Genomic DNA, 83,707 nt, shown 5'->3' with positions numbered 1-83,707 from the left:
GGAGGATGTGGCCGACGAGGAGCGGCTGGCGCCGCTGCGTGCGGCGTCACCGGCGTACGTGATCTACACCTCCGGCTCCACCGGCACCCCCAAAGCCGTCGCCATGCACGTCGGTGGACTGATGAACATGCTCGCGGCGCACATCGAGGCTTATCCGGGACACCCCGGCCTGCGAACGGGACAGTTCACGTCGCTCGGATTCGACAGCTCCGTTCAGGAGATGCTCGGCGCGATGGTGACGGGGCGTGCGCTGTACATCGCCCCCAACGATGTGCGTTACAGCGCCGAGGAGTTCGCCCGCTGGCTGGACCGGAACCGTGTCAACGAGTTCTTCGCGCCCAACCTGGTGATCGAGTCCATGATCGAGGCCGCCGAGGAACACGACTTGGCCCTGGCGGACCTCACCGACATCCTTCAGGGCGGCGAGGCGCTCGTGCTCAGCGACCGCATGCGCCGCTTCTGCGCCAGGCGCCCGCGCTTGCGCCTGCACAATGTGTACGGCCCCACCGAGACTCACCTCATCACGCTGCACGAAGTCCCCGGCGCCCCGGAGAGCTGGCCGCTCTCCGCCCGCCTCGGCCGCCCCGTCGGCAACACCCGCGGCTACGTCCTGGATTCCGGGCTGCAGCCCGTCCCGGCAGGTGTGCCCGGTGAGCTGTACATCGCGGGCGACTCGGTGTCGCGCGGATACCTGAACCGGCCGGGGCTGACGGCGGAACGCTTTGTGGCGTGTCCGCTCGGGCCGGCGGGGTCGAGGATGTACCGCACAGGTGACCTGGTGCGGTGGACGGACGACGGGGAGCTGGAGTTCATCGGCCGGGTGGACCACCAGGTGAAGGTGCGGGGCTTCCGTATCGAACTCGGTGAGATCGAGGGCGCGCTCGCCCAGCACCCCAGCGTCGGCCAGGTCGGCGTGCTTGCTCTGCCCGCCGACGGGGCGAGCGGCGCCGACAAACGCCTGGTGGCCTACGTCGTCCCCGCGGTCGACGCTGAGATCAGGCCGCGCGAACTGCGCGCGGAGCTTGCCCGTTCACTGCCGGACCACATGGTGCCCTCGGTCTTTGTGGTGCTGGATTCGCTCCCCATGACCCCGAACGGGAAGCTGGACCGCAGGGCACTGCCCGCACCCGATGTCACCGGTGACGCATCGGGGCGTGGACCAAGGACCCCACGTGAGGAGATTCTCTGTTCGCTGTTCGCCGAGGTGTTGGGCGTGGAGCGAGTCGGGATCGACGACAGCTTCTTCGACCTGGGCGGTCACTCGCTGCTGGCCACCCGGTTGATCAGCCGTATCCGCATCGTCCTCGGTGTGGACGCGGGTGTCAGGGCGCTCTTCGAGACCCCCACGCCGGGCGGCCTCGCCGCCGGTCTGGACGGCGAACGCGGCGAACACGAGGGCCTGCAGATGCTGTTGGGGCTGCGCACGGTCGGCGACCGTACTCCGCTCTTCGTGGTCCACCCAGGTGGGGGTTTCAGCTGGTCCTACACTCGTCTGCTGGCACATCTGGACCCGCAGCAGCCGGTGTACGGGGTGCAGGCGAGGGGCCTTGCCGCGCAGGAGGAAGAGCTGCCGGCCTCGGTGGCCGAGATGGCTGCGGAGTACCTGGAGGAGGTCCGGCGCGTGCAGCCGGCGGGACCGTACCGGCTCGCGGGGTGGTCCTTTGGCGGTCTGGTCGCCCACTCCATGGCGACGCGGCTGCAGGCGCTCGGTGAAAAGGTCGAGTTCCTTGCCCTGCTGGACAGTTACCCGCCCCGGGGCGACGACGCGGCCGGGCCGAAGCAGGAGCAGGACCTACGGGCGGAGGCCGTCGAGGCCCTGACCGGAGACCGTGAGGCAGCCGGAGACCGCGCCCTGGGTGAGGCCGAGGCCGTCGAGAAGCTCAGGCGGATGTGTATCCCGCTCATGGAAGCCGACGACGCGGCGGTCAAGCGCGCTCTGGGCGTGGCGATGAACAATATCTCGCTCATCGACGCGTTTGTGCCGGAAACGTTCGATGGAGACCTGATGGTCTTCACGGCGGAGCGGGACGGATGGGGAGTCGAGCATGCGCGGGAGTGGGAGAAGTATGCGTCGGGAATTGTCGATGCAATCTCCGTGGACTGCGGCCATTATGATATGGTCGATAATGCGTCCGAGTTTATAGGTCGCCGTTTCTCGAAGCGCCTCCAATGGTTTTTTTGATGTGGCTATCGAGGGATTTCGCCAATTTATTTTCTGCCTCGCCTGCTATTTCGGAACGCAATAGGAGAGTCAACGTAATGGCAAACCCGTTCGAGAATTCAGACGGCCGTTATCATGCGCTGGTCAACGAGGAGGGCCAGTACTCGCTGTGGCCGGATTCTGTGGACATTCCCGAGGGCTGGACGGTTGCCCTGGAGGGGAAGTCGCGCGACGAGTGCGTGTCCTTTGTCGAGGGGAACTGGACGGACATGCGGCCCAAGAGCCTCGCGCTGGCCATGGGTGAGAACTGAGCGGCCGATACAGAGCCGATGAGGGCCGCATCGCCGGGCGGCTGGTCGGATCTGAGGAGTTCCGTGCGGCGCTCTCCCGGCATCCGGCCGGAGTCGTCGTTGTCACCCCGACGGCCGGCGGACTGCGTACGGCCGTCACGGTCACGTCCTTCACCTCGGCGAGTGCCAGCCCGCCGCTCGTCTCCTTCTACCTGAAGAAGGAGTCGTCCAGCTGTGGCGTCCTGCGGGCGTCGGAATGGTTCGCGGTGAGCTTCCTGGAAAGCGGTCAGCGGGACGTGGCCGCCACATGTGCCCGGAGTGGAGTCGACCGGTTCGCGCCATCGGAGGCATGGGAGGACGGGCCTTTCGGGCTGCCCCTGCTGAAGGGGGCGACGGCCCATCTGGTGTGCCGGCGGGAGAAATTCGTGGAAGTGGGAGACCACTTCATGGTCGTGGGGGGAGTGATCGACGTCGCCGTGCGTGATGCCGGCCGCCCGCTGCTCTACTGCGACCGATCCTATGCCGACATTTTTCAGTCGAATCACTCGGACCGAAATCCATAGTAGAAAGAAGACGGCGGGACCAATGGCTGCGACAACACTCTTGCTCACTCAGTCCGACATCTACCGCATACTCCGGCAGGCCGGCCGGGACCAGGTCATGGATCTCATGATCGAACGGCTGCGCACGGCCTTCGCGGCAGCGGACTCGGGACGGGCAGTCACGCCGGCCCGGCAGGGGTTCCTCACTGGTACGGACCGGACGGGGGTGCTGGAGTGGATGCCCCACCACGACCCCGGGCACGCCGTCACGATCAAGACCGTCTCCTACGCTCCCATGAACCCGACGCGGTTTGGCCTCCCGACCATCCTGGGAACCATCGCCCGCTTCGATGACGAGACCGGCCACCTTGTGGGGCTGTGCGACGGCGTCCTGCCCACCGCCGTGCGTACCGGTGCCGCCTCGGCCATAGCCACCGGCCTGTTCGCGCACCCGGACAGCAGGGTCGTGGGTCTGATCGGCACCGGATCACAGGCCGTCACCCAACTGCACGCCCTGTCCCGCGTCCTCGGCATCGAGACGGTGCTCGTGCACGACACGGCGTCCGAGCACAGCGCGTCCTTCGCGCACCGGGCCCGTTTCCTCGGCCTCGACATCACGGTCGTACCTCTGGCGGAACTGGAGTCGCGCGCGGACGTGATCTGCACGGCCACGTCGGTGGACGTCGGCGAGGGGCCGGTCCTCGAAGGCCGGGACCTGCGCGACCACCTGCACATCAACGCCATCGGCGCCGATCTGCCGGGCAAGGTCGAAGTGCCCGCACAGGTGTTGAGGAACGCGTTCGTCTGCCCCGACCACGTCGATCAGGCCCGACGCGAAGGTGAGTGCCAGCAGCTCGACTTCCACGAGATCGGACCCACCCTGCCGAGCGTCTGCGCCGACCCCCAGCTGGCGCGCGGCGCACGGGAGTCGCTGTCCGTCTTCGACTCGACGGGCTTCGCTCTGGAGGACCACGTCGCCTTCGACGTCTTCCACGAACTAGCCCTGACGTACGGTCTCGGCCGGCACGTCGACCTGGAATCGGTGTCCGACGATTCCCACAACCCCTACGGCGACGCGTTCGACGACATCCCGGCGGCCGCCGACGCGCTCGTCCTGCGCTGACCACTGACCGCGGACGGGACATTCACATGACATCAGGAAGCAGTAGGGACATGAAGTTCGGGCTGTTCTACTTCGCGAACGACAGCACCGAGGAGGTGGGCGAAGGCCGGTACGACGTACTCCTGGAGGGCGCCCGCTTCGCCGACGAGCACGGTTTCAACGCCGTCTGGACCCCCGAGCGGCACTTCCATCCGTTCGGTGGCCTCTACCCCAACCCCGCCGTGGTGGGCGCTGCGCTGGCTGTCGCGACGCGGCACATCAGCATCCGGGCCGGCAGCGTAGTGGCACCCCTGCACTCGCCGGTGCGCATCGCGGAGGAGTGGGCGGTCGTGGACAACCTGTCCCACGGCCGTGTCGAGGTGTCCTTCGCCTCCGGATGGCATCCCGTCGACTTCTGCCTCAGCCGCGGTTCGTCCTACGTGAACCGCAAGGAGACCATGCTCGAGACCATCGAGACGGTCCGCACGCTGTGGCGGGGCGAGCCGGTAGATGTGGTCGACGGCACAGACAATCCGGCCACCGTGCGAGTGTTTCCGCCGGCGGTCCAGCCGGAACTGCCGACCTGGATCACCAGCGCGGGCGAGGCGGAGACGTTCCGGATGGCCGGCGCGGCCAAGGCCGGGGTGCTGACGCACCTGCTGCACCAGGACATCGACGAACTGGCCGAGAAGATCGTGGCCTACCGTGCAGCGGCCCGCGCCGCGCACGATGACTGGGACGGCCGGGTCGCCGTGATGCTCCACACGTTTCTTGGCGACGACCGCGCCTATGTGCGCGACGTCGTGCACGACCCGCTGTGCGCGTACCTGAAGAGCTCCTTCCACCTCATCGCGCGGTCCGTCGCGGACGTGGGCCCGGACTTCGACGTCGACTCTCTCCACGAGGACGACGTCGACTTCCTGGTCGAGCGGTCCTTCGACACGTACTTCGACGAGCGCGGTCTCTTCGGGACAGTCGACCAGGCAGCCGAGACGGTTGAGCGGCTGCGCGGTATCGGAGTCGACGAGATTGCCTGCCTGATCGACTTCGGAGTCGACGGCAAGCTGGCGCTGGACGGGCTGCGGCAGCTCGACGAACTCCGCCGACGCTTCCAGTGATCGCCGAGACCCGCCCGTAGACCGTCGAGGAGTAGTCCATGTCCAACAAGGTGCTCGCCGCTGCCCGGAAGGCGGTCGCCGAGAGTTTTACCGGCTTGCCCGCCGCGTTCTGGTGGCTGTGGGCGGCGACTCTCGTCAACCGGCTCGCCGGGTTCGTGGCGACGTTCCTCGCGCTGTACCTGACGCAGGACATGGGCCACTCCGCGAGTTTCGCGGGCCTGGTCGTCTCCCTGTACGGCGGTGGCGCAGCGGTCGCATCGCTGGTCGGTGGGGTCCTCACCGACCGGATCGGGCGTCGGCCCACGATCCTCGTCGCCCAACTGCTCACCGCCGGTTCCATCGTGGCGCTCGGCCTGACCGAACAGGCCGTGCTGATCGCAGTGCTCGCCCTCGTCGTGGGCGTGGTGAGTCATGCCTCCCGCCCCGCGATCGGCGCGGTCATCGCCGACCTGGTACCGAGCGAGGACCGGAGCAAGGCGTACTCGCTGAACTTCTGGGCGGCCAACATCGGCTTCGGCGTGTCTGCGGCGGCCGCGGGCATCCTTGCCCGGCAGAGCTACTTCCTGCTCTTTGTGTGCGAGGCGCTCGCGACCCTGTGCTGCGCCGTTCTGGTCTTCCTGAAGGTTCCCGAGACCAGGACGCAAGCGCCCCCGGTAGACGTCGACGCACCAGATGGCGGAGCGGGATTCGGCATGGTATTGAAGGACCGCCCCTTCATGTGCCTCGCCGGCCTCGCCTTCCTGGTAGTGACGCTGTTCCAGCAGGCCGCCACCACCCTGCCCATCACCATGGGTCAGGAGGGGCGCTCAAGCGCGGACTACGGGCTGATCCTGAGTCTCAACGGACTGCTCGTCGTGATCCTGCAGATCCCCCTGTCGCGCGCGGTACGGGATCGCACTCCCCTCCAGGTCCTCACGGTCGCGGCGCTGCTGTGCGGCTACGGGTTCGGGCTCACCGCGCTCGCTGACTCGCTCGCGCTGTACGCCGCGACTGTCGCCGTCTGGACCCTGGGCGAGATCATATTCACCCCGATCGGTATGCGCCTGGTGGCCGACCTGTCACCCGAGCACGCTCGGGGGCGCTACCAGGGCGCCTACAACCTCGCCTGGGCCTCCGCAGCGCTCGCCACTCCCGTCATGAGCGGATTCGTCCTCGACCGGCTGGGCGCGAACGCGATCTGGGCGGGCTGCGCCGTGATCGGCACTGCGGCCGCCTGCGGATACGCCCTGCTCACCCGGACGATCGGCGCGCGTCTGGCGGCCGCCGAGAACACCGCGGCACAGGAGGAGACGGCGCCGACCGGTCGGGACGACGAGGAGACAGCGCCCGCCGACACGGCCGGCTGACTCGTCCGGCCGCACACGCCACGACAACACCGTACGAAAGAGACGCGAATGACACCTGAGATCGACGACGCATTCGAGGCCGTCGAGAAGGAATACGGCGTCGGCAGCATCGACCGGGTCAGGCAGATGCTCGACCCTGCGCGACAGGACCGGCATCCGCAGCAGAAGAACGCCAAGTGGATCTTGCCGGGTCTGTCGAAGAAGCCGTGGCACGACCCGTACGAGCACCCCGAGACGGCCGCTGTCGTACGCGCCTTCGAAGCCGGCCATGCCGACATCAAGCGGGAACTCGCCGATGCCTGGTCCCTGAACAGGCCGTCGTTCACCGACTACGAGCACTACCTCTCCACCCAGTCGGACTGGCAGGCCCTGTACCTCTTCCGCGACGGCGCGCCGGTGCTCGAGTCGGCCCAGGTCGTCCCTACCGCCTACCGGATCCTGGACGAGTACGCCCTCCGGACAGCGACGCACTGCCCCCTGCTGGAGAGCCACTTCTCCACTCTGCTGCCCGGCGCGTCTGTCAAGCCGCACTGCGACTTGTGGAACTTCAGCATCAACCTGCACCTGGCCGTCGACATACCCGAGGACTGCGGCATCAGGGTCGGCGACGAGACGCGCGAATGGGTCGAGGGCAAGTGTCTGCTCTTCGACTACTCCTTCGAGCACGAGGCATGGAACCGGGGCACCGGGACGCGGACCTGCCTGCTCGTCGACCTGTGGCACCCCGAGACCACGCTCGCGGAGAGAGCGGCGCTGACCGCGCTCATCACGGAGATCCGCGTGCTCCTCGGGGACAGCCAGTAATCATTTGGAAGGTTCAAGATCGTGCAGTTGTTTCATGTCGAGTTCTACGTCCGCGACGTCGACGCGTACGCCGCCGAAATGGAGCGCTCGTACGGGTTCCTGCGCATCGGCGAGGCAGCGGACTCCCGTGCGCGCAGTACGGTCCTCCAACGCGGCACTGCCATCCTGGTCGTCACGCAGGGCCTGGACGAGACCCATCCCGCCGCGCTCTTCGTGGGCGTCCACGGCGACGGCGTGGGGGACATCGCCCTCGGCGTCGCCGACGCGCGGGCGGCCCACACCCGGGCGGTTGCCGCCGGAGCCCGCGCGGTCAGCGAACCCGCGGAGCTGTCCGACGGCACCGTCACGGCCGTGATCGGGGGCTTCGGGAACGTCACCCACACCTTCGTACAGCCCGGTGGACCGGACCAGGACTGGGTGCTTCCCAGGTTCCGGATCGACGCGGACCGCCGGCGAGAGGCGCGGCGGACCGACACGGCCGACGTCATCGAGATCGACCACTTCGCGGTGTGCCTGGAAGCAGACATGCTGCAGCCGACGGTCGACTTCTACCGCACGGCCATCGGCTTCGAAGAGATATTCGAGGAGCATATCGTCGTGGGAGACCAGGCCATGATCTCCAAGGTGGTGCAGAGTCCCTCGGGCGCCGTCACACTGACGCTCATCCAGCCGGACGTCACCCGCAAGCCCGGCCAGATCGACCGCTTCCTCAAGGAGCACGGAGCCTCGGGCGTCCAGCACATCGCCTTCCGGGTGGCCGACGCCGTGCGTTCGGTCGCTCGGATGATGGGCAACGGGGTGGATTTCCTGACCACACCCGCCACGTACTACCGGCTCATGGAGCAGCGGCTGGAGCTGAGCGTGCACACTGTCGCGGAGCTGGAGCGACTCGGCATCCTCGTCGACGAGGACCACGACGGTCAGCTCTTTCAGATCTTCACGCGCTCCAGCCATGCACGGCGCACCCTCTTCTTCGAGATCATCGAGCGGGTCGGCGCGCGGACCTTCGGCAGCGGCAACATCAAGGCGCTGTACGAGGCCGTGGAGGCCGAGAAGCTCGACCGCCGGATTGCCGGTGCGTGATGCGGACAGAGACCGACATCGAGACTGAGACCGGAACCCGGCCGGCCTCCTGGGCCCCGCTCTCGCTGCGTGACGTCGAACAGGCCGCCTTTGACCAACTTCCTGCAGATGTAAGGGACTTCATCGGAGGTGGCAGCGGTGACGAAGCCGTGCTACGCAGGAACCGCGCCGCGTTCGACCGGATCTGTCTGACGCCGCGCGTGCTGTGCGGTGCCGCGGAGCCGTCCCCGGCCGGTTCGCTGCTGGGCGTCCCGACGGGCCTGCCGATCGCAGTGGCGCCCATGGCGTACCAGCAACTCGTCGATAACCAAGGCGAGTTGGCCGCTGCTCGCGCCGCCCGGACGGCCGACGTGCCCTTCGTCGCCAGCACTCTGTCCGGCTTTCCCGTCGAGCAGATCACCGCCCAAGGCGCAGTCACGTGGTTTCAGCTCTACTGGCTGCGCAACCGCACCCGGGTCACCGAACTCGTCGAACGCGCGGAGGCCGCCGGGTGCCGTGCCCTGGTCCTCACCGTCGACGTACCTCGTATGGGGCGGCGCCTGCGCGACGTCCGCAGCGGGTTCAGCCTGCCGCCGCACATACGGGCGGCGAACCTGCCGCCTGCCGAGGGCCACACCGCCGGGGTGGGACAGCACGGCTCGTCCGCCCTCATGCGGCACACAGCCGAAGCCCTGGAACCCGCCCTTTCGTGGGACGACGTGGAATGGCTGCGGGAGCGGACCCGGCTTCCGCTGGTACTCAAGGGGATCCTCGACCCGGACGACGCCGTGCTCGCTGCCAACGCCGGGGCCGATGCTCTCGTCGTCTCCAACCACGGCGGCAGGCAGTTCGACGCCGCGCCGGCAGGCATCGACGTACTGGCCGACGTGGTTACCGCGGTCGGCGCCGACTGCGAGGTCCTCATCGACAGCGGCATCCGCTCGGGCACCGACATCCTCAAGGCACTCGCCCTGGGCGCCCGCGGCGTCTTGATCGGCCGCCCCATCCTGTGGGGGCTCGCTGCGGCGGGAGAGCGCGGCGCCCGCGACGTCCTGTCGATCCTGCGCCGGGAACTGGAGGACGCCCTGGCCCTCAGCAGTTGCGCCGGCGTCGGGGACGCCCGCCGGCTGCGCGTCGGCCGGGAACCCCACTGCCCGAACGGCCAGGGAGGTGAGGGGCTGTGAGCCCGTACGTCAGGGACGGCGGCCTGTCGCTCGAAGACCTGCACGTCTCCCTCTCCGATCCGTCGCTGGCGTCGATGACGTTCCTCAACGAGGTGTCCCAGAGGTACCCGAAGGCGATCTCCTTCGCCGCGGGTCGCCCGTACGAGGGGTACTTCGCCGTCGAGGACGTACACCGCTACATCGAGCGCTACTGCCGCTACCTGAAGCAGGAGCTGGGACACTCCGACGCCGAGGTCCGCCGCGCGCTCTTCCAGTACGGGCGGACCAAGGGGATCATCCACGAACTCATCGCCCGCAACCTCCGGTTGGACGAGGACATCACGGCGGACCCCGAGTCGATCGTCGTCACCGTGGGGTGCCAGGAGGCCATGGTCGTGGTACTCCGGGCGCTGCGCACCGACGAACGCGACGTCCTGATGGCGGTCTCCCCGTCCTATGTGGGGATCACAGGGGCGGCCCGCCTCGTCGACATGAGAGTCGCCTCCGTGGCATCCGGTGACGACGGCATCGACTTCGACGCCCTCGACGCCGTCGTCCGGGAGACTCGCGCGAACGGCCTGCGGCCCCGCGCGCTCTACGTGGTCCCGGACTACTCGAACCCCACCGGACAGACCCTGAGCGAGGCCGACCGCCGGCGCCTGCTGTCGCGGTCTCGGACCGAGGGCTTCCTGATCCTGGAGGACAACCCCTACGGCCTCTTCCGTGGCGTCCGCGAACGGCAGCGCACGATCAAGTCCATGGACCGCGAAAGGCGCGTCGTCTACCTGGGGTCCTTCGCCAAAACGGGACTGCCTGGCGCCAGGGTCGGCTATGTGGTCGCCGACCAGACGGTGGAGGACGGCACCAGGGGAGTCACGCTGCTCGCCGACCAACTCGCCAAGATCAAGAGCATGCTGACGGTGAACACCTCACCGATCGCCCAGGCCGTCGTCGCGGGACGACTGCTGGAGAACGACTGCAGTCTGGTCGCGGCGAACACCCGGGAGACTGCGCTCTACCAGGACAACATGCGGTGCGCGCACGACTCGCTCACCCGGCACTTCGAGGACGTGCCGGGAGTGTCCTGGAACCGCCCCGACGGAGGTCTGTTCCTCGTCGTCGACCTGCCGTTCGCCGCGGGGGACGAGGAGCTGGAGCGCTGCGCGGAGGATCACGAAGTGATCTGGACGCCCATGGCGCACTTCGCGGCGGACGAGCGATCCCGGCGCCGGATCCGGCTGTCCGTCTCGCAGCTCAACCCGGCAGAGATCGATCTCGGCGTCGAACGTCTGCGTGCCTTCGTCGACGACTGCTCCAGGAGCGCTGAGTGAGCCATGTACTGATTCTTGGGCCGGCCTCCTCCGGAGACCTGCTTGTCGCCCGCGCGAAGCAGGCGGGACACCACGTCACCGTGGCGCTCGCCCCGAGCCGGAAGGGCCCGCCCACCCTGGCGGAGCGGCTCGCGGACGACGTCATGCATGTCGACCTGCTCGACGCGACGGAACTCTCGGCGGCCGTCGGCCGGCTGCAAGGGACCCGGCCGGTGGACGCCGTGGTCCCCGGGTTCGAGTACTTCGTGCCGGCCGCAGCGCTGCTCGCGGCCGAACTCGGGCTGCCCGGACTGCCGACCGATGCGGCCCGGCGGCTCAGGTACAAACACCTGATGCGCTTCGCCCTGGACCGGGCGGGGGTCCGGTCGGCCGCGCACCGCGTGGTGGCGACCGACCGTGGCGATTGGCAGCCCACCGTGGCGCAGGCGGTCGAGGAGCTGTCCCTGCCTTGCGTCGTAAAGCCGGTGGATCTGGGCGGCAGCGTCATGGTGCGGCTCGCGCGCTCCCTCGACGAGGCGGTCGCGGCCGTGGCCGAGATCGCGGACGCCGGTCCGGACGCCTTCGGTCTCACGCCCATGCCGCTCGCGCTGATCGAGGAGTTCGTCGAGGGCCCTGAATACAGCGTTGAGGGCCACATCTCGGCGGAGGGACCATCGATCGTCAGCGTCACCCGCAAACTCCTCGGCGGCGAGCCCTACTTCGTGGAGCGCGGCCATGTGGTGGATCCCGGGTGCGACCCGGCACTGCGCGTCTCGGTGAGCGCTTACACCGAGCAGGTCATCGCGGCCCTCGGGCTGACCACGGGAGTATTCCACGGAGAGGTCCGTATCACTGCCGAGGGCCCGGTCCTCATGGAGATGGGCGCCCGCCTCCCGGGCGACCACATCTGCGAACTGATCGAACTCGCCCACGGTGTGGACTTGGCCGCTGTGTTCGTGGACGCGATGCTGGGTCGTACACCCGCCCCGTACATCCCCACCGCCGACGCGACGCGGGCAGCCGGCATCAGGTTCCTGCTCAGGCCCGGCCTGGCCGGCTACACCATCATCACCGGTCTGGACGAGGCTCGCGGTCTCGACGGCTACGTCGACTCGGCGCTGTCCTATGCCCCGGGCGAGCCGATTCCGCAGGCCGCCGACTTCTCCGGCCGGCTGGGATGGTTCACCTTCACGGCGCCGGACTCCCTCGGTCTGGAGTCGGTCCTGGACAAGGCGGACCACATGGTCAGGTTCGCATGACGGCGGCGTCCTCCCTCACGGCGTTCCGGACGACGCCCGCTGCTAGGGGACTGTTGTTCGCCAGCCTCGTGGACTCCACCGGTACGGGGATGTACGTCGCGGGCGGTGTCCTCTACTTCACGGAGCGCGTCGGTCTGACGGCGACCCAGGTGGGTGCGGGAATGTCCGTGGGCGCGCTCGTCGCTGTGCTCTGCGTCGTGTGGGTCGGACGGGTGGCCGACCGGATCGGTGTGGGGCGAGCCCTGATTGCCCTGCAGGTTTGGAGCGCCCTGGCGTTCCTCTGCTTCCTGCTGGTCGACGGGTTCCTCGCATTCGTGCTCGTCGCGTGTCTGGTCGCGGTACCGGAGAGAGGCTGGCACCCCCTCGCCTCCACGGTGGTGAGCTCCGTGGTCGAGAAGGAGCGGCGAACGGACGCACTGGCCGTGATGCGGATGCTGCGGAACACGGGGTTCGCCTTGGGCGGCCTGCTCGCGATCGGTACGCTCGCGGTCGCCTCCGACCGGGCGCTCTCCGCGGTGCTCGTGGTCAACGCCCTGTCCTTCGGCGGTAGCGCGGTGCTGCTGTCTGCCCTGGGCGTGGCCGGCGCGACGGATGGGGAGGAGGCCGGAAGGGAACGGGCCACGGATGCGAGCACCGACAAGGTTCCCTGGCGGGCAAGGCTTCCCTATGTGAGGGTTGCCGCCCTGGACGCCGTCTGCTGTCTGCACATGAGCCTGCTGAGCATCGGGTTCCCCCTGTCCATCACCCTGTGGACCGACCTGCCGAGCTGGGTCGTGGCCGGCACGTACGTGGTGAACACGATCGTTGCCGTCTCCTTCCAGCGCCGGGTCAGCGCGGCGCTCAAGGCGTCCGTCCGGTCGGCGACCGTGGCCATGGGCATCACCCTGGCCCTGCTCGCCGCCACCTGCGTGAGCATCGCGGTCCTACCCGGGCGGCCCGTGGCGTGGGGGCTTGTCTGTCTCGCGCTGGGGGTGCTGACCCTGACCGCGGCCGAACTGACTCAGGCGGCCGCATCCTGGACCCTGTTGCTGGGCCTCGCCCCCAAGGACGCCTCCGCCGAGATGTACGCGACCTTCGAGCTGGGCTTCAGCGCCCAACTGGTCTTCGGGCCCCTACTCGTGTCGCTGCTGGTCGAACGGGGCGGCAACGCTTGGTTCGTCCTCGCCTGCTGCCTGTTGGCGCTGATCCCACTCGTCGCACCCGCAGTGAGAGGCGCCGAGCGCCGTCGACTGCTGGGATTCGCCCCCGGCCACTGACCGAGAGCGCCGAACCGGCCATTGCGGTCGATGATTTGGAGACACTCCCTTGATCCGAATGAACATCCACGAGGTTCGGCTGCCGATGCGCCACGCCTTCACCACCGCCCATGGCACGGCGGAGGTGCAGCAGAGCATCATCGTCGAGCTCACCGACGGTGAGCTCAGCGGATTCGGCGAAGCCGTATGCATCCCCCACGAGGGCTGGCTGGCCCCCGGCATCCGGGCGGCCCTGGAGACGAACCGCGCCGTCATCGAGGCCATGGATCCGCAGGATCCCGTGGAGTTCTGGGAAGCATGCCTCCCGCTCCTGGCCGACGACCGGTGCGCTCTGTCCGCCCTGGACCAGGCGGCCCATGACCTGTGGGGAAAACGCAAGGGCACCTCGGTGCGCGAGCTCTGGGGCCTGCCCGTGGGCCCCCTGCCCGTCAGCGACTACACCATCGGCATCGACGACACCCACCGCATGATCTCCAAGATGCTGGAGTTCGCCGACTGGCCCGTGTTCAAGATCAAGCTCGGCACGGATCGGGACCTGGGAATCGTCCGGTCGCTGCGGCAGTACACCACAGCGACCTTCCGGGTCGACGCCAACTGTGCGTGGAACGTCGAGGACGCCCTCACCTACGCCCCCCATCTCGCGGAACTCGGTGTCGAGTTCATCGAGCAGCCCCTGCCGAGGGGCGCACGGCGCGATCAGGAACTGCTCCGCAAAGAGGCCGGCATTCCCTTGATGGCCGACGAGAGCTGCTGGACCGAGGACGACATCGACACGTGTACTGAGGGCTTCGACGCCATCAACATCAAGCTGGCCAAGTGCGGCGGCCTCACGCCCGCCCGCCGCATGATCGAGCGCGCCCGCCGCAACGGACTGCGAGTCATGGCCGGGTGCATGACCGAGACCACGGTGGGTATCTCGGCCATCGCCCAACTGCTTCCCCTTGTCGACTACGCCGACATCGACGGTGCGGTGCTGGTCGCGCGCGACGTGGCGGACGGCGTACGCCTGTACCGCGGCCGACCAGTGCTCCCGGCCACCCCCGGAACCGGGGTGACGTGGCTGGGACCGCTTGCGTGACGGAAAGAGGGCACCGAGAGGAAACGACCGGAGGAAGGGACATCATGGAAACGGCGCGGCAACGCCACGCGCTACTGGTCGGCGGTATGGGGTGGACGGGAGCACGGGTCGTCGACGAGGCCCGGGCCCACGGATGCCGGCTTTCCCTGATTCAGGAGGCCGACAACATCACCAACCATCACCGCTCGACAGCGAACAGGGTGATCGCGGTGTCCGACCTCGGGGATACGGACACGGTGGTACGCGCCGTGAAGGCGATCCATGACCGGGATCCGGTCGATTACATCCTCTCGGTCACCGAGTTCGGCCTTGTCCCGGCTGCCGTGGCGGCCCAGGAACTGGGCGTGCGCACCCCGGTCCCGGTCGACGTGGCCACCTTGCTGCGCAGCAAGAGCCGTATGCGTGACATGCTCGGCGGTCACCCGGACCTCGCAGTGCGAAGCCACCGCTGCTTCACTTACGAGGAAGTCGTGCGCGCGGCCGACGACGTGGGTTACCCGGTCATCGTGAAGCCCGACGACGCATGGGGCAGTCTCGGGGTGCGCCGCGTCGACGACGCGACGGGGCTTCGCACCGCCTTCGAGGAGTCCGACGACATCGGTTGCGCGGTTCTCGTGGAGGAGTTCCTCGAGGGTCCCGAGTACAGCGTCGAGGCGTTCAGCCACGCGGGGCGGCACCATGTTCTCGCCGTCACCCGAAAGGTGAAACTCCCCAACTTCGTTGAGATCGGGCACGTGGTCTCCGGTGTCCAGAGCGACGGTGACAGCGCCGTGGTGCGGTTGGTGACGCGCTTTCTCGACATCGTCGGACTCACCGATGGCAACTCACACACCGAAGTGATTGTCACGCCTTCCGGCCCGAGGATCGTCGAGTCCCACAACCGGCCCGGCGGGGATGGCATCCCGTACCTCGTGCACCTCGCGACCGGGATCAACCTCGCGGAGTTGGCCGTCGCGGTGCCACTCGGCCTCATGGAGGTGCCGCCTCCGCCTCCCCGGCCGACTGGTGCGGCCGTCCACTTCTGGGTCGGGGAGCCCGGCACGGTCGTCACCGTGCCGCGGGTACCGGACGCGGTGAGGGAGCAGTGCACCGAGGTGACGTTCACCGCCCGGCCCGGGCAGCGGGTGAGCGAGGTGCTGCACAGCTTCGACCGTCTCGGTTTCGTGATGACCCGGGGAGCCACCGGCGAGGACGCCTTCGCTCGGGCGCGGGACATCGTGGAGTCCCATCCGTTCGAGATCGCACCTGCTGTGGACGACGAGCTGGAGTCCGAGCGACTGGATCGCGTCCGCCGCTATGCGCGCGGCGGTTGAGACGCAGCCTTGGAGTTGCGGGCAGGTACTGGTCACCAGCCCGTGGTTGGTTGCCCTCAGCGCTGGAACGTACAGGAACGCGCGTATGACCCTGCACACCGTCACCTCCGCCGACCAGACGACCATGCAGCAGGCGGACTCCCTGCCGGTCAGCCTGGGGCAGGCGCCCGACCAGCCGACGCCGACCGGTACCTGGCAGGTCGCCATCTCGGCCCGCACCTCCTCCACAGGCCAGGGCGTGGACGGCGCGGTGCTGAAGGTGCAGGCGCCCACGACCGGCGGGGTCCCGATCTCCGTGAAGCTCGACTACTCCGGGTTCGAGAGCCTCTACGGCGCCGACTGGGCCTCCCGCCTGCGGTTCGTGCAGTTCCCCGACTGCTACCTGGACACCCCGGACGACGAGGCCTGCCAGACGTACGAAGAACTGGAAACCAGCAACGACGTCGACGGCAACACCATCACCGCGACCGTCGACCCGGCCGCCGGGCTCCGGCGAACGCCACCGTGATCGCGGGCGCCGCCACCAGCAGCGGACCGAGGTGGATGTGCGGCGGAGCCAGCACATCGACCACACAGACCGTGACGATCAGCCCCAGTGGGATCACGACCAGCGCGGGTGCGTGACCCGGCCGCCAGAAACGCCGGAAGTCCGGCCGTGGTCGAAGGGCCATGCCCCAAGCGTCCCACCTACCTCCGCTACGAGGGACCGTACTGGCCGCAGTCGTTGACGACTGGCTGTGACCAGCACTTTCCCGAGAGGCTCTGGGTGATCTGCCGGTCGGCCGTGCCTGATCACCCAGGCCGGGTTGAGTGTCCGTACTCAGGTCCGGGACCGCCTCCCGTTGCGAGCATCGGTGCAGCGGCGCGGTCGAGAGCGCCGGCTTCCTTCAGCCGAGAGCGTTCGAGCCAATTACGGAGAACTCGCCATGTCCCGTCGTATCGCCCTGTCCCTCGTCGCCGGTGTCGTCGTCCTGGCGGGTGCCGGGGCCTTCGCTCTCGCCTACGCCGGGGACCAGGGGCCGCCCTGGCCGGGGAGCAGGGGCCCGCCCTGGCCGGGGAGCAGGGGCCCGCCCTGGCGCACAGCACCGCCCGCTACACCGCCCCCGACGGAGAGCGGGACGGCTCGCTCACCTTCTCCACCGAGGTCACGGCGTCCTCCGGGGTCAAGAGCCTTAAGGTGCTGGCCTGGCCGGAGAAGTCCGCCCTCGCCGCGAAGCAGCTGACCGCGAAGGAGATGGCCGAGGCAGAGCCGGCCCGGTGCGAGCCCGCGGGCGGGGACACCGTGCGGTGCGTGTACACAGCCTCGGTGACCGCCGTCGAGGCCGCTTCGTCCCCGCGTGGCTCCTGGCATGTCGCCGCTCTCGCCACCGCCGAGGACGGCACCACCACCCTGGACACCGAGGCGGTGGACTTCACCGTCGGCTGATTCGGACTCCCGGGAGGCGGGCGCAGCACTCTCCCAGCAGACCGGCCTGGCCGTCGGTTCGGAAGAGGAGCCCGTGCTGCGGCGGCAGGATCGGCGGGACCGGCGCCCCGGAATCGACACCGCCGTGATCACTCGGTCGCCGTCGCTGTGATCATCCGGTGTGTTCAGGGTGCGCCCATGAGGCGATCCAGCGATGGCGCCAGGACCGGGGCGAGCGCCTCGGCGTACGCCTCTGAGAGGTGGCTGTCGTCGCGGTAGACGGCGGTGTTGGCGACGACTACGGGGCAGTTGCCGGTGCGGGGGGCGCAGAGCCAGGGGGTGGGGTCGATGACTGTGGTGGCCGTGGTGGATGCGGCGGCGCGGAGGGCGGTACGTCGGGTCGCGTCGCGGGTCGCGTCCGGTAAGTGGTTCGCGCAGCCGCGTAGCTGCAGGGAGTTCCTGGCGGCGCAGTCGATCGGGTCGCCCTTGGGCCATGGGGTGTCGAGCAGGGCGGCGACCCGGGCGCCGGAGGTGCCCAGGGCGCGGAAGGTGTTCTCGAAGCCGGTGGTCCACTGGTGGAGGGGGTCGGTGGCGGGGCGGGCCGGGTCTCCGGCGTCCGAGGAGGAGACGACGACCAGGTCGGGGCGCAGGGTATTGATCCTTGCCATGGCGTTGGAGCGCCAGGTGTCGCAGGCGATGTACGGCTTGTGGGCGATGAGGATGGTCACGTCGGCGATCTTGCAGGAGGCCTTGGTCAGCGAGATCAGCTTCCAGCCGCGTGTGGTCGCGAGCCGGTGCAGGGCCGGGAACCACTGGGCCGCGTGGGAGTCGCCGAAGAGGACGACCGTACGGGAGGAGGTCCGGTCGCCGTAGACGCAGGGGCGGGTGCCGGTGGCGGCGTAGTCGACGTGGCAGCCGTCCCGGTAGACCGCGGAGCGGGAGGACTTCACCTTCGGCAGGGGTGGGGCGAGGTTGCTCGGCAGGGTGGTGGGGGACGACTCCAGGAGTGCGGTGAGGCGCGCCTGCGGGGCCGGTGCGGAGAGCGCCCGCGCCAGGGAGGGCGCGGGATCGCCCACCTCGATCGTCGGTGGGACCGCCGTCGCCGTCAGGGACAGTGCCGAGGCGCCGGCTGTCAGCGCGGCCCCGAGAGCCAGGGCGCGGCGGGGGCGCCTGCGCAGGGCCCGGTGGAAGCGGACCGGGTTCTCGACCAGGTGCAGGGTCAGCCACGCCAGGCCCAGCGCCGCCGCGGACAGCCCGAGCGCGAGCGGCACGTCGGCCGTGCCGTCGGCGCGGCCCAGCGCCGCCGGGGCGATGACCAGCAGCGGCCAGTGCCACAGGTACCAGCCGTACGAGAGTCCGCCGAGCCACACCAGTGGTCGGCGCCCCAGCAGCCACCCCGCGCCGTGCGGTGTGGGCGCGCAGCCGCCGGCCAGGACGAGCGCGGTACCGGCGACCGGCAGGAGGGCGTGGTGGCCGGGGAAGGGCGTCCGGTCGTCGTACCGGACCGCTGCCAGCGTGACGCAGGCCAGGCCGAGCCAGGTCAGCGGGGCGGCGAGGGCAGCGGCAGCCGTTCCAGCCGGCCGGTGCCCAGCGCCAGGAGCGCGCCGGCGCCCAGTTCCCAGGCCCGGGTGAGGGAGCCGAAGTACGCCCAGGGCGGCGAGGAGTTCGTCACGAGGACGCCCGCCGCGAACGACCCCAGATGCACACGCGCGTGCTCGACGAAGGACCGGAAGCCGGCGTCCCGGAGGTGCGCCGGCTCAAGGGCCACGCCACTCCGTGGCGGGAGCGGTTTTTTGAGCTGAGCCTGTGGGCCTCACTCGCCGTCGCTGTCGTCTTCCTCGGCTCCCTGCTCGTCTACATCGTGGTGGAGGCATGGCCCCGGCTGAACCTGCGGATCCTGACGAACTTCCCCGACATCATCGACCCGTCCCAGGCCGGCGCCCAGTCGGCGATCACGGGCACCATCTGGGTCATCTCCTTCACCGGGCTGTTGTGCCTGCCCGTCGGCATCCTCACCGCCATCCACCTGGAGGAATACGCCGACACCGAACGCTGGTGGAACCGTGCGATCGAGATCAACATCCAGAACCTGGCGGCGGTACCGTCGATCGTCTACGGCATCCTCGGGCTCGGCATCATCTCCCGCGGCCTGGGATTCGGACAGACCGTCCTCACCGCCTCGCTCACGCTGTCCCTCCTGGTCCTGCCCACCGTGATCATCGCCGCGCGGGAGGCGATTCGGGCCGTACCGCAGTCGATCCGCGACGCTTCCCTGGCGCTGGGTGCCACCCAGTGGCAGACCATCTGGCGCCAGGTGCTGCCCGCCGCGGTGCCCGGCATGGCGACCGGCTCGATCCTCGCCCTGTCCCGCGCCATCGGCGAGGCGGCGCCGCTGCTGCTCGGCGGGCTGACGTTCATCACCTTCAACCCGACCGGTCCGGACAGCGCGTTCACCGTGCCGCCCATCCAGATCTTCAACTGGATCAGCCAGTCCCGTGCCGAATTCGTCTCACTCGCCGCCGCAGCGATCGTCGTCCTCCTGGCGATCCTGCTGGTCATGAACTCCCTGGCCATCTGGCTCCGCAACCGCTACTCCCACCGCTGGTGACCACGCCATGACCTCACAGCCCCCTCGACGCCTCCACCGCCTTCGCCGACCGACCCTTCGGCCCGCGCGGCCGGACTCCGCGACCTCCCCCTCCGACGCCCCCGACGCCCCGAGCGGCAGTCCCCTCCCGCAGATCTCCTTTCGCGATGCCCCGCCGCTGACGACCCCGGTCTTCGAGGTAGGCAGCCTGTCGGTGTTCTACGGCGGCCTCGAAGCCGTCCGCGACGTCAACATGACCGTCGGCGACCGTCAGATCACGGCGATGATCGGCCCCTCCGGCTGCGGCAAATCCACCGTGATCCGCTGCTTCAACCGATGAACGACCTCATCCCTACGGCCCGCGTGGTCGGCAAGATCCGCTACCACAACGAAGACCTGTACGGAAAGGAAGTCGACCCCATCGAGGTGCGCCGCCGTATCGGCATGGTCTTCCAGAAGCCGAACCCCTTCCCCAAGTCGATCTACGACAACATCGCGTACGGGCCGCGCGTGGGAGGCTTCCGGGGCAACCTCGACGACCTGGTCGAGGAGACCCTCACCCACGCGGCGCTGTGGGACGAGGTCAAGGACAAGCTCAAAACCTCCGCGCTGGCCCTGTCCGGCGGCCAGCAGCAGCGGCTGTGCATCGCCCGCACCATCGCGGTCAAGATGTGCGCGGCCGCCCGGTGCAGCGAACCCGATCCGGACCTCGCCAAGAAGGCCGTCGCCCGCTTCTCGCGCGCGGGCCTGCGCACACTCGTCTGCCACGACGGTGCCGAGGCCCTGCTGCTGTTGGGTGACCGGAAACCCCACGCCGTAATGCTCAGCACCCCACTGCCGGTGGTGGACGCCGCCCGGGTCACGGAACTGATCGCCAAACTGCACCCGGTGCCGGTCATCGCCGGCCCCGAGGACACCGTCGAGGCGACCGCCGCGCTGACAGCCGGCGCCGTAGCCCTCGTGGCCCGCCCGTACCGGATCCGGGAGATCATTCCGCTGCTCAGGGGCACACGCCCAGCTGACGGTTCTGAGTATTTCCTCGTCGTCGGTGACATCGAACTCGATACGGCGGGCTTCCATGTCTATGTGCGCGGCCGCCCGGAGCAGCTGACGGTCCGTGAGTTGCTGCTGTTGCGGTACCTGACGGAGCGCCCCAACAAGGTCATCAGCCGCCCGGAGCTCACCCAGGCCCTGTGGGGCACCAGCGGCCTGCACAGCAACACCCTCACCGTCCACATCCGGCGGCTCCGGACCAAGGTCTGCGACGAGGCGGGCAGCCGCTGCACCATCGACGCCATCCGGGGCATCGGCTACCGCCTGGAGTCCGACCCCGCGGCGGCGAAGCGGCACCCGGACAGATCCTCGCTCGCCCCGGGCGGCCAGTGACTCCGGTCGGTCCTAGGCTGTCCGGTCAACCACGGTCAACCAGGGAGCGATACGTCAGCGCGCCGGAGATCCGCCCGAGCACTGTGTACGGACTGGTCTCGCCGCCCTTTTCGCTGCATTCCTGGGGCCAGGATGGGGCCGGAAGGACGGTGAAACCCCGTGAACGATCACTATGCGCCGGGACAATGTCATGCCATCTGACCTGCAAAGACGGTGAAGACGGGGACGGTCGGTGAAACCTGGGGCAACGATCTTGCGTTCTCGTAATGCGTAGGTCTCGGGTTCGAATCCCGAAGGCGGCTCCGGTGATGGCCAGGTTGCATAGTCAGTGACCTGGCCTTTTGCCATTCCTGGGGCGGCCCTAGGGCATCGCGGGAGACGGGGTCCGCGGCCTGGCGACGACTTGGCGGCCGTCTTCTGCAAGTCGAGACGGGAGCTGAGGCTCGGCCGCTTGGCATTGGCCGGTCCTGTGGCTCATGTGGAGGCGGCGTAACCGGCGGACCGGTCCGGGTGCGCTGCCTCACCCGCTTTCTGCGGCCTTGGTAACGAGGACGGTGCCTTCAGCCCTGGGCGAGGCCGAAGGCCGTCATCAGGCGTGCTCCGGAGTCCGGGCGACGGCGTCCGAGCCGCTGTCGGTCGCGGCGGGTGCAGTGCGGCGGGTGACCGGAAGCCGAACTGCCCGACGGACCAGGGGCCAGGCTCCCTGCGGAGGGAAGCGCATGTTCGCGATCAGCGGGACTCCATCGATGACCACGGAGTGTCTGCTGGTCATGGAACGCACGGGTCAGCCCGAAGTGGACGATGCCCACGCCGACGACGGGCCGAGTACGGTGCCCGCGCCGCCGACCACGGACATGAGTACGGCGTTCAGGCTCCAGTTGACGCTTGCCAGCCGTCCGGGGAGATGACGGCGAAACCACCGACGCTGCCGATGCCGGGAGGGTCATCGCGGCCATGCCGGTCAGCAGCAGTGGCAGCCCGCTGGTGGGAGTGAAGCGCTGGGCGACGCCGGTCAGTACTCCGCCGGCCGCGGCCAGCGCCGCGGCTCCGGCGAAGGTCATGGCGTACACCGTCGACACGTTGACGCCGAGCGGGCGCGCGACGAGTTGGCCAGCCGCCTCGACCGGGAGCCGACCGTGGCGGAGCTCGCCACGCGGCCGTGGCCGGGTCGGCCGAGGCCGCCCTGACCGCGCTTCCGGCACGCGTACGGGTCAGGACGACGTGCGTGGCGGCGCACAGCACGGTGGTCAGTGCGAAGGCGATCATGAACAAGAACGTGGCCGCTGCCGTCAGCGTGGCCGCCCCTCGCCTCGCGGGTGTACCCGGAGGCCGAAGCGGAGATCGCCGGAAGGTTCTGACCGCGGCACAGGAGATCAGCGACCAGATGGCCGTCGTCGCGGGATGACCCCGTTCGCGCGGGATCCCGTCATCCAGGGTCGCCACCTGGTGGGGGCCCGGCCTGACCGGACATCCTGATCGACATTCGAGGCCAGATGGACCACTTCATGGTGTGCCCCGGAATCGTGACCGAGTTCGTCGCCGCCCCCTCGACGTAGGCGGCCGCCGACTTCGGTTCGTCACCCTGGGCTGCGCGGCGCCCCACCCCTGACCAGGCGCGGTGCTTCCTCACGTGATGGTGGTCATGCGCCGGCCGGGACGCCGACGCCGACGAGCCCACCGGGCACGCGCTGGTCGATGCCGGGAACGGGCGCGAACTCTGGCCGGTATGGCTGTCAGTTGGCGGGTACCACCTGTGCGGCGAGGACGGCGGCGGCCAGCAGTTCTTCGCGGGGCGCGTCGGAGGCCGCGTTGACGGCGAGTCCCTCGGCGGTGGCCATGAGGAAGCGGGCCAGAGCCTTGCAGTCGGTGCCGGCGGGCAGGTCTCCGTCCGCCACGGCCTTCTCGAAGCGATCCTGGACGGCTTGCCGGTAGTCGTTGCGCGCGGCTTTGAGCACCTCCACGATCGCGCGGCCGTCTTCGCCGGAGGCGAGGCCCGCCTGGACGGTCAGGCAGCCGCGGGGCTTGCCGGGTGTGGTGTAAGCCTCGACCAGACCCGTGAGCAGCCGCAGTGCCACCTGGTGCGCCGTGGGCTGCGCCAGCGCCTCGCGGGACAGCGGCGAGCGAGCCTGGGCATAGCGGTCCAGGACCTTTTCGAAGAGTTGCCGCTTGTTGCCGAAGGCCGCGTAGAGGCTGGGCGGCCGGATGTCCATGGCCTCGGTCAGGTCGGCGATCGAGGTCGCTTCGTAGCCCTGGCGCCAGAACAGTTCCAGGGCCACGTCCAGTGCGGCTTCCTCGTCGAACGCGCGCTTACCGCCCCTGGGCATGGCGCTCCCCTTCCTTGCTCGGCTCCGCCGGGTGCCGGTTGCACCATTCCTTTAGCGGTCGTTACAGTGTAGCGACCGACCGCTTTAGCGTTCACTACAGGGAAGGTGGGTGGTTCTCATGGGCAAGCTGACGGGCAAGACCGCGGTCATCACCGGCGGAAGCAGCGGGATCGGCCTGGCGACCGCCCGGACGTTCGTCGCCGAGGGCGCCCACGTGTACATCACCGGCCTCGACGCGGAGGAACTGGTCGCGGCCCAGGCCCGGATCGGCGGAGATGTCACCGCCGTGCGGATCGACATCTCCCGCCTGGAAGATCTCGACCGGCTCTGGCAGCAGGTCGAGCGGGAACAGGGTGGGCTCGACGTCCTTGTCGCCAACGCAGGCCGCGGCGAGCAGGCCACCCTGACCGAGGCCACGCCGGAGCACTTCGACCGGGTCTTCTCCGTGAACGCCCGGGGCACGTTCTTCACCGTGCAGAAGGCGCTGCCGTTGCTCAACGACAACGGCTCCGTCGTCCTGATGGCGTCCGCCGGGCATTTGAACGGCGCGGCGGAGCGCACCGTCTACAGCGCCACCAAGGCGGCCATCCGCTCCTTCGCCCGCACCTGGGCGAGTGAGCTGAAGGACCGCGGGATCCGGGTGAACACGGTCAGCCCAGGGCCGGTCGACACGCCCGCCCTCGACACGCAGGACGACCCGGATGCCCTGCGCGCCGCCCTCGCCGCCATGGTCCCCCTGCGCAGGCTGGGCCGGCCCGAGGAGATCGCCGCGGCCGTGCTGTTCCTCGCCGCCGACGACAACCGCTACACCACCGGATCCGACCTCGTCATCGACGGCGGCCACACCCAGCTGTGACCGCCACCAACACCACGAAACCGAAACCCCTTTGAGGAGAGACCCATGAGCGACACGACGGCATGGCCGCATCACGCACTCGGCAAGGAGCTGAGCAACTGGGGTCGGTGGGGCGACGACGACGAGATCGGCACCCTGAACTTCATCACGCCCGCCAAGCGGGTCGCCTCGGCCCAACTGGTCAGGACAGGGAAGACCTTCGACCTGGGCATGGCCTTCGGCAAGGAGGGCCCGGCCGGCCCGAACACCTTCCGGAACAACCCCCAGCACCTGATGACCCTGCTGCCCTCGGACAGCGTCGGCGCCCCCGACGGCATGTTCGGCACCGACGACCTGGTGGTGATGAGCCTTCAGGCGGCCACCCAGTGGGACGGCCTGGCCCACATGGGATACGACGGGCACTTCTACAACAACGTGCCGGTCGCCGCGGTGAACAACTTCACGGGCGCCTCCCGGGACTCCTTCGACAAGGTCGCCGGACGTCCTATCTCGCGCGGGGTGCTCCTGGACATCGCCGCGCTCAAGGGCGTCGACCGCCTGGAGGACTCCTACGAGGTCACCGCGGCCGACCTGTCGGCGGCCGAGGAGCGCCAGGGTGTGCGCGTGGAGTCCGGTGACATCCTCTGCGTCCGCACCGGGTGGCACCGGTGGTTCGCCGAGGGGGACCGCGACCACTACATGGGCGAGAACGAGGCCGGCCTCGGCCTGGACACGCTGCGCTGGCTGTACGACCGCGAGGTCGCCGCCGTCGCCGTGGACAACTGGGCCGTCGAGGTCTACCCGTCCCCGGTCGAAGGCACTTACGCGCCGTTCCATCAGGTCGCCATCCGGGACATGGGCCTGACCCTCGGCGAGATGTGGGACTTCGAGGCCCTGTCCGCCGACTGCGCCCAGGACGGCGTCTGGGAGTTCCTCCTGTGCGCCCCCGGCCTCAAGATCACCGGCTCGGTCGGGTCCCCCATCACCCCCGTCGCTCTCAAGTAGAAGCTGCGCCCTTCCGATCGCGGACAGCGAGCAAGGAGTACGCGTCACGAGAGAGACCGGCAACACCGCTCTGGTGCTGCAGTATTTCGAAAGCTTCGTCGGAAAGGTCTACGACCAGCGGCTGGTCTTCGTCCTCCAGGTGCGGGACAACAAGATCCTCCGCATCCGGGAGTGCCTCGACACCACGCACGCCGTCGCCGTACTGGCGACGAACCAACCCCCCCGGCCCCGGGAATGCCCCCCGATCACAGGACATCCCCGGGGCCGTCCACAGCAGTTGACACTACGTTCGGTTCACGGAAGGCAGCGCACCGACATGACATCCCCCCGCCTGACGATCGACGTGTGGGCGGACGTGCTCTGCCCCTGGTGCTACGTCGGCGAGCATCGTCTGAGCACCGCGGTCGCGCGGTCCCCCTACGCGGCCGCCATCGAGCTGAAGATCCACACCTGGCAGCTCGACCCCGACGTCCCCACCGAGATCTCGTGGATCCCGGAGTACCGGGTCAGGAAATTCGGGGTCACCCCCACCCAGGCGCGCGCGATGGAGAGGGATGTGGCCGGGCAGGCCGCCGCCGACGGTCTGCCCTACGTCCTGGACCGACCGGTGCGCAACACTCTCGACATGCTGCGCCTGGTCCACCTCGGCAACGAGCACGGCGTCGGCCGTCCGTACATGGCGGCGATGCAGGACGAGCTGTTCGGCGGAAACCCCCACGCCTTCGGGCACGACACCCTGACCCGGCTCGGCGAGAACCTGGGCGTCCCCGCCGACGAGATCCGCGACGTCCTCGCCACCGACCGCTACGCCGACGCCGTGCAGGCCGACCACGCTGCCGCCGTCGCCCTCGGCGCCCGCGGAGTGCCCTTCACCGTCCTCGGCAACAGTTTGGCCGTTTCCGGTACGGCGAGTCTCGCCCAGTACACCGACGCCATCGACCGGGCATGGGAGCACATACATGGCTGACACCCCCTCCACCCCGTCTCCGCTGGAGTTCATAGAACCCGGGCCGGACGGCGGTTGGTGCGATGCCAGGACCGGCCTCTGTACGAACACCACGGCCGGGCCGGAGGTCCCGCTCCCTGAGGGCGAGGACGCCGGACTGGGCGCGGGCGCTCGGTCCACCCCGAGCAGCCCGGCTGCGTGAAGCCACCTCGGACAATGAAATGTGATGTGCATCACAAAGGAAACGTTGCCGTTTTCTGCGGAGTCTGGTTAATCTGATGGCACAAGAACAGAACGGCAGCGTTTTCCGAAGGGATGGGGCAGCTCATGGCCGAGCAATCGACGGCTCGCCGGAGCCGCTTCACCCCCTTGCGTGCGGCCCAGCTCTACGACGCCGTGCTCGACCTCCTGCGGGAAGTCGGATACGAGGCGCTCTCGATGGAGGCCGTGGCCACCCGGGCCCGCTTCAGCAAGGCCACTCTCTACCGCGACTGGGGAGGGAAGCCCGAGCTGGTCGCCGCCGCGATGAAGTACCGCAGGCCGGTCCAGATCGACACGATCGACACCGGCTCGCTGCGCGGCGACCTGTACGCGCTGGCCGCTCACTCCGACAACGAGGAACTCGCACAGAGCGCCGCCGTGCAACTGGGCGTGGGGCACGCCATCTACACCAACCCCGAACTCCGTCGCACCCTGAGAGAGGTGATGCTCGCCCCCATCCTCGACGACATCCATGCCATCCTCCGACGCGGCGTCGACCGAGGCGAGGTCGCCCCGGACAACCCCGCACTGGATCTCATCCCGCCGATGCTGGCCAGCCTCGTCATCGCCCGCCCGCTGATCAGCGAAACGCCGATGGCCCAGGGCGACGTCAGGCGGTACATGGAAGCACTGGCCTTCCCCGCCCTCGGCATCTGACCCGCACCCGGGTCCTCACGCACCGACCTCCCCCACCGTCGGCGCGCCCCCGCGCACCTTTCCCGCCCTCGGCCTCCCCACGCCGACGGCGTCCCGCGCCCTGCCGCCGGCCGATGACGGCCGCATGACCAAGGCGCCCCTCTTTCTCCCCGTCTCCCCGCACAACTGAACACCCCCCACCTGACGCGCACCGCTCACGTCGTCGGGCCACCCCCGCACGCCCTCATGTCCCGACGGGCGTACCCAACGACCTGACCGAGAGAGCTCCACCATGGCCATATTCCTGTACAGACTGGGGCGTTCCAGCTTCCGGCGGCGCCCCGTCGTCCTCCTCGTCTGGCTCGCCCTGCTGGGCGCGGCCGTCGTCGCCGCCCTCAGCGCGCCGGCGACGAAAGCACTGCCCTTCACCCTGCCGGGGGCGGAGTCCCAGAAGGCGTTCGACCTGCTCGACGAGCGGTTCCCCGGCGGCAGTTCGGACGGCGCCACCGCCCGGATCGTCTTCAAGGCCCCCGAGGGGCAGACGATGACCACCGCAGCCAACAAGGCCGAGGTGGAGAAGGTGGCGAAGGAGATCGCGAGCGGCTCCGAGCAGGTCGCCTCCGCCGCCGACCCCTACACCGCGGGAACCGTCAGCAAGGACGGCTCGACCGCGTACATCTCCGTCACCTACAAGGTGACGGCGGCCGAGGTGGACTCCGACTCACACGACGCGCTCGACAAGACGGTGGAGCAGGCTCGTGAGTCCGGACTGACCGTGGAGGCCGGCGGGAACGCCGTCAAGGTGGCGTCCCACGGCGCGGCCGCCGAGGTCATCGGCGTGATCGTCGCGGCGATCGTCCTGGTCATCACCTTCGGCTCCCTGGTGGCCGCCGGACTGTCGCTGCTCACCGCCCTCATCGGCGTCGGCATCGGCTTCCTCGCCCTCACCGCGCTGAACTCACCCCTCGAACTGGGCGACAACGCAGGGGTGCTGGCCCTGATGCTGGGTCTGGCGGTCGGTATCGACTACGCGTTGTTCATCGTCTCCCGCTACCGGTCCGAACTCGCCGAGGGGCACCCACGCGAGGAGGCCGCCGCCCGCGCCACGGGCACCGCCGGCTCCGCGGTCGTCTTCGCGGGCCTGACCGTGATCATCGCGCTGGCCGGCCTCGCCGTGGTCAACATCCCGATGCTGACCAAGATGGGCCTGGCCGCCGCCGGAACCGTCACCATCGCCGTCGTCATCGCCATCACCCTCGTCCCCGCCATGCTCGGCTTCGCCGGTGACCGGGTCCTGTCCAAGACCGGCAAGAAGAAGCCCGCCGAGGCGAAGGACACGGCGAAGTCCCCGATGGGCCTGCGCTGGGCGCGGTTCGTGCTCCGGCGTCCTGTCGCCGTCCTGCTCGCGGGAGTCGTCGGACTCGGTGTCATCGCCATCCCGTCGGCCTCCATGACGCTGGGCCTGCCCGACGACGGCGCCCAGCCCACCGACACCACCCAGCGCCGCGCCTACGACCTGCTCTCCGAGGGCTTCGGTGCCGGCTTCAACGGCCCGCTCGTCGTCGTGGTCGACGCCGCCCACAGCGACGACCCGAGGACGGCCGCCGCCGAGGTGGCCACCCGGATCGGTGATCTCCCCGACGTGGCCGCCGTCGCCCCGGCCCGCTTCAACCAGGCCGGAAACACCGCGATCATCTCCACCGTCCCCGCGTCCAAGCCCGCCTCCGAAGCCACAGAGAAGCTCGTCGAGCACATCCGGGACACCGGCACGGCCATCGAGAAGGACACCGGCGCGAAGTTGCTGGTCACCGGCCAGACCGCGGTGAACATCGACTTCTCGCAGAAGGTCAACGACTCCCTGATCCCCTACCTGGCCCTGGTGGTCGGACTCGCCTTTCTCCTGCTGATGGCCGTGTTCCGGTCCGTCCTCGTCCCGCTCAAGGCGGCCCTGGGCTTCCTGCTCTCCGTCCTCGCCGCCCTCGGCGCGGTCGTCGCCGTCTTCCAGTGGGGCTGGCTCGCCGGCCTGATCGGGGTGGAGGAGACCGGGCCCATCATGAGCCTGATGCCGATCTTCATGGTCGGCATCGTCTTCGGACTGGCCATGGACTACGAGGTCTTCCTGGTCACCCGGATGCGGGAGGCGTACGTCCACGGCGAGGGACCGGGGCAGGCCGTCCTGACCGGTTTCCGGGACGGAGGACGCGTGGTCACCGCCGCCGCCGTCATCATGATCGCCGTCTTCTCCGGCTTCATCGGCGCCAGCGGGGCCATGATCAAGACGATCGGCTTCGGCCTCGCCGTGGCCGTCCTCTTCGACGCCTTCGTCGTCCGTATGGCCATCGTCCCCGCCGTCCTGGCCCTGCTCGGCAAGTCCGCCTGGTGGCTGCCCGCCTGGCTCGACAAGGTCCTGCCGAACGTGGATGTCGAGGGCGAGAAACTCGCCAAGTCCCCGGCTGCGGACCCCGGTTCAGGACCGGACAACGACGACCGGCACCAGCCCGTCCACGTCTGACCCTACGTCGATGCCCCCGGGGCACGTGCGCACAACGCCCCGGCCTCCGGGGGCCCGACCGGACCACCCCCCCGCGCATCGCTCCCCTCACCCTTGTGGACACGCCCCCCCACACTGGAGCAGTCCGGCATGATCACCGTCCTCTTCACCGACCCCCACGCCCTGCACCGCCTCGGCCTGCGCACTCATCTCGCCTCCCGGCCCGGCCTGGCCATCGTCGGCGAAGCGACCACCGGGGCCGAGACGGCCCTTATGCATGAGCGTCTCCGTCCGGACGTCGTGCTCCTGGGCAGCGGCCTGTCGCCCACGGACGTCACCACGACCGTCCGCCACCTCAGACGGACCCGCACCCCGGACTCGCGATCACCCCGCGTCCTCGTCCTGAGCTCAGCACCCCACGACGAGCACGCCTACGACGTCCTGCGTGCCGGAGCCGACGGCTTCCTCCCCGCCACCACCGCCCCCGACGAACTCATGGCGGCAGTGTTCACCGTGGCGGCCGGAGACGCGGTTGTCCCCCCGGGCCTGGCCCGGTCGCTCGTCCACGCCGTCCGCTACGGCCCCCGTCCCGAAGCCCCCTCGTCGAAGAGCCGGTTGGAGGACCTCACCGAGCGCGAACGCGACGTCCTGGTGGCCGTGGCCGCCGGCAGGTCCAACGCCGAGATCGCCGCGCTGCTCTCCATCGCCACGAGCACCGTCAAGTCCCACGTCAGCAGCATCCTCACCAAGATCGGAGCCCGCGCCCGCGTCCAGGCCGTGATCTTCGCCTACGAATCCGGACTCGTACGGCCTCCCCTGGCTCCCGCCGGGCCCTCCCTCTTCATCCCTCGCCGACCGACGGACCATGAGGAACCGACATGCACGTACTTCTCGTCGAGGACGACCCCGCCATCGCCGAACCATTGGAACGTGGCCTGAAGCGTTACGGTCACACCGTGCACCGGGCCGACACCGGACACGACGCCCTGCGCGCCGGGACCGTTTGGGACATGGTCCTGCTCGATCTGGGGCTGCCGGACATCGACGGACTGGACGTCTGCAGACAGCTGCGCGCCGCCGGCGACGTCCCGCTCATCATGATCAGCGCGCGGGACAGCGAGACCGACAAGGTCGTCGGACTCGAACTCGGCGCCGACGACTACCTCGTCAAACCCTTCCTGATACGGGAGTTGATCGCCCGCATGCGCGCGGTCCAGCGCCGCCGCACCAGCGCCCCGCCGCCCGCCCCGGAACCTTTCGAACCCGGCAGGCCCGGCGTGGTGATCGACCCGCCCGCACAAGGACGGACAACCAGCCGATACGGCCGGGTGGTCATCGACCGCCAGGCCCACCGTGCCTTCCTGGACGGTGCCGAAGTCGCGCTGCCTCCCCGGGAGTTCGCCCTGCTCGCCTTCCTCGCGGCGCAGCCGGACGTGCTGATGACGCGCGAGACCATCATGGCCGCTGTCTGGGACGTCAACTGGTTCGGCCCCACCAAGACCCTCGACACCCATGTCTCGGCCCTACGCCACAAGTTCGGCGACGCCCTGACCATCCAGGCCGTACGTGGCGTGGGCTTCCGCCTTTCGGCCGGCCCCCTACCGCCACACAGTCCTCCGTATCGCGAATGAATCGATTCATCATTTGGACCTGTTGAGAGTTGCGTGACCGGCCACAGCGTTGCGCGGAGACAGGGAGGAGGCGTTCGCTCAACCATATGCAGGCAGCTCGAAACGTTTAAGTACGTCTATTGACGCGAAATGTACGCTCTCACTAGCGTGCGTCGAAACGTTCCAACCCGGCGGAGTGCTGCGCCAGCCCCTTCCGTGCCAACGCGGCCATGCCAGGCGGGTTCACTGACAAGGAGGGAACGGGCATGCCTCTCAACAGGTCGGCCACGCGTCGCCAGGTGGTGGGTTCCGCTGCCGCGGCCGTGGTGCTCGGCATGATGAACCCGGCGCGAAGCGCCGCGCTTTCCGGCGCCCCGTCGGCCACGGCCGCCGGCGCCGAGGACGGCTGGACGGCGCAGTGGATCGGGCGGGACACCCCGCCGGCGGCACCCGAGCTGGGCAAGCAGAACCCCGCGCCGCTGCTCCGCCGGAAGTTCGGGCTGGGCAAGCGCGTCGCACAGGCGAGGTTCAGCATCGTCGGACTGGGCTACTACGAGGCGTGGATCAACGGCCACCGGGTCGGTGACCAGGTCCTGGACCCGCCGCCGTCGGCATACGACCAGACCGCGTACTCGCGCACGTTCGACGTCACGAACGCGCTGCGCAGCGGGGACAACGCCCTTGCCGTCACCTTGGGACGCGGCTACCTCAGCACCCCGGCGACCACTCCGGCCACGATATTCGGCCTGGCAAAGGCACCGTGGACACAAGAGCCCCGACTGCTGGCGCAGCTGGACATCGTCTTCAGCGACGGCACCAGGCGCCGAATCGTCAGCGACGACAAGTGGAAGATCACCGACGGGCCCACCCTCGACGCGCTGTACTTCGGTGAACACTACGACGCCCGCCGGGCCAGACCCGGCTGGACAAGCGTCGACTACGACGACTCGGGGTGGGAGGACGCGCACGTGCAGCCGGCGCCCACCAAGCAGGTGGTGCCCGCCGGCATGCCACCGGTCAAGGTCACCGACACCTTCGGCCCCGTCGGTTCCACGAAGCTGAAGACCGGCACCCGGGTCTACGACTTCGGCCGCACGACGGCCGGCTGGACCCGCATCAAGGTCAGCGGCACGGCCGGAACGACCGTGACCCTCATCTACGGCGAGCAACTGAACGACGACGGCACCGTGTTCCAGTCGGGCATGCTCGGTCCCGCCGCGGTCACTCACCTGGATTCCTACACCCTGGGCGGAAAGGGAGTTCAGACGTGGGAACCCAGCTTCACACGGCACGGTTTCCGCTATGTCGAGGTCTCCACCTCGGCACCGCTGACCTCGTTCGGGATCGAGGCCCGCGTCGCACACACCGCGGTGGCGGCGACCGGCCGCTTCGACTGCGCCAACCCGTTGCTGAACAGCATCAACGCCAATCAGCGTGCGTCGCTGCTGGACAACATGTGGGGCATTCCCACCGACACCCCCTGGCGGGACCGGCAGGGCTGGACCGCCGACGCCTGCCTCTACCTGGACTCGGCAGCCCTCAACTTCGATGTCGAGGGCCTGTACCGCCAGTGGCTGCGGACGTTCCGGGAATCCCAGCGGGCCGACGGCAGCCTGCCGATCATCGCCCCGGACCCCGGCGGCCTCCCCCTGTTCAACGACCCGTCCTGGTCGGGCACACTGATCACCAGCACCTGGACCCACTACCAGCACTACGGCGATGCCGGCGTCCTGTCCGACAACTACCAGGCCATGGCGCGCTGGCTCGACCTGATGCGCACCACCATCGCCGGAACGAGCGGTCTGTACACCGGCTTCTCCTTCGGTGACTGGTCACCGCCTGGCGCAGAGACGGGCGCCACCGTGGCCCTCAGGCCGCCGGAGGGCTCCCTGCTGACCGCCAACGCCGACCTCTTCCACGAGGCCCGTCTCCTGGCCCGGATCGCGAAGGAACTCGGTCACTCCGCCGACTCGGCCCGGTTCGACACCATGGCCGACGCCCTCGCCAAGAAGTTCAACGAGACGTTCTTCGACGCCGACGCGGGCGTGTACCACACGGCCGTGGCCGCCGGCTATCGCCAGACCTCCAACCTGGTGGCACTGGCCTACGGGCTGGTCCCCGAAGAACACCGCGACGCGGTCTTCGCCAACCTCGTCAAGGACATCACCGATCGAGGCAACCACCTGAACACCGGGGCCATCGGCACCAAACTGCTGCTGCCGGTCCTGACCGAGAACGGTCGCGCCGACCTGGCCTACGAGATCGCCACCCAGACCGACTACCCCAGCTGGGGCCACTGGGTGAAGCAGGGCGCCACCACCTCGTGGGAGACCTGGTCCATGACCAAGAAGGACCTCTCGATGAACCACCCCTTCCTGGGCACGGTGGACGACTGGTTCTACCAGCACCTGGCGGGTATCCAGGCGGCCGCTCCCGGCTACGGCAAGGTGCTCGTCGCGCCGGTCGTACCGGACGGCCTGCGCTATGCCTCGGCCCAGGTGACCACCCCGCGCGGCGAGGTCAGCGTCGGCTGGCGCCAGGAGAGGGGCGGTCTGACCCTCACCGTGAAGGTGCCCGCGGGGACACCGGCCGAGGTCCGTGTCCCCCTCCCGGACGGTGCACGGAGCATCACCACGGACCGGGGCGCGACCCGCACGGAGCGGCAGGACGGCTACGTCGTCTACCGCGTGCAGGCCGGAACCCACATATTCCGCGTGTCCTGACCAGGGATCGAGCCCCGAGCCCGCCGACGGGAACGGGTTCGGGGCCCGCCGGTCCAGGCGCTTCAGGTGGACTGGCGGACGACGACCTCCGCCGAAGCCGCGCTCTCCCAGATCGTGCGGCCGAGCGGAGTCCGGTGACCGTTCAGCTCCGCCTCCAGCCAGACGGGCAATCCCGTAAGACTGTCGGAGTCGGCCAAGCGTGCCGTCGTGAGCGCGGGGATCGCCAGGCGGCCTTCCACGGTGTCCTCGGCGCCGATGACCGCCACATCCGACGGAACCCGCCAGCCCAGATCCGCAGCCGCCGCCAGTACGGCAAGTCCATGGCGGTCATCGGCCGCGCAGATCGCCGAACCCGGCATCCGGCCCAGCGCCGACAGGGCCGCCACCGCCTGCGGCCGGTGCAGAGGCAGGTGGAACACCTCGGGCTGCGGCATCCCTCGCCTCCGGCATTCCTCCTGTATCCCTCGGAGCCGGTGCTCGGCCACCACTCGCCGAGCCGAAGGCTCCGGAAACGCGTACAAGACCCGTTCATAACCGCGTTGTGCCAGGTGTGCGACCTGAGCCCGGCCGATCGCCCGCTCCCAGGGCCGGTCCGCCGCCTCCGGATCGGCCTCGGCAGGGGGGAATCCGAAGACGTGCCGGGCCCCGGCGGCACGCATCTCCTCACAGGTCCGTACCCTCACGAAGGCGAACAACGCGACACCGAAGGGCTGCAACGCCGCCACCACCTTCACTGCCTCCGCCTCCTGGAGCAGCGTGTGCGTCACGACGGTGTAGCCGAGGTCGGACAGGGCGCCGACGACGGCGCCGTTCCAGCGCTCGCTGACATCCCCCACGAACGTCGGGTCGAGGACCACCAGGACGACGTTCGAGTGCCCGCGGCGCAGAGCGGTACCCACGGGGTTGCGCACATATCCGAGTTCGGAGACCGCCGCGGCCACGCGTCGCTTCGTCTCCTCACTGATCGTCTGGGACTCCTTGCCGTTCAGCACGTAGCTGACCGTGGCCACGGAGACCCCGCTGAGCTTCGCCACGTCCCGGATCGTCGGACGGCGTACCCCGGCACCCACTCGTTCAGCCCCTCTTCCTCGACTCCAGCCAGCGTATGCGCAGCTCAACGTGGTGAGTACCGAGTCCTCCCGGGCGGCGATTTACGGGTTCTCGTCGATGTTGAGCTTGACGATCTCGATCTTGTCGCCGTGCTCGGCGGCGATCGCCTCCAGCGAGGGAGCGAGCTGGCGGCACGGGCCGCACCAGGCGGCCCAGAAGTCGACCAGAACCGGCTTGTCGCTGGCCAGGACGTCCTGCGCGAAGGAGTCGTCGGTGACGTTCTTGAGAGCCATGATCTTCCTCCAAGAAGTCAGACGGCGGCTGTGGCCGGTTCGCCCGCGGTGTCGGTGTCGCTCAGAGCGGCCAGGTACCGCTCGGCGTCCAAAGCGGCCGCGCAGCCGGAACCGGCCGCCGTGATCGCCTGCCGGTAGGTGTGGTCGACCACGTCACCGGCACCGAAGACACCTGCGATGTTCGTACGGGTGGAGGGGGAGGCGACCTTGAGGTAGCCCTCGTCGTCCAGGTCCAGCTGGCCGGTGACCAGATCGGTGCGCGGGTCGTGGCCGATGGCGACGAACAGGCCGGTGGCGGGGAGTTCGGACGTCTCGCCGGTGACGGTGTCGCGCAGGGTGAGACCGGCAAGCTTGCCCCCGTCCTCGTGGATCTCGGCGACTTCGCTGTTCCAGGCGAAGGAGATCTTCGGGTCGGCGAAGGCGCGGTCCTGCATGGTCCTGGAGGCCCGCAGGGTGTCGCGGCGGTGGACGACGGTCACGGAGCGGGCGAAGCGGGAGAGGAAGGTGGCTTCCTCCATCGCCGTGTCGCCGCCGCCGACCACCACGATGTCATGCTCGCGGAAGAAGAAGCCGTCGCATGTCGCGCAGTACGACACGCCCCGGCCGGACAGTGCGTCCTCGCCCGGCAGGTTCAGCTTGCGGTGCTGCGAGCCGGTCGCCACGATGACGGCCTTCGCCCGGTGGACCGTACCCGCCGAGTCGGTGACCGTCTTGACGGTGCCGGTGAGGGCGACCTCGACGACGTCGTCCGGGACGAGCTCGGCGCCGAAACGCTCGGCCTGGGCCCGCATGTTCTCCATGAGCTCGGGGCCCATGACGCCGTCGCGGAAGCCGGGGAAGTTCTCCACCTCGGTCGTCTGCACCAACGCGCCACCGGCCGTGACCGCGCCCTCGAAGACCAGGGGCTTGAGCGAGGCGCGGGCGGTGTAGAGGGCGGCGGTGTATCCGGCGGGGCCGGAGCCGATGACGATCACGTTCCGGATGTCCGTCGCCGGGCTCACGCCTGGGGCTCCGGCGCGATCTCCTTGATCAGGCCCTCGACCAGCACCTTGATCTCGTCCCGGATCGGACGGACGGCCTCGACGCCCTGGCCCGCCGGATCCTCCAGCTGCCAGTCCAGGTACCGCTTGCCGGGGAAGACCGGGCAGGTGTCGCCGCAGCCCATGGTGATGCAGACGTCCGACTCCTTCACGGCGTCGACCGTGAGCATCTTCGGGACCTCGGCGGAGATGTCGATGCCGACCTCGGCCATGGCCTCGACGGCGGCCGGGTTCACGTTGGCGCCTGGGTTGGAGCCGGCGGAACGGACCTCGACACGGTCCCCGGCCAGGTGGGTCAGCCACGCGGCGGCCATCTGGGAACGGCCGGCGTTGTGGACACAGACGAACAGCACGGAGGGCTTGTCGGACATCAGAGGTCTCTCTTGTCTCACGACGACATCAGGCGCGAATGACATCATCACCTGGTGGTGTCAGCCATCACTGATGTGACAGTATCAGCCCATGATGACGTCAGTCGACACTGATCTGATCCGGGTTCTGGCCGACCCGCTCAGGCTCCAGATCGTGACCCTCCTCGCCAAAGAGACGCTGTGCACCACCCACCTCGTGGAGGAGACCGGTGCCAAGCAGACCAACCTCTCCAACCACATGAAGGTGCTGCGCGAGGCCGGGGTTGTCGAGACGGAGCCGTGCGGCCGGTACATCTACTACCGGCTCAAGCCGGACGTCATCGCCCACCTCGCCGGCCAGTTCGCCGACCTGGCCGAGTCCGCTCGCACCGCCGCCGAGAACAAGAGGGCCTGCCCATGACCGCCGCCGAAGCCGCCCCGACGGCGGAGTCCGCGACACCCGCTCCAGCACCCGCCCCCGTCGCGCCCGCGCCGGGTGCCACCCTGCCGCGCACCCCGCTGGTCGCCCGGGCCGCCGCCGAACTCATAGGCACGGCGCTGCTGGTGGCGGTCGTGGTCGGCTCCGGGATCCAGGCCACCGAACTGACCAAGGACGTCGGCCTGCAGCTGCTCGCCAACTCCACGGCCACCGTCTTCGGCCTCGGCATCCTCATCCTGCTCCTCGGCCCGGTCTCCGGCGCGCACTTCAACCCGGTCGTCACGCTGGCCGAGTGGTGGACGGCGCGACGCGGCGGCGCGGGGGTCACCCTGCGCGAGGCGGCTGTGTACCTGCCCGCGCAGATCATTGGCGCCATCGCGGGCGCGATCCTCGCCGATGCGATGTTCGGCGAGCCGCTGGTGAAGTGGTCCACGCACGACCGCTCGGCCGGCCACCTGCTCCTGGGCGAGGTCGTCGCGACGGCCGGCCTGATCCTGCTGATCTTCGGCCTGGCCCGGGCGAACCAGCTGCGCTTCGCGCCCGTCGCGGTCGCCTCCTACATCGGTGCCGCCTACTGGTTCACCTCGTCCACGTCCTTCGCCAACCCGGCGGTGACCATCGGCCGTTCCTTCACCGACACCTTCGCGGGCATCGCACCGGGCTCGCTCGCCGGGTTCATCGGCATGCAGATCGTCGGCGGCGTGATCGGACTGGCCCTGGTGGCCCTCATCTTCATGCCCGGACGACCGGCCGAATGAGCCACCGCACGCAGGTGGTGGTGATCGGCGGCGGCCAAGCCGGACTCGCCGCCGGCTACCACCTGCGCCGCCTCGGCCTCGACTTCGTCATCCTCGACGCCCAGACCACACCGGGTGGCGCCTGGCAGCACGCCTGGGAGTCGCTGCACCTGTTCTCCCCGGCCGCGTACTCCTCCCTGCCCGGCCGCCTCATGCCACGGCAGCCCGGCGAGACCTACCCCGACGCACAGCACGTGGTGGAATACCTCACCGACTACGAGAAGCGGTACGGACTGCCCATCGAGCGCCCCATCCGCGTTTCCGGCGTCCACCGCGAGGGCGAGACCCTACGGGTGGAGACCGACTCCGGCACGTGGCACGCCCGCGCAACTCCGAGGCCGGCGCGGTCGCATCGCCATCCAGGGCACCCGCGCGGTGCACGAGCCGCGCCTGCGCCTACTCGGCAAAGGCGACTGGACAGGCCCTGCCTCCGCCACCCTCATCGGCGTCGGCCGCACCGCCCGCGAGGCAGCCCGTGAGATCAGCACGCTTGTTTCAAAGGGGATGCGGTAATCCCGACTCGGGGCCCTTCGTCGTCAATGCCCCTCGTCGGCCAGGGTGAGCTGCCGGCGGTGGAAGTCGAAGTGTTGGGTCGGGTAGCGGTAGAGGTCGGCGATGGTCATGACCTCTCGGAAGAACGGGTCCCAGCGGGTGGGGTAGTGCATGGCGAGCGTGAGGTCGGCCTCCTGCTCGGTGTCGAGGCGGCGGTGCAGGGAGTTGATCACGCGGTCGAACGCGATCCCCGTGCGGCGGCGCCCGAAGACCTTCGCCCCGCCGAGCGGACCCAGGTAGTTGACGGCGTCGAAGGGCCTGGTCCCAGCGTTGAGAAGGCCGGCGAAGGCCCGGCTGACGCCACGCGGCAGCCGCCCGAAGATCCGCAGCAGGAACAGCAGCGGCCGGATCAGGATGTAGCCGAACAGCATGTGGAACAGCAGCTGTTCGTTGGTCCACCGGGTGCCGTCGGTGGGTCGGCGCAGGTCGTCCTCGGCGGCGTTGTCGAGGAGCCGGTGGAAGGTTGTCCGGGCCCGCTCCAGCTCGTCGTGGATCGCCTGACGATCCAGCAACGCGTTGTTCATCGGGCTCACCCGCTCTCCGCGGTCGGTCCCGTCGGCTCAGCCCAGGCTGCCGAGCATCTGTCCCATGGCGGCGACCACCGACGGCTCCACCTTGTAGTACACCCAGGTGCCGCGCCGCTCGGAGGTGAGGAGCCCGGCCTCCTTCAGCTTCTTCAGGTGGTGGGAGACGGTCGGCTGAGAGACGCCGACGTCGGAGATGTCGCACACGCACGCCTCGCCACCCTCGTGCGAGGCGACCAGCGAGAACAGCCGCAGCCGGACCGGGTCGCCGAGCGCCTTGAACATCCGGGCGGTCTTCTCCGCCTCCTCGGCGGTCAGCGGACGCTCGGTGAGCGGCGGGCAGCACGGCGCCACGACCTCGGAGACCGAGGGCTCCAGCAGCGGCAGCACCTTCGTATTCGACATGCATCTATGTTGACATACGTCGAACCAGAATGGCGAGGGGTGGTTTCCTTCGGGCAGGAGGGTGCGTGGGCACGCGGCCGGTCCGCCATGGATTCGATAGATGTCTATGTTGACGTCTATCGATTCAGGTGCCATGCTGGCTGGGCAAGACATCGACAAACGTCGAAACAAAGGGGAATCTCGTGGCTGCGTCCATCAACAGCGTGCTCACCACCGACCAGCTGCCCGTCGTGGTCATCGGAGCCGGGCCCATCGGCCTGGCCGCAGCCGCCCACCTCGTCGGGCGCGGCATCGAACCCCTGGTCCTGGAGGCCGGCACCGCTGCCGGCAGCGCGGTCCGCGACTGGTCCCACGTCCGCCTCTTCTCGCCCTGGGGCGAGGTCATCGACCCGGCCGCCGAGAAGCTCCTCGCCCCGACCGGCTGGGTCCGCCCCGACGCCACCGTCTACCCGACCGGCGGCGACTGGGCCGAGAAGTACCTCCAGCCGCTCGCCGATGTCCTGGGCGACAAGGTCCGCTACGGCACGACGGTCACCGGTGTCGCCCGCGCCGGACGGGACCGAATCGTCGACGCGGGCCGCGACGCGCAGCCCTTCACCGTGCACATCCAGTCCGCCGACGGCCACGAGGAGCGGATCACCGCCCGCGCCGTCATCGACGCCTCCGGCACCTGGTCCACCCCGAGCCCGATGGGCGCCGACGGCCTGCCCGCCCTCGGCGAGAAGTCGGCCACCGCCCGCATCTCGTACCGCGTCCCGGACCTCAAGGACCCTGCCGTACGCACCCGTTACGCGGGAAAGCGCACCGCCGTCGTCGGCTCTGGTGCCTCCGCCTTCACCGCCCTGGCCCTCCTCGCCGACCTCGCGAAGGAGGAGGACGGCACGCACGCGGTGTGGATCCTGCGGCGCGGCATCGGCGCGAACACCTACGGCGGCGGCGAGGCGGACCAGCTCCCCGCGCGCGGTGCCCTGGGCCTGCGTGCCAAGGAAGCCGTCGAAGCCGGCCACGCGAGCGCGGTCACCGGCTTCCGTACACAGGCTGTGGAAAGCGACGGCGACCAGCTCGTCCTGGTCTCCGAGGATGGCCACCGCCTCGACCCGGTCGACGAGGTCATCGTCCTGACCGGCCTGCGCCCCGACCTGTCCTTCCTCTCCGAGCTCCGTCTCGGCCTCGACGAGCGCCTCCAGGCCCCGACCGCCCTCGCCCCGCTCATCGACCCCAACGTCCACTCCTGCGGCACCGTTTACCCGCACGGGGTGGGCGAGCTCTCCCACCCGGAGCAGGGCGTCTACCTGGTCGGCATGAAGTCCTACGGCCGCGCCCCCACGTTCCTCGCCATGACCGGCTACGAGCAGGTCCGCTCCATCACCGCCGCCCTCGCCGGAGACCAGGAGGCCGCCGAGCGCGTCGAACTCACTCTCCCGGAGACCGGGGTCTGCGGCGGCGCGGGCCTCTTCGACGAACCGGAGAACGCCGAACAGCCTGGCGGCGGATGCTGCGCCGCCCCCACCACCCTCCAGATCGGCATCGGCGCCCCGGCCGCCACCTCCGGCGGCTGCTGAACACCCCACCCACACAACGAGGTTCGCCATGACATCCCGCGTACAGCTCGCCCTTCGCGTCCCCGACCTCGCCGAGTCCGTCGCCTTCTACACGAAGCTCTTCGGCACCGAACCCGCCAAACTCCGCGACGGCTACGCCAACTTCGCCATCGCCGAGCCCCCGCTCAAGCTCGTCCTCATCGAAGGCACCGCAGGTGAGGCGACCCGCATGGACCACCTCGGCGTCGAGGTCGAGACGACCGAGGCCGTCCACGCCGCCACCGCCCGCCTGGGCGAGGCGGGCCTGAACACCGACGTGGAGAACGACACCACCTGCTGCTACGCCCTCCAGGACAAGGTCTGGGTCCACGGCCCCGGCCAGGAACCCTGGGAGGTGTACGTCGTCAAGGCCGACGCCGACTCCCTCGCCAAGCAGCCGGGCAGTACCTGCTGCACCGGAACGGCGGAAGCCGACACCAAGGAACCCGCCGTCGCGGGCGGCTGCTGCTGACCCGCCGATGACCGACCTCCACACCAGCGGGTCCGTGACCGGGACGGGAGACCGGTCACGGCCCCGCGCCGCCCTGCCCGCCCTGTGTGCCACCCAGATCACCCGGTACTGGAAGAGACCTCGGTTCTTGATCAGCTGCATCGAGGTGATGCCCCTGCCCGTGCACGCGCTGCACCTCTGTGATGGCGGAGGCGATGCACCGGTAGACGTCGTTTGCCCGTCGGTGCAGTGGCATGGCCAGGTGGCATGGTCCTGCTGCGGGGGCCCGGATGAGCGCACGACCGAGCTCTGTGTACCCGTCGATGATGCGCTCGGCCGCTGCCGGATCGTACGCGGCGCCCTCGGTGACCAACAGCGGCTTGTCGCACAGCACGCTGATGCCACGGGAGACCGCCCAGAGAAGGTGGTCACGGTGGTGGACGGGGTTGCAGGCGATGACTACCAGGGAGCAGCGATGAGTGACGTGAGCACGGTCCAGTACCGCTTCCAGTTCGACTCGACCGAGGCCGTCAGGGTTGAGCACTCCGGTGCGTCCACCCGCAGCAGCTCTCGCAGGCGTGCCATGTCCTCGTCTCGGGCACGTTTTCACGGGTCCCGGGGATCGCAGATGACCGCGGTGCGGACCGGCCATCCAGATCTCTTCATGTCGAGCAACGCGGGGGCACGGTTCTCCCGACCCGCCCGGTGCCCCGAACCTCCGACCAGCAGAACCGTCGTCGTGCGGGCCATGTCGCAGCTCTCCTCTTGGATGTCCCGGTTCGCATGGCGCGCGTCGTGATTGCCGACCAGCCCTCCCGCTCCCGGGCAGTTGTGGAGAGGCGTTCTCTGCGGTACGGCGCCGTGTCTCACCTGTTGTCGTTCGCGCCGTACGCGGCCTCTTGGGCCATGTACAGCCGTGCGTATCGTCCGCCCGCGCCGAGCAGGTCGGAGTGCGTGCCCTGCTCGGCGACACCGCCCTCCTCCAGGGCCACGATGTGATCGGCCATGTTGACGGTGGAGAAACGGTGGGAGATCAGGACGGTCACCGCCCCGCACCGTGCCGCGGCATCGCGTGCCTGGGCGGCGAACCGCTCGAACAGATCGTGCTCGGCCTGAGGGTCGAGCGCGGACGTGGGCTCGTCGAGCACCAGAAGCAGCGGCGCGCGGCGCAACAGCCCCCCGATGTCGCCCAACTCACCCGATTCAGCACGCTGTTCGAAGCGGCCCGAGCACACGAACGGATGGAGAACCGCCAGTTGGGGAAGGACGCCATGCGAGGCACAACCGACCGCGTCAGCGATCGCGTACCTTGCGGCCCACCTACCCTCCCGGTGTCACCAGCCCCGTCTCGTAGGCCACCACCACCGCCTGTGCCCGGCTGTTCAGGTGCAGCTTGGTCATCGTGCGGTTGAGGTGGGTCTTGGCCGTCGCCTCGCTGATGGAGAGCCGGCTGGCGATCTCCGGGTTGGACAGACCGCGCGACACTAGTCGGAGGACCTCGATCTCGCGGGAGGTCAACGCATCCAGGTCGGGCGGGGGTGGGGCGTCGGGCGCGGAGCGGAGCTGGTGGGCGAAGGCTTCGACCAGCCGCCGGGTCACGCTGGGTGCGAACAGCGCGTCACCGCCGCCGACCGCGGCCACTGCCGCCAGCAGCCGCTCGGGACCTGAATCCTTGAGCAGGAAACCGGAAGCCCCGGCCCGCAACGCCCCATAGACGTACTCGTCGAGGTCGAAGGTGGTCAGGACGAGTACCCGGGGCGTGGGGGCGGCTGCCTCGGCGAGGATGCGCTCGGTGGCTTCGATGCCGTTCATGCCGGGCAAGCGGATGTCCATCAGGATCACGTCCGGCCGTGCCTGGGCGGCCAGCAGCACCGCTTCCTCGCCGTTTCCCGCCTCGCCGACGGCCTCGAAGCCGGGTGCGGCGTTGAGCAGGCCGACGAGCCCGGCGCGGATGAGGAACTGATCGTCGACGACGAGGACTCTGGTCATCCTTTGAGTTCGTCCCTCCACCGTGCGGCGGTCGTCGATGTCGGCAGGGTCAGGCGGACGGCGAAACCCCCCTCGGCGCGCGGGCCGACGCTGATCGTCCCGCCGTACAGCTTGGCCCGCTCCCGCATGCCCATCAAGCCGTGTCCGCCGCCCGACGGGACTCTGGCCGGAATCACCCCCTCACCGTCATCGATGACACTGACTGTCAGTTCTTGCTGGGTGTATTCCAGCCGCACGTGAGCGTCGGCGTGGCGGGTGTGTTTGAGGACGTTGGTGAGGGCCTCCTGGACGACGCGGTACGCGCACAACTCGACGCCGGGCGGCAGCGGGCGCGCGATGCCCTGGATGCTCAACTCGACGCGGACACCACCGGCCCGGACCCGCTGCAGCAGGTCGTTGAGACGGGTCAGGGTGGGCATGGGCGCGGCCGACTCGGGTCCGCCCAGGTCGTGTTCCCTCAAGACTTCCAGAATGCGCCGTAATTCCTCCAGTGCCTCGGTACTGGTGCTCTCGATGGTGCCGAGTGCGGTGCGGGCGGTTTCGGCATCGGAGCCGAGGACGAATCGGGCGAGCCCCGCCTGCACGGAGATCACCGACATGTGGTGGGCGACGACGTCGTGGAGTTCCCGCGCGATGCGCCCGCGTTCGGCGGTGACCTCACGCCGGGCCCGCTCGGCCTGTTCAAGGCGGAGTTGCTCGGTGAGTTCGCGGGAGCGGCGGACCAGCGTGCCGGACCACACCAGCACTGAGCAGAACAGCAGCGCCTGACCCACGACCAACCCCAGGGACAGCTTGTCGCTGATCACTCCGGCGTACACCCACTTCGCGGTCATCACGGCCGCGCAGCCGACGGCGATCCACGTCGGGTAGACCGACGCCACCGTGGCCAGGGCAAGCATCGAGCCGAACGCGGACGCCACCGGCCAGTACCCCAGGCCGATGTAGGCGACTCCGGTCACCTGCACGACCGCGAAGACGACCAGCGGTGCCCTGCGCCGCAGGGCGACGGGCAGATGCGCCAGGGCGAGCAGCGCATAGGCGTTCGTGTCGAGTTCCGGCCAGCCCTGCGCCACCGACGACTGTCCCAGCCGGACGGCCGCCGAGGTCACGGTGAGCGCGATCAGCGTGTCGGCGACGAGCGGCCTGGGCGTAGGCATGCGCATCGCCGCAGCGTAACGCCAGCTCCCACGCGGCGGCGTCAACTCGCGTCGATACCACAGAAGTTGCAGGATCGGTGCCACCGAAGTTGCAGCAGGCGCGCGGCTACCGCGCTTGGTGTGGCGGGAGTTCCACCCGCCGAGGGACGCGTCAGGTGCACTGCAGCCCCTACTGTCATGGCACCGCAGCCTTCCCGGAACCGCGGGACACCGCACAGTCCGTGGCTGCTGGGGGAACCAGACGGGGGACCCGGCCCGCGGCCGGAAGGAGCCGACACAAATACGCAAGCGCATCGCCTTGGCGACGGCTCTGGCGTGATGTCCCACGAAGACCTATCCCGCGGCACCATCACCTGGTACAACCGCACCGCAGGCATGCAGGGTTACGTGCAAGACTTCCTGTACGGCCACTCGACGACCGCAGTCTTCGAGGCCTTCGCGGGGTCGGTGAAAATCGACTCCGAGACAAGGACCGCAAACAACGAGAGCGATCTAGGCTATTTTCGCCACTTCGACTTCACGATCGGCGACACGGACCTCGTTGGTGGGATCGACCGAGTCAAGATCACTGTCTGCCACGACTACGGCACCTCACAGCAGGTGCTGTTGTAGTCGGTGGTGCGGCAGCGGCTGTCGTCGGCGACGACGTCGGACGGCGCGCAGGCGTCCTTGGGGACGACGTCGAACCGTCTGCCGATGAAGCCGCCGAATGTGGAGTACGGGGACCTCGGGAAGGACGCGTCGTCGACGGGGTCCTGGTCGTTCTTGACGACGTAGAGCTTGCCGCTCTTGTACGCGAAGAGGTCGTCGACGTCCGCGCCGTGCAGGTTGCCCCGGTGGGCGATGAGGTAGGTGTCCCAGCCGGTGCCGTCGGGCGAGTCGGCGGCGGTGGCGACGGTGACCGGGCCGGTGACCGCCGGAGCGGTGCCGGTGACCGGGCCGCTCTGCACCGGGACCGTGGCCTGGGCGGGGTCGAGGTTGCCGGGGATCAGATCGAGGTCACCGGTCTTGGTGGTGGCGAGCAGGTCGGGTACGCCGTCGCCGGATATGTCACCGGGTTTGACGGGCGTGGCCGGGTTCCAGGGGACGGTGAAGGTGTAGCCGGCGGGGGCGGTGGAGATGTTGCCGGCCTTGTCGACGCCGGCCACGTAGAGGGTGTGCACGCCCCAGTCGCTGATCGGGACGGGGATGGTCGCGGTGGACCGGCCCTGGCTGTCGGTGCCGGTGACAGCGGCGGACTGGCCGTCGGCGGCGGTGGGCGGCGAGTCGAGCTGCCACAGGAAGGAACCGGCGGTCCTTGCGGTCCTCGCCTGGACTGCCCTCGCGGGCGGAGTTGTCCTCCTGGCCCAGGGGTGAGCCGCTCACCGGAGGCCCGTGGCGTCCTGTCCCCGCTCTCTGTTCGGCCGTCGTTCCCAGGGTCCGACGGGAACCGCCCGGGCGCGGCCCTGCACTGGGTCCGTCACGAACCGAGGCGGGCCGCCCACCGGCTGGTGCGTGAACGGCCCGCGCTGCGGCGTGCGGCCGTACGGGGTCTCGGGGCCGTGGGATCGATCCGAACCGCTGACCGCGGGCGGGCGACCGCTCACGACCGTACGGGCGGTTCCGTCTCGCTCATTCCGAGCGCGCGGGTCCTGTTCTGTCCTGTGGGGGCGGCGGCCCGCCGCCGAGGACCGGGTCCTCGGCGGCATAGCGGAGCAGGTGGGGAATCATTCCGCGGTCGAGCAGAGCCTGCCGCCAGACCAGGCGGGTCTGCTGCACGCGGTAGTCCGGAAGCGTGTCGCCACGCTGACGCAGGGCGGTGCGCAGCAGGACGGCGAGAGCCACCAGGGCGCTCACGGCCGCGACGACCGCCAGTACCCAGCCGGCGGTGACGAGTGAGCCGGGCAGGGTGCCCGCCGGGAACACCAGGTGGAGGGTGTACCCGAGCACCAGCACAACCGTCGCGGATGTGGCGGCCACGAGGGGGGTGAGCACGGTGATGGCGGGCAGCAACGTGCCGTCGGCCGACGAGTGTCTGGGGCCGCGCCCGGCCGTCGCCCGTACGGTGAGGTAGGCGCCGTACTCCTCCCCGGCCGCCGCCGTGATCGCGTCGGCCGCGTCGAGCGCCTCGGCGCGGAGCCGGTCCGCCGCCCGGTTGGTGGGGTCGGTGAGGAGGACGGCGCGGAGGGCCTTCCCGCGCAGCGCCAGGCGCAGTACCGCTTCGAAGTCCGCCCGGTCCTCGGGGCGGAGGCGGGGCGGGCCGGTCACGCCGTCCTGCGAGGGGTCGTCGGGCCGGGTCAGACGTTCACCCCGAAGTCGGCGGCGATGCCGGCCAGGCCCGAGGCGTAGCCCTGGCCGACGGCGCGGAACTTCCACTCGGTTCCGTGCCGGTAGAGCTCACCGAAGACCATCGCGGTCTCGGTGGAGGCGTCCTCGGACAGGTCGTAGCGGGCGATCTCCTGCCCTCCGGCCTGGTTGACGACACGGATGAAGGCGTTGCGGACCTGGCCGAAGCTCTGGCCGCGGTTCTCGGCGTCGTGGATGGAGACCGGGAAGACGATCCGGTCGATCTCGGAGGGCACGGCGGCGAGGTTCACCTTGACGGACTCGTCGTCGCCCTCGCCCTCGCCGGTGAGGTTGTCGCCGGTGTGCTCGACCGAGCCGTCCGGGCTGCGCAGGTTGTTGTAGAAGACGAAGTGCTGGTCGGACGGGACCTTGCCGGCCGCGTCCAGGAGGAGCGCGGAGGCGTCGAGGTCGTAGTCGGTGCCCGTGGTGGTGCGCACGTCCCAGCCGAGCCCGACGAGGACCGCGGTCAGCCCCGGTGCCTCCTTGCTCAGCGATACGTTGCCGCCCTTGGAGAGGGAAACTCCCACTGCTTTCCTCCTGGTTGAGATGTCCGCCGGGTGGTGCCCGAACAGAATCTACAGCACTGTAGAAAATGTGGTGGCCGGGATGCGGACTCCAGGCGCCGGACGGCCCGGTGTCCTTACGATGGACCACCCGTGAAGTGCGGGGCAGCGGAAGGGAGACAAGGCGTGACGGAGGACCGGCGTCCCCGGCGGCGGCGAGGGCAGGGCGAGCTGGAGATCCAGGTGTTGTCGGCCTTGCGCGAGGCGGACGGGCCGGCCACCGCGGGCTGGGTGCAGGAGCGGCTCGGCGCGGACCTCGCGTACACGACGGTGATCACGATCCTGACCCGGCTGCTCGCGAAGGGGGCGGTGACGAGGGAGCGGACCGGCCGGTCCTTCGCCTGGACGCCGGTGTCCGATCAGGCCGGCCTCGCCGCCCACAAGATGCGCAGGCTTCTCGACGGCGAGAGCGACCGGGAGGCGGTACTGGCCAGCTTCGTCACCTCGCTCGACGCCGCCGACGAACGCCTCCTGCGAGAGCTCCTGGGGCAGACGAAGGCCGAAGGGGAAGACTGAGGCCTCATGGGGGTGTTCGTCTTCCTGCCGCTGGTCCTGCCGCTCACGGCATGGCCGATCGCGCGACTCGCGGAACAGCGTCTGCACCCGCGCACGGCGACCCGGTTGCTGACGGCCGTGTCCGGCGTGATGGCGCTGTGCAGCACGGTGTGCCTGGGGCTGCTGATGGTGGTCGGCACCGCCCAACTGCCCGGCAACCCGCTGCCGGACGCCTGGTCGGACCCGGAGGTGCGCGAGGCCGTGCCCTACGACGAGATCGCCGGCCGCGCGGCCATCCCGGCGCTGCTGCTGGTGGCCGTCGTCTGTGCCCGCACGCTGTGGCGGCACGGGCGGGTGCGCCGCCGGGCCCACCGGGCCCTGGCCGGGCTGCCCGGCACGGAGGTCGCCGTACTTCCCGACGCCGTGCCGTACGCGTACGCCCTGCCCGGTGGAACCCGACGGGACCGGATCGTGGTGACCACGGCCCTGCTCGACAGCCTGCGGCCCGCCGAACGCCGCGCCCTGTTCGCCCACGAACGGGCCCACTTGGCGGCCCGGCACCACCGCCACCTGCTGGTCGTTCAACTGGCCGCGCGCGCCAACCCCTTCCTGCGCCCGCTGTGCACGGCCGTCTCGTACACGACCGAACGGTGGGCGGACGAGGAGGCGGCCCGCGCCGTGGGTGACCGCAGGACGGTGGCGCGGGCGATCGGTAAGGCGGCGCTGGTCTCCCGGGGCACGCCGGTTGCGACCCTCGCGGCGTTCGCGGCGGCTCCCGGGCCGGTGCCGCGCCGGGTGGCGGCGCTGCTGGGGCCCGCTCCGGCGGTCCTGCGCAGCTGGCCGTCGATGTTCACCTCGGTCGGCGCGGCCGCGTGGACGGCGGCCGCGGGCACGGCCGTGTCCGCGATGGCGTCGGCCAACTCCGCGGTGACGATGGCTCTCATCCTGCACGCGGCGACCCCCCTGTGATCCGGCGGCCATGAGTACGTCCGATCCGGTGGGCATGAACCGCCGCCGACTGCGGAAGGTATCGGGTTGTTTGTCCTATGCTGACGCCGAGCTGGAGACGACCTGGGGGTATGTCTGATGAATGCTGCAGGCATAGGAAAGTCCGTGTTGAAGTCGGGGGTCAAGCGGCTCCTGGGACGTGCTGGATTCGACATCGTGCGCAGCACCAACAACCTCGGTGGCGTCGACGACTTCATCCCGTTCGAAGCAACGATGCGGGCCGCGCGGGAAGCCGGTCTGTCAGTCGGTGACTACATCGACGAGGTCATGAACGGGACGCCTGGCGCCACCCGGTCCACCATCGACGAACTACGCGCTCTCGGCGTCTTCGCCGCCAACCCGAACACGGTGCTGGAGATCGGCCCCGGGTCCGGACGGTACCTGGAGAGGACGCTGAAGGAGTGTGCACCGGACCGCTACGAGATCTACGAGACGGCAGAGCCCTGGGCCGACTACCTGGTGGACACGTTCGGCGTGGTCGCCCGACCGACCGAGGGAGCCAGCCTCGCCCCGACACCCGACGGCTGCATCGACCTCGTTCAGGCCCACAAGGTCTTCAACACCGTGACCTTCCTCTACGCCTCCCGCTACTTCTTCGAGATGGCACGGGTCACGCGACCCGGTGGTCGGATCGTCTTCGACGTGATGACAGAGACCTGCCTCGACCCGGACGCGGTACGCGCCTAAGCGACGAAGGGCGGCGCGGGGCACGACTCCTACCCGGCCGCCATGCCCCGCCAGACGTGCGTGGACCTCTTCGCCACGCTCGGCTGCAGCCTGGAGGGCAGCTTCCTGGCCCCCATGGGCATCGCCTCGACAGAGGTGCTCGTCTTCCAAAAGAAGGCTTGATCCTCACGGCGTCGGCGTCGGGGCCTCGCCCGGCGTGAGGGTGACCGCTCGGCATCAGCGGAGTGGCGCCGGGCCGAGCCCGTGAGGGGCGGGTGGCCCGGCGCACGTACCACCGTCGCTCAGAGGTCGAACTCGTGCGGGGGCAGGTCGAGGGTGAAGCACGCCTCACGGACCACGGCCTGCTCGGTCTTGTCGAAGTCGCCGTCGGCGCCGCCGATGACGATGCCGATCTGGATGACGGCCCGCGCCTCGGCCGGCTTCTTCTTCGCCTTGGCGATCTCCTGCAGCACGCTGACCTTGCCGAAGTCGAAGTCGGCGGTCAGCTTGTTCAGGTTGTCGTCGAAGCGCCGCTGAAGATCCGTGGCGTCGAAGTTCTGCAGCACCTCGTTGGTGGCGATCAACTGGGCCACCCGACGCCGCTCGGAGGGGTCGATGGTGCCGTCCGCCGCCGCGACCAGGGCGCACATCGCCATGCTCGCGTCGCGGAAGGCACCGCTCTTGAGGTCGTTCTTCTTCGCCACGAGCTGGGTCTGCATCGTCGACGCGGACTCCTTGATGCGGTCCCACAGGGCCATGAGAACTCCATGTGTTCGTTGTTGTCGTAAAAGATCTACAGCAACGTAGAAACTAGTGGCGCGGCCGATAAGTTCCGGCCGGTTCGGTGAACTTCGGGAGCGGCCTCCAGGGGCGGAGTGGCCTCCAGGGGGCTAGTCGTCCCCCGCGACGGCCGTGCCCATGCCGGGGCCGGAGCGGTGACCGTCGTGGTGGTGCTCGTCGTGACCGTGGTGGCCGTGACGGCTGTCGTGGCCGTACGAGGTGTGCGAGCCGGACGCGCCATGCGAGCCGTAGGTCGCCCGGTGCTCGAGGAGCTGCCGGATCCAGCCGTCGACCTCGGTGTTCCAGTCGCGGTGGTCGTGGTGTCCGACGGTGAAGCGGGTGAGCGCGTCGTGCCCCTCGGAGAAGAAGCCGCCCCGCTTGTCGGCCTCCAGGACGATCTCCATCCCGGCGGGATTCGCGAGGAAGGTCACCTCGATCTCGTTGACCTGGTGGGCGTACTGCGGCGCCGGGGTCAGTTCGATCTCCTGGTAGAAGGGGAGCTGCTGTCCGGTGCCGCCGATGCGGCCGTACTCCAGGTCTGCGGACTTGAAGCCGAATCCGAGCCGGCCGAGCGCCTCCAGGACGGCCTCCTGGGCGGGCAGCGGGCCCACGGCCAGCTGGTCGAGGTCCCCGCTGTCCTTGGCGCCGGCCACCGCGAGCTCGGTGCGCACGCCGAGGACGATGCCCAGCGGCTGCCCGTACAGCTCGGTGATCGGGGTCTCCCACGGAAGCGTCACGGTGAACGGCACGCTGTACTGCGCGCCCGCCGCCAGCCGGAAGCCCCCGCCGACCGTGAACCGGTCGAAGACGACCACACCCTGGCTCTCGCCGTCCTCGTGCTCGGCCTCGACCCGGGCCACCAGCTCCAGGGTGATGTGCTCGATGTCGAAGTCGGCGTCGCCGCCCCTGAGATGGACCTGGCCCGACAGGCTGCCGCCCGGCCGGGCCGCGCCTTGGTCGAGAACCGTGTCCACCGTGGGCCCGCCCACGCCGAGCGAGCCGAGCAGCCGTTTGAACACCATCGAGGCGTCCACTCCTTTACGTTCCGTGCGGAACATGCGCGTGTCCGGAGCACTGCGCGCCGACGGCAGCCGGCTCGATGAAAAAGATCTATGAGGTTCCTGTGAATTGGGAGGCTATGTAAAGCGCTTACATATTCATGATGGAATATGGGGGCCAAACCAGCCGGGGGAGGGTGGAAAGATGGCTGATTATGCCGCGGCCGCCGATGTGTCTGATGAGGAGGGGCGCATCGCGCGATGGCAAGGTGCTGTGACGCGGGCGCGACTGCTGCCGGACGAGGAAAATGAACTTCTCAGACTAGTTGCCTTAGGCTACACGAACGCCTGTATCGCTCGAAAGATATTCCTGAGTGAGCGCACCGTGGGAAGCCGGCTTCGTCGGCTCGCGCGCGAGCTCGGGCTCGAGTCGCGCGACGAGCTGGTCATCGTCGCGGCGTGCAGTCATCCGCCTGTCCGAGACGGCCATGTGTGCCGACAGCCGATGTGACCCACGGCCGCCCACCCGGCCGACGGCTGTGCCGCCGCTGTCGGCCGACCGGCTCGCCGATCTTGGTCGCCGGTCCGGGGCGCAAGTGACTCATTCACCCGCGAAATTCACCCCGAACCGGCGGGACATCTGAAACTCGAACCACACGACCCCGCCGGATAAGGCGCGCCTTTTTGTAAGTGCTGCCCATAGGGAAGTCAGCGCACCGGAAGTCGACTGAGGGTCGGCGTCTTGAATGCGGCGATACCGCACGCCAGCAGAAGCGTGACATCGGCCACCGTGGCGAGGCCGCCGGCCGTGAATCCTTCGGTGAAATCCCACCACACGGCATGTCCTTGCGGATCCTTCGCCCCGACCGATCCGACCACGGCCAGGTACACCGCCGGCAGCAGCCACGACTGGCGCCAGCCGAAGACCCGTCCCGAGAGCAGGGCGATGCCCAGCCATCCCGGCAACGCCAGAGCCACCGCGGCGACCGTCCGGCCCGTGACGGAGAGATTCAGGACGGCCAGGTGCACGAGGCAGGCCGCGAGGACCACCAGGGCGAAACGGGCCATCCGGCGTCTCTCGTACACCTTGGCTCCCATCGCTTCCAGCTCGCCCATCGGACCGTGCAGACACAGGCAGGGCAGAACGGCGGCGAACGCCGACAGGAGGGTCCAGGCCGGAATCGGGGCGGCGGTGCCCTCCGCGAGGGAGGGCACCGCCAGGACTTCGCCCTTCAGTGGATGTCCGACGAGGCCGAGGACGGCCGCCGCGAGGACGGTGCGCCAGATCCGGTACACGCCCGCAGGTGCGCGGACGAGATCAACCACAGTGTGCCGCCTTGTACTTGGTGATCAGGGAACGTGCCCAGGCGGACTGTTCCGCTTCCGGCAGGTCCGCCGTCGCACGACCCTCGTTGATGGCGGCCAGGACCTCCTTGCGGGCACCCCCGATCGTGTAAGGGGGTTTGCCGCCGCCGGCGAGACGCTTCTCCAGCCAGGCCTCGAGTCTGGTCGCCGAGAGGTCGTCCGTGGAGAACTTGCAGTCGGCGAACGTCGCCTGCAGAGTCGCTCCCGCGACGCCGTCCGCCATCTCCCACTGCGACCCGCTGTCCATGTCGAAATCGCCGTAGTACCAGTGGTTCCGCTCGTCGTACAGGTGGCCGTAGGAGTACACACGCTCGGCGTACGACAGTCCCACGTCCGTGTCCGCCAGCCGGCCCAGGATCTCGGTGGCCACGGGGAAGTACTTCTCCTCCTCCGGCCACAGGCACACGAGGGTGTCGACACCCTCGACCCCGATGCACCGCGCCTTGCCCTCCGGATCACGGTCCGCCACAGCCGGTACCGCCGTGGCCGTGCACGACAGTGCCACCCCTCCGACGAGGAGGCACGCACGCAGCACCAGGCGGCGCCGGGGGGCATCCTCGAACCAGGTCCGCCACAGGCAGAGCGCCAGCAGGGCGCAGGCGGCCAGCGCGTACAGCGCCAACGCCCAGGGCACGACCTCCCATCGGGCCGGCCCCTGGATGACCACGAGGTTGCTGTCCGTGGCCAGATCGCTGGCCAGCCAGCCGAGCATGGCCAGTGCCGGACCCCACACCTGGCTGAGCAGCATGCCGAGGGCCCATCCCCACGCGCAGGCGATCAGGAGCGCCGCCATCCCGAGTGCGACGTAGCCGAGGTAGAGAGCGATCCCCGTGGGCCAGCTCGCGGCGGTCACGGCGAAGGCCACGGCCTGCCCTGCCAGGTACGCCCCGAGGACGCTGAGCACGAGGACAGCCATCCGGGGCAGTTCGGTCTGCCAGGCCGGCTTGGACGAACAGGTCAACTGCTCGTTGATCTCGGAGTTCTTGCGACGCAGGCCGGCGGTCCAGGCTGCCGCGGCGGCGGCCAGCCCACCGGTGTAGAGCGCGCTGGCCTCGGCGTTGGCCCCGGTTTCACCCCAGTGGCCCGTCCACAGGTCGGCGCGCCAGAGGAGGACGACGAGTTCGACGACGAGGAGCAGTACGGGAAGCCACTTCAGCGGACGCATCCGCCAGTGCAGGGCAAGAGCGCTCACAGGGCACGCTCCACATCCGGCAGCACGCCCATGTACGCGCGCTCCAGAGGGGTGTCACCGGGAAGCGAGTCGTCGCCCCGCTCCAGCATTTCGTCGATGGTGCCCGCGAAGCGGATCTCACCGTCGTGGAGCACGACGACGCGGTCGGCGATGGCCGAGACGTCATCGATGAGGTGGGTGCTGAGCAGGACGGTCGTGTCCTCCAGCCGCTCGAGCACCTGGCGGAAGAACAGGCGCTGCTTCGGATCGAGGCCGACCGTCGGTTCGTCGAGAATGATGAAGGACGGGTCGCCGACCGTGGCCCACGCGATACCCGCCCGCTGGCGCATGCCCCCGGAGAGAGAGGACATCTTGGTCCGCTCCTGGTCGCTCAGCTTGACCCGCTCCAGCGCGGTTCCCACGAGATCCGCACGCTCGTCCCGGGGCACCTCGCGCAGCCATGCCCCGTACTCCACGAAGTCCCTGACGCGCATACCGGGATCGAAGCCGAAGCGCTGGGGCAGGTAGCCGATCCGAGGGCGCACCCGACGGGCGGCCCGTGCGCTCGTGACGGCCTCGCCGTCAAAGGTGAGTTCGCCGGCCCGTAAAGGCTGAATCGTGGCCAGCGACCGCATCAACGTGCTCTTGCCGGCGCCGTTCGGGCCGAGCAACGCCGTTATGCCCGGTTGGAGTTCGAGCTCGAGACCCTGGAGGACGAGACGCCTCCCGTATCCCTGGCTCGCGTCCCTCAGCGTCACGCGCATGTTCCCTCTTCCCGACGCCCCTCACAGCGTTGCCGAGCGGGGCACATGTATCGTGGGGAGGGGTCGTGGCTCTAGACCAGCCACGACCCCTCCGGTTCCTCGGGTCACCTTCCTCGGATCACCGTGGAGCGTTGATCATCTGGGTGCCGAGCTCAGTCCCAGAACACGGTGTAGCCCGTGTCGACGTCGAAGGTGCAGTCCGTGCCGTCGACCTCGGCCGTGGAGTAGTAGCCGCGGTACACGGTCATCGACTTGTCGGACTGGTAGTCGCACACCGCGGTCGTGTAGTAGTACCCGTCGTCGGTGGCTCCGGGCGAGTCGCAGTCCTGGTTCCAGTCGGTGTTGTAGTACTCGCCGTAACAGTTGTTGACGACGTTGCTGTACGTCACCGCCGAGGCGTTGGCCGCCGGGATGGCGATCAGGCCCACCGCTGCAGCGGCGCCCGTCGCGAGGATTGGCGCAATCCTCTTCAACATTGTTCCTCCGTAGTCAGCTCCCCCCCCTGCCGGCGGATGCCGTCAGGGGCGCGTGAGGAGGGCGGCCCCCCTCACGGCTCCCAACGAACTCCCGTTCGCTGAGCCGCAGGTGAATCTACGGTGGCTCTTGACCGTGAACAAGCAAGAATGGTGATTCTTGCCACCAAGTGGAAAGTCATGCCGGCAAGGGCCGCATCACACGCGAACTCCCTTGATTCACAAGCCATTTCGCGCCACGAGGAGCGTTGCAACCTGGGGTGGATCCGGTGCGTCCGCCCCGAAACGCCTCCGCCCCTGCCTGGTGGGGCAGGGGCGGAGGCTTTGCTCGTGCTGTCGGTGATCAGCCCAGTTGCTTGACCGTGGGCGACAAGGTCCTGGCCACCGACCCCGAGACGGGCGAGACCCGCACGGAGACGGTCACTGCCGAGACCCTGGGCAAGGGCGTCAAGCACCTGGTCAAGGTCACCATCGACACCGATGGCAAGAAGGGCTCCAAGACCGCTGAGGTCACCGCGACCGAGGGGCACCCGTTCTGGGTCCCCGAGCTCGGTGAGTGGATCGATGCGACCGATCTCCGCACCGGCGAGTGGTTGCAGACGGGTGCGGGCACCCGCGTTCAGGTCACTGCCCTCAAGCGCTGGACGGCGCTGGACGCCACGGTCTACAACCTCACCGTCAGTGTCCTGCACACGTACTACGTGGTGGCGGATGCCACCTCCGTACTGGTTCACAACACCAGCGCCCGTCCGACCAAGGGCGGCGACGAGGTCGACTATGGAAGCACCGATCTCAGTCAGTCGGTCATCCAGGAGCGTCTGCGGACGAACAACACGGGCAACAACTTCGCGGCGGCCCGGTACACCGACGCGGATGGGATTTCCCGGATCGCGGTCGCGTACTCGTCCAAGGGTCTCGGCAACCACGCAGAACGGAAACTGCTCAGGCAGTACGGCGACTCGATCACGGAGATGTACTCGGAGTTCCAGCCGTGCACGGGATCGAACAAGTGCCGTGCCATGTTGGAGACGGCCGGAATTCCGACGTCGTACTGGAGGATCGTGCGGCTCGTGAGTTCTTGGCGTCCGTCGGCCTGCCCGCTTCCTTCATCCTCTTCACGGCGGACGAGACCGAGACCGGTGGTCCGGAGGGAGGCGGTGCGCCGGTCCGTGAGGCGGTGAGAATCGGCTACGGCACGGAGGGTGAAGGGGCCTACTACGTCGACTGTGCGACGGGCACCATTGACTACATCGAGGAGCACACGTTCTCAGTTCTCCATGTGAGCGATTCTCCACGGAGTTTCGCGAGGTGCCTCGCAGCGTTCGAAGGGGCAACCTCGGGGACGACCCTCGACACCTCTCCAGAGGAATGGACTGACATCGCGGAGTCGCTGGAACGGACCATTGCGGAGATCGATCCGTCAGCACTGCGGGAGGATCCGGGGTTCTGGCACTCGCTGCTGTTCGATGTGTCGAGCGGCGATTACGTGGGGGAAGAGAGCGGGGACGCCTGAACGGTTGGGTGGCACGCTCCTGGGGCAGGGCTTGAGGGCGTCAAGGCCATTCGTCCGACTGCACGGTGGCGCCCTGAAGCTTCAGGAGGGCGAAACCGCCCCTTCCGCCATGGCGTCGCCTTCTCAACCCGGCGTTGCCAGGGCCTTGCCGAATCAGCAAACGAGCTCGTCTTCCTGGCGCGGCCGTCCCGATGATCGTCGTAAAGCAGACGCAACGGTCAGGGAGGCGCGCAATGTCGAGGCACGTCGCGGAGATGCAGCATCGGTCGGTGTCCTGGCCCGGAGGCCGGATTCACCTCGCGGAGCAGGGAACCGGGCCGCTGGTGCTGCTTGTGCACGGCTTCCCGGAGTCCTGGTACTCCTGGCGGCACCAGCTGCCGGCACTCGCGGCGGCGGGATACCGCGCGGTCGCCATCGACGTCCGCGGCTACGGCCGTTCCTCCAAGCCGGCCGCGACGGACGCGTACCGGATGCTCGACCTGGTGGAGGACAACGTCTCGGTGGTGCAGGCGCTGGGGGTGGAGTCGGCGGTGGTCGTCGGCCACGACTGGGGCGCGACGATCGCCGCGCACTCCGCCCTGCTCCGACCGGAGGTCTTCCGGGCGGTGGGACTGCTGAGCGTCCCCTACACCCCGCCCGGCGGCCCCCGCCCCGGTGACGTCTTCGCCGGGATGGGCGGGGACGAGGAGTTCTACGTCTCGTACTTCCAGGAGCCGGGCCGGGCCGAGGCCGAGATCGAACCCGATGTACGCGGCTGGCTCGCCGGCTTCTACGCTGCCCTGTCCGCCGACACCATGCCCGCACCCGGCGCTCCCGATCCCCATTTCGTCAGCAAGGGCGGGACACTGCGCGACCGGTTCCCCGCCGGTCGGCTGCCCGCCTGGCTCAGTGAGAGCGACCTCGACGTCTACGCGGGGGAGTTCGAGCGGACCGGCCTGACCGGAGCGCTCAATCGCTACCGGAACATGGACCGCGACTGGGAGGACCTCGCCGCCCATCGCGGTGCTCCCGTCACTCAGCCGTCCCTGTTCATCGGCGGCAGCCTGGACGCCTCCACGACCTGGCTCGCCGACGCGATCGAGGCCTACCCGGTCACCCTGCCGGGCCTGACCTTCTCCCACCTCCTCGACGGCTGCGGTCACTGGATCCAGCAGGAACGCCCCGACGAGGTCAACCGCCTCCTCACCGACTGGCTCGCCGCCCTGCCCGTCTGACAGGGCGGCACGGCGCTCAGGCGGAGGCCGCCTGCAGGGGCAGTTCGACGATCGCATAGGCGAGGAGCGCGCAGGGCACGGCCGCCGCCAAGGTGAGGGCGCGCTCCCGGTGCGTACGGGCCATGAGCAGGGGGACGAGGGCGAAGACCGCGAAGCAGCTCAAGGCTTGCGACGCGTAGTGGAGGTTGAACGCCGCCATCATCCCCTCCATCCCGAAGAGTCCGGCGAACGCGGCCAGGCCGACGACACGACGCCACACGTCTCCTTCCCGTCGCCACCAGTACGCCGCGACACCGAACAACGGCCCCGCCACGCAGGCCATGCCGAGCCAGATCAGCGGGAAGAACAGCGCACCCATGCCGTCCCGCCCGAACTCGGCGTACCCGTAGTACCCCACGACCAGCCCGGCCTCCGCGCACAGTCCGCCGACCGCGGACCGGAGCACCGTGCCCGACCCGGCGAGCAGAGCTCCGGCGACGAACGCGACGGCCGACCAGACGGCACCGGAGTTGGCGAGTTGATTCCAGGCTCCCGGGAGCCATCCCTGAGCCAGGTTGGTGAGGACGCCGAGCAGCGCCCCGCCGACGGTCGTAGCCGCCATCGTGGTGGCCCATGCCCGGTGATCGCTGCCCGGCGCCGCCAGGTCGTCCGGGCTTGTGGTCGTTGCCATGCCGGCCTCCGCGGTCGCGCTCATACCTTCCGCACGTCTCGTGCGTTCGGCGCACTATACATGCAATGTATACGCGCAATGTATAGTCGCAGTCGACCTGCCGTAACCACCGCTGATCAATGCCGGTTGTGTCGGGTGCGGCGCCCGAGGGATAGGTTCTCCGCATGGACGATGCCGAGCTTGCGACCCTCCTGGCGGAGTGTTCCGGCGTGCCGTACCCGGGCACCTGGCAGGACCGCCCGTTCGCGGAGCGCACGGTCGACGGAGTGCGCTACGCCTTGATCGCACTCGATCCTGGCCTGAGCGCGATCGGTTGGCACCGTGCCGAGGGCTCGCTGTGGCTGCTGACGCAGGACGGCGTACCGAGTCTGGTCAACTCCAGCCCTGAGGCGTTCGCAGCGTTCACCCGCGCCTACGAGGAGGCCGCCCTCGAGGCCTCACTGTACGAGGGGGCGGAGGCCGACGACGACGAGGACGCTGCCCTACGGGCTGCCGACGCCCTCACCGACACGCTGATCGACAAGTTCAACGTGCTTGACGCGGTGGCCGTCGCCGACGAGAACTCCTTCTGGCACACGGCTGCCGAGGAGTTGGGCTACAGCATGGACGTCTGACGCGGCAGCGGCCGGGGCGCTGTCATCGCCGTACGGCATGCCCTGGGCATGGACGCACCGACCCTGTGCGTATGCCTTCCAGGAGGTGGGCGAGGGCGCCGGGGGTGGTGGAATCGAGCCGATCGAGCGACGCGTGGACACGCTGCTGCGGGCCGAGACCGACGAGGGCACCTACCTCCTCGTCGTGGAGTCGCAGGGCGAGCCGGACGACAGGAAGCGACCGCAGCTGGCCGTACTACCTCGCCTACCTGCTGGAGAAGTACCACTGCGACCCCGTCCTGATCGTCGTCACCCAGAACAGCGCCACGGCCCGCTGGGCGGCCAAGCCCATCCACGTCGGGGTGCGGGGCATGCCCTCGATGACCGTACGGCCGTTCGTGCTCGGGCCGGGGAACGTCCCGGTGATCTCGGACGAGGCGGAAGCGGTGCGGGACCCGGCCCTCGCGGTGCTTTCGGCGATGACGCACGGCCGGGGGCCGCAGGCCGCGGGCATACTGGAATCGCTGGTAGTCGCCCTGAAGTCCATCGACGCGGACAGTGCCGCGGTGTTCGTGCAGTTCGTCGACTCGTGCCTGGCAGACCCCCAGGCCCGGCAGATGTGGAGGGACCTGATGACGGCCATGCAGTACTTCTGGCGGCACCCGCTCGCCGAGCAGGTGCGCGAAGAAGGCCGAGAGGAAGGCCGAGAAGAAGGCCGCGTAGGGGCGCTCGCCGAGATGACCCTGAACATCCTGCGATGGCGCGGCATCGACGTCCCCGACTCCGTGCGCGAGCGCGTCGAGGCCTGCGCCGACCTCGACCAGCTCACCCTCTGGTCCGAGCGCGCCGTCCACGCCACCACCGCCGACGACCTCTTCGCCCCCGTCGACCAGGACGCCCCGCTCACCCGGAAGCCGGGGCGTCGCCGGTCACGTCAGGGGAGCGCAGCAGACGCAGGAACGCCTTCACTCCCGCGATGATCTCCTGGTTGTCGGTGAGGCGGTTCACCGTGGATTCGAACTCCCTGCCCAGCGCGGCGATCCGGCGGTCCGTCCCCTCCGCCCGCTCGTACGTGCTCAGGGCCAGCCCGTCCACGGTGCGCCGCAGTTCGGCGAGGGCCTTGTACTGTTCCTCCGCCTTCTCCTCCAGGACCCGCGTCCCGGCCTCGACGTGGTCCAGCCGGGAGCGCAGCTCTACGACGTCGTCGCGCGGGTACTTCACCTCCTTCAGGAGGGTTCCCAGGCGCCGTCGGAGCTGGCCGAAGTAGGCGCCGGCCGGGCGGAAGAAGGTGCTCAGGAGGAAGAACGCGGCGAACCAGTAGCCCGTGAACTCACCCGTCGCCCAGGTGACCGCCACCACGACCCCCGCTGTCAGGACGTGACCCGCGACCGCCGCCCGGAGCATCGTGCGGGCGATGCGCTTGGCCTCGGCGTCCCGGGCCTGGGAGATCTCCATCCCCTTCTCCCGGCTCACCGCGATCTCGGCGAGCACGGCATGCGCACGGAAGTACAGGTTCCAGGGCAGGGTGAGCAGGAGCATCAGCCACAGCAGGCTCAGTACACCCGCCCCGACGGCGAACACCACCGCGGGCGGTGCCCCCGCCACGTAGGCGAAGACCAGTGCCGAGGCCGCCACCACGACGGCCACGACCGCCCCCAGAAGTCTGCCCATGCCCCGCCTCCCGTCGGTCCGTCGACACCGCTCATCGACACCGCTCATCGACACCGCTCATCGTCCCCGGGCCGGTGGGGTTTGGCATGAGTAGGCGTACTCAGGGAAGCGGTCGGCTCAGCCCAGCATCCGCACCGGCGCCCCCGCCAGATACGCCCGGATCGCCTCCACCGCCTGCCCGTAGTACCGCTCGTAGTTCGCGCGGGACACATACCCCAGGTGCGGCGTCGCCAGCAGGCGGGGGGCCGTGCGCATGGGGTGGTCGGCCGGCAGGGGCTCCACGTCGAAGACATCCACCCCCGCTCCCGCGATCCGCCCCTCCCGCAGCGCGGCCAGCAACGCCTCCTGGTCGACGATCGCCGCCCGCGAGGTGTTCACCAGGTACGCCGTCGGTTTCATCAGCCCCAGCTCGACGGGTCCCAGCAACCCCCGCGTACGGTCGCTCAACGCCAGGTGGACGGACACGAAGTCGGCCTCCGCCAGCAGTTCCTCCTTCGAGGGTGCCAGCCGTACGCCCACCTCCGCCGCCCGGGCCGCCGTCAGATTCGCGCTCCACGCGCTCACGTCCATGCCGAACGCCAGCCCCACCCGGGCCACCAGACTCCCGATCTTCCCCAGCCCCAACAGCCCCAGCCGCCGCCCGCGCAGATCGGCGCCGACCGTGGACTGCCACGGCCCGCCCTCCCGGAGGGAGGCACTCTCCTGGACCAGCCCCCGCGCCAACCCCAGCAACAGCGCCCAGGTCAGCTCCACCGGAGGAGTCGACGAGCTCTCCGTACCGCAGACCGTCACGCCGTTCGCCTTCGCCGCCGCGTAGTCGATGACCGAGTTCCGCATGCCGGAGGCGATCAGCAGCCGCAGCCGGGGCAGCCGGTCCAGCAGGCCGGCCGGAAAGGCGACCCGCTCCCGCAGGGTCACCACACAGTCGAAGTCCGCCAGCGCCGCCGCGAGCTCGTCCTCGTCGCCGAAGTGCTCGGTGAAGGACACCACCTCCACCTCCTCTCCCGGCACCGACCAGTCGGCGAAGTCCGTCGCCACGTTCTGAAAGTCGTCGAGTACCGCGCAGCGGAAGGGCATCGTGTTTCCTCCAGGTGGGGGGGCGGTCGGATGCGAGGTTACGGTGGAGACGTGAGCGACACGGCCTCCGGCGGCAGCGGCTACTCCGGCACCCCCCTCGCCAAGAAGCTCGGCGTCAGGCCCGGACACCGGCTCCGCCTCCGTCACGCCCCGGACGGGTGGGCCGTACCCGGTCTCCCCGAGGACTGCGACCTCGCCCCCGGCGGACCCCGCGACGCCGACATCACCGTCGCCTTCTACCGCACCCACGCCGATCTCGCCGTCGAAACCCCCGACCTCGTCCGCGACCTGGCCGACGACGCCATGCTCTGGATCGCCTGGCCCCGCAAGGCCGCGGGCCACGTCAGCGACGTCACCGAGAACGGCCTGCGTGACCTCTTCCTGCCCCTCGGTGTCGTCGATGTGAAGGTTGCGGCGCTGGGGGAGGACTGGTCGGGGCTGAAGTTCGTCCGACGGCTGGAAAATCGCCGTAAAAGGGACGCAAAGTGAACCGGCTTTCGGGCAACCTCCGTATCTGAGGCAACATCTTGGTGAATGACGGGCGTCGCGCGACGGGAGCGCGGGTGAGTGCCGTCGTCGGCCGGACGGAGTGAGGGGCGTTGAGCGACGTGGTGGAGCCGAGGATCGCCGTTGCCGTCGTGACCATGGGGAACAGGCCGGACGAGGTCGACGCCCTGCTGGAGTCCGTCGCCAAGCAGGACCTGGCACCCGCCCGCATCGTGATCGTCGGCAACGGCTGCGTCCTCCCCGACTTCGCCGGCCGCCTCGCCCTCCCCGGCGAGGTCACCACCATCGACGTCGACGAGAACCTCGGCTGCCCCGGCGGCCGCAATGTCGCCCTCGCCCGCCTCCGCCGGTACGGCGACATCGACGTCGTCGTCGAACTGGACGACGACGGGCTGCTCGTCGACGCCGACGTACTGCGTCGCGTACGGGATCTGTACGCCGCCGACCCCCGCCTCGGCATCGTCGGCTTCCGCATCGCCGACGAACATGGCGAGACCCAGCGTCGGCACGTCCCGCGCGTCGGCGCCTCCGACCCCATGGAGGGCGGATACGTCACCGGCTTCCTCGGCGGCGGCCACGCGCTCAGCATGGCCATGCTCGCCGAGACCGGCGACTGGCCCGCCGAGTTCTTCTTCGCGCACGAGGAGACCGACCTGGCCTGGCGCGCCACCGACGCCGGCTGGAAGATCCTCTACGCGCCCGAGCTGCTGCTCCAGCACCCCAAGACCTCGCCCGCCCGGCACGCCATCTACCACCGCGTCACCGCCCGCAACCGGGTCTGGCTGGTCCGGCGCAATCTGCCGCTGCCGCTCATCCCTCTGCACCTGGGCGTGTGGATCGCCGTCACTCTGCTGCGCACCCGCTCGCTCGGCGGACTCCGGGCGTGGTTCGGCGGGTTCGCGGAAGGCGTGCGCAAGCCGGCCGGACCCCGGCGGCCCATGCGGTGGCGCACGGTGTGGCGCCTGACCCGCCTCGGCCGCCCGCCCGTCATCTGAGCCGACCGCCTGTACGAACCGGCGCCCGAAGACTTGCCGCGCCACCTGCCCGCTGCCGCCGCATACGCCGCATACGCCGAATACTCGGCTGCGGGTGACAGCGGCCGCCCCCTAGCCTCCTCTGGGGTGTCGACAAGGCACCCCGGCGGCAACGGCCGTTCGGTGGAGGGGAGATGCACGGGGAATGACGTCTCAACTGTTCGCGCTCTGCTTCGATGCGAGGGAACCGGCGCGTCTCGCGCGGTTCTGGTCCGAGTTCCTGGGGTGGGAGACGATCGGCGATCCGCACGACGGACTCACGCTCCTGCCGGGTGACGACACCGGGTTCCGTCTCCGTTTCCTGCGGACCCAGGAGCCGAAGACCGTCCAGAACCTGATGCACTTCGATCTGACGAGCGCCTTCCCGGAGGAGCAGGAGCAGACGGTGACCAGGGCGCTGGCCCTCGGCGCACGGCACATCGACGTCGGCCAACGCCCCGAGGAGGGGCATGTGGTGCTGGCCGACCCGGAGGGCAACGAGTTCTGCGTCATCGAGGCGGGCAACAAGTTCCTCGCCGACTGCGGCTTCATCGGGGCGCTGGCCTGCGACGGTTCACAGGCGGTCGGGTACTTCTGGAGTCAGGCGCTGGGGTGGCCCCTGGTCTGGGACCAGGACCAGGAGACCGCGATCCGCTCGCCGCACGGCGGTCCGAAGATCACATGGGGTGGCCCACCGCTGATGCCGAGGGCCGGCAGGGACCGGCTGCGCTTCGATCTCGCTACCCCCGCCGACGGCGATCCGCGGGCAGAGGTCGACCGTCTCCTCTCCCTCGGGGCGACTCGCCTCGACACCGGCGGGGGAGAGGACGGCGGGGTGGCGTTGGCCGACCCCGACGGCAACGAGTTCCGGGTGCTGACGCCCCGGTAGCGGCGTCCGTGTCCGGCCGGTGGTGGGGAACAGGGCGCGGGCCCCGGTCGTTCACCTCCGCCGACCGAGGCCCGAAACGCCCCCGGACCCGGCCGCGGCGGCGACACTCCCCCGAGTACCGCGTTCACACGCGCGCGCCGTCGGGCCGGCTCCGATGTTGTGATCACATCAGGTGGCACCAACGAATCGCTAACATATGGCCAACGGGTGGCCATGTCGTCGCTGGTCAAGTGGCCTGAAGCGAGTGTTTGCACATGGACGGAAAGGCGATGGTAGGCGTGATGCGGCAGGACGGGCTGCGGTTCGGACTGCTGGGACCGCCGGTCCTCTACTTCCCCGGCGAGTCGTACGAAATCATCCGCAGCGCCAAACTCCGCGCCCTGCTCGCCGCGCTCCTCCTCGACGCGAACCGGATCGTGACCGTCGAGTCGCTCAAGGAGGCGCTGTGGGGCGGCGCGCCCCCGGCCTCAGCGCAGGCGTCGCTGCACAACCACGTCACCCGGCTGCGCCGGCTGCTCGACGACCCGGAGCGGCTGCGGGCGGTGCCGCCCGGCTACCGACTCCGGGTCGAACAGGGCGAGCTCGACGTCCATGTCTTCGAGCGGCACGTCGCCACCGCGCGCGGGGCGCACGCCGCCCGCAACTGGGAGCGCGTCGTCCACGAGTGCGCCGCCGGGCTCGCGCTGTGGCGCGGCACCCCGCTCAGCGGCCTCCCCGCCGACCTGGGCGGCTACGCCTTCGTACGACGTCTGCGGGAGGCCCGGCTGCTCCTGCTGGAGTGGCGCTACGACGCCGAACTCGCCCTCGGCGGCAGCCGCCTGGACCGGATCGTCCCGGAGCTGACGGCCCTGGCAGCCGAGCACGCACTGCGCGAGGCGTACCACCGCCAGCTGATGCTCGCCCTGCACCGCACCGGCCGCCGGGCCGAGGCCCTCGCCGTCCACCGCGACCTGCGCACCCGTCTCGTCGAGGAACTCGGCGTCGAACCCGGCCCGGCGGTCCGCGAGGCCCATGTGGAGGTGCTGCGGGGCGCGCCGGAGACGGAGGGACACTCCTTCGGCGGCGAAGGGGAGCCAGGCGGGGGCGGGGGCGTGAACACCCGGGCCCAGGGCGCTCATGCCCAGGGCGCCCATGCCCACGGCGTCCATGCCCAGGTCAGCCGCGCCGCCGGTAGCCGCGCTCACGGCATTGACGCCGACGGCACCCGTGCCCACAGCACTGAAACCGACGGCACCGCTCCCCACGCCACCGATCCCGACAGCATCGACGACGACGGCACCGCTCCCCATACCCCCAGCACCCACGCCCCCCGCTCCCACGACGGCCCCAACCCCGCGAGCCCGTCGACCGCCACCGTCCCCGGCCCTGCTCAACTCCCCCCACCCCCCGCCCACTTCACCGGCCGCGACGACACCCTCCGCCGTCTCCACGATCTCCTCGTGACCCCGCCCGCAGCCGGCCCCACCCCCCTCGCCGTCATCAGCGGCATGGCCGGCGTCGGCAAGAGCGCCCTCGCGCTGCATGTGGCCCACGCCCTGAAGGAACGTTTCACCGGCGGTCAGCTCTACCTCAACCTGCACGGCGCCACCCCCGGCATGACCCCCCTCCCCGCGGCCCAGGCGCTCGCCGCCCTCCTCCGCGACCTCGGCACCGAACCCCGGCACATCCCCGAACACCCGGACGCGGCAGCCGCGTTGCTGCGCACCCTGCTCGCGCCCACCCGCACCCTCCTCGTCCTGGACGACGCCGCGACCGCGGCCCAGATCCGCCCCCTCCTCCCGGCCGGACCCGGCTGCGCGGTGATCGTCACCAGCCGTTCCCCGCTCACCGCCCTCGACGGCGCCCACCGCTTCCCGCTCAGGCCCCTGTCGGCCGAGGACAGCGCCACCCTGCTGCGCGCGCTGTCCGGCCGCGACAACCCCGGTGACCGCGAGGACCCCCACGACCTTCACGCCCCCCACGCCCCTGACGGCCTCGACGCACACCACCCCCTCATCGAGCTCACCGGCCGTCTCCCCCTCGCCCTCCGTGTCGTCGCGGCCCGTCTCGCCGCCCGCCGCGCCCTCACCCCGGACGCCCTCGCCGGACAACTGACCGCCGCCCACGGCAGGTTGCACCACCTCGAATACGACGACCTGAGCGTCCGCCGCTCCCTCGCCGTCGCCCACGACGCCCTCGCCGCCTCCGAGCGCGAGGCCGACCGGGACGCGGCCCTCGCCCTGCGCCGCATCGGCGCCCTCGACCTGCCCGCGTACGGCGCACCCCTGCTGGCCCGCCTCACCGGCACCGACGAGCGCCGCGCCGAGGCCGCCCTCGACCGCCTCGTGGACGTGGCCCTCCTGGAGGAGACCGCCTACGGCCGGTACGCGCCGCACGACCTCGTACGGGACTTCGCCCGCGAACTCGCGGCGGAGGACGGCACCAGGACGGTCACCGGCACCGCCCTGCACTGGTACGCCGCCGTCGCCGAACGCGCCCTCACCGCCATCATCGAACCGGGCCTCGACCAGGACGACCGCCGCCGCCCGACCGCCGCCCAGCCGCCCGCCCACCCGGCCCATGTCACGGCCGTACCGCCCTTCCCCGGCCCCGAGGAGGCCTTCGCCTGGGCCGACAGGGAGCTGGAGAACATCGTCGCCCTGGTGGAGAGGAGTGACGGAGACGTCGAGGCCGCCGTCGTCTCCACCCTCCTGCGTCTCCTCTTCCCCTACCTCCAGCGCCGGGGCCGCGTCGCCGAGATGGAGGTGCTCGGGCGGACCGCGCTGTGTGCGGCGCGGCGGCTCGGGGACGAGGCGGCTGAGGCGTACGCCCTCGGCGATCTCGCGGGGCTGCACTTCCTGACCGGCCGCCAACAGGACGCGCTCACCCTCAACGACCGCGCCCTGACCATCTGGCGCCGGCTCGACCGGCTCTCCTGGATCCGCCGCTGCCTCAACAACCGGGGGCTGCTGCTGGAGAGCCTCGGCCGGTACGAGGAGTCCGGTGACGCGCTGCGCCAGAGCCTGGAGTACTCGCGCCGGCTGAACGACCCGCACGGCGAGGCCGTCACCCACAGCCACCTCGGCAACCTCTACGAGCACACCGACCCGCGCGCCGCCATCGAGCAGCACCGGCTCTCGCTGGCCCTCGGGGACGAGATCGGCGCCGTGATCGTGCAGCATTCGGCGCACTGCAACATCGGCTACGCCCACCTCACCCTCGGCGAGCCGACCGCCGCCCTGCCGCACTTCGAGGAGAGCCTGCGGATCCTCGGCGGTCACGGCGACTGGCACGGCGAGTCGCAGACCCGGCTGGGGCTCGTCCGCGCCCTGCGCCTGCTGGGCCGTACCGGACCGGCCGCGGGGGAGTGCGCCGAACTGCTGCGCCGGGCCGACGCCCGCGCCGACCGCTACACCGGCGGGCTCGCCCGGCACCAGCACGGTCTCCTGCTGCACGAGCAGGGGAACAGGGAACAGGCGTACGCGCAGTGGCGGACGGCGCTCGCCGCGCTGGACGGGACGGACGAGAAGGGGGTCGTGGCCGAGCTGAGGGAACTGCTGGCGGACGGCACCTGATCGCCGGGCGCCCGCCCCCGCCGTACCCGCCGACCCCGCACCCCCTCATTTCGCGTCGGCATAGCACTCCACCACCGCCGTGGTGAACGGGAACCGCACCGGCGTCCGGCCGAACGTCAGCCGTCCCGCCAGGTCGGCCGCCTCCCGGATCGCGGCGACGACCGTCTCCGCCTCCTCCTCGGGACAGTGCACGATCACCTCGTCGTGCTGGAAGAACACCAGCTCGGCCGCCATGTCCGCGCAGGTGCGCCGCAGCGCGGCGAGCAGCAGCAGCGCCCAGTCGGCGGCGCTGCCCTGGACGACGAAGTTGCGGGCGAAGCGGCCCCGCGCGCGTGCGTTGGAGGAGGCGTAGCCGGGCACCCACGGCCGGCCCTCCTCCGTCTCCTCGCCCTCGGCAGGACCCGTGGTGCCGCCGGGGTCGACCGGGATGCCCGCCTCCTCGGTCCCCGCGTCTCCCACGCCGGCCGCGGGTGGGCAGGTCCGGCCCAGCCAGGTCCGCACGAGCCGGCCCTCCTCACCCGCCCTGGCCGCCTCGTCGACGTAGGCCACCGCGCGCGGGAAGCGGCGGCGGAGCGCGGCGAGGTTCTTCAGGCCGTCGCCGGAGGTCTGGCCGTAGACCGCGCCGAGCACGGCGATCTTCGCCTGGTCGCGGTCGCCGGAGAAGGCGCGGTCGGAGACGGACTGGTACAGGTCGCTCTCCTGGCCGGCCACCTCCATCAGACCGGGGTCGCGGGAGATCGCGGCGAGGACCCGCGGCTCCATCTGGTCGGCGTCGGCGACGACCAGCCGCCAGCCGGGGTCGGCGACCACGGCCCGCCGGATGACCTTGGGGATCTGCAGGGCGCCCCCGCCGTTGGTGACCCAGCGGCCGGTGACCGTGCCGTGCGCCAGGAACTCGGGGCGGAAGCGGCCCTCGCGCACCCAGTCCTGCAGCCATGACCAGCCGTGGGCGACCCAGATGCGGTACAGCTTCTTGTACTCGATCAGCGGTTTCACGGCCGGATGGTCGAGGGACTGCAACTCCCAGCGGCGGGTCGACTTCACCCGGATCCCGGCCTGGCCGAAGGCCTTGATCACGTCGGCGGGCAGGTCGGGGCGGACGCGGCGGCCGAAGGCGGCGGACACCTCGTCGGCCAGCTCGGCCAGCCGGCGCGGCTCGCCGCCGCCCGCGTACCGCTCGCCGAGCAGGTCGTGCAGGACCGCGCGGTGCACCTGCGCGCTCCACGGCAGCCCCGCGTGGTTCATCTCGGCGGCCACCAGCATCCCCGCCGACTCGGCCGCCGTCAGCAGCCGCATCCGGTCGGGGTGCTCGGCCCGCGTGTGCCGCCGCTGCTGCTCGGCGTAGACCTCGGCGAGGTCGGTCAGCGGCAGGGGGGCGGACTGGACGGACCCCGGCTCGAAGAGGGAGGACTGGGCGCCGGGCACGGCGGAGCGGTGCGGCGGGTCCGGCGGTACGGGTCCGCCGCGCAGCCGCGCCAGGGCGGCGGCCGCCGAGCGGGGTTCCCCGTAGCGCCCCTCGTGGCCCAGGAGGAGGGTCTCGGCGTCCTCGACGTCGTAGCACCGCTCCACTCGCACCCCCGTGGCGAGCAGACGTGGGTACACCTCGGCCGTGGAACGCCAGACCCAGCGGGTGACGTCGGGCCGCTCGCGCACGGCCCGCGCCAGGTCCGCCTCCCGGAGCACCGGTCCGGCGGGCAGCCCGTCCGGACCGAGGGCGGCGAGCTCGGCGCCGCCGTCCTCGGCCGGAGCGAGAGCCCACCGGCCGGACATGCTGCGAGTGTGCCAGGGGGGTCTGACAACGGCCCTCAGCCGTTGTCCTGCCCGCTCTCCGGCAGCCCCACGGTGAGCTTCGTCAGGGCCTGGGCGACCCAGCTTTCCGTGGCGGACTTCTCGATGCCGAGGCCCGACAGCACGCCCTCGCCGTTCTCGAACTCCAGCAGGGCGAGCAGGATGTGCTCGGTGCCGATGTAGTTGTGGCCGAGGCGCAGGGCCTCGCGGAAGGTGAGTTTCAGGACCTTCTTGGCGTCGGAGGCGTACGGGACGAGCTCCGGGACCTCCTCGGCGGCGGCCGGCAGCGCGGCCGTGGCGGCCTGGCGCACCTCGTCCAGCAGGACGCCCTGCGCGGTGATCGCCTTGGCGGCCAGCCCCTCCGGTTCGGCCAGCAGGCCGAGGACGAGGTGCGCGGGGCGGCCCTCGGCGTTGCGGGCGGCGACGGCCTCGTTGTGGGCGGCCATCACGACGTTGCGGGCGCGCGGGGTGTAGCGGCTGAAGCCCTGGCTGGGGTCGAGGTCGGTCGACTCCTTCGGCACGAACCGCTTCTGGGCGGCCTGTCGCGTGACCCCCATGCTCCTGCCGATGTCCGTCCAGGAGGCGCCGGAGCGGCGGGCCTGGTCCACGAAGTGCCCGATCAGATGGTCGGCCACCTCGCCGAGGTGATCGGCGGCGATCACCGCGTCCTGGAGCTGGTCGAGGGGCTCGGGGTGGACCTTCTTGATGGCCGCGATGAGTTCGTCGAGCCGTACGGATGACGTGATGTTGGGGTTCGTCGTCATGTGTCAACCGTAGGTTGACACCGTTCGGCTGTCAACCTCGGGTTGTCACTCTCCCTCTTTCGTCCGCACGCGCGCGTGACACGATCGACCGGTGAGCAGCACCGTTGACGCCGCCTTCCGGGCCGCCCTCTACGACACCGCCGACACGGCCCTCGACGCCGGCGCCTCCGTCCTCGCCGCCGACCCCTCGGCGGACGCCGAACTCGTCCGGCGCGGCGCGGAGTTCGTGGCGGCGGTCTGGCGGCGCGGCTGGCAGCCCGCCGACGTCGTACGGATCGCGCGGCGCGAGCTGGAGGACCAGCACGTACGCCTGCTGGCCGCGCTGATCCGCGCGCAGGCGCCGGACGACCGGGCGCGCGGCCCCCGCTGGGCGGCCCAGCTGGCCGAGCTGCCCACCGAGGACCCGCCCCGCACCGACCGCTTCTCGTACGCCACCGCGGTCCTGGAGCTGTACCGCCTGCTGCTGCGCCTGCCCGCCCTCGAACCCCTCCAAGAGCCCCGGCCGGGAGCGGGCCGACGTTCCGACTCCCGCATGCTCGGCCGGATCCGCGCGCTGCTCGCCAAGGCGGAGGCCACGGGGTATCCGGAGGAGGCGGAGGCGCTCACCGCGAAGGCACAGGAGCTGATGGCCCGGCACAGTGTCGACGAGGCGCTGCTCGACGCACAGGCCCCGGACCCGGACGCGCCCGGCGCCTGCCGGATCGGGGTGGAGCCGCCGTACGAGCAGGCCAAGGCGGTGCTGCTGGACGCGGTGGCCGACGCCAACCACTGCCGGGCGGTCTGGAACGAACCCTTCTGCTTCTCCACGGTCGTCGGCTTCGAGGGCGACCTGGAGGCGGTGGAGCTGCTCTACACCTCGCTCCTGGTGCAGGCGCAGTCGGCGATGGCGAAGGCGGAGGCCGCCCAGCGGGCCGGCGGACGCAAGCGGACCAAGACCTTCCGGCAGTCCTTCCTCGCCGCCTACGCCCACCGCATCGGCGGCCGCCTGGGCGAGGCCGCGGCCGCCGCCGGCACCGAGGCGGGCGGCGACCTGCTGCCCGTCCTCGCCACCCGGGAGGTCGCGGTCACCGCGGCCGCCGACCGGATGTTCCCGGACACGGTCACCACCCGGCTCCGCGGGATCACCGACGAGGCCGGCTGGACCGAGGGCGCCGAGGCCGCCGACCGCGCACAGGTCCGCTCCCGGCCACGCCTCACCTGACGACCGCGGCGACCGCCGCGCCGCGTACGGCCGCGGCGCCGGAAACCCGCCTCCGGCCACGGCGTCACCCCGCCTACGGCCACGACGTCGGAAACGCGTCTACGACCGTAGCGACCGCCGCCCGCGACGGCCGTGGCGTCAGCCGCCCGCGACGGCCCTGGCCTCAGTCGCCCGCCTGCTGGAAGGCGCTCACCGTCGCCTCCGGCTCGTCCGCGCTCTTCAGCGCGACGTCGCCGTACGACCAGGGGAAGCTCTCGGTCTTCGAGGATCCCGGCAGGGCGTACTTCACCGTCTTGACGGCGAGGCCCTTGTCGCCGCTCTCGCCGCGCACGTAGGTGATCGTGAAGGTGAAGGTGCCCTGCTTGGGGACGGTCACCTTCTGCGCCTCGGCGCCGTCGGTCCGGCGCAGGGTCGAGGAGGTGTCGCCGGCGGAGAGGTCGACGTCCGGGAAGCCGTCCAGGGTGCACTCGGCACCGTTGTTGGTGAGCGTGACGGTGACGTTGCCGGTGTCCCCGGCGGCCGGGGCGGCGTCGACGGGGCCGACCTCCGCGCCCAGGTTGTCGAGGGCACAGGCGGAACCGGAGGCCTTGCTCGCGGTGCCGCCGGAGCCGCCCGAGCCGCCGGAGTCGCTGTCGTCGCCGGAGCAGGCGGTGAGGAGAAGGGCCGCGGCGAGGGCGGTGACGGTGATCGGAACGGCGCGCATGAGTGGTCCCCTGAGGTTCGTGACGGTGCTCGAAGGGATCATCACGCACGCGTGCGGCGCTCTGTCGCGCGCCCCCGCTCCCGGCGTCACGATCCCCGTCCGGGCGCTACGATCCCGCCGTCGGCAGCCCCGACGGGAGCTGGCCGTCCTCCGCCTTGGTGAACGTCTCCTTGCCGGCCGCGCCCGTCCAGGTGACCTTCATGGAGTCGCCCTTGACGGAGTCGACCATGCCGGTCGTACGGTCCTTCGAGCCGGTCGCGCACTTGAGGTAGATCATCTCCATGCCCGCCTGCTCGCCGGCGGTCCCGCTGCACACGGTCCCGCCGGTGGCGAAGAGCGCGGCCTGCTTCCCGGTGATGATCAGCGCGACGGCCTTGCCGTCCGCCGTGGTCAGCCAGCTGCCCTCCAGTTCGCCCGAGGCGGAGGTGGTGTCCTCGCCCGACCCTCCGCTCGTGCCGCCGGTGTCGGCGGTGGCCGTCCCGGCGGACACGGACGGTGCGGCCGAGGCGCCGTCGTCGATCCCGTCGCCCGCGCCGCATCCGGTCAGGGCGAGCGCGCCCGCCAGTGCCGCGGCCGTGGCCAGGGCCCGTACCGGCCGACGGGACGTGCCGCGCGAGTGGATCGCCGAAGTCACTGCAAGCTCCCAGGGTGTAGCCGGACGGGAAGGACCGCAGCAAGCTACCAGCACGCCTCGGCAGAACCCTGGGCGCGGCCTGTGACCTGTCAGGACGGGCCTGTGAGCTACCAGGACGCCTTGCGCACCCCCGGCAGATGTCCGGCGTGCGCCTGCTCCCGCAGACCCACTCTGGACAGCCCGAACGCCCTGAAGTAACCGCGCGGCCGCCCGTCGACCTGGTCCCGGTTGCGCACGCGCGTGGCGCTCGCGTCCCTCGGCTGCCCGTGCAGCTCCCGCCGGGCCGCGAGCCGTTCGGCCTCCGTCGACGAGGGCCGCCGGAGGATCTCCTTCAGCTCGGCCCGCCGCTCGGCGTACCGCGCGACGACCTCGCGCCGCCTCTCGTTCTTCGCGATCTTGCTCTTCTTCGCCATCAGACCCGCACCCCCCGCGCGCGGATCCGTGCCACGGCCGCCTCGACGCCGATCGCGTCCACGGTCCTGATCCCCTTCGTGCTCAGCCGCAGCCGTACGTACCGGCCCTCGCTCGGCAGCCAGTAGCGCTTGGACTGGACGTTCGGGTCGAAGCGGCGGGAGGTCCGCCGGTGGGAGTGGGAGACGCGGTTGCCGAAGCCGGGCCGGGCCCCGGTCAGCATGCAGTGCGCGGACATGGGTGACGTACCTCTCTCTGCCAGCTATCGCTAATGGATGTCATTTTCAGTAACATAGCAGCATGGCACGCAACGAACTCCGCCCGGTCGTCAAGCTCCGGTCCACGGCGGGGACCGGCTTCACCTACGTCACGCGCAAGAACCGCCGCAACGACCCGGACCGTATGACCATCCGGAAGTACGACCCGGTCGTCGGCCGCCACGTCGACTTCCGAGAGGAGCGCTGACCATGCGCGAGGGAATCCACCCGGCCTACGGTCCGGTCGTCTTCCGTGACCGTGCCGCGAACCACGCCTTCCTCACCCGCTCCACGCTTTCCGTGAGGGCGGGCGAGAGGACGATCGAGTGGGAGGACGGCCGCACCTACCCGGTGGTGGACGTCGAGATCTCGAACGTCAGCCACCCCTTCTACACCGGCACCGCCCGCGTCCTGGACACCGCCGGCCGCGTCGAGCGCTTCGAGCGCCGGTACGGGAAGCGGGGCGGGGCGTGAGCCTGTCCGTCGTGATCGTCGGCGGGCTGCACGCCGACGCCCGCCGGGCGACGGTGGCGCGTCTGCTCGCCGACGTCCCCGGCAGCGTCGCACTCCACCACGACCTGGCGTCGGCCGAGGCCGGCACGGTCGTACGGACCGTCCGTGACGCCGGCGGAGTCCTCTCCGTCGGTGAGGCGCCGCTGGTCAACGACTGCGCCTGCTGCGCCCTGCGCGAGGACCTGGTCCCCGAGCTGCGCCGGCTCGCCGACCACGGCACCACCCGGCTCGCGGTCGTCGAGCTCTGGGACTCCGTGGAGCCCAAGGCCATGGCCGAGGTGGTCGTGGCCGGCGGCCTCACCGTCACCGGCGTGATCACCGCCGTCGACCCGGCGCTGCTGCTGCCGTACCTCGGCAACGGCGACGACCTCGCGGACGTGGGCCTCGCCGCGGCCGCCACCGACCGGCGGACCGTCGCCGACACCTTCGCGCGCCAGCTGGAGTACGCCCCCGTGCTGGCCGTCGTCGACTCGGAGGAGGCCGACGACGAGGACCGGGAGTTGCTCGCCCAGCTCCATCCGACCGCCCGCCGGGTCCCCGTCCCGGCCGGCCACCCGGGGGACCCGGCGAGCGCCCCGGCAAGGAAGGCGGACGCGACCCGGACGACGGGCACCGGCGCGGAGGCAGACGCATCCGCACGTGCATATGCACATGGCACTTCCTCCGAGGGGTTGGTGTCCGCCGCCCTCGCCGGGTTCGACGTCGAGGCGGCGGCGGCCGCGCAGCACCCCGCCTGCGCGCTGCTCCCCGCCGAGGCCGACGCCCACGGCGTCTCCACCCTCGTATGGCACCGGAACCGTCCCTTCCATCCGGAGCGGCTGTACGCGGCGCTGGAGGACCTGACCTGCGCCGCCGCCCGCAGCCGGGGCCGGTTCTGGCTCGCCGACAAGCCCGACGTGCTGCTGCACTGGGACGCGGCGGGCGGCGCCCTGTGCGTGGAGTCGGCCGGACCCTGGCTGGCCTCGCTCCCGGACGCGGCCTGGGACATGGTCCCGCCGGTACGCCGTGCCGCCGCCGCGCTGGACTGGCACGCCGAGCACGGCGACTGCTGCCAGCACCTGGTCTTCACCTCCCCCGGCCTCGACCGCGACGGACTCGAACGACTCCTGGAGTCCTGTCTGCTCACCGACGCCGAGTACGCCGCCGGCCGCGACGCCTGGAAGCGGCTGCCGCCCGCCTTCGACACCCTCCTGGAGGTCTGACCCCCATGCCCCGCAAGACCGAGCGCAAGCCCGCCGGGCCCCGACCCAACCCCCTCGACCGGGCCGGGATCGAGTACATCGACTACAAGGACACCGAACTCCTGCGGAAGTTCGTCTCCGACCGGGGCAAGATCCGCAGCCGCCGCGTCACCCGGGTCTCCGCCCAGCAGCAGCGTCTGCTGTCCCGTGCGATCAAGAACGCCCGTGAGATGGCCCTGCTGCCGTACGGCAGCCGCTGAGCCGGCTGTTTCGGCGGTCGTACGAGCGAACTCGGTCCCGGCGTCCATCCGGACTGGACGCCACTCCTCCCCGTCACCGTCCGAACAGCCGAGATCAGCCGCTCACTTCTGACCACCCCCTGTTCGCCCTCGCGTACGACTCCCCCCGTCGTGCACGAGGGCGAGCGTTTGTCGCGTACGGTCTGATTGGTCAGGACCTGTTCCGGGACCTCCGGACGGGACCCGCGGAACCCCCACGTCCGGAGGTACGTCCACCGGAGGGATCGGACGCCGGGCCTCCGCCTTCCGAGACCATCCTGAAATGGACGAAAACGGCCTGGTTGAGCGGGCCGATGGAACATGACGGCCGTGCCGCGCGTCTGTTCCTAGGGCACGAGTGGTTTCGTTCTGGACTACTTCCCCGTCGGGTAAAGCGGGCGTCAAAGCTGTAACCGCCCAACCACCCCGCGTGCACGTGCATCTGCTCATGCAACTGCATATGAACGGGGTTATGATCCGGGACAGTTGACCACGGCACCAATGGCCACACGAGCCAGTGCACCACCAGGGAGCGACCTGTGGACCACCACGTTGACGGGGGGCACGACGTGTACAACGGCATGACGGCCACACAGCTGTACGGGGTTGCCTGGCAGAAGAGCCGGCACAGCAACTCGCAGGGTTCGTGCGTGGAGTTCGCGCGGCTGCCCGGCGGAGACGTGGCGGTGCGCAACTCGCGCTTCCCCGACGGTCCCGCGCTCGTCTACACGCGGGCCGAGATCGAGGCGATGCTGCTGGGCATCAAGGACGGGGAGTTCGACCACCTGATCGCGAGCTGACGCACCCCGTCCGCTCCGCGTATCGGGCGTATCCCTGCAAAAACAGCTACAACGCGCGTAGAACCGCGGCGTCAGAGAACGCCGCGGTTCCTCATTCGGCGGGCGTGTGCAGCCGGAACAGTGCCCAGACCACCTTGCCGCCGAGGCTCCCCGAGAGCGGGTGCCAGCCCCAGCCGTCGGCGAAGGAGTCGACGAGGAACAGGCCGCGGCCCGACTCCGCCGAGAAGTCCTCGCTCTCGCGGGGCAGGGGGCTGTCGTGGCTGGGGTCGCGCACCGCGCACACCAGCCGCTCGGTCCACCGCATCAGATGCAGCCGCACCGCCGGGTTCGGGTCCGCCGGGGGCGGGGCCGTGTCGGGCAGTCCGTGGCGCAGGGCGTTGGTCACCAGTTCCGAGACGACGAGACAGACGTCGTCGAAGCGGTCGCCGACGTCCCACTGGCCGAGGGTTCTTCTGGTGAACTGCCGGGCCTCGCGCACGGCTTCGAAGCGGGCGGGCAGGGCGCACGACGCGGCGTTGGACACGGCCGCGGGATCAAGCGGCGGAAGGCCCTGCCTTAAAGGCTCGAGCATGGTCGATCCATTCGTCCCCATGCGAGGCACTCCCGGGATTCGCGGTCGTTGCGATGCAGCGGTGGCGCGGGACCATGGTTTCCGATGCGCACGACGGATGCAAGGGCAGATGCACGTGCACGTGACCGAAATGGACCTGCCCGTACCGCTTCTTGGTCATTTTTTCCGCCATCTTCTCGTCGTTCGAAGCCCGTTCCCTTGCTTTCTCCTCACTCTTCCCTTGCGGCGCTCTATGCGTATCCTTTGGCTTCTTTCCATCTCTGTAATCGGACGAGTACTGCTCGAAGTGTTTTAGTGGCAGACTGCGGGGCCTGTGGACGGTTGGGGAGGCTGGCAAGGTGAGCGCGGGAGAGCCCGGATCGGTGGTGCGGCGGATGCTGCTCGGCTCGCAACTACGGCGGCTGCGTGAGGCACGCGGGATCACCCGGGAAGCGGCGGGCTACCACATCAGGGCGTCGGAGTCGAAGATCAGCCGGATGGAGCTGGGCCGGGTGAGCTTCAAGACCCGGGACGTGGAGGACCTGCTGACGCTGTACGGCATCACGGACGAGACGGAGCGCCAGGCGCTGGTCGGACTCGCCCGCGAGGCCAACGTCGCGGGCTGGTGGCACAGTTACTCGGACGTGCTGCCCAACTGGTTCCCCACCTACGTCGGGCTGGAGGGCGCGGCCTCGCTGATCCGCGCGTACGAACTCCAGTTCGTGCACGGACTGCTGCAGACGGAGGCGTACGCCCACGCGGTCGTCAGCCGGGGCATGAAGGGCGCCTCCGCGGCAGACATCGACCGCCGGGTCGCGCTGCGTCTGGAGCGGCAGAAGTACCTCGTCGCCGAGAACGCCCCCGACGTCCACATCGTCCTCGACGAGGCCGCCCTGCGCCGCCCCTACGGCGGCCGGGAGGTGATGCGGGGGCAGCTCCAGCACCTGATCGAGATCTCCGAGCGGTCCAACGTACGGCTCCAGGTCGTGCCGTTCGGCTTCGGCGGGCACTCCTGCGAGTCCGGGTCCTTCACCATCCTGAGCTTCCCGGAGTCCGACCTCAAGGAGGTCGTCTACATGGAGCAGCTCACCAGCGCCCTCTACCTGGACAAACGCGAGGACGTCACCCAGTACGAGCAGGCGCTGCAGGAACTCCAGCGGGACTGCCCCGGACCCGACGAGAGCCGGGACCTGCTGCGCGGGCTGATCCAGCTGTCGTAGCGCGTCCCTCCCGTCGGCACAGGCGTTTTCCGGCCGCTTCCTAGGGTTTCCCCTAGAGCCCCTGGCGATCTCCACCAACTCCCTTGAAACACACGTACGATGACGTGTGATCAGAACGTGATGCGATCGCGTCTGTTTTGGACTGCACTCCGCAGCAGGGGATTGAGGGATCACATGTCGTCCTACTTCACGGACCTGGCCCAGCAGTACATCGACGGTAAGTGGCGTCCAGGGACGGGGTCCTGGGACATCATCGACTTCAACCCCTATGACGGCGAGAAGCTCGCCTCGATCACCATCGCCACGGTCGACGAGGTCGACGAGGCCTACCGCGCCGCCGCCCGCGCCCAGAAGGAGTGGGCCGCGACCAACGCCTACGCCCGCCGCTCGGTGTTCGAGAAGGTGCTGCGGCTGGTCGAGGAGCGCGAGGCCGAGATCAGTGAGCTCCTGGTCGCCGAGGCCGGCGGCACTTTCGGCAAGGCCGCCTTCGAGCTCCACCTCGCCAAGGAGTTCCTGCGCGAGTCGGTCCATCTGGCGCTGCGCCCCGAGGGCCGGATCGTCCCCTCGCCGATCGACGGCAAGGAGAACCGCGTCTACCGCGAGCCGGTCGGCGTGGTCGGTGTGATCAGCCCCTTCAACGTGCCGTTCCTGCTGTCGCTGAAGTCCGTCGCCCCGGCGCTGGCGCTCGGCAACGGCGTGGTGCTCAAGCCGCACCAGAACACCCCGATCGCCGGCGGCACGGTGATCGCCAAGCTCTTCGAGGACGCCGGCCTGCCCCCGGGCCTGCTGAACGTCGTCGTGACCGACATAGCCGAGATCGGTGACGCCTTCCTGGAGCACCCGGTCCCGCGCGTGATCTCCTTCACCGGCTCCGACAAGGTCGGCCGGCACGTCGCCACGGTCGCCGCCTCTCACTTCAAGCGGTCGATCATCGAGCTCGGCGGCAACAGCGCCTTCGTCGTCCTCGACGACGCCGACATCGACTACGCCGTCGACGCGGCCGTCTTCAGCCGGTACGTCCACCAGGGCCAGGTCTGCATGGCCGCCAACCGCATCCTGGTCGACCGCTCCGTCGCCGACGAGTTCACCGAGAAGTTCGTCGCCAAGGTGAAGACCCTGAAGGCCGGCGACCCGCGCGACCCGCAGACCCTCATCGGCCCGGTGATCAACTCCCAGCAGGCGGAGGCGGTGTCCGGCGCCGTCGAGCAGGCGATCGCCGAGGGCGCGACCGCCCTGGTGCACGGCGCGACCACCGGCAACCTCGTCGAGCCGTCCGTCCTCGCCGGCCTCCCCCTCGACTCCGCCCTGCTCCAGCAGGAGGTCTTCGGGCCGGTCGCCTTCATCAACACCTTCGACGGCGAGGAGGAGGCGGTCCGTATCGCCAACGACACGCCGTACGGTCTCAGCGGCGCCGTCCACACCGGCGACGTCGAGCGGGGCGTCTCCTTCGCCAAGCAGATCGTCACCGGCATGATCCACGTCAACGACGCCACCGTCCACGACGAGCCGATCGTCCCGTTCGGCGGCGAGAAGAACTCCGGCGTCGGCCGCCTCAACGGCGAGACGACCCTCGAGGCCTTCACCACCACCAAGTGGATCTCGGTCCAGCACGGCCGCAGCGGCTTCCCCTTCTGAGCCCCGAGCCCCGAGCCCTGAGCGCTGAGCCCTGAGTCGTGTCCTGGGCCCCGGGTCATAACCTGGGGCCCATGTCAGCGATCCGTCTGCTCGTGCTCGGCGCCGTGCGCCGGCACGGGCGGGCCCACGGCTACCAGGTCCGCAACGACCTGGAGTACTGGGGCGCCCATGAGTGGTCCAACGCCAAGTCCGGCTCGATCTACCACGCCCTGAGGCAGATGGCGAAGCAGGGACTGCTGCACGAGCACGAGACGGCCCCCTCCACCGCCGGCGGCCCGCCGCGCACCGAGTACGAGATCACCGAGGCGGGCACCGGGGAATACTTCCGCCTGCTGCGCGAGGCGCTGACCTCCTACGACCAGAAGACGGACGTCAAGTCGGCGGCGATCGGCTTCGTCGTCGACCTGCCCCGGGCCGAGGCCGTGACCCTGCTGAAGGAACGGATCCGTCGCATCGAGGAGTGGCGCTCCGCCGTCACCGAGCACTACGTCCCCGAGGCCGGCCCGCAGCAGCTCGGCCACATCGGCGAGATCATGAACCTCTGGGGCCACACCGCCGACGCCGAGGCCGAGTGGACCCGGGGACTGATCGGACGGATCGAGGGCGGGGCGTACACCTTCGCGGGCGAGGGCGAGCCCTTCGTCGGCATCCTCGCGGAGGGCGAGGAGAACCCGTACGCGACGGGGGAGCGGCACCCGGGGGACGACCGCTGAGGCCGTCCCCGTGAGGCCGCTCCAGATGAGCTCCTCCTAGTGGTGGAAGCCGGTCGCGGCCGATTTGTCGCGGGTCAGGGGGGCCGACTGCCGGCGCAGCTCCGGCAGCAGTCGGGTGAGGTCGTCCATGAACAGGTCCGCGAGGTCCTCCGAGAATCCGTTGCGGCACACCACCCGCAGGACGGAGAGGTCCTCCCGGTTCGGCGGGAAGGTGTACGCCGGCAGCAGCCAGCCGCTCTCCCGCATCCGCCGGGAGACGTCGAAGACGTCGTACGACGTCACGTCCGGCGCGGTCGTGAAGGCGAAGACGGGCAACTGGTCGCCCCGGGTGAGGAGGCGGAAGTCGCCGAGCGCCTCCACCCGGTCGGCGATGCCCCGGGCCACGTCCCGGGTGGTCTGCTGGACGGCGCGGTAGCCCTCGCGGCCCAGCCGCACCAGCGTGTAGTACTGGGCGACCACCTGGGCGCCGGGGCGGGAGAAGTTCAGCGCGAACGTCGGCATGTCGCCGCCCAGGTAGTTGACCCGGAAGACGAGCTCCTCGGGCAGGGCCTCCTTGTCGCGCCACAGCGCCCACCCGACCCCGGGGTACACCAGTCCGTACTTGTGCCCGGAGGTGTTGATCGACGCCACGCGCGGGAGGCGGAAGTCCCACACCAGGTCCTCGTCGAGGAAGGGCGCGATCATCGCGCCGGACGCTCCGTCGACGTGCACCGGGACGTCATGGCCGGTGCGCTCCTGGAGGGCGTCCAGGGCCGCGCAGAGGTCGGCGATCGGCTCATAGGACCCGTCGAAGGTGGAGCCGAGGATGCCGACGACCCCGATGGTGTTCTCGTCGCACAGGTCGGCGGCGGCCTGCGGGTCCAGGTGGTAGCGCTCGCCCTCCATGGGGACCAGCCGGGCCTCCACCTCCCAGAAGTTGCAGAACTTCTCCCAGCAGACCTGGACGTTGACGCCCATCACCAGGTTCGGGCGGGCGCCGGGAGCGGGGTTCCGCTTGCTCCAGCGGCGCTTGAGCGCCATCCCGGCCAGCATGCACGCCTCGCTGGACCCGGTCGTCGAACAGCCCACGGCCGCCGACGGGTCCGGCGCGTTCCACAGGTCGGCGAGCATCGCCACGCAGCGCCGCTCCAGCTCGGCGGTCCGCGGGTACTCGTCCTTGTCGATCATGTTCTTGTCGCGGCACTCCGCCATCAGCACCCCGGCCTGCGGCTCCATCCACGTGGTGACGAACGTGGCGAGGTTGAGCCGGGCGTTGCCGTCGAGCATCAGTTCGTCGTGCACCAGTTGATACGCCGTCATCGGTGCCATCGGGGCGTCCGGCAGCCGGTGCTTGGGCGGGGCCTCGGTCATGCCGCCCACCGGATTGGCCTCGCCGTAGAAGGGGTTCAGGGAGAGGGGGCGCTCGTCGGGCTTCTCGGGACCTTTGTGCAACGCCATGGGTGTGCCTCCTGCACGATCGAACGGGTGACGGCGGACCGGAGTTCCGTCCGCGCGCGACTGCACCCGCGCGGTGTCCTGGGCCACGGGCTCACGATAAGCGGGCAAAACGGGACGAACATCTTGAAGGTGCGTTCAGGTGAGGGCGTCTCGAAGGGGGTGTGTTCAGGTGAGGGCTTGCACCTCACGCGACGTGAGGGCACACCGTGGAAGGCGTACGGACGCTTACGGAAGGGAGCGGAGGCAGTGGGCTACTCCGTAGGACAGGTCGCCGCGTTCGCCGGGGTCACGGTGCGCACCCTGCACCACTACGACGAGATCGGCCTGCTCGTCCCCGGCGGCCGCAGCCACGCGGGCCACCGGCGCTACGACGACACCGATCTCGACCGGCTGCAGCAGATCCTGTTCTACCGCGAGCTCGGCTTCCCCCTCGACGAGGTCGCCGCCCTGCTTGACGACCCGGCCGCGGACCCGCGCGCGCATCTGCGCCGCCAGCACGAACTGCTGACCGCCCGGATCGACAAGCTGCAGAAGATGGCCGCGGCCGTGGAACACGCCATGGAGGCACGCAAGATGGGCATCAACCTCACCCCCGAGGAGCGGTTCGAGGTCTTCGGCGACAAGGACCCCGAGCGGTACGCGGAGGAGGCGGAGGCGCGCTGGGGCGGCACGGACCTGTACGCCGAGTCGCAGCGCCGCGTCGCCCGCTACACCAAGGACGACTGGAAACGCATCCAGGCCGAGGTCGACGCCTGGAGCGAGCGCTACGCCGCCCTCATGGCCGACGGCGAGCCGCCGGCCGGGGAGGCGGCCATGGACCTCGCCGAGGAGCACCGGCTGCACATCAGCCGGTGGTACTACGAGTGCCCCTACGAGATGCACCGCCGTCTGGGGGAGATGTACGTCTCCGACGAGCGCTTCAAGGCGTTCTACGACTCCATGCGGCCAGGGCTGGCCGAGCACCTCGAGGAAGCCATCCGGGCGAACGCGGCGAGACGGGGCTGACGCCCGCCCGGCCCGCTCCTGGTCCGGGGCTACTCCCGGGCCAGGACCACCGCGGTCCCGTACGCGCACACCTCGGTGCCCACGTCCGCCGCCTCCGTCACGTCGAAGCGGAACATCAGCACCCCGTTGGCGCCACGCGCGCGTGCCTGCTCGACGAGCCGCTCCATGGCCTGGTTGCGGGTCTGCACCAGAGTCTTCGTCAACCCTTTGAGCTCCCCGCCGATCATCGACTTCAGGCCCGCGCCGATCTGGCTGCCCAGGTGCCGTGAACGCACGGTCAGCCCGAAGACCTCGCCGAGAACCTGCTCCACCCGGAACCCGGGTACGTCGTTCGTGGTGACGACCAGTACGTCCGGCTGGGGCCCCTGGCCACCACCGAAATCATCGATGCCCATGTTCACAGCTTTGACCGAGGAGGGGCACAGTGCATCCTGGGGGAAGCCCTGGGAACCTGGTCCCGTGGCGCTGCGTTGATAGCTTTGGGCGGTCTCTTCGCCGCACCGACCGCCTTCACCCCTCAGGAGCCCGGAACCGTGACGACTCTTGCCCTCGGACCGAGCTGGCTGGAACCCAACACCCTGCTCGACAACTTCGGCATCTGGGGTCTGCTGCTCATCGTCTTCGCGGAGTCCGGCCTGCTGATCGGGTTCTTCCTGCCGGGTGACTCC

88 protein-coding genes and 5 pseudogenes are annotated in these 83,707 nt (G+C 70.0%); 57 read left to right on the top strand and 36 right to left on the bottom strand.

Annotated elements, in window-relative coordinates; translation table 11 throughout:
* The 15 genes from ACIRF9_RS46725 to ACIRF9_RS46655 form a co-directional block, all read left to right on the top strand.
* On the top strand, window positions 1-2,182 hold a 2,182-nt coding region (locus tag ACIRF9_RS46725; RefSeq protein WP_403835956.1), incomplete at its 5' end, for an AMP-binding protein.
* Window positions 2,183-2,259: 77 nt separating this feature from the next.
* Window positions 2,260-2,472, top strand: a complete 213-nt coding sequence (locus ACIRF9_RS46720) for an MbtH family protein (RefSeq protein WP_403835954.1) — start codon at window positions 2,260-2,262, stop codon at window positions 2,470-2,472.
* Window positions 2,469-3,014: a flavin reductase family protein gene (locus tag ACIRF9_RS46715; protein WP_403835964.1), complete on the top strand. Its 546-nt coding sequence runs from the start codon at window positions 2,469-2,471 to the stop codon at window positions 3,012-3,014. Before ACIRF9_RS46720 ends, ACIRF9_RS46715 begins: the two co-directional genes overlap by 4 nt.
* Window positions 3,015-3,036: 22 nt before the next feature.
* A complete protein-coding gene (locus ACIRF9_RS46710) occupies window positions 3,037-4,116 on the top strand; it encodes an ornithine cyclodeaminase family protein (RefSeq protein ID WP_403835952.1) in 1,080 nt (359 codons plus the stop codon).
* Window positions 4,117-4,166: 50 nt separating this feature from the next.
* Window positions 4,167-5,213 (top strand): MupA/Atu3671 family FMN-dependent luciferase-like monooxygenase, encoded by a 1,047-nt coding sequence (locus ACIRF9_RS46705; RefSeq protein WP_403835950.1) that lies wholly within the window; start codon window positions 4,167-4,169, stop codon window positions 5,211-5,213.
* A gap of 38 nt (window positions 5,214-5,251) precedes the next feature.
* Window positions 5,252-6,559: an MDR family MFS transporter gene (locus tag ACIRF9_RS46700; protein WP_403835948.1), complete on the top strand. Its 1,308-nt coding sequence runs from the start codon at window positions 5,252-5,254 to the stop codon at window positions 6,557-6,559.
* Between the two features lie 48 nt (window positions 6,560-6,607).
* Window positions 6,608-7,363 carry an aspartyl/asparaginyl beta-hydroxylase domain-containing protein gene (locus tag ACIRF9_RS46695; RefSeq protein WP_403835946.1) on the top strand — a complete coding sequence of 252 codons (756 nt, stop codon included), beginning with the start codon at window positions 6,608-6,610 and terminating at the stop codon, window positions 7,361-7,363.
* 21 nt (window positions 7,364-7,384) lie between these two features.
* Entirely contained in the window at window positions 7,385-8,446 is a 1,062-nt protein-coding gene (hppD, locus tag ACIRF9_RS46690; protein ID WP_403835944.1) for a 4-hydroxyphenylpyruvate dioxygenase, read from the top strand.
* Between the two features lie 149 nt (window positions 8,447-8,595).
* Entirely contained in the window at window positions 8,596-9,609 is a 1,014-nt protein-coding gene (locus ACIRF9_RS46685; protein ID WP_403835942.1) for an alpha-hydroxy acid oxidase, read from the top strand.
* A complete protein-coding gene (locus ACIRF9_RS46680) occupies window positions 9,606-10,919 on the top strand; it encodes a PLP-dependent aminotransferase family protein (protein WP_403835940.1) in 1,314 nt (437 codons plus the stop codon). The genes ACIRF9_RS46685 and ACIRF9_RS46680 overlap by 4 nt, the downstream gene beginning before the upstream one ends.
* Window positions 10,916-12,157 (top strand): ATP-grasp domain-containing protein, encoded by a 1,242-nt coding sequence (locus ACIRF9_RS46675; RefSeq protein WP_403835938.1) that lies wholly within the window; start codon window positions 10,916-10,918, stop codon window positions 12,155-12,157. The genes ACIRF9_RS46680 and ACIRF9_RS46675 overlap by 4 nt, the downstream gene beginning before the upstream one ends.
* Window positions 12,154-13,413: an MFS transporter gene (locus tag ACIRF9_RS46670; protein WP_403835936.1), complete on the top strand. Its 1,260-nt coding sequence runs from the start codon at window positions 12,154-12,156 to the stop codon at window positions 13,411-13,413. Before ACIRF9_RS46675 ends, ACIRF9_RS46670 begins: the two co-directional genes overlap by 4 nt.
* Window positions 13,414-13,471: 58 nt before the next feature.
* Complete coding sequence (locus ACIRF9_RS46665; protein ID WP_403835934.1) at window positions 13,472-14,491, top strand: dipeptide epimerase; 1,020 nt, start codon at window positions 13,472-13,474, stop codon at window positions 14,489-14,491.
* 44 nt (window positions 14,492-14,535) lie between these two features.
* On the top strand, window positions 14,536-15,804 hold the full coding sequence (locus ACIRF9_RS46660; protein ID WP_403835932.1) for an ATP-grasp domain-containing protein: 1,269 nt from the start codon (window positions 14,536-14,538) through the stop codon (window positions 15,802-15,804).
* A gap of 85 nt (window positions 15,805-15,889) precedes the next feature.
* Entirely contained in the window at window positions 15,890-16,312 is a 423-nt protein-coding gene (locus ACIRF9_RS46655) for a hypothetical protein (protein ID WP_403835930.1), read from the top strand.
* Here ACIRF9_RS46655 and ACIRF9_RS46650 read toward each other — a convergent pair.
* A pseudogene (locus ACIRF9_RS46650) lies at window positions 16,278-16,475 on the bottom strand (serine/threonine-protein phosphatase); the annotation flags it as partial. The gene ACIRF9_RS46655 and the pseudogene ACIRF9_RS46650 overlap by 35 nt on opposite strands.
* Here ACIRF9_RS46650 and ACIRF9_RS46645 point away from each other — a divergent pair.
* Window positions 16,400-17,230: a DUF5707 domain-containing protein gene (locus tag ACIRF9_RS46645; protein ID WP_403835928.1), complete on the top strand. Its 831-nt coding sequence runs from the start codon at window positions 16,400-16,402 to the stop codon at window positions 17,228-17,230. The pseudogene ACIRF9_RS46650 and the gene ACIRF9_RS46645 overlap by 76 nt on opposite strands.
* A gap of 164 nt (window positions 17,231-17,394) precedes the next feature.
* Here the strand turns inward: ACIRF9_RS46645 and ACIRF9_RS46640 are convergent, their stop codons facing one another.
* Complete coding sequence (locus ACIRF9_RS46640; RefSeq protein ID WP_403835962.1) at window positions 17,395-18,753, bottom strand: acyltransferase family protein; 1,359 nt, start codon at window positions 18,751-18,753, stop codon at window positions 17,395-17,397.
* A complete protein-coding gene (locus tag ACIRF9_RS46635) occupies window positions 18,750-18,914 on the bottom strand; it encodes a hypothetical protein (RefSeq protein WP_403835926.1) in 165 nt (54 codons plus the stop codon). The genes ACIRF9_RS46640 and ACIRF9_RS46635 overlap by 4 nt, the downstream gene beginning before the upstream one ends.
* Between ACIRF9_RS46635 and pstA the strand changes: the two genes are divergently transcribed.
* From pstA to ACIRF9_RS46620, 3 genes are read left to right on the top strand one after another with little or no spacing between them, the layout of a single operon-like run.
* Window positions 18,909-19,817, top strand: coding sequence for a phosphate ABC transporter permease PstA (gene pstA, locus ACIRF9_RS46630; RefSeq protein WP_403835924.1), 909 nt, complete (start codon window positions 18,909-18,911; stop codon window positions 19,815-19,817). The two genes, ACIRF9_RS46635 and pstA, sit on opposite strands and share 6 nt — an antisense overlap.
* Before the next feature lie 7 nt (window positions 19,818-19,824).
* On the top strand, window positions 19,825-20,136 hold the full coding sequence (locus ACIRF9_RS46625; protein ID WP_403835922.1) for an ATP-binding cassette domain-containing protein: 312 nt from the start codon (window positions 19,825-19,827) through the stop codon (window positions 20,134-20,136).
* Complete coding sequence (locus ACIRF9_RS46620; protein ID WP_403835920.1) at window positions 20,133-21,182, top strand: winged helix-turn-helix domain-containing protein; 1,050 nt, start codon at window positions 20,133-20,135, stop codon at window positions 21,180-21,182. Before ACIRF9_RS46625 ends, ACIRF9_RS46620 begins: the two co-directional genes overlap by 4 nt.
* Window positions 21,183-21,742: 560 nt before the next feature.
* Here ACIRF9_RS46620 and ACIRF9_RS46615 read toward each other — a convergent pair.
* Window positions 21,743-22,243, bottom strand: coding sequence for a hypothetical protein (locus ACIRF9_RS46615; protein WP_403835918.1), 501 nt, complete (start codon window positions 22,241-22,243; stop codon window positions 21,743-21,745).
* Between the two features lie 98 nt (window positions 22,244-22,341).
* Between ACIRF9_RS46615 and ACIRF9_RS46610 the strand changes: the two genes are divergently transcribed.
* Window positions 22,342-22,587 carry a hypothetical protein gene (locus ACIRF9_RS46610; protein ID WP_403835916.1) on the top strand — a complete coding sequence of 82 codons (246 nt, stop codon included), beginning with the start codon at window positions 22,342-22,344 and terminating at the stop codon, window positions 22,585-22,587.
* Between the two features lie 328 nt (window positions 22,588-22,915).
* Here the strand turns inward: ACIRF9_RS46610 and ACIRF9_RS46605 are convergent, their stop codons facing one another.
* Complete coding sequence (locus ACIRF9_RS46605) at window positions 22,916-23,506, bottom strand: TetR/AcrR family transcriptional regulator (protein WP_403835914.1); 591 nt, start codon at window positions 23,504-23,506, stop codon at window positions 22,916-22,918.
* A gap of 118 nt (window positions 23,507-23,624) precedes the next feature.
* Between ACIRF9_RS46605 and ACIRF9_RS46600 the strand changes: the two genes are divergently transcribed.
* The 8 genes from ACIRF9_RS46600 to ACIRF9_RS46565 all read left to right on the top strand — a co-directional run bounded on the left by ACIRF9_RS46600 (window position 23,625) and on the right by ACIRF9_RS46565 (window position 34,013).
* Window positions 23,625-24,362 carry an SDR family NAD(P)-dependent oxidoreductase gene (locus ACIRF9_RS46600; protein ID WP_403835912.1) on the top strand — a complete coding sequence of 246 codons (738 nt, stop codon included), beginning with the start codon at window positions 23,625-23,627 and terminating at the stop codon, window positions 24,360-24,362.
* A 45-nt stretch (window positions 24,363-24,407) separates the two neighbouring features.
* The gene (locus ACIRF9_RS46595) at window positions 24,408-25,346 is read left to right on the top strand and encodes a cyclase family protein (protein ID WP_403835910.1); all 939 of its coding nucleotides are present in this window, start codon (window positions 24,408-24,410) and stop codon (window positions 25,344-25,346) included.
* A gap of 316 nt (window positions 25,347-25,662) precedes the next feature.
* Entirely contained in the window at window positions 25,663-26,313 is a 651-nt protein-coding gene (locus ACIRF9_RS46590) for a DsbA family protein (RefSeq protein WP_403835908.1), read from the top strand.
* A gap of 306 nt (window positions 26,314-26,619) precedes the next feature.
* On the top strand, window positions 26,620-27,210 hold the full coding sequence (locus ACIRF9_RS46585) for a TetR/AcrR family transcriptional regulator (RefSeq protein WP_403835902.1): 591 nt from the start codon (window positions 26,620-26,622) through the stop codon (window positions 27,208-27,210).
* A gap of 271 nt (window positions 27,211-27,481) precedes the next feature.
* Window positions 27,482-29,701 (top strand): MMPL family transporter, encoded by a 2,220-nt coding sequence (locus ACIRF9_RS46580; protein WP_403835899.1) that lies wholly within the window; start codon window positions 27,482-27,484, stop codon window positions 29,699-29,701.
* Between the two features lie 129 nt (window positions 29,702-29,830).
* Entirely contained in the window at window positions 29,831-30,619 is a 789-nt protein-coding gene (locus ACIRF9_RS46575; protein ID WP_403835896.1) for a LuxR C-terminal-related transcriptional regulator, read from the top strand.
* Window positions 30,559-31,311, top strand: coding sequence for a response regulator transcription factor (locus ACIRF9_RS46570; protein ID WP_403835893.1), 753 nt, complete (start codon window positions 30,559-30,561; stop codon window positions 31,309-31,311). The genes ACIRF9_RS46575 and ACIRF9_RS46570 overlap by 61 nt, the downstream gene beginning before the upstream one ends.
* 245 nt (window positions 31,312-31,556) lie before the next feature.
* Window positions 31,557-34,013 carry a family 78 glycoside hydrolase catalytic domain gene (locus tag ACIRF9_RS46565; protein ID WP_403835890.1) on the top strand — a complete coding sequence of 819 codons (2,457 nt, stop codon included), beginning with the start codon at window positions 31,557-31,559 and terminating at the stop codon, window positions 34,011-34,013.
* Window positions 34,014-34,075: 62 nt separating this feature from the next.
* On the opposite strand, the gene ACIRF9_RS46560 is transcribed toward ACIRF9_RS46565, so the two are convergent.
* The 4 genes and pseudogenes from ACIRF9_RS46560 to ACIRF9_RS46545 form a co-directional block, all read right to left on the bottom strand.
* Window positions 34,076-35,047 (bottom strand): LacI family DNA-binding transcriptional regulator, encoded by a 972-nt coding sequence (locus ACIRF9_RS46560; RefSeq protein WP_403835887.1) that lies wholly within the window; start codon window positions 35,045-35,047, stop codon window positions 34,076-34,078.
* 120 nt (window positions 35,048-35,167) lie between these two features.
* Window positions 35,168-35,356, bottom strand: a pseudogene (locus ACIRF9_RS46555) (thioredoxin family protein); the annotation flags it as partial.
* Between the two features lie 17 nt (window positions 35,357-35,373).
* Window positions 35,374-36,357: a thioredoxin-disulfide reductase gene (trxB, locus tag ACIRF9_RS46550; protein ID WP_403835884.1), complete on the bottom strand. Its 984-nt coding sequence runs from the start codon at window positions 36,355-36,357 to the stop codon at window positions 35,374-35,376.
* Entirely contained in the window at window positions 36,354-36,767 is a 414-nt protein-coding gene (locus ACIRF9_RS46545) for an arsenate reductase ArsC (RefSeq protein WP_362069058.1), read from the bottom strand. The genes trxB and ACIRF9_RS46545 overlap by 4 nt, the downstream gene beginning before the upstream one ends.
* A 91-nt stretch (window positions 36,768-36,858) precedes the next feature.
* Here ACIRF9_RS46545 and ACIRF9_RS46540 point away from each other — a divergent pair, with 91 nt between their 5' ends.
* The 3 genes and pseudogenes from ACIRF9_RS46540 to ACIRF9_RS46530 all read left to right on the top strand — a co-directional run.
* A complete protein-coding gene (locus ACIRF9_RS46540) occupies window positions 36,859-37,167 on the top strand; it encodes an ArsR/SmtB family transcription factor (RefSeq protein WP_403835881.1) in 309 nt (102 codons plus the stop codon).
* On the top strand, window positions 37,164-37,943 hold the full coding sequence (locus tag ACIRF9_RS46535) for an aquaporin (protein WP_403835878.1): 780 nt from the start codon (window positions 37,164-37,166) through the stop codon (window positions 37,941-37,943). Before ACIRF9_RS46540 ends, ACIRF9_RS46535 begins: the two co-directional genes overlap by 4 nt.
* A pseudogene (locus ACIRF9_RS46530) lies at window positions 37,940-38,311 on the top strand (FAD-dependent oxidoreductase); the annotation flags it as partial. The gene ACIRF9_RS46535 and the pseudogene ACIRF9_RS46530, both read left to right, overlap by 4 nt.
* A gap of 207 nt (window positions 38,312-38,518) precedes the next feature.
* On the opposite strand, the gene ACIRF9_RS46525 reads toward ACIRF9_RS46530, so the two are convergent.
* Both ACIRF9_RS46525 and ACIRF9_RS46520 read right to left on the bottom strand, forming a co-directional pair.
* Window positions 38,519-39,058: a DinB family protein gene (locus ACIRF9_RS46525; protein ID WP_403835875.1), complete on the bottom strand. Its 540-nt coding sequence runs from the start codon at window positions 39,056-39,058 to the stop codon at window positions 38,519-38,521.
* A gap of 36 nt (window positions 39,059-39,094) precedes the next feature.
* Window positions 39,095-39,463, bottom strand: a complete 369-nt coding sequence (locus ACIRF9_RS46520) for an ArsR/SmtB family transcription factor (RefSeq protein WP_403835871.1) — start codon at window positions 39,461-39,463, stop codon at window positions 39,095-39,097.
* Window positions 39,464-39,645: 182 nt separating this feature from the next.
* Between ACIRF9_RS46520 and ACIRF9_RS46515 the strand changes: the two genes are divergently transcribed.
* A complete protein-coding gene (locus ACIRF9_RS46515; RefSeq protein ID WP_403835868.1) occupies window positions 39,646-41,025 on the top strand; it encodes an NAD(P)-binding domain-containing protein in 1,380 nt (459 codons plus the stop codon).
* Window positions 41,026-41,053: 28 nt separating this feature from the next.
* The gene (locus ACIRF9_RS46510; protein WP_403835865.1) at window positions 41,054-41,515 is read left to right on the top strand and encodes an ArsI/CadI family heavy metal resistance metalloenzyme; all 462 of its coding nucleotides are present in this window, start codon (window positions 41,054-41,056) and stop codon (window positions 41,513-41,515) included.
* 438 nt (window positions 41,516-41,953) lie between these two features.
* On the opposite strand, the gene ACIRF9_RS46505 is transcribed toward ACIRF9_RS46510, so the two are convergent.
* The 4 genes from ACIRF9_RS46505 to ACIRF9_RS46490 form a co-directional block, all read right to left on the bottom strand.
* Window positions 41,954-42,079, bottom strand: coding sequence for a hypothetical protein (locus ACIRF9_RS46505; RefSeq protein WP_403835966.1), 126 nt, complete (start codon window positions 42,077-42,079; stop codon window positions 41,954-41,956).
* Between the two features lie 281 nt (window positions 42,080-42,360).
* Window positions 42,361-42,687, bottom strand: a complete 327-nt coding sequence (locus tag ACIRF9_RS46500) for a hypothetical protein (protein ID WP_403835862.1) — start codon at window positions 42,685-42,687, stop codon at window positions 42,361-42,363.
* Window positions 42,688-42,814: 127 nt separating this feature from the next.
* Window positions 42,815-43,483 carry a response regulator gene (locus ACIRF9_RS46495; RefSeq protein WP_403835859.1) on the bottom strand — a complete coding sequence of 223 codons (669 nt, stop codon included), beginning with the start codon at window positions 43,481-43,483 and terminating at the stop codon, window positions 42,815-42,817.
* Entirely contained in the window at window positions 43,480-44,646 is a 1,167-nt protein-coding gene (locus ACIRF9_RS46490; RefSeq protein WP_403835856.1) for a sensor histidine kinase, read from the bottom strand. The genes ACIRF9_RS46495 and ACIRF9_RS46490 overlap by 4 nt, the downstream gene beginning before the upstream one ends.
* A gap of 312 nt (window positions 44,647-44,958) precedes the next feature.
* Between ACIRF9_RS46490 and ACIRF9_RS46485 the strand changes: the two genes are divergently transcribed.
* Window positions 44,959-45,252 carry a hypothetical protein gene (locus tag ACIRF9_RS46485; RefSeq protein WP_403835854.1) on the top strand — a complete coding sequence of 98 codons (294 nt, stop codon included), beginning with the start codon at window positions 44,959-44,961 and terminating at the stop codon, window positions 45,250-45,252.
* On the opposite strand, the gene ACIRF9_RS46480 is transcribed toward ACIRF9_RS46485, so the two are convergent.
* The 3 genes from ACIRF9_RS46480 to ACIRF9_RS46470 all read right to left on the bottom strand — a co-directional run bounded on the left by ACIRF9_RS46480 (window position 45,222) and on the right by ACIRF9_RS46470 (window position 47,492).
* On the bottom strand, window positions 45,222-45,803 hold the full coding sequence (locus tag ACIRF9_RS46480) for a hypothetical protein (protein ID WP_403835852.1): 582 nt from the start codon (window positions 45,801-45,803) through the stop codon (window positions 45,222-45,224). The genes ACIRF9_RS46485 and ACIRF9_RS46480 overlap by 31 nt on opposite strands.
* A 448-nt stretch (window positions 45,804-46,251) precedes the next feature.
* Window positions 46,252-46,887, bottom strand: coding sequence for a hypothetical protein (locus tag ACIRF9_RS46475; protein ID WP_403835851.1), 636 nt, complete (start codon window positions 46,885-46,887; stop codon window positions 46,252-46,254).
* Window positions 46,888-46,916: 29 nt separating this feature from the next.
* Window positions 46,917-47,492, bottom strand: a complete 576-nt coding sequence (locus ACIRF9_RS46470; protein WP_403835849.1) for a TerD family protein — start codon at window positions 47,490-47,492, stop codon at window positions 46,917-46,919.
* Window positions 47,493-47,654: 162 nt separating this feature from the next.
* Between ACIRF9_RS46470 and ACIRF9_RS46465 the strand changes: the two genes are divergently transcribed.
* The 3 genes from ACIRF9_RS46465 (at window position 47,655) to ACIRF9_RS46455 (ending at window position 49,718) form a co-directional block, all read left to right on the top strand.
* Complete coding sequence (locus tag ACIRF9_RS46465; RefSeq protein WP_403835846.1) at window positions 47,655-48,044, top strand: BlaI/MecI/CopY family transcriptional regulator; 390 nt, start codon at window positions 47,655-47,657, stop codon at window positions 48,042-48,044.
* 6 nt (window positions 48,045-48,050) lie between these two features.
* Entirely contained in the window at window positions 48,051-48,992 is a 942-nt protein-coding gene (locus ACIRF9_RS46460) for a M56 family metallopeptidase (RefSeq protein WP_403835844.1), read from the top strand.
* A 144-nt stretch (window positions 48,993-49,136) separates the two neighbouring features.
* On the top strand, window positions 49,137-49,718 hold the full coding sequence (locus tag ACIRF9_RS46455; protein WP_403835841.1) for a methyltransferase domain-containing protein: 582 nt from the start codon (window positions 49,137-49,139) through the stop codon (window positions 49,716-49,718).
* Window positions 49,719-49,999: 281 nt separating this feature from the next.
* Here ACIRF9_RS46455 and ACIRF9_RS46450 read toward each other — a convergent pair whose 3' ends face one another.
* Together ACIRF9_RS46450 and ACIRF9_RS46445 are read right to left on the bottom strand one after the other, a co-directional pair.
* Window positions 50,000-50,455, bottom strand: coding sequence for a TerB family tellurite resistance protein (locus tag ACIRF9_RS46450; RefSeq protein ID WP_359000353.1), 456 nt, complete (start codon window positions 50,453-50,455; stop codon window positions 50,000-50,002).
* Window positions 50,456-50,587: 132 nt separating this feature from the next.
* On the bottom strand, window positions 50,588-51,499 hold the full coding sequence (locus ACIRF9_RS46445; protein ID WP_403835838.1) for a sporulation protein: 912 nt from the start codon (window positions 51,497-51,499) through the stop codon (window positions 50,588-50,590).
* Between the two features lie 181 nt (window positions 51,500-51,680).
* On the opposite strand from ACIRF9_RS46445, the gene ACIRF9_RS46440 reads away from it, so the two are divergent.
* Window positions 51,681-51,986, top strand: coding sequence for a response regulator transcription factor (locus ACIRF9_RS46440; protein WP_403835836.1), 306 nt, complete (start codon window positions 51,681-51,683; stop codon window positions 51,984-51,986).
* A 197-nt stretch (window positions 51,987-52,183) separates the two neighbouring features.
* Here the strand turns inward: ACIRF9_RS46440 and ACIRF9_RS46435 are convergent, their stop codons facing one another.
* The 4 genes from ACIRF9_RS46435 to ACIRF9_RS46420 all read right to left on the bottom strand — a co-directional run bounded on the left by ACIRF9_RS46435 (window position 52,184) and on the right by ACIRF9_RS46420 (window position 55,251).
* Complete coding sequence (locus ACIRF9_RS46435) at window positions 52,184-52,801, bottom strand: hypothetical protein (RefSeq protein ID WP_403835833.1); 618 nt, start codon at window positions 52,799-52,801, stop codon at window positions 52,184-52,186.
* The gene (locus ACIRF9_RS46430; RefSeq protein WP_403835831.1) at window positions 52,794-54,032 is read right to left on the bottom strand and encodes a hypothetical protein; all 1,239 of its coding nucleotides are present in this window, start codon (window positions 54,030-54,032) and stop codon (window positions 52,794-52,796) included. Before ACIRF9_RS46430 ends, ACIRF9_RS46435 begins: the two co-directional genes overlap by 8 nt.
* Window positions 54,029-54,769 carry an ATP-binding cassette domain-containing protein gene (locus tag ACIRF9_RS46425; protein ID WP_403835829.1) on the bottom strand — a complete coding sequence of 247 codons (741 nt, stop codon included), beginning with the start codon at window positions 54,767-54,769 and terminating at the stop codon, window positions 54,029-54,031. The genes ACIRF9_RS46430 and ACIRF9_RS46425 overlap by 4 nt, the downstream gene beginning before the upstream one ends.
* Before the next feature lie 158 nt (window positions 54,770-54,927).
* Window positions 54,928-55,251 carry a hypothetical protein gene (locus ACIRF9_RS46420; protein ID WP_403835827.1) on the bottom strand — a complete coding sequence of 108 codons (324 nt, stop codon included), beginning with the start codon at window positions 55,249-55,251 and terminating at the stop codon, window positions 54,928-54,930.
* A gap of 362 nt (window positions 55,252-55,613) precedes the next feature.
* On the opposite strand from ACIRF9_RS46420, the pseudogene ACIRF9_RS46415 reads away from it, so the two are divergent.
* The 3 genes and pseudogenes from ACIRF9_RS46415 to ACIRF9_RS46405 form a co-directional block, all read left to right on the top strand.
* Window positions 55,614-56,429: pseudogene (locus ACIRF9_RS46415) on the top strand (polymorphic toxin-type HINT domain-containing protein); the annotation flags it as partial.
* A complete protein-coding gene (locus ACIRF9_RS46410) occupies window positions 56,327-56,761 on the top strand; it encodes an SUKH-4 family immunity protein (protein WP_403835825.1) in 435 nt (144 codons plus the stop codon). The pseudogene ACIRF9_RS46415 and the gene ACIRF9_RS46410, both read left to right, overlap by 103 nt.
* A gap of 233 nt (window positions 56,762-56,994) precedes the next feature.
* Complete coding sequence (locus ACIRF9_RS46405; protein ID WP_403835822.1) at window positions 56,995-57,975, top strand: alpha/beta fold hydrolase; 981 nt, start codon at window positions 56,995-56,997, stop codon at window positions 57,973-57,975.
* Window positions 57,976-57,991: 16 nt separating this feature from the next.
* Here the strand turns inward: ACIRF9_RS46405 and ACIRF9_RS46400 are convergent, their stop codons facing one another.
* Window positions 57,992-58,645: a DUF6518 family protein gene (locus ACIRF9_RS46400; RefSeq protein ID WP_403835820.1), complete on the bottom strand. Its 654-nt coding sequence runs from the start codon at window positions 58,643-58,645 to the stop codon at window positions 57,992-57,994.
* A 164-nt stretch (window positions 58,646-58,809) separates the two neighbouring features.
* On the opposite strand from ACIRF9_RS46400, the gene ACIRF9_RS46395 reads away from it, so the two are divergent.
* Window positions 58,810-59,259 (top strand): SUKH-4 family immunity protein, encoded by a 450-nt coding sequence (locus ACIRF9_RS46395; protein WP_403835818.1) that lies wholly within the window; start codon window positions 58,810-58,812, stop codon window positions 59,257-59,259.
* 112 nt (window positions 59,260-59,371) lie between these two features.
* Window positions 59,372-60,119: pseudogene (locus ACIRF9_RS46390) on the top strand (hypothetical protein); the annotation flags it as partial.
* 22 nt (window positions 60,120-60,141) lie between these two features.
* Here the strand turns inward: ACIRF9_RS46390 and ACIRF9_RS46385 are convergent.
* A complete protein-coding gene (locus ACIRF9_RS46385; protein WP_403835816.1) occupies window positions 60,142-60,909 on the bottom strand; it encodes a hypothetical protein in 768 nt (255 codons plus the stop codon).
* Between the two features lie 117 nt (window positions 60,910-61,026).
* Complete coding sequence (locus ACIRF9_RS46380) at window positions 61,027-61,986, bottom strand: D-2-hydroxyacid dehydrogenase family protein (RefSeq protein WP_403835814.1); 960 nt, start codon at window positions 61,984-61,986, stop codon at window positions 61,027-61,029.
* 51 nt (window positions 61,987-62,037) lie between these two features.
* On the opposite strand from ACIRF9_RS46380, the gene ACIRF9_RS46375 reads away from it, so the two are divergent.
* The 4 genes from ACIRF9_RS46375 to ACIRF9_RS46360 all read left to right on the top strand — a co-directional run bounded on the left by ACIRF9_RS46375 (window position 62,038) and on the right by ACIRF9_RS46360 (window position 67,949).
* A complete protein-coding gene (locus ACIRF9_RS46375) occupies window positions 62,038-62,475 on the top strand; it encodes a DUF3052 domain-containing protein (RefSeq protein ID WP_403835812.1) in 438 nt (145 codons plus the stop codon).
* Window positions 62,476-62,594: 119 nt separating this feature from the next.
* Window positions 62,595-63,488: a glycosyltransferase family 2 protein gene (locus ACIRF9_RS46370; RefSeq protein WP_403835960.1), complete on the top strand. Its 894-nt coding sequence runs from the start codon at window positions 62,595-62,597 to the stop codon at window positions 63,486-63,488.
* Window positions 63,489-63,672: 184 nt separating this feature from the next.
* Window positions 63,673-64,395 carry a VOC family protein gene (locus tag ACIRF9_RS46365; protein WP_403835810.1) on the top strand — a complete coding sequence of 241 codons (723 nt, stop codon included), beginning with the start codon at window positions 63,673-63,675 and terminating at the stop codon, window positions 64,393-64,395.
* Between the two features lie 269 nt (window positions 64,396-64,664).
* The gene (locus tag ACIRF9_RS46360) at window positions 64,665-67,949 is read left to right on the top strand and encodes a BTAD domain-containing putative transcriptional regulator (RefSeq protein WP_403835807.1); all 3,285 of its coding nucleotides are present in this window, start codon (window positions 64,665-64,667) and stop codon (window positions 67,947-67,949) included.
* Between the two features lie 45 nt (window positions 67,950-67,994).
* Here the strand turns inward: ACIRF9_RS46360 and ACIRF9_RS46355 are convergent, their stop codons facing one another.
* Window positions 67,995-69,719 (bottom strand): bifunctional 3'-5' exonuclease/DNA polymerase, encoded by a 1,725-nt coding sequence (locus tag ACIRF9_RS46355; RefSeq protein WP_403835805.1) that lies wholly within the window; start codon window positions 69,717-69,719, stop codon window positions 67,995-67,997.
* A 35-nt stretch (window positions 69,720-69,754) separates the two neighbouring features.
* Window positions 69,755-70,501, bottom strand: a complete 747-nt coding sequence (locus tag ACIRF9_RS46350) for a Clp protease N-terminal domain-containing protein (protein ID WP_403835802.1) — start codon at window positions 70,499-70,501, stop codon at window positions 69,755-69,757.
* 91 nt (window positions 70,502-70,592) lie between these two features.
* On the opposite strand from ACIRF9_RS46350, the gene ACIRF9_RS46345 reads away from it, so the two are divergent.
* Window positions 70,593-71,702, top strand: a complete 1,110-nt coding sequence (locus ACIRF9_RS46345; protein ID WP_403835800.1) for a DUF2786 domain-containing protein — start codon at window positions 70,593-70,595, stop codon at window positions 71,700-71,702.
* A 163-nt stretch (window positions 71,703-71,865) separates the two neighbouring features.
* Here ACIRF9_RS46345 and ACIRF9_RS46340 read toward each other — a convergent pair whose 3' ends face one another.
* From ACIRF9_RS46340 to rpmB, 4 genes are all read right to left on the bottom strand, one after another.
* Window positions 71,866-72,405 (bottom strand): DUF4232 domain-containing protein, encoded by a 540-nt coding sequence (locus ACIRF9_RS46340; RefSeq protein WP_403835798.1) that lies wholly within the window; start codon window positions 72,403-72,405, stop codon window positions 71,866-71,868.
* 106 nt (window positions 72,406-72,511) lie between these two features.
* Window positions 72,512-73,039, bottom strand: coding sequence for a hypothetical protein (locus tag ACIRF9_RS46335; RefSeq protein WP_403835795.1), 528 nt, complete (start codon window positions 73,037-73,039; stop codon window positions 72,512-72,514).
* Between the two features lie 107 nt (window positions 73,040-73,146).
* Complete coding sequence (gene rpsN, locus ACIRF9_RS46330) at window positions 73,147-73,452, bottom strand: 30S ribosomal protein S14 (RefSeq protein WP_403835792.1); 306 nt, start codon at window positions 73,450-73,452, stop codon at window positions 73,147-73,149.
* Entirely contained in the window at window positions 73,452-73,688 is a 237-nt protein-coding gene (rpmB, locus tag ACIRF9_RS46325) for a 50S ribosomal protein L28 (protein WP_390659396.1), read from the bottom strand. Before rpmB ends, rpsN begins: the two co-directional genes overlap by 1 nt.
* Before the next feature lie 62 nt (window positions 73,689-73,750).
* Between rpmB and rpmG the strand changes: the two genes are divergently transcribed.
* The 5 genes from rpmG to ACIRF9_RS46300 all read left to right on the top strand — a co-directional run bounded on the left by rpmG (window position 73,751) and on the right by ACIRF9_RS46300 (window position 76,479).
* The gene (gene rpmG, locus ACIRF9_RS46320) at window positions 73,751-73,915 is read left to right on the top strand and encodes a 50S ribosomal protein L33 (protein ID WP_403835790.1); all 165 of its coding nucleotides are present in this window, start codon (window positions 73,751-73,753) and stop codon (window positions 73,913-73,915) included.
* A gap of 2 nt (window positions 73,916-73,917) precedes the next feature.
* Window positions 73,918-74,181, top strand: coding sequence for a type B 50S ribosomal protein L31 (locus ACIRF9_RS46315; protein WP_403835788.1), 264 nt, complete (start codon window positions 73,918-73,920; stop codon window positions 74,179-74,181).
* Window positions 74,178-75,422 carry a CobW family GTP-binding protein gene (locus ACIRF9_RS46310; protein ID WP_403835786.1) on the top strand — a complete coding sequence of 415 codons (1,245 nt, stop codon included), beginning with the start codon at window positions 74,178-74,180 and terminating at the stop codon, window positions 75,420-75,422. The genes ACIRF9_RS46315 and ACIRF9_RS46310 overlap by 4 nt, the downstream gene beginning before the upstream one ends.
* 5 nt (window positions 75,423-75,427) lie before the next feature.
* Entirely contained in the window at window positions 75,428-75,661 is a 234-nt protein-coding gene (gene rpsR / locus ACIRF9_RS46305; protein WP_403835783.1) for a 30S ribosomal protein S18, read from the top strand.
* Window positions 75,662-76,260: 599 nt separating this feature from the next.
* A complete protein-coding gene (locus ACIRF9_RS46300) occupies window positions 76,261-76,479 on the top strand; it encodes a DUF397 domain-containing protein (protein ID WP_052183895.1) in 219 nt (72 codons plus the stop codon).
* Between the two features lie 91 nt (window positions 76,480-76,570).
* On the opposite strand, the gene ACIRF9_RS46295 is transcribed toward ACIRF9_RS46300, so the two are convergent.
* On the bottom strand, window positions 76,571-77,071 hold the full coding sequence (locus ACIRF9_RS46295) for an ATP-binding protein (protein ID WP_403835780.1): 501 nt from the start codon (window positions 77,069-77,071) through the stop codon (window positions 76,571-76,573).
* A 353-nt stretch (window positions 77,072-77,424) separates the two neighbouring features.
* Here ACIRF9_RS46295 and ACIRF9_RS46290 point away from each other — a divergent pair, with 353 nt between their 5' ends.
* From ACIRF9_RS46290 to ACIRF9_RS46280, 3 genes are all read left to right on the top strand, one after another.
* On the top strand, window positions 77,425-78,249 hold the full coding sequence (locus ACIRF9_RS46290) for a helix-turn-helix domain-containing protein (RefSeq protein WP_403835958.1): 825 nt from the start codon (window positions 77,425-77,427) through the stop codon (window positions 78,247-78,249).
* Between the two features lie 174 nt (window positions 78,250-78,423).
* Window positions 78,424-79,884, top strand: coding sequence for an aldehyde dehydrogenase family protein (locus ACIRF9_RS46285; RefSeq protein ID WP_403835778.1), 1,461 nt, complete (start codon window positions 78,424-78,426; stop codon window positions 79,882-79,884).
* A 71-nt stretch (window positions 79,885-79,955) separates the two neighbouring features.
* A complete protein-coding gene (locus tag ACIRF9_RS46280; RefSeq protein WP_403835775.1) occupies window positions 79,956-80,597 on the top strand; it encodes a PadR family transcriptional regulator in 642 nt (213 codons plus the stop codon).
* A 36-nt stretch (window positions 80,598-80,633) separates the two neighbouring features.
* Here the strand turns inward: ACIRF9_RS46280 and ACIRF9_RS46275 are convergent, their stop codons facing one another.
* Window positions 80,634-82,034, bottom strand: a complete 1,401-nt coding sequence (locus ACIRF9_RS46275) for a glutamate decarboxylase (protein WP_403835773.1) — start codon at window positions 82,032-82,034, stop codon at window positions 80,634-80,636.
* 246 nt (window positions 82,035-82,280) lie between these two features.
* Between ACIRF9_RS46275 and ACIRF9_RS46270 the strand changes: the two genes are divergently transcribed.
* Window positions 82,281-83,039: a MerR family transcriptional regulator gene (locus tag ACIRF9_RS46270; protein WP_403835770.1), complete on the top strand. Its 759-nt coding sequence runs from the start codon at window positions 82,281-82,283 to the stop codon at window positions 83,037-83,039.
* A gap of 29 nt (window positions 83,040-83,068) precedes the next feature.
* Here ACIRF9_RS46270 and ACIRF9_RS46265 read toward each other — a convergent pair whose 3' ends face one another.
* Window positions 83,069-83,434, bottom strand: coding sequence for a YbjQ family protein (locus ACIRF9_RS46265; RefSeq protein WP_403835768.1), 366 nt, complete (start codon window positions 83,432-83,434; stop codon window positions 83,069-83,071).
* Window positions 83,435-83,707 lie beyond the last annotated feature (273 nt).

It is taken from the genome of Streptomyces sp. NPDC096132 (genome assembly GCF_044763345.1).
GTDB lineage: Bacteria > Actinomycetota > Actinomycetes > Streptomycetales > Streptomycetaceae > Streptomyces.
This window is presented reverse-complemented; position numbering and strand designations above follow the sequence as displayed.

Bases quoted from the DNA above. Each gene is read 5' to 3' on its own strand.
- ACIRF9_RS46720 (WP_403835954.1), top strand. From the start codon at position 2,260: ATGGCAAACCCGTTCGAGAATTCAGACGGCCGTTATCATGCGCTGGTC.
- ACIRF9_RS46710 (WP_403835952.1), top strand. From the start codon at position 3,037: ATGGCTGCGACAACACTCTTGCTCACTCAGTCCGACATCTACCGCATA.
- ACIRF9_RS46705 (WP_403835950.1), top strand. From the start codon at position 4,167: ATGAAGTTCGGGCTGTTCTACTTCGCGAACGACAGCACCGAGGAGGTG.
- ACIRF9_RS46700 (WP_403835948.1), top strand. From the start codon at position 5,252: ATGTCCAACAAGGTGCTCGCCGCTGCCCGGAAGGCGGTCGCCGAGAGT.
- ACIRF9_RS46695 (WP_403835946.1), top strand. From the start codon at position 6,608: ATGACACCTGAGATCGACGACGCATTCGAGGCCGTCGAGAAGGAATAC.
- ACIRF9_RS46670 (WP_403835936.1), top strand. From the start codon at position 12,154: ATGACGGCGGCGTCCTCCCTCACGGCGTTCCGGACGACGCCCGCTGCT.
- ACIRF9_RS46665 (WP_403835934.1), top strand. From the start codon at position 13,472: ATGAACATCCACGAGGTTCGGCTGCCGATGCGCCACGCCTTCACCACC.
- ACIRF9_RS46660 (WP_403835932.1), top strand. From the start codon at position 14,536: ATGGAAACGGCGCGGCAACGCCACGCGCTACTGGTCGGCGGTATGGGG.
- ACIRF9_RS46655 (WP_403835930.1), top strand. From the start codon at position 15,890: ATGACCCTGCACACCGTCACCTCCGCCGACCAGACGACCATGCAGCAG.
- pstA (WP_403835924.1), top strand. From the start codon at position 18,909: ATGCACACGCGCGTGCTCGACGAAGGACCGGAAGCCGGCGTCCCGGAG.
- ACIRF9_RS46625 (WP_403835922.1), top strand. From the start codon at position 19,825: ATGACCTCACAGCCCCCTCGACGCCTCCACCGCCTTCGCCGACCGACC.
- ACIRF9_RS46620 (WP_403835920.1), top strand. From the start codon at position 20,133: ATGAACGACCTCATCCCTACGGCCCGCGTGGTCGGCAAGATCCGCTAC.
- ACIRF9_RS46615 (WP_403835918.1), bottom strand. From the start codon at position 22,243: ATGACCTTCGCCGGAGCCGCGGCGCTGGCCGCGGCCGGCGGAGTACTG.
- ACIRF9_RS46605 (WP_403835914.1), bottom strand. From the start codon at position 23,506: ATGCCCAGGGGCGGTAAGCGCGCGTTCGACGAGGAAGCCGCACTGGAC.
- ACIRF9_RS46600 (WP_403835912.1), top strand. From the start codon at position 23,625: ATGGGCAAGCTGACGGGCAAGACCGCGGTCATCACCGGCGGAAGCAGC.
- ACIRF9_RS46595 (WP_403835910.1), top strand. From the start codon at position 24,408: ATGAGCGACACGACGGCATGGCCGCATCACGCACTCGGCAAGGAGCTG.
- ACIRF9_RS46590 (WP_403835908.1), top strand. From the start codon at position 25,663: ATGACATCCCCCCGCCTGACGATCGACGTGTGGGCGGACGTGCTCTGC.
- ACIRF9_RS46585 (WP_403835902.1), top strand. From the start codon at position 26,620: ATGGCCGAGCAATCGACGGCTCGCCGGAGCCGCTTCACCCCCTTGCGT.
- ACIRF9_RS46580 (WP_403835899.1), top strand. From the start codon at position 27,482: ATGGCCATATTCCTGTACAGACTGGGGCGTTCCAGCTTCCGGCGGCGC.
- ACIRF9_RS46575 (WP_403835896.1), top strand. From the start codon at position 29,831: ATGATCACCGTCCTCTTCACCGACCCCCACGCCCTGCACCGCCTCGGC.
- ACIRF9_RS46570 (WP_403835893.1), top strand. From the start codon at position 30,559: ATGCACGTACTTCTCGTCGAGGACGACCCCGCCATCGCCGAACCATTG.
- ACIRF9_RS46565 (WP_403835890.1), top strand. From the start codon at position 31,557: ATGCCTCTCAACAGGTCGGCCACGCGTCGCCAGGTGGTGGGTTCCGCT.
- ACIRF9_RS46545 (WP_362069058.1), bottom strand. From the start codon at position 36,767: ATGTCCGACAAGCCCTCCGTGCTGTTCGTCTGTGTCCACAACGCCGGC.
- ACIRF9_RS46540 (WP_403835881.1), top strand. From the start codon at position 36,859: ATGATGACGTCAGTCGACACTGATCTGATCCGGGTTCTGGCCGACCCG.
- ACIRF9_RS46535 (WP_403835878.1), top strand. From the start codon at position 37,164: ATGACCGCCGCCGAAGCCGCCCCGACGGCGGAGTCCGCGACACCCGCT.
- ACIRF9_RS46525 (WP_403835875.1), bottom strand. From the start codon at position 39,058: ATGAACAACGCGTTGCTGGATCGTCAGGCGATCCACGACGAGCTGGAG.
- ACIRF9_RS46520 (WP_403835871.1), bottom strand. From the start codon at position 39,463: ATGTCGAATACGAAGGTGCTGCCGCTGCTGGAGCCCTCGGTCTCCGAG.
- ACIRF9_RS46510 (WP_403835865.1), top strand. From the start codon at position 41,054: ATGACATCCCGCGTACAGCTCGCCCTTCGCGTCCCCGACCTCGCCGAG.
- ACIRF9_RS46505 (WP_403835966.1), bottom strand. From the start codon at position 42,079: ATGGCACGCCTGCGAGAGCTGCTGCGGGTGGACGCACCGGAGTGCTCA.
- ACIRF9_RS46495 (WP_403835859.1), bottom strand. From the start codon at position 43,483: ATGACCAGAGTCCTCGTCGTCGACGATCAGTTCCTCATCCGCGCCGGG.
- ACIRF9_RS46490 (WP_403835856.1), bottom strand. From the start codon at position 44,646: ATGCGCATGCCTACGCCCAGGCCGCTCGTCGCCGACACGCTGATCGCG.
- ACIRF9_RS46485 (WP_403835854.1), top strand. From the start codon at position 44,959: ATGTCCCACGAAGACCTATCCCGCGGCACCATCACCTGGTACAACCGC.
- ACIRF9_RS46460 (WP_403835844.1), top strand. From the start codon at position 48,051: ATGGGGGTGTTCGTCTTCCTGCCGCTGGTCCTGCCGCTCACGGCATGG.
- ACIRF9_RS46450 (WP_359000353.1), bottom strand. From the start codon at position 50,455: ATGGCCCTGTGGGACCGCATCAAGGAGTCCGCGTCGACGATGCAGACC.
- ACIRF9_RS46445 (WP_403835838.1), bottom strand. From the start codon at position 51,499: ATGGTGTTCAAACGGCTGCTCGGCTCGCTCGGCGTGGGCGGGCCCACG.
- ACIRF9_RS46440 (WP_403835836.1), top strand. From the start codon at position 51,681: ATGGCTGATTATGCCGCGGCCGCCGATGTGTCTGATGAGGAGGGGCGC.
- ACIRF9_RS46420 (WP_403835827.1), bottom strand. From the start codon at position 55,251: ATGTTGAAGAGGATTGCGCCAATCCTCGCGACGGGCGCCGCTGCAGCG.
- ACIRF9_RS46405 (WP_403835822.1), top strand. From the start codon at position 56,995: ATGTCGAGGCACGTCGCGGAGATGCAGCATCGGTCGGTGTCCTGGCCC.
- ACIRF9_RS46400 (WP_403835820.1), bottom strand. From the start codon at position 58,645: ATGGCAACGACCACAAGCCCGGACGACCTGGCGGCGCCGGGCAGCGAT.
- ACIRF9_RS46395 (WP_403835818.1), top strand. From the start codon at position 58,810: ATGGACGATGCCGAGCTTGCGACCCTCCTGGCGGAGTGTTCCGGCGTG.
- ACIRF9_RS46385 (WP_403835816.1), bottom strand. From the start codon at position 60,909: ATGGGCAGACTTCTGGGGGCGGTCGTGGCCGTCGTGGTGGCGGCCTCG.
- ACIRF9_RS46380 (WP_403835814.1), bottom strand. From the start codon at position 61,986: ATGCCCTTCCGCTGCGCGGTACTCGACGACTTTCAGAACGTGGCGACG.
- ACIRF9_RS46365 (WP_403835810.1), top strand. From the start codon at position 63,673: ATGACGTCTCAACTGTTCGCGCTCTGCTTCGATGCGAGGGAACCGGCG.
- ACIRF9_RS46360 (WP_403835807.1), top strand. From the start codon at position 64,665: ATGGTAGGCGTGATGCGGCAGGACGGGCTGCGGTTCGGACTGCTGGGA.
- ACIRF9_RS46355 (WP_403835805.1), bottom strand. From the start codon at position 69,719: ATGTCCGGCCGGTGGGCTCTCGCTCCGGCCGAGGACGGCGGCGCCGAG.
- ACIRF9_RS46350 (WP_403835802.1), bottom strand. From the start codon at position 70,501: ATGACGACGAACCCCAACATCACGTCATCCGTACGGCTCGACGAACTC.
- ACIRF9_RS46340 (WP_403835798.1), bottom strand. From the start codon at position 72,405: ATGCGCGCCGTTCCGATCACCGTCACCGCCCTCGCCGCGGCCCTTCTC.
- rpsN (WP_403835792.1), bottom strand. From the start codon at position 73,452: ATGGCGAAGAAGAGCAAGATCGCGAAGAACGAGAGGCGGCGCGAGGTC.
- rpmB (WP_390659396.1), bottom strand. From the start codon at position 73,688: ATGTCCGCGCACTGCATGCTGACCGGGGCCCGGCCCGGCTTCGGCAAC.
- rpmG (WP_403835790.1), top strand. From the start codon at position 73,751: ATGGCACGCAACGAACTCCGCCCGGTCGTCAAGCTCCGGTCCACGGCG.
- ACIRF9_RS46315 (WP_403835788.1), top strand. From the start codon at position 73,918: ATGCGCGAGGGAATCCACCCGGCCTACGGTCCGGTCGTCTTCCGTGAC.
- rpsR (WP_403835783.1), top strand. From the start codon at position 75,428: ATGCCCCGCAAGACCGAGCGCAAGCCCGCCGGGCCCCGACCCAACCCC.
- ACIRF9_RS46300 (WP_052183895.1), top strand. From the start codon at position 76,261: ATGACGGCCACACAGCTGTACGGGGTTGCCTGGCAGAAGAGCCGGCAC.
- ACIRF9_RS46295 (WP_403835780.1), bottom strand. From the start codon at position 77,071: ATGGGGACGAATGGATCGACCATGCTCGAGCCTTTAAGGCAGGGCCTT.
- ACIRF9_RS46290 (WP_403835958.1), top strand. From the start codon at position 77,425: ATGCTGCTCGGCTCGCAACTACGGCGGCTGCGTGAGGCACGCGGGATC.
- ACIRF9_RS46285 (WP_403835778.1), top strand. From the start codon at position 78,424: ATGTCGTCCTACTTCACGGACCTGGCCCAGCAGTACATCGACGGTAAG.
- ACIRF9_RS46280 (WP_403835775.1), top strand. From the start codon at position 79,956: ATGTCAGCGATCCGTCTGCTCGTGCTCGGCGCCGTGCGCCGGCACGGG.
- ACIRF9_RS46275 (WP_403835773.1), bottom strand. From the start codon at position 82,034: ATGGCGTTGCACAAAGGTCCCGAGAAGCCCGACGAGCGCCCCCTCTCC.
- ACIRF9_RS46265 (WP_403835768.1), bottom strand. From the start codon at position 83,434: ATGGGCATCGATGATTTCGGTGGTGGCCAGGGGCCCCAGCCGGACGTA.